Annotated in this window: 110 protein-coding genes, 4 tRNA genes, 1 rRNA gene and 1 other RNA gene (1 of these 116 running past the window's edge); 43 read left to right on the top strand and 73 right to left on the bottom strand. The window is 38.8% G+C overall.

The window, feature by feature from the left end; all coding sequences use genetic code 11:
* From G592_RS0107135 to G592_RS0107020, 24 genes are all read right to left on the bottom strand, one after another.
* A protein-coding gene (locus G592_RS0107135; protein WP_028247219.1) for a galactokinase crosses the window boundary here: on the bottom strand, positions 1–745 show its 5' portion. 425 nt of this gene lie to the left of the window's left edge; 745 of the gene's 1,170 nt are visible here — the first part of the coding sequence; it begins with the start codon at positions 743–745; the stop codon falls past the left edge of the window.
* A 2-nt stretch (positions 746–747) separates the two neighbouring features.
* Positions 748–1,278, bottom strand: coding sequence for a DUF6106 family protein (locus tag G592_RS16985; protein WP_051194804.1), 531 nt, complete (start codon positions 1,276–1,278; stop codon positions 748–750).
* 57 nt (positions 1,279–1,335) lie between these two features.
* Positions 1,336–4,353, bottom strand: coding sequence for a glycoside hydrolase family 2 TIM barrel-domain containing protein (locus tag G592_RS0107125; protein ID WP_028247218.1), 3,018 nt, complete (start codon positions 4,351–4,353; stop codon positions 1,336–1,338).
* 11 nt (positions 4,354–4,364) lie between these two features.
* Positions 4,365–5,177: a carbohydrate ABC transporter permease gene (locus tag G592_RS0107120; RefSeq protein WP_028247217.1), complete on the bottom strand. Its 813-nt coding sequence runs from the start codon at positions 5,175–5,177 to the stop codon at positions 4,365–4,367.
* 13 nt (positions 5,178–5,190) lie between these two features.
* Positions 5,191–6,072: a carbohydrate ABC transporter permease gene (locus G592_RS0107115; protein WP_036952297.1), complete on the bottom strand. Its 882-nt coding sequence runs from the start codon at positions 6,070–6,072 to the stop codon at positions 5,191–5,193.
* A gap of 93 nt (positions 6,073–6,165) precedes the next feature.
* The gene (locus G592_RS0107110; protein WP_028247215.1) at positions 6,166–7,524 is read right to left on the bottom strand and encodes an ABC transporter substrate-binding protein; all 1,359 of its coding nucleotides are present in this window, start codon (positions 7,522–7,524) and stop codon (positions 6,166–6,168) included.
* A 225-nt stretch (positions 7,525–7,749) separates the two neighbouring features.
* The gene (locus G592_RS0107105; protein WP_028247214.1) at positions 7,750–8,685 is read right to left on the bottom strand and encodes an AraC family transcriptional regulator; all 936 of its coding nucleotides are present in this window, start codon (positions 8,683–8,685) and stop codon (positions 7,750–7,752) included.
* A gap of 28 nt (positions 8,686–8,713) precedes the next feature.
* Positions 8,714–9,904, bottom strand: a complete 1,191-nt coding sequence (locus G592_RS0107100) for a pyridoxal phosphate-dependent aminotransferase (protein WP_028247213.1) — start codon at positions 9,902–9,904, stop codon at positions 8,714–8,716.
* A 98-nt stretch (positions 9,905–10,002) separates the two neighbouring features.
* Positions 10,003–11,388, bottom strand: coding sequence for a sensor domain-containing diguanylate cyclase (locus tag G592_RS0107095; protein ID WP_028247212.1), 1,386 nt, complete (start codon positions 11,386–11,388; stop codon positions 10,003–10,005).
* 21 nt (positions 11,389–11,409) lie between these two features.
* The gene (locus G592_RS0107090; RefSeq protein ID WP_028247211.1) at positions 11,410–12,246 is read right to left on the bottom strand and encodes a LarC family nickel insertion protein; all 837 of its coding nucleotides are present in this window, start codon (positions 12,244–12,246) and stop codon (positions 11,410–11,412) included.
* A gap of 8 nt (positions 12,247–12,254) precedes the next feature.
* The gene (locus G592_RS16980; RefSeq protein ID WP_051194803.1) at positions 12,255–13,955 is read right to left on the bottom strand and encodes a methyl-accepting chemotaxis protein; all 1,701 of its coding nucleotides are present in this window, start codon (positions 13,953–13,955) and stop codon (positions 12,255–12,257) included.
* Between the two features lie 155 nt (positions 13,956–14,110).
* Positions 14,111–14,293 (bottom strand): hypothetical protein, encoded by a 183-nt coding sequence (locus G592_RS0107080; protein WP_028247210.1) that lies wholly within the window; start codon positions 14,291–14,293, stop codon positions 14,111–14,113.
* A gap of 80 nt (positions 14,294–14,373) precedes the next feature.
* The gene (locus tag G592_RS0107075; protein WP_028247209.1) at positions 14,374–15,507 is read right to left on the bottom strand and encodes an aldo/keto reductase; all 1,134 of its coding nucleotides are present in this window, start codon (positions 15,505–15,507) and stop codon (positions 14,374–14,376) included.
* 38 nt (positions 15,508–15,545) lie between these two features.
* Complete coding sequence (locus G592_RS0107070) at positions 15,546–16,478, bottom strand: D-2-hydroxyacid dehydrogenase (RefSeq protein ID WP_028247208.1); 933 nt, start codon at positions 16,476–16,478, stop codon at positions 15,546–15,548.
* Positions 16,479–16,489: 11 nt separating this feature from the next.
* Positions 16,490–17,365, bottom strand: a complete 876-nt coding sequence (gene aguB, locus G592_RS0107065) for an N-carbamoylputrescine amidase (RefSeq protein ID WP_028247207.1) — start codon at positions 17,363–17,365, stop codon at positions 16,490–16,492.
* A gap of 2 nt (positions 17,366–17,367) precedes the next feature.
* A complete protein-coding gene (aguA, locus tag G592_RS0107060; protein ID WP_028247206.1) occupies positions 17,368–18,462 on the bottom strand; it encodes an agmatine deiminase in 1,095 nt (364 codons plus the stop codon).
* Positions 18,463–18,471: 9 nt separating this feature from the next.
* Positions 18,472–19,617 (bottom strand): carboxynorspermidine decarboxylase, encoded by a 1,146-nt coding sequence (nspC, locus tag G592_RS0107055; RefSeq protein WP_028247205.1) that lies wholly within the window; start codon positions 19,615–19,617, stop codon positions 18,472–18,474.
* 17 nt (positions 19,618–19,634) lie between these two features.
* A complete protein-coding gene (locus G592_RS0107050; protein ID WP_028247204.1) occupies positions 19,635–20,894 on the bottom strand; it encodes a saccharopine dehydrogenase family protein in 1,260 nt (419 codons plus the stop codon).
* Between the two features lie 16 nt (positions 20,895–20,910).
* Positions 20,911–21,798: a polyamine aminopropyltransferase gene (speE, locus tag G592_RS0107045; RefSeq protein ID WP_028247203.1), complete on the bottom strand. Its 888-nt coding sequence runs from the start codon at positions 21,796–21,798 to the stop codon at positions 20,911–20,913.
* Complete coding sequence (locus G592_RS0107040) at positions 21,798–23,252, bottom strand: aminotransferase class I/II-fold pyridoxal phosphate-dependent enzyme (protein WP_028247202.1); 1,455 nt, start codon at positions 23,250–23,252, stop codon at positions 21,798–21,800. The genes speE and G592_RS0107040 overlap by 1 nt, the downstream gene beginning before the upstream one ends.
* A 171-nt stretch (positions 23,253–23,423) precedes the next feature.
* Entirely contained in the window at positions 23,424–23,966 is a 543-nt protein-coding gene (gene rbr, locus G592_RS0107035) for a rubrerythrin (protein ID WP_028247201.1), read from the bottom strand.
* 84 nt (positions 23,967–24,050) lie between these two features.
* Positions 24,051–24,554, bottom strand: a complete 504-nt coding sequence (locus tag G592_RS0107030) for a 5' nucleotidase, NT5C type (protein WP_028247200.1) — start codon at positions 24,552–24,554, stop codon at positions 24,051–24,053.
* A gap of 96 nt (positions 24,555–24,650) precedes the next feature.
* Entirely contained in the window at positions 24,651–26,030 is a 1,380-nt protein-coding gene (locus tag G592_RS0107025; RefSeq protein WP_028247199.1) for an aldehyde dehydrogenase, read from the bottom strand.
* Positions 26,031–26,053: 23 nt separating this feature from the next.
* Positions 26,054–26,266, bottom strand: a complete 213-nt coding sequence (locus G592_RS0107020) for a hypothetical protein (RefSeq protein WP_028247198.1) — start codon at positions 26,264–26,266, stop codon at positions 26,054–26,056.
* Positions 26,267–26,453: 187 nt separating this feature from the next.
* Between G592_RS0107020 and G592_RS0107015 the strand changes: the two genes are divergently transcribed.
* Entirely contained in the window at positions 26,454–26,963 is a 510-nt protein-coding gene (locus G592_RS0107015) for a helix-turn-helix domain-containing protein (RefSeq protein ID WP_028247197.1), read from the top strand.
* Positions 26,964–26,998: 35 nt separating this feature from the next.
* Here the strand turns inward: G592_RS0107015 and G592_RS0107010 are convergent, their stop codons facing one another.
* The 10 genes from G592_RS0107010 to G592_RS0106965 form a co-directional block, all read right to left on the bottom strand.
* Positions 26,999–27,301 (bottom strand): Dabb family protein, encoded by a 303-nt coding sequence (locus tag G592_RS0107010; RefSeq protein ID WP_028247196.1) that lies wholly within the window; start codon positions 27,299–27,301, stop codon positions 26,999–27,001.
* Positions 27,302–27,352: 51 nt separating this feature from the next.
* A complete protein-coding gene (locus G592_RS17695) occupies positions 27,353–28,459 on the bottom strand; it encodes a flavodoxin family protein (protein WP_051194802.1) in 1,107 nt (368 codons plus the stop codon).
* 109 nt (positions 28,460–28,568) lie between these two features.
* Positions 28,569–28,973: a (deoxy)nucleoside triphosphate pyrophosphohydrolase gene (locus G592_RS0107000; protein ID WP_028247195.1), complete on the bottom strand. Its 405-nt coding sequence runs from the start codon at positions 28,971–28,973 to the stop codon at positions 28,569–28,571.
* Positions 28,974–28,985: 12 nt separating this feature from the next.
* Positions 28,986–31,760 (bottom strand): DUF3427 domain-containing protein, encoded by a 2,775-nt coding sequence (locus G592_RS0106995; RefSeq protein WP_028247194.1) that lies wholly within the window; start codon positions 31,758–31,760, stop codon positions 28,986–28,988.
* 88 nt (positions 31,761–31,848) lie between these two features.
* Positions 31,849–32,370, bottom strand: a complete 522-nt coding sequence (locus tag G592_RS0106990; RefSeq protein WP_028247193.1) for a cysteine hydrolase family protein — start codon at positions 32,368–32,370, stop codon at positions 31,849–31,851.
* Positions 32,371–32,457: 87 nt separating this feature from the next.
* Positions 32,458–33,564 carry a CapA family protein gene (locus G592_RS15870; protein ID WP_051194801.1) on the bottom strand — a complete coding sequence of 369 codons (1,107 nt, stop codon included), beginning with the start codon at positions 33,562–33,564 and terminating at the stop codon, positions 32,458–32,460.
* Positions 33,561–34,208 (bottom strand): DNA/RNA nuclease SfsA, encoded by a 648-nt coding sequence (gene sfsA, locus G592_RS0106980; protein WP_028247192.1) that lies wholly within the window; start codon positions 34,206–34,208, stop codon positions 33,561–33,563. Before sfsA ends, G592_RS15870 begins: the two co-directional genes overlap by 4 nt.
* Before the next feature lie 4 nt (positions 34,209–34,212).
* Positions 34,213–34,710, bottom strand: coding sequence for a hypothetical protein (locus G592_RS0106975; RefSeq protein ID WP_028247191.1), 498 nt, complete (start codon positions 34,708–34,710; stop codon positions 34,213–34,215).
* 75 nt (positions 34,711–34,785) lie between these two features.
* On the bottom strand, positions 34,786–35,022 hold the full coding sequence (locus tag G592_RS0106970; RefSeq protein WP_028247190.1) for a GlsB/YeaQ/YmgE family stress response membrane protein: 237 nt from the start codon (positions 35,020–35,022) through the stop codon (positions 34,786–34,788).
* Between the two features lie 15 nt (positions 35,023–35,037).
* Complete coding sequence (locus tag G592_RS0106965) at positions 35,038–35,307, bottom strand: DUF1294 domain-containing protein (RefSeq protein WP_330365409.1); 270 nt, start codon at positions 35,305–35,307, stop codon at positions 35,038–35,040.
* Between the two features lie 233 nt (positions 35,308–35,540).
* Here G592_RS0106965 and G592_RS0106960 point away from each other — a divergent pair, with 233 nt between their 5' ends.
* Positions 35,541–36,014 carry a hypothetical protein gene (locus G592_RS0106960; RefSeq protein ID WP_028247188.1) on the top strand — a complete coding sequence of 158 codons (474 nt, stop codon included), beginning with the start codon at positions 35,541–35,543 and terminating at the stop codon, positions 36,012–36,014.
* A gap of 79 nt (positions 36,015–36,093) precedes the next feature.
* On the opposite strand, the gene G592_RS0106955 is transcribed toward G592_RS0106960, so the two are convergent.
* The 15 genes from G592_RS0106955 to G592_RS15865 form a co-directional block, all read right to left on the bottom strand.
* Entirely contained in the window at positions 36,094–36,747 is a 654-nt protein-coding gene (locus G592_RS0106955; protein WP_028247187.1) for a hypothetical protein, read from the bottom strand.
* Between the two features lie 25 nt (positions 36,748–36,772).
* On the bottom strand, positions 36,773–37,453 hold the full coding sequence (locus G592_RS0106950) for a hypothetical protein (RefSeq protein WP_028247186.1): 681 nt from the start codon (positions 37,451–37,453) through the stop codon (positions 36,773–36,775).
* A gap of 24 nt (positions 37,454–37,477) precedes the next feature.
* Entirely contained in the window at positions 37,478–38,764 is a 1,287-nt protein-coding gene (locus G592_RS0106945; RefSeq protein WP_028247185.1) for an SPFH domain-containing protein, read from the bottom strand.
* A 127-nt stretch (positions 38,765–38,891) separates the two neighbouring features.
* The gene (gene rpsR, locus G592_RS0106940) at positions 38,892–39,146 is read right to left on the bottom strand and encodes a 30S ribosomal protein S18 (protein ID WP_015550621.1); all 255 of its coding nucleotides are present in this window, start codon (positions 39,144–39,146) and stop codon (positions 38,892–38,894) included.
* A 45-nt stretch (positions 39,147–39,191) separates the two neighbouring features.
* Positions 39,192–39,629 (bottom strand): single-stranded DNA-binding protein, encoded by a 438-nt coding sequence (locus G592_RS0106935; RefSeq protein WP_028247184.1) that lies wholly within the window; start codon positions 39,627–39,629, stop codon positions 39,192–39,194.
* A 24-nt stretch (positions 39,630–39,653) separates the two neighbouring features.
* The gene (gene rpsF, locus G592_RS0106930; RefSeq protein ID WP_028247183.1) at positions 39,654–39,944 is read right to left on the bottom strand and encodes a 30S ribosomal protein S6; all 291 of its coding nucleotides are present in this window, start codon (positions 39,942–39,944) and stop codon (positions 39,654–39,656) included.
* A gap of 147 nt (positions 39,945–40,091) precedes the next feature.
* Positions 40,092–40,850 (bottom strand): NAD-dependent protein deacylase, encoded by a 759-nt coding sequence (locus G592_RS0106925; RefSeq protein WP_036952286.1) that lies wholly within the window; start codon positions 40,848–40,850, stop codon positions 40,092–40,094.
* Positions 40,851–40,896: 46 nt separating this feature from the next.
* Complete coding sequence (locus G592_RS0106920) at positions 40,897–41,355, bottom strand: divergent PAP2 family protein (protein ID WP_028247181.1); 459 nt, start codon at positions 41,353–41,355, stop codon at positions 40,897–40,899.
* A 14-nt stretch (positions 41,356–41,369) separates the two neighbouring features.
* Positions 41,370–42,212 carry a 16S rRNA (cytidine(1402)-2'-O)-methyltransferase gene (gene rsmI, locus G592_RS0106915; protein ID WP_028247180.1) on the bottom strand — a complete coding sequence of 281 codons (843 nt, stop codon included), beginning with the start codon at positions 42,210–42,212 and terminating at the stop codon, positions 41,370–41,372.
* A 10-nt stretch (positions 42,213–42,222) separates the two neighbouring features.
* A complete protein-coding gene (locus tag G592_RS0106910) occupies positions 42,223–42,969 on the bottom strand; it encodes a tRNA1(Val) (adenine(37)-N6)-methyltransferase (RefSeq protein ID WP_028247179.1) in 747 nt (248 codons plus the stop codon).
* Positions 42,969–43,847: a PSP1 domain-containing protein gene (locus G592_RS0106905; protein WP_028247178.1), complete on the bottom strand. Its 879-nt coding sequence runs from the start codon at positions 43,845–43,847 to the stop codon at positions 42,969–42,971. Before G592_RS0106905 ends, G592_RS0106910 begins: the two co-directional genes overlap by 1 nt.
* Positions 43,844–44,881, bottom strand: a complete 1,038-nt coding sequence (gene holB, locus G592_RS0106900) for a DNA polymerase III subunit delta' (RefSeq protein WP_036952157.1) — start codon at positions 44,879–44,881, stop codon at positions 43,844–43,846. The genes G592_RS0106905 and holB overlap by 4 nt, the downstream gene beginning before the upstream one ends.
* 32 nt (positions 44,882–44,913) lie before the next feature.
* Complete coding sequence (locus tag G592_RS0106895) at positions 44,914–45,354, bottom strand: YaaR family protein (RefSeq protein WP_028247176.1); 441 nt, start codon at positions 45,352–45,354, stop codon at positions 44,914–44,916.
* An 8-nt stretch (positions 45,355–45,362) separates the two neighbouring features.
* The gene (locus G592_RS0106890; RefSeq protein ID WP_028247175.1) at positions 45,363–45,947 is read right to left on the bottom strand and encodes a guanylate kinase; all 585 of its coding nucleotides are present in this window, start codon (positions 45,945–45,947) and stop codon (positions 45,363–45,365) included.
* Between the two features lie 45 nt (positions 45,948–45,992).
* Complete coding sequence (locus G592_RS15865; RefSeq protein WP_036952153.1) at positions 45,993–47,360, bottom strand: aminotransferase class I/II-fold pyridoxal phosphate-dependent enzyme; 1,368 nt, start codon at positions 47,358–47,360, stop codon at positions 45,993–45,995.
* A gap of 98 nt (positions 47,361–47,458) precedes the next feature.
* On the opposite strand from G592_RS15865, the gene mobA reads away from it, so the two are divergent.
* The gene (gene mobA / locus G592_RS0106880; RefSeq protein ID WP_028247174.1) at positions 47,459–48,076 is read left to right on the top strand and encodes a molybdenum cofactor guanylyltransferase; all 618 of its coding nucleotides are present in this window, start codon (positions 47,459–47,461) and stop codon (positions 48,074–48,076) included.
* A gap of 15 nt (positions 48,077–48,091) precedes the next feature.
* Here mobA and G592_RS0106875 read toward each other — a convergent pair whose 3' ends face one another.
* Both G592_RS0106875 and G592_RS0106870 read right to left on the bottom strand, forming a co-directional pair.
* Positions 48,092–48,946, bottom strand: a complete 855-nt coding sequence (locus tag G592_RS0106875; protein WP_028247173.1) for a hypothetical protein — start codon at positions 48,944–48,946, stop codon at positions 48,092–48,094.
* Positions 48,946–49,578, bottom strand: coding sequence for a type IV toxin-antitoxin system AbiEi family antitoxin domain-containing protein (locus G592_RS0106870; protein WP_028247172.1), 633 nt, complete (start codon positions 49,576–49,578; stop codon positions 48,946–48,948). The genes G592_RS0106875 and G592_RS0106870 overlap by 1 nt, the downstream gene beginning before the upstream one ends.
* A gap of 194 nt (positions 49,579–49,772) precedes the next feature.
* On the opposite strand from G592_RS0106870, the gene G592_RS0106865 reads away from it, so the two are divergent.
* A complete protein-coding gene (locus G592_RS0106865; protein WP_028247171.1) occupies positions 49,773–50,285 on the top strand; it encodes a hypothetical protein in 513 nt (170 codons plus the stop codon).
* 130 nt (positions 50,286–50,415) lie between these two features.
* Here G592_RS0106865 and G592_RS15860 read toward each other — a convergent pair whose 3' ends face one another.
* The 3 genes from G592_RS15860 to G592_RS0106850 are packed head-to-tail and all read right to left on the bottom strand — an operon-like array spanning position 50,416 to position 54,122.
* Entirely contained in the window at positions 50,416–51,807 is a 1,392-nt protein-coding gene (locus G592_RS15860; RefSeq protein WP_051194800.1) for a D-alanyl-D-alanine carboxypeptidase family protein, read from the bottom strand.
* A gap of 3 nt (positions 51,808–51,810) precedes the next feature.
* Entirely contained in the window at positions 51,811–52,932 is a 1,122-nt protein-coding gene (locus G592_RS0106855; RefSeq protein ID WP_028247170.1) for a toxic anion resistance protein, read from the bottom strand.
* A 20-nt stretch (positions 52,933–52,952) separates the two neighbouring features.
* Positions 52,953–54,122 carry a winged helix-turn-helix transcriptional regulator gene (locus G592_RS0106850; RefSeq protein WP_028247169.1) on the bottom strand — a complete coding sequence of 390 codons (1,170 nt, stop codon included), beginning with the start codon at positions 54,120–54,122 and terminating at the stop codon, positions 52,953–52,955.
* Between the two features lie 117 nt (positions 54,123–54,239).
* Between G592_RS0106850 and trmB the strand changes: the two genes are divergently transcribed.
* Positions 54,240–54,884, top strand: coding sequence for a tRNA (guanosine(46)-N7)-methyltransferase TrmB (gene trmB / locus G592_RS0106845; protein WP_028247168.1), 645 nt, complete (start codon positions 54,240–54,242; stop codon positions 54,882–54,884).
* Positions 54,885–55,086: 202 nt separating this feature from the next.
* Here trmB and G592_RS0106840 read toward each other — a convergent pair.
* The 17 genes from G592_RS0106840 to rpmH form a co-directional block, all read right to left on the bottom strand.
* A tRNA-Lys gene (locus tag G592_RS0106840) sits at positions 55,087–55,159 on the bottom strand.
* Between the two features lie 217 nt (positions 55,160–55,376).
* A complete protein-coding gene (locus tag G592_RS0106835; RefSeq protein WP_028247167.1) occupies positions 55,377–57,053 on the bottom strand; it encodes a hypothetical protein in 1,677 nt (558 codons plus the stop codon).
* Positions 57,054–57,064: 11 nt separating this feature from the next.
* Entirely contained in the window at positions 57,065–57,673 is a 609-nt protein-coding gene (gene fliY / locus G592_RS0106830) for a flagellar motor switch phosphatase FliY (RefSeq protein ID WP_028247166.1), read from the bottom strand.
* Between the two features lie 245 nt (positions 57,674–57,918).
* A tRNA-Arg gene (locus tag G592_RS0106825) sits at positions 57,919–57,992 on the bottom strand.
* 56 nt (positions 57,993–58,048) lie between these two features.
* Positions 58,049–58,921 carry a DUF3881 family protein gene (locus G592_RS0106820; protein WP_028247165.1) on the bottom strand — a complete coding sequence of 291 codons (873 nt, stop codon included), beginning with the start codon at positions 58,919–58,921 and terminating at the stop codon, positions 58,049–58,051.
* Positions 58,921–59,415 (bottom strand): DUF4446 family protein, encoded by a 495-nt coding sequence (locus tag G592_RS0106815; RefSeq protein WP_028247164.1) that lies wholly within the window; start codon positions 59,413–59,415, stop codon positions 58,921–58,923. The genes G592_RS0106820 and G592_RS0106815 overlap by 1 nt, the downstream gene beginning before the upstream one ends.
* A gap of 36 nt (positions 59,416–59,451) precedes the next feature.
* Entirely contained in the window at positions 59,452–60,345 is an 894-nt protein-coding gene (locus G592_RS0106810) for a ParB/RepB/Spo0J family partition protein (RefSeq protein ID WP_028247163.1), read from the bottom strand.
* A gap of 2 nt (positions 60,346–60,347) precedes the next feature.
* Complete coding sequence (locus G592_RS0106805; protein WP_028247162.1) at positions 60,348–61,118, bottom strand: ParA family protein; 771 nt, start codon at positions 61,116–61,118, stop codon at positions 60,348–60,350.
* 301 nt (positions 61,119–61,419) lie between these two features.
* Positions 61,420–61,932 carry a hypothetical protein gene (locus tag G592_RS0106800; protein ID WP_028247161.1) on the bottom strand — a complete coding sequence of 171 codons (513 nt, stop codon included), beginning with the start codon at positions 61,930–61,932 and terminating at the stop codon, positions 61,420–61,422.
* A 70-nt stretch (positions 61,933–62,002) separates the two neighbouring features.
* Positions 62,003–62,722 (bottom strand): 16S rRNA (guanine(527)-N(7))-methyltransferase RsmG, encoded by a 720-nt coding sequence (gene rsmG / locus G592_RS0106795; protein ID WP_028247160.1) that lies wholly within the window; start codon positions 62,720–62,722, stop codon positions 62,003–62,005.
* A 206-nt stretch (positions 62,723–62,928) separates the two neighbouring features.
* Positions 62,929–64,809: a tRNA uridine-5-carboxymethylaminomethyl(34) synthesis enzyme MnmG gene (gene mnmG / locus G592_RS0106790; protein ID WP_028247159.1), complete on the bottom strand. Its 1,881-nt coding sequence runs from the start codon at positions 64,807–64,809 to the stop codon at positions 62,929–62,931.
* Positions 64,810–64,828: 19 nt separating this feature from the next.
* Entirely contained in the window at positions 64,829–66,199 is a 1,371-nt protein-coding gene (mnmE, locus tag G592_RS0106785; RefSeq protein ID WP_028247158.1) for a tRNA uridine-5-carboxymethylaminomethyl(34) synthesis GTPase MnmE, read from the bottom strand.
* A 111-nt stretch (positions 66,200–66,310) separates the two neighbouring features.
* Positions 66,311–66,940 carry an RNA-binding cell elongation regulator Jag/EloR gene (gene jag / locus G592_RS0106780; RefSeq protein ID WP_028247157.1) on the bottom strand — a complete coding sequence of 210 codons (630 nt, stop codon included), beginning with the start codon at positions 66,938–66,940 and terminating at the stop codon, positions 66,311–66,313.
* Positions 66,941–66,954: 14 nt separating this feature from the next.
* On the bottom strand, positions 66,955–68,229 hold the full coding sequence (locus G592_RS0106775; RefSeq protein ID WP_028247156.1) for a YidC/Oxa1 family membrane protein insertase: 1,275 nt from the start codon (positions 68,227–68,229) through the stop codon (positions 66,955–66,957).
* Positions 68,230–68,246: 17 nt separating this feature from the next.
* The gene (gene yidD, locus G592_RS18070; RefSeq protein WP_081660335.1) at positions 68,247–68,459 is read right to left on the bottom strand and encodes a membrane protein insertion efficiency factor YidD; all 213 of its coding nucleotides are present in this window, start codon (positions 68,457–68,459) and stop codon (positions 68,247–68,249) included.
* 33 nt (positions 68,460–68,492) lie between these two features.
* Complete coding sequence (gene rnpA / locus G592_RS0106770; protein WP_028247155.1) at positions 68,493–68,831, bottom strand: ribonuclease P protein component; 339 nt, start codon at positions 68,829–68,831, stop codon at positions 68,493–68,495.
* Between the two features lie 48 nt (positions 68,832–68,879).
* Positions 68,880–69,014: a 50S ribosomal protein L34 gene (gene rpmH, locus G592_RS0106765; RefSeq protein ID WP_015550658.1), complete on the bottom strand. Its 135-nt coding sequence runs from the start codon at positions 69,012–69,014 to the stop codon at positions 68,880–68,882.
* A 475-nt stretch (positions 69,015–69,489) separates the two neighbouring features.
* Here rpmH and dnaA point away from each other — a divergent pair, with 475 nt between their 5' ends.
* The 28 genes from dnaA to G592_RS15845 all read left to right on the top strand — a co-directional run bounded on the left by dnaA (position 69,490) and on the right by G592_RS15845 (position 101,416).
* Positions 69,490–70,872, top strand: coding sequence for a chromosomal replication initiator protein DnaA (gene dnaA, locus G592_RS0106760; RefSeq protein ID WP_028247154.1), 1,383 nt, complete (start codon positions 69,490–69,492; stop codon positions 70,870–70,872).
* A 269-nt stretch (positions 70,873–71,141) separates the two neighbouring features.
* The gene (dnaN, locus tag G592_RS0106755; RefSeq protein ID WP_028247153.1) at positions 71,142–72,257 is read left to right on the top strand and encodes a DNA polymerase III subunit beta; all 1,116 of its coding nucleotides are present in this window, start codon (positions 71,142–71,144) and stop codon (positions 72,255–72,257) included.
* Entirely contained in the window at positions 72,257–72,472 is a 216-nt protein-coding gene (yaaA, locus tag G592_RS0106750; protein WP_028234157.1) for a S4 domain-containing protein YaaA, read from the top strand. Before dnaN ends, yaaA begins: the two co-directional genes overlap by 1 nt.
* The gene (gene recF / locus G592_RS0106745; protein WP_028247152.1) at positions 72,462–73,556 is read left to right on the top strand and encodes a DNA replication/repair protein RecF; all 1,095 of its coding nucleotides are present in this window, start codon (positions 72,462–72,464) and stop codon (positions 73,554–73,556) included. The genes yaaA and recF overlap by 11 nt, the downstream gene beginning before the upstream one ends.
* Positions 73,556–75,484 carry a DNA topoisomerase (ATP-hydrolyzing) subunit B gene (gene gyrB, locus G592_RS0106740; RefSeq protein ID WP_330365407.1) on the top strand — a complete coding sequence of 643 codons (1,929 nt, stop codon included), beginning with the start codon at positions 73,556–73,558 and terminating at the stop codon, positions 75,482–75,484. The genes recF and gyrB overlap by 1 nt, the downstream gene beginning before the upstream one ends.
* Positions 75,485–75,539: 55 nt before the next feature.
* A complete protein-coding gene (gyrA, locus tag G592_RS0106735; protein WP_028247150.1) occupies positions 75,540–78,074 on the top strand; it encodes a DNA gyrase subunit A in 2,535 nt (844 codons plus the stop codon).
* Positions 78,075–78,190: 116 nt separating this feature from the next.
* On the top strand, positions 78,191–79,033 hold the full coding sequence (locus tag G592_RS0106730) for a fumarate hydratase (RefSeq protein WP_036952148.1): 843 nt from the start codon (positions 78,191–78,193) through the stop codon (positions 79,031–79,033).
* Positions 79,033–79,584 carry a Fe-S-containing hydro-lyase gene (locus tag G592_RS0106725; RefSeq protein WP_028247148.1) on the top strand — a complete coding sequence of 184 codons (552 nt, stop codon included), beginning with the start codon at positions 79,033–79,035 and terminating at the stop codon, positions 79,582–79,584. The genes G592_RS0106730 and G592_RS0106725 overlap by 1 nt, the downstream gene beginning before the upstream one ends.
* 33 nt (positions 79,585–79,617) lie before the next feature.
* Positions 79,618–80,532, top strand: coding sequence for an ABC transporter permease (locus G592_RS0106720; protein WP_028247147.1), 915 nt, complete (start codon positions 79,618–79,620; stop codon positions 80,530–80,532).
* Positions 80,533–80,546: 14 nt separating this feature from the next.
* Positions 80,547–81,629, top strand: a complete 1,083-nt coding sequence (locus G592_RS0106715) for an ABC transporter permease (RefSeq protein WP_242830151.1) — start codon at positions 80,547–80,549, stop codon at positions 81,627–81,629.
* A gap of 14 nt (positions 81,630–81,643) precedes the next feature.
* Complete coding sequence (locus G592_RS0106710) at positions 81,644–82,642, top strand: ABC transporter ATP-binding protein (protein ID WP_028247145.1); 999 nt, start codon at positions 81,644–81,646, stop codon at positions 82,640–82,642.
* A 2-nt stretch (positions 82,643–82,644) separates the two neighbouring features.
* Positions 82,645–83,625, top strand: coding sequence for an ABC transporter ATP-binding protein (locus tag G592_RS0106705; protein WP_028247144.1), 981 nt, complete (start codon positions 82,645–82,647; stop codon positions 83,623–83,625).
* 81 nt (positions 83,626–83,706) lie between these two features.
* Positions 83,707–85,440: a peptide ABC transporter substrate-binding protein gene (locus G592_RS0106700; RefSeq protein ID WP_028247143.1), complete on the top strand. Its 1,734-nt coding sequence runs from the start codon at positions 83,707–83,709 to the stop codon at positions 85,438–85,440.
* A 152-nt stretch (positions 85,441–85,592) separates the two neighbouring features.
* Positions 85,593–85,680: transfer RNA gene (locus tag G592_RS0106695), tRNA-Ser, on the top strand.
* A gap of 22 nt (positions 85,681–85,702) precedes the next feature.
* Positions 85,703–85,773 (top strand) — tRNA-Cys (locus tag G592_RS0106690).
* A gap of 100 nt (positions 85,774–85,873) precedes the next feature.
* Positions 85,874–87,094 carry a tyrosine--tRNA ligase gene (gene tyrS / locus G592_RS0106685; protein WP_028247142.1) on the top strand — a complete coding sequence of 407 codons (1,221 nt, stop codon included), beginning with the start codon at positions 85,874–85,876 and terminating at the stop codon, positions 87,092–87,094.
* 52 nt (positions 87,095–87,146) lie between these two features.
* Complete coding sequence (locus G592_RS0106680; protein ID WP_051194799.1) at positions 87,147–87,716, top strand: phosphatase PAP2 family protein; 570 nt, start codon at positions 87,147–87,149, stop codon at positions 87,714–87,716.
* A gap of 26 nt (positions 87,717–87,742) precedes the next feature.
* Entirely contained in the window at positions 87,743–88,333 is a 591-nt protein-coding gene (locus tag G592_RS0106675; RefSeq protein WP_028247140.1) for a manganese efflux pump MntP family protein, read from the top strand.
* A gap of 9 nt (positions 88,334–88,342) precedes the next feature.
* Positions 88,343–89,332 (top strand): calcium/sodium antiporter, encoded by a 990-nt coding sequence (locus G592_RS0106670; RefSeq protein ID WP_028247139.1) that lies wholly within the window; start codon positions 88,343–88,345, stop codon positions 89,330–89,332.
* A gap of 87 nt (positions 89,333–89,419) precedes the next feature.
* A complete protein-coding gene (locus G592_RS0106665) occupies positions 89,420–89,776 on the top strand; it encodes a zinc ribbon domain-containing protein (protein WP_028247138.1) in 357 nt (118 codons plus the stop codon).
* A gap of 12 nt (positions 89,777–89,788) precedes the next feature.
* The gene (gene metG / locus G592_RS0106660) at positions 89,789–91,759 is read left to right on the top strand and encodes a methionine--tRNA ligase (RefSeq protein WP_028247137.1); all 1,971 of its coding nucleotides are present in this window, start codon (positions 89,789–89,791) and stop codon (positions 91,757–91,759) included.
* Between the two features lie 110 nt (positions 91,760–91,869).
* The gene (locus G592_RS0106655) at positions 91,870–92,655 is read left to right on the top strand and encodes a TatD family hydrolase (protein WP_028247136.1); all 786 of its coding nucleotides are present in this window, start codon (positions 91,870–91,872) and stop codon (positions 92,653–92,655) included.
* Between the two features lie 2 nt (positions 92,656–92,657).
* Positions 92,658–93,512 (top strand): 16S rRNA (adenine(1518)-N(6)/adenine(1519)-N(6))-dimethyltransferase RsmA, encoded by an 855-nt coding sequence (rsmA, locus tag G592_RS0106650; protein ID WP_028247135.1) that lies wholly within the window; start codon positions 92,658–92,660, stop codon positions 93,510–93,512.
* 28 nt (positions 93,513–93,540) lie between these two features.
* The gene (locus tag G592_RS16970) at positions 93,541–95,151 is read left to right on the top strand and encodes a tetratricopeptide repeat-containing diguanylate cyclase (protein WP_028247134.1); all 1,611 of its coding nucleotides are present in this window, start codon (positions 93,541–93,543) and stop codon (positions 95,149–95,151) included.
* Between the two features lie 11 nt (positions 95,152–95,162).
* Positions 95,163–97,379, top strand: coding sequence for a YhgE/Pip domain-containing protein (locus tag G592_RS0106640; RefSeq protein ID WP_028247133.1), 2,217 nt, complete (start codon positions 95,163–95,165; stop codon positions 97,377–97,379).
* A gap of 17 nt (positions 97,380–97,396) precedes the next feature.
* On the top strand, positions 97,397–97,885 hold the full coding sequence (locus G592_RS16965) for a hypothetical protein (RefSeq protein ID WP_051194798.1): 489 nt from the start codon (positions 97,397–97,399) through the stop codon (positions 97,883–97,885).
* Positions 97,882–100,053 carry a YhgE/Pip domain-containing protein gene (locus tag G592_RS0106630; protein WP_028247132.1) on the top strand — a complete coding sequence of 724 codons (2,172 nt, stop codon included), beginning with the start codon at positions 97,882–97,884 and terminating at the stop codon, positions 100,051–100,053. The genes G592_RS16965 and G592_RS0106630 overlap by 4 nt, the downstream gene beginning before the upstream one ends.
* A 73-nt stretch (positions 100,054–100,126) precedes the next feature.
* Positions 100,127–101,416: an alpha-amylase family glycosyl hydrolase gene (locus tag G592_RS15845; protein WP_051194797.1), complete on the top strand. Its 1,290-nt coding sequence runs from the start codon at positions 100,127–100,129 to the stop codon at positions 101,414–101,416.
* On the opposite strand, the gene G592_RS0106620 is transcribed toward G592_RS15845, so the two are convergent.
* Positions 101,417–101,965, bottom strand: coding sequence for a GNAT family N-acetyltransferase (locus G592_RS0106620; protein WP_028247131.1), 549 nt, complete (start codon positions 101,963–101,965; stop codon positions 101,417–101,419).
* 23 nt (positions 101,966–101,988) lie between these two features.
* Positions 101,989–102,684 (bottom strand): anaerobic ribonucleoside-triphosphate reductase activating protein, encoded by a 696-nt coding sequence (locus G592_RS0106615; RefSeq protein ID WP_028247130.1) that lies wholly within the window; start codon positions 102,682–102,684, stop codon positions 101,989–101,991.
* A gap of 97 nt (positions 102,685–102,781) precedes the next feature.
* Between G592_RS0106615 and tadA the strand changes: the two genes are divergently transcribed.
* From tadA to G592_RS0106570, 10 genes are all read left to right on the top strand, one after another.
* Complete coding sequence (tadA, locus tag G592_RS0106610) at positions 102,782–103,321, top strand: tRNA adenosine(34) deaminase TadA (protein ID WP_081660334.1); 540 nt, start codon at positions 102,782–102,784, stop codon at positions 103,319–103,321.
* 49 nt (positions 103,322–103,370) lie between these two features.
* Positions 103,371–103,571, top strand: an RNA gene (ffs, locus tag G592_RS17335) — signal recognition particle sRNA large type.
* Positions 103,572–103,611: 40 nt separating this feature from the next.
* A complete protein-coding gene (locus tag G592_RS0106605; protein WP_028247128.1) occupies positions 103,612–104,376 on the top strand; it encodes a hypothetical protein in 765 nt (254 codons plus the stop codon).
* A 21-nt stretch (positions 104,377–104,397) separates the two neighbouring features.
* Positions 104,398–106,683, top strand: coding sequence for a hydratase (locus G592_RS0106600; protein WP_028247127.1), 2,286 nt, complete (start codon positions 104,398–104,400; stop codon positions 106,681–106,683).
* An 18-nt stretch (positions 106,684–106,701) separates the two neighbouring features.
* A complete protein-coding gene (locus tag G592_RS15840) occupies positions 106,702–108,024 on the top strand; it encodes an AI-2E family transporter (protein WP_051194796.1) in 1,323 nt (440 codons plus the stop codon).
* A 102-nt stretch (positions 108,025–108,126) separates the two neighbouring features.
* A complete protein-coding gene (locus G592_RS0106590) occupies positions 108,127–110,835 on the top strand; it encodes a hypothetical protein (protein WP_028247126.1) in 2,709 nt (902 codons plus the stop codon).
* A 26-nt stretch (positions 110,836–110,861) separates the two neighbouring features.
* Entirely contained in the window at positions 110,862–112,757 is a 1,896-nt protein-coding gene (gene glgB, locus G592_RS0106585) for a 1,4-alpha-glucan branching protein GlgB (RefSeq protein ID WP_028247125.1), read from the top strand.
* A 69-nt stretch (positions 112,758–112,826) separates the two neighbouring features.
* Positions 112,827–114,044 (top strand): DUF5711 family protein, encoded by a 1,218-nt coding sequence (locus G592_RS0106580; RefSeq protein ID WP_028247124.1) that lies wholly within the window; start codon positions 112,827–112,829, stop codon positions 114,042–114,044.
* Position 114,045: 1 nt separating this feature from the next.
* The gene (locus G592_RS0106575; protein ID WP_028247123.1) at positions 114,046–114,735 is read left to right on the top strand and encodes a CvpA family protein; all 690 of its coding nucleotides are present in this window, start codon (positions 114,046–114,048) and stop codon (positions 114,733–114,735) included.
* Between the two features lie 351 nt (positions 114,736–115,086).
* Positions 115,087–115,343, top strand: a 16S ribosomal RNA gene (locus G592_RS0106570); the annotation flags it as partial.

Raw genomic sequence — 115,343 nt, 5'->3', positions numbered from 1 at the left:
CAAGCTCATTGATACCGCATACTGTCTGAAGGTCCTTAAGAGCCTGTGAGCACTCATTTCTTCTATCATTGTATGCACTGTCTACAAGTGAGTGCTTAACCTTTGAATTTGTGATAACAATCTTAGCATTTGGAAGCTTAACTGATGCATATTTATAGGATAAATCTGCACAGTCAAGGAAAATGGCGTGGTCTTTTTGTCCCATTGCAACCGCAAACTGGTCCATTATACCGCAATTACATCCATTAAAGTTGTTCTCAGAGTACTGTCCGATAAGGGCAAGCTCTGTCATAGTCTTATCTAAACCAAAGATATCTGTAAGCGCTGTGCCTGTAAGCACCTCAAGAGAAGCTGATGATGAAAGGCCTGAACCGTTAGGAATGTTGCCCCAAACGCACATCTCAAATCCTGATTTAATTTCAGAGCCCTTCTCTTTAAGAGCCCAAACAACACCAAGTGGATAGTTTGCCCAGTGGTATTCATCCTTATTAGTAAGATCATCAAGGCTGCTCTCGATAACTCCAACGTGCTCGATATTTGCAGAGTAAAGCTTAATTACTCTGTCCTCACGCTTTCTAACTACAGCGTAAGTACCGATTGTAAGAGCGCATGGAAATACGTGTCCGCCATTGTAATCAGTGTGTTCTCCGATAAGGTTAACACGGCCTGGTGCAAAGTATGTGCGGATGTCGCCGCCCTCTCCGAACTTCTCTTCAAAGATAACTTTTAATTCTTTCTCGTTCATAATTATCCCCTATAAATATCTCTCTTGTTATATTTCTCCATTGCTGTAAGCAACTTATCAGAAGGTGTGAATAATACTTTGAAATCGTTGCCTTTTGCCTCGCTATGAGCCACTAAGATGTAATCTTTTTGCTCCTCATCATGAGCTGAGCAGTCATAAGTCTTAAGATTTACATGGTCAAACTTAAGTGATTCGTTGGTTCCAATTGCTGCAACCATCTTCACTTCTGATGGCTCTATTGTTACTACCTTTTTTCTCTTTGAGTTATCTATAATCTTTGCGATTTCAAGGCTGCCATTTGTATAGTCGTACTCATACTCAATGTTCTTATTCATGAATAAGATTATCGTAAGAATAGCCAGTACAATGAGCGAAATCGCCATAATAACTGTTAAAAACCCTCTTGAAAAGCTAACAGTAGCAAATAAAAGCATCATAGTAGCTATTAATGCTCCTGTTTTCTTTGCTCTGTCCTGTGGTGATTCAATAACCTTTACCGCTTCTTCTACAAAAGTATCGTTAGATTCAAACATAATTCTACCCTCCATAAAATAATTGCCGACTGTAAATCAGTCGACAATTATTATAGCCTAAATTCCCCTAAAACTAAAGGAAATTTGCATCTCTTTACTGTTATCCAGCATGAATTCCGGGTGGGTTTTTGCACCCCATGTGTCATCGCCGGCAACACCCATCTGAGTACCTACTCTTACATGTGTGAAATGTGGGTTTGGAAGCTCTGTTGGATGCATTGCCTCGTCAATTTCATGAACAGTATATGGGAGTACTGATAATCCAAGATTTTCTGGGAGGAACAAGATTCCATCTCCCTTATCATCAGTGATTCTTCCGTAGCGTACCTCCTGATGATTACCGCATTCCTGAGGAACAAGGTACTTTGCCATATTATCCTCAACCTTATTTGCAAACACGCCTATTTTTGCGTGATCACGGTCAATATATGTCTCCTGAGGTCCCTTTCCATACCATTCAAGGTTAGAAAGTTCTCTATCCAAAGCAAATACCATTGAAAGCTCTGGAAGCTCACCAATTTCAGCTGACTCTGGAAGTCTAAGGGCACAGTCAATCATGCCGTCTCCATTAACGGTGTATTCAACTTTGCATGTGCCTGCTGGCTTTGTAGGAAGATGATATGTATATGTCACCTTTACCTTATCCTCTGAAGCCTCTACAACTGGCGCCTCATTCACCTTTTCATCCATGATGTTGGTAGCAAGGTACTTGCTTGCAAGCTTCCACTGACCTGCTCTGAATGGCAGCTGGTTAGCTAAATCATTCTCTGTCATAGGTCTCCAAAAGTTTGGAAGAACAAATCTCTTAAGCAGCTCCCTACCATGGTATTTATATGAGCTAAGACCTCTTTGTCCTACGAATAATACCTCGAAATCCTCGCCCTTAACGCCAAGATTATGGAAGCCCTGTGTCACTTTAAGAGCCTTCTTTTCGCCTCTCTCATAGATGAATCTGCCTATTGTAGCCTGTCCATATGCCACCTCATGGCCCTTATGAGCCCAGAGAGTATCCTCTGAAAGAACAAATGAAAGTGTTACCACATACTCATTATCCTTTGGTAAATCCAGCTCTAAGCTGTAATCGATGCTCTCAAGTGGTGGGCAGTCGATTGTAAGCTCCTCTTCTGCGATAAGCTCGCCAATCTTCTCTACAGTAAGGATGGCTGTGTACTCATTTGTATTTGTAAACAGGTTTCTGTTCTCAATATGAGCCTTGCCATCTGTAATAGTAATCTTGATATTCTGATAATCGTACTTAACTTCCTGCATCTTAGGGCTAGGCAATCTGCCTTTACTGTAGCAAATACCGTCGCCTGAGAAGCTGCCATCGTTAGGTCTGTCGTCGAAATCTCCGCCGTAGCCCTCAAATTCTGCGCCGTAGCAGTCCTTTTTAGTGATAGCCTGATCAATATAATCCCAAATGAATCCACCCTGGAATCTTGGCTCCTCATATGCAAGCTCTGTGTATTTTGACATTGCACCGCATGAATTTCCCATGGCATGCATGTACTCACAATTGATATATGGCTTATCTTTGTGATTATTAAGCCATGTTTTAATATCTTTAACATAAACATACATTGTAGATTCCATATCGGATAAATCTACACGCCTGTCATTAAATACACCCTCATAATGGACAAGACGACCGCTATCAAGGCTATGCAGCATATCCTGCATCCTGCGGAGGTTTTTGCCGCCATATGATTCATTTCCTAAAGACCAAATTAAGATACTTGGATGGTTCTTATCTCGCTGGAACATGTTGTTAGCTCTGTCGAGAACATTGTCGGTAAATTCTGGTCTGTCACCAGGTACAGCATAGCTGTCATCTCTTACCTTAAGAATCTGGATTGGTGTCTGCCATGTTCCATGTGTCTCAAGATTTGTCTCGTCTATTACGTACAATCCAAAGATATCGCACAATCTGTAAAAGATTGTCTGATTTGGATAATGACTTGTACGAATAGCATTTATATTATTCTTCTTGATTGTAATAATATCCTGAAGAATTTCTCCCTCTGAAAGGACACGTCCTGTTGATGAAGAAAATTCGTGACGATTGACGCCCTTAAACACGATGCGTTTTCCGTTTATGTGCATCATGCCATCTTTCATCTCGAATCTTCTAAAACCTACCTTCTCTTTCACAACTTCTGTGAGACGGCCTGTCTCACCAAATACGTTGAGCTGTAAGTCGAAAAGAAATGGATGCTCAGCGCTCCAAAGCTTTGGCTCTCTAACGTGAAGTTCGAAATGGTTGCCACCTTCTGTGATATTAATCTTGTTTAATATTTCTACTTCGTCATCTGACAAAGTCATCTGGATAAGTCCATCGCCTGTTGATTCAATATCAAGCACAAGAGTAGCATCCTTGTAGTCATCATCAAGGAGTGTCTGGATTCTGATATCTCTGATGTGTGTTGCAGGAACAGTATATAAATATACCTCTCTAAAGATTCCTGAAAATCTAAAGAAATCCTGATCTTCACACCAGCTACCAGCTGTCCATTTGAATACCTGTACTGCCAGTTTGTTTTCGCCATCCTTAATGAATGGTGTCAAATCAAACTCAGATGGAGTGAAGGAATCCTCACTATAACCTACATATTTTCCGTTGAGCCAGAGAGCAAAACCGCTCTCCACGCCCTGGAATGATATATATACAGGCTGTCCCTTCATAAAATCTGGAACAGTAAAGTATTTAACGTAATTTCCTACTGGATTTTCCTCTGTAGGAATCTCCCCCGGAACTAGAGCCTCGTGTCCATCCCATGGATACTGGGTGTTGACATACATAATCTTGTCATACCCTTCCATCTGGATGTGTGCTGGAACTTTTATATCGTCCCAACTTCTACAGTCTCTATTCTCTTCATAAAAAGTCTTGTCGCAGCACTCGTAGTTTTTTGCATATTCAAACTTCCACATTCCATTCAGAGAATGCTTAAAGTTGGATTTTTCCCCATAAGCAAAATTCTCATTGTCGTAATACTCGTGGTCTGAGTGTGGAGCCAAACGATTTTCTTGAAAAATTCTAGGGTCTTTAACAATTGAATAATTGAATTCAGCCATAGTTTTTCCCCTTATTTAACACTACCTGTGATACCTTCTGCAAACTGCTTCTGGAGTACGAAGAATACTACCATTGTTGGAACTGAGCAGAATAATACTCCAAGCATTGTCATACCATAATCTACTGTGTAACCGCTTGAGATATTTGCGATGAACATTGGCATTGTCTGCGCTCTGTTGTCGCTCATAACTACCTTTGGCCACATATATGCATTCCATGCATTCATGAATGTGATAACTGCTGCTGCAGCGTAGATTGACTTCTGAACTGGAACATACATCTTGAAGAAAATCTTCCATTCTGAAAGTCCATCGATTCTTGCTGCCTCCATGATGTCAGGTGGGAAATTTCTAGAATTCTGTCTGAACATCATAATCATGAATGGTGTTGAAATACCAGGTAAAATGAAAGCCCATACTGAGTTAAGAAGCTTTGCCTTTGAAACAAGTCCATATAAAGGAACCATTGTTGCTACTGCTGGAACCATCATCGCAAGAAGAAGTACTCCGAAAAGCTTATCCTTGCCCTTGTCGTGATAAAGCTCAAAACCATAACCAGCGATTGAACAAACAAAAAGTGTAAATACTGTCTGTACGATTGAGTAAAGGAATGAATTTCCCATACTGCTCCAGAGTGTGCCCTGAACAGCCTTTAAAAGGTGGTCATAATTCACTGCAAGCTGATTTCCAAATACGATTGAACCTCTTGCTACGTTTAATGATGTCTGTGTTGCTGCTGCAATCATCCAGTAAAGTGGAAATACTGAGATAAATGAGCAGATAATTAAAAATATGTATGTAGGAATAAGCCTACGCTGTATCATTGATCTATTTTTCTTAGTCACGTGTATCACCTACTTTCAAATTGATGAATGCAAGTATAGCAACCAAAATGAATACTACGAATGACATTGCAGATGTGTAACCGAAGTTACCAACACCCTGTCCAAATGCCTGATTGTAAATGTAGTGTGACATTGTGATTGTCTGGTTTGCAGGACCACCACTAGTTAAGTTCATTGACTCGTCAAAGAGCTGTAATGTACCGTTGATTGACATGATTGCTGTCATAACGATTGTTGGCTTAAGAAGAGGAACTGTGATATTCCAGAATGTCTTCCATCCGTTAGCACCGTCAATCTTTGCTGCCTCATATACTGAGTACTCAATGTTTTGAAGACCAGCAAGATAGAATACCATGTTGTAACCTGTCCATCTCCAAATAAGGGCGATGATAATTACGAATCTTGCAGTTGAAGCTGTTCCAAGGAAATTGATATTCTCTGAAATAAATCCAAGCTTCATAAGGATGGAATTGATAAGTCCCTGTGTTGCAAACATTGACTTAAAAATCAATGAGTATGATACAAGAGATGTAGCACATGGCAAAAAGATACATGTTCTAAATAATCCCTTGAACTTGAGGTCCTTGTTGTTAAGTAACTGCGCTAAAAGAATAGCGAATATTAACATGATAGGTACCTCTACTATTAAATAAAGGAATGTATTTTTCATTGATGTTTTGAAAATTACATCCTGTAGCATTCGAGAGTAATTGTATGTAAGTGGGTCAGCAAACTTGATGTTTACGCCCTTTCCAGTTTTTAATGATGTAATAAAAGCCATTACGATTGGATAAAAGCTCATTATAAAAATGAGAATTGTTGCTGGTGTAAGAAATAACCAGCCGGCTGCCAATTGCTTATTAGCAAGTGTCATTCCACGTCTTTTCTTCTCCACTTTGGCATCCCCTTTCTTTAAAAAAGGGAAGTGGGTTTCCCACTTCCCCAAAATCAAATCAATACATTAAAATTAAAGTCCCATTTCGAACTTGAGGTTTGACTCAGCTTCCTCAAGAGCCTGCTTTGAATCATAACCGTTCTGAAGAACATTCTGAAGAGCTGTTGCAAGCTGTGTACGGCATGCATAGTGATAATCTGACTGCTCTACTGTAGGAACGTTCTGTGTGTAATCTACGATGTCAGCGTAAATTGCCTGGCCGTTGAAGAAATCAACACCCTGCTGGTAAACATCTGACTCTGCAGCTGCTGCACATGTTCCGATAACACCACCGTTAAGAAGTGCCTCATCATATGTGATTGACTGTCCGTCTTCAGCTGAACGTCCACCAAATGTGTAAGCTAAGAAATCCTTAGCAAGGTCTGTCTTTGTGCAGTTACCTGTGATGTAAAGTGAAGAACCACCGTTTGAAGCGTAACCTGGCTTACCTGTAAGTGTTGGAGCTGGAACGATTTCCCACTTACCAGAGTTGTCAGCAACCTGCTTCATTGTTGGGATGATCCAGTTACCATTGAATACACCTGCTACCATGTCGCCCTGGATAGCCTGATCTGTGTAGTCAGACCAGTCATTTGCAAGGTAAAGTACGTTGTCCTGAGCAAGCTTTACAAGTACGTCGAATACCTTAACAAGTGTTTCGTTCTCTGTGATGTATGGCTTTCCATCCTTGAACTGTGAAACGCCTTCTTCCTGAAGCATCATGTAGAATAAATCGTTTCCATCGCCATCCATGCAAAGGAGATACTTGCCTGTAGCATCGTATACCTTCTTACCGATCTCATCGAACTGATCCCATGTGATGCCCTTTACGTCATCAATTGTGTAACCAGCCTGCTCAAGGAGGTCTGTTCTATATGCGAAGATTGCTGTTCCTGCATCTACAGGGAAACCATAGTGTTTTCCGTCGATTGTAGAGTATGAAAGCTTCTCTGCTCCAAGTCCTGCCCAATCGCAATCAGCATCGTCTGCATCCTGCCAAGCATCTGGATAGTTTGTAACGTACTGCTGGATGTAATGATCCTGGAAAAGTACTATATCTGGTAATGTGCTGTAGTCGCCAGCTTCTGCTGCAAGTGTGATAGCCTGCTCAACATCTGATGACTGTGACTGTGTAATTACTTCGAGCTTGAAATCTGGATTAACTTCCTGATAATCCTTCTCAGCTGCCTTAAGTGCTGGGATGTTGAAGTTCTCGTCCCAAGCGTAAACTGTTAATGTGTTCTCATCTGCTGACTGAACGTCTGCTGCTGCAGCACCATCTTCTGTAGTTGCATCTGATGATGTGTCTGCTGCTGTGTCAGAACCACCGCAAGCTACCATAGAAGCTGCCATAGCACCAACAAGCATGAGTGAAAGTAATTTCTTCTTCATTCTTTCCATTCTCCTTATTGTTTAAAAATTCGAGGGGCTATTTGTGCACTATGCACAAATTCTTTCCCAATACCCGCTCCTCATATGGTCATAATACTAGTCTAACTCCTTTTTGTGACTTATATAATTGCTCTAAAAAATTGCAAATCCGACTATTTGCCCACCTGTGTATGAGTGTTTTTAGCTTAAATTATGGTTTAATTGTGTATTAAAAAAGGATGGCATCTACCATCCTTTTTTAGCACTAATTTTGTAATTTTTCTTTGTTAAGCCTAAATGATTCTCATCCTTCTTCCACTGATATGGTGTCTTTCCTGTAAGCTTTTTGAAATTGCGGTTAAATGTGGATGGAGTCTGATATCCTACTCTGAATCCCACTTCTTCCATGTCATAATCCTTATTCTGGATAATCTCGCAGGCCTTGTCGATTCTCACCATATTCAGATAATCAAGAGGCTTCATGCTCATGCTTTCCTCGAAGATTCTTCTGAAATGGCTTTCTGACAGCCCACATTCATGGGCCACATCGGACATTTTCAAATCCTCGGCGTAGTGCTCAGCAATATAGCTTACACTCTTTTCGATGTAGGAATTGAGCCTTTTTTCCTCCAGTGTAAGGCTGGAACTCATGTCCTCTTTGATACGAAGCAACTCTACTACAAAAGCTCTCAAATAGCCTTTTACAGCGTCCTTGTAGTAAGGCTTTTTCTCTCTGTATTCCTCAATAATATTTCTAACAATGTTTGTCAGGGCCTTATTCTGATTCCACTGAATAACATACCCCTGGTTATTAATGCGCTTAATAACTTCCTCTGGAAGCATGCGCTTGAACTGCATCTCATTTCTGATAAAGCTGTCCAAATCAATGTAGATGTATTCCCATTTACAGATACCCTCGTTGAAACTCTTTGTCTCATGTGGGATATTCTCAGGGATGATTGTAATAATACCGCCCTTGTAGGCTACATTGGATTCCTCAATGGTGAGCATTCCATTGCCCCAGTAGCAATAGCCAATTTCCATGTAATTATGGAAATGCAAAAGATTCACCTTCTCAGCACCATAACTTCGAACCCATGATTCGCCAAGCAAAGCCATTACGTAATGGCCGTCAGGAATCTCATAATATCTATATTCGATTTGTTTCTTCTGCTTTGCCATAAATCCTAAATCCTAACTAATATCTTAATTACTTGTGGTATTCCTCTGCCACAAATTTCTTAAATACTTCTATTGAGCGCTGCACCTTTTCTGTGTCGATGCAATATGCCATTCTAAAATATCCTGGGCAGCCAAAGTTGTCTGCTGGTACCAGAATCAAATCATATTTCTTTGCCTTCATACAGAATGCATTAGCATCCTCCTCCAGAGCCTTTGGGAAAATGTAGAATGTTCCGCCTGGGCGCACTACCTCAAAACCCATTTCAACCAATGCATCGTAAAGGATATTCATGTTTGTCTCGTAAACACTTAAATCGCTGGTCTCATTAAGAACCTGACTTACCGCAAGTTGTGATGTAGATGCTGGACAGTTGTGGCCTATTCCACGACTTATCTGACCCATTATTACAGCTAAAATATCAGCGTCTGTAGCCTTTGGATTGACTGCAACATAACCAATACGCTCTCCTGGAAGCGAAAGACTTTTTGAAAATGAGTAGCATGTCAAAGTATTATCATAGTATTTTGCTGGGTAAGGACACTCTTTTCCGTCAAAGACAATCTCTCTATATGGCTCGTCGCTGATAAGGAAAATGTCGTGACCATATTCCTCCTGCTTAGCATATAAAACGTCAGCAAGCTGCTTAATAGTCTCCTCGCTGTAAACAATACCTGATGGATTGTTTGGGGTATTGATAAGCACCGCCATTGTCTTCTCATTGATGATGTGCTGGAATTCCTCGAAATTTATCTGGAAATCCTCTGTTCTAGGTGGAACTACCTTCATGATGGCGCCGGTTCTACCTATGTATTCTGTATATTCTGGGAAAAATGGAGCAAACACGATGATTTCATCTCCTGGCTCCGTAACAAGACGGAATGCATGAGCCAAAGCTCCTGCTGCACCAATAGCCATAAAGATATGCTTAGACTCATAGTTAATGCCGAATCGCCTGCTGATAGACTCTGCAACAGCTTTTCTCACGTCCTCGATACCAAGGGATGGACTGTAGCCATGAACCGCCATAGGGTCCTTTGTCTTATACATGTTTACAACTGCATCAGTATAGCCTGCTGGACAAGGAACACTTGGGTTTCCAAGGCTGTAATCAAATACATTCTCGTATCCTATTTCCTTTCCTCTCGCTGTGGCATACTCGCTCAGCTCCCTGATAATAGATTTTCCTTCTAGCATTTTCTTGTAAGACTTGTTAATCATCACATTTCTCCCGTTTCACTAAGCTGGTTTACAAGTTATTAGTCTAAATTTTACCACAAAAAAGCTGTTGTACAATACGCACAACAGCCTTTTTAGCATTATATTTTATGTCTTCTCTCATGCTCACCGAAATAAGCTTCTTTGTCAACGTACATCAGCTTATCTGCCTGATTAACGAGATTTTCCATTCCCTTTGCGTTATCACTCCAAATTGCACCTGCTGCAATTGAAATAGTTTTTGCTTTCTTTCTAAACTTCTCAACCACTTCTTCAAAATGGTCTTTTGTTATTTGTGGAATGATGACAATAAATTCATCTCCTCCCACTCGGTAACAATATTTTTTCTTAAATGCACTGGCTATTACATCTGCAGTCTCTTTAATATAGGCATCTCCTTCATCATGGCCCTGATTATCATTAATATTTTTCAATCCATTAATGTCAATGAAGCATACACCTACCGATACATCCATGCCTTCAAGCATGTTCATGGTTTCGTTGTAAGACCTGCGATTACCTAAATCTGTAAGCTCGTCATGTGTGTTTCTGTACATTAACTCGTTTGTAATAACGTAATTTCGAAGCTCTTCAGAAATGAATATACTTATTGATTCTACTACCTCTTTGACATCGATATCCAAATCCAATGAATAATTGTCTATCAGCAGATATCCTATGATATTTCCCTTATCCTTTAAGGCTGCAACAATATATCTTGATATTGTTCCATGCAAAACAGCCTTATATACCTCGCTATTTTGTGCATTTACAGTGTCAATATTGTCGCAAATGTAAACATTATCTTCACCCATCTGTTTCTGCCATAGGGTGTAAAAATCATATTGTTCAAGGATTTCCTTGCCTGGAAGACCGGTGCCCCCGATTTTATCTAACCAGGCTAATACTTCACCACATTCACCCTGTGACGTCTCTAGTATAGCCGCTCTATCAGCTTTTAATATCTTTCCCAACTCTTTCAGCGTATACTTTATACCCTTTTTGAAATCATTGGCCGAAAGATATTTAGCACAATCCAAAATAAAGTTGTTGGATTTTGTGGTGATAACTCGATTTACTTCCTTTCGTTTCTGCGCAGTTACATCGTGAATAATAAAAGCACAGAATCCCTTTTTATAAACTGGAACAGCCCAAAATTCGAACCACTTTCCAAAGGTTGTGTTGTAGGTGCTGTTGATTACTGACTGACGCATAAAGGCTGCCTGATAGCTAAGTCTAATCCAATCTTCGTCTCTGTTATTGACCGAGGTAAAATATGTAGTCCCAATCAATTCACTGGTAGATTTTCCAACAAGCTTTGCGTATTTTTCATTTACAAACAGGAACAGCATATCCTTTACTGTTCCAAATGGATCCGTTATGACCTGAAAAATACAGCACGCATCCGGCAGGTCTCTTAACATGTAAAGAATATCCTGCGCTGAGTAATCAATATTAGATACAAAATCTCCTTCGTTGTTTCCCATGGTAAAACCCCCGCATATAAACTAACGAATTATAGCTGCCTTCAACACTCCATCTAAACCGTAATCTCTTTTTCCATTTCCATAGCCTGTTTGTATAGTCTCGTACTTTTCTGGAAGAACTGTTTTTGTTCTGATTGCTGCCACAGTTGCAGCTCCTGTCGGTGTTACCAGCTCTCCCTGCACATCAATTATTTCAAGGTCAATATTGCTATCACTGACAATATTTTTTACTGCCGGTACAGGCACTGGAAGGATTCCATGCTGGCATCTGACAGTTCCTTTTCCATCGTAAAGCTTTGGTACTATCACCTCGGTAACATCCAGATTATCAAGACATACCGCTATTGAAATAATATCCACAATAGAATCTATTGCTCCCACCTCATGAAAATGCACCTCTTCCACCGGCACTTCATGGGCCTTTGATTCCGCCTTTGCAAGGACTTCAAAAATGTCCTTTGCTATCTTTCTAGCTCTGTCTGTCATTATCGTATTATCGATAATCTCATATATCTCTTTTATTCCACGGTGATAATGATGTGAGTGATGTTCATGCTCGTGGTGATGATGCTGGTGGTCATGTTCATGATCCTCATGTTCATGGTGATGAAGATGGCCATACAGATACTCCATGTCATGGTCATGACCATCGTGCTCTTTATCCAGCACGACATCAAAATCAGTGCAATCAATATCACCTTTCATTTTCTTCGTAATTACGATATCAAAACCATCTGCTTTGATACTCTTTAAAACATCTAAAAGGACATGGCTATCAGCGCCCATATCCAAAAGAGCGCCGACTGTCATGTCCCCACTTATTCCAGAATTACAATCCAAATATAATGTTCTGCCCATCAAATCCTCTAACGGAAGAAAGCCATTTCCTCATCAAGTACCTTGGCAATTTTGGTAAGACCATTTGCCTTTTCTGAAAGAATTTCCATTGTATCAGAAAGATCCTGCATAGAAGCTCTTGTTTCTTCTGAGCTAGCTGCGTTCTGTTGTGAAATGGCTGAAAGATTATTGATGGTCTCTGAAATAACTGTACTAGCCTTCTCTGATTTATCAACGTTTTCAACAATTTCTTTTGTAAGAGTAACAGACTTGTTGATATCCTCAATAAGGAGATCAACCTGCTCAATGGTTCTGTGGATAGTACTACGCTGCTTACTGATGGCTTCTTGCACGCTGCCGGCTTCTTCCATTGTCTTATTAGAATCAGCTGCAAGTCCCTTCATTGCTTCCTGTATATTCTGAGCAGCTGCTGCAGACTGGTCTGCCAACTGACGAATCTCATCAGCAACAACAGCAAATCCCTTACCTGCTTCACCTGCTCTAGCAGCTTCTATACTTGCATTTAATGATAACAGATTTGTCTGTGCAGCAATAGCATCAATTATCTGTACAGCCTCACTAATTGTTGTTACGGCTGTGTTTGTATTTCCAATAAGCTCTACGATTCCATCGATAGCGGAAATACTTTCTCTTGTAGACATTCTAAGCTCTGTCAGTTTATCCTGACTAGCCTTCGAATTATCCTGCATAAGATCTGCAATATTATGCATCTCATCTGTGTTTTCAATAATAAGAGAAATTGCTTCGTTAATATCATTTACACTTTCAACAGCTTCCTGTAATGATTCAGCCTGTGAGGATGCACCTGTTGCTACCTGAGAAACTGCTGTAGTTACATTATCTGCTGTTTCCGTAATTGTCTCTATTGTTTCATACAGATACGCCGCTGAATCATCCACTTCGTTAGACGAAACTCTGGCGTTACCAATAACATCCCTGATTTTCTCAGCCATGTCAAACAATGCATTTGACATTTCTCCGAGCTCATCTTTTCTATTTTTAACCTTGTCGCTAAGATGGATTTCCAAATCACCTGTTGCCATTTGGCGGACAGCTTTGACGTTTTCATCGATTGACTTTATAATCTGGACGATATAAAGAACTGCAATTACAGCGAAAATGATAATAATTGCGAATGAAAGAGTAACAGTCCAAGCTACCTTTTTACTTATGTACTCTGTTACTGCTATCTTTTCCAAACCAACAAATGCCATACCATAAATTGCACCAGTGTCATCCTTTAACGGGATATACGCAACGTAAAATGGCTGGCCATTAATCATTACGTTTTCGGCTGAATATCTGTTTCCTCCATTTAATACTTCCGCAATAACAGCATCTCCAGCTTTGGTTCCAACTGCCCCTTCAATACTTGAACGCTCACGAGTATCGCCTCTAAAGAAGGTATAGTCATAACCTGTTTCCTCATGCATTTCCTGCTCCAGTGTAACATTTGCAATTTCTTCCGCACTCATACTTTTCTCGATATAATCCAAAACCTGAGCATATGATGCACATGTTGCCATTACACCGGTTTCAACCTCATATTCCATTCCTCGGCGCATATTTGTGGTTCCTACAATTGTTGCAGCCACACCTACACACACCAGTGAAATAATTAGCAATCCCAAAATAGCTGTTCTCAGTGAAGAAATCTTTACCATTCTGGCTAGCTTATCCATTGTGCCAACATTTTCCTTGTTCTCCATATTCGACCTCCGTTTATTATCTCCCTGGCCGATTGAACAGTATTACTCCACAAAGTTAGAAAACCGACTATTTGGATTATAGCCTATAATTAAGTACAGACTGTGAAAAAAGTGTAAAAAAAGGCAACTGTTGTAACATTGTGAACAGTTGCCTTTTAGGTATCGTTATTCTCTTTTTCGACTTCTATATTTACACTAAAGTCGATGCCACTATCTTCTAATTTATTGCGGGTAATCTTGCGCTGTGCTTCTCTAAGCATTTCCTTAACCGCTTCTAAATCATCATAAGCATCATCAGAGCTATATGGTTTGTTTTCATCTTCAAACTTCCAATTCATATTTTGAATCCTTATAAGCTCTCCCTAGTGAACTAGTCTAACAAATTAGTTTGAAGAAATGATGAAGCAGTTATGACTTTTTACTCGAACTGTTTTGCTACTGCTTCCAAATGCTCTCTGATTGGAAGATGCTGAGGGCAAATCTTCTCGCACTTTCCGCACTTGATACAGTCGCTTGCCTTACCGTGAGTCTGTGCAAGACGATGATAATAACCACCCTGTGGTGTAAATCCTTTGCCTGCGTACTCCTGCTTTTCTGCATTATAAAGTGAGAAGTACTTAGGGATAGGAATGTTCTTTGGACAGCCATCCACGCAGTACGCACATGCAGTACATGGGATGGCGATGCTCTCGTTAATAATATTAACAGCCTTCTTTACAAGAGAAAGTTCTTCATCTGAAAGAGGCTTAAAGTCCTTCATGTAAGATGTGTTATCCTTCATCATGTCCATGTTACCCATGCCTGAAAGAACCATCTTTACGTTAGGCTGTGTAGCTGCAAAACGGATAGCCCATGAAGGTATAGATGCCTCACTGTTGTAATCCTTGAAAAGCTTTTCCACTGCTGGTGGAACGTTTGCAAGGGTACCACCCTTTACAGGCTCCATAACAATAACCGGTTTGCCATGCTTCACGCACACTTCGTAGCACTTACGTGACTGAATAGCCTCGCTATCCCAATCAAGATAATTAAGCTGAAGCTGAACAAACTCCACCTCAGGATGCTCAGTAAGAATTCTGTCTAAAAGATCTGCTCCGTCGTGATAAGAAAAGCCCATGTGCTTTACAAGGCCTGCTTCTTTCTTCTTTGCAAGCCATTCGAAAGAACCCATCTTGGTGTATTTCTTGTAGTGATCCTCTCCTACATCGTGGATGAGATAATAATCAAAATATCCTGCGCCAGTCTTCTTAAGCTGCGTATTGAAGATTTCATCCATCTCCTCAGGCTTATTGAAGAAACCTCCGTGAAGCTTTGTAGCAAGGGTAAAGCTCTCACGTGGATGTCTGTCCACAAGAGCTACCTTTATAGCATCCTCACTCTTGAAACCGCAGTACATCCATGCCGTATCAAAATAAGTGAAGCCCTGCTCCATGAAATAATCTACCATCTGCTTCATTGTCTCGATGTCGATTTCATCCTTGCCCTCTATCATAGGCAGACGCATCAAACCAAAACCGAGTTTCTTAGTTTCGTCTCTAAAAACATTTCCCATAGTGCCAGTCTCCTTTTTAGTGCTAAACAATAGACTCCTTATTTAAGGAACTCTTCTACCTGTCCCTCAATAATCTTCATAAGACGCTGTCTTGCTTCTACTGCTGCCCATGCGATATGTGGTGTGATAAGAAGCTTTGTGCTGTCCTTAATTCTAACAAGTGGATTCTCTGGTGACATTGGCTCCACATCAAGAACGTCCAATCCAGCTGCTGCAATTTGTCCACATTCAAGCGCTTCTGCAAGATCTTTTTCCACAATGATTGGACCTCTTCCCACATTGATGAGGATAGCATTCTTCTTCATCTTTGAAAGAGCTACCTTGTCGATGATATGCATTGTGTTTTCATCAAGTGGAGCGTGGATAGATACCACATCAGATGTGGATAACAATGTGTCAAAATCCACCTCTTTGTAGATATCTGAATGATTGCGTCCGCTTGTTGAATAGTAAATTACATTTGCTCCAAAAAGCTTTGCTATCTCTGCGACACGGCTTCCAATTGCACCAAGTCCGATGATACCCCAGGTCTTTCCTGAGATCTCATGGAAATGCTTTTCAAAGTGGGTAAACATTCTGTCGTTAACATACTTCTCGCTCTTAACGTACTCATCATAGTAGCTAAGATGCTCAAGAAGATAAAATGCAAGTGAAAATGTATGCTGAGCAACTGCCTCTGTAGAATAGCCTGCTACATTTCTCCACTCAATTCCTCTGCTTGCAAGGTAATCCTTATCAAGGTTGTTTGTTCCTGTAGCTGTAACACAAACAAGCTTAAGCTGCTTTGCTGTGCCGATTGTAGCCTCGTTTATAAGTACTTTGTTAAGGATGATTACATCTGCATCCTCTACTCTTGCAGGCACCTCTTCTGGAGCTGAATAATCGTAGATTACTACCTCTCCAAAGCGTTCAAATCCTGATAAATCTATATCTTCACCAATTGTCTTTCTGTCCAAAAATACAATCTTCATGGTATGCCTCCTTATTTACAAATATCTCCGTAGCAGTCTGGTCTTCTGTCTCTGAAAATACCCCAGCTCAGACGGTTTACCGCTATTTCATCTAAATCATAGGTGTGAACAAGCACCTGCTCTTTATCTCTGGAAGCATCCTCGAGGATTGCTCCTGTCTCGTCTGTCATAAATGAGCTGCCGTAGAAATTCAGGCTGGACTCCTGTCCACCGTTTTCCTTGCTAGGCTTTACCTCCTCAAGGCCGATTCTGTTTGCAGCTATTACTGGCATGAGATTGCTTCCTGCATGTCCCTGCATACAGCGTCTCCAATGCGGCATGCTGTCACTTTCAAGAATAGGCTCACTGCCGATGGCTGTTGGATAGAATAAAAGCTCTGCGCCCTGTACAGCCATAGCTCTTGCTGTCTCTGGGAACCACTGATCCCAACAGATTCCCACACCAATCTTTGCATATTTTGTATCCCAAACTTTGAAGCCTGTGTTACCAGGTGTGAAGTAAAATTTCTCCTGATAGAAATGGTCGTCTGGGATGTGATTCTTTCTATATACTCCAAGCACTTCTCCGTCTGCATCAATAATAGCTACAGAGTTATAAAGCACATTTCCATCCTTCTCATAAAAGCTTACAGGAATAACTACTGAAAGCTCTTTTGCTACTTTTTTGAAGTGGTTTACTGCGTCGTTTTCTTCTACTGATTTTGCAAAAGCATAGTATTCGTACTGACGCTCCTGACAGAAATACTGGCGCTCGAAAAGCTCTGGAATCAGGATAATCTGTGCCCCTGAAGCTGCTGCTTCACGTACCATTTTATCTGCCTTTGCTAAATTTTCTGAAACAACGGTTGTGCAGCGCATTTGGATAGCTGCTACTGTAACTTTTCTCATAGTTATTCTCCTGCTGGAATTTGCTGAGTTATGCAGTGAATGTTTCCACCGCCTACTATTATGGCTCTGGCATACACTGGGTAAATCTTTCTCTCTGGAAAAAGCTTTCCAAGAATTTCCACCGCCACCTTATCATTTTCATCGTTAAACTGAGGCAGGATAATTCCCCCGTTTGATATGTAAAAATTCACATAGCTGGCTGCTAATCTTTCGCCGGCTTCGCGAACATCTTCCCCTTCTTCGAATTCGTATCCCTGAAGCTCCTCCTCAGTGATACAAACAGGATTTTTAGGAATAGGAAGCTTGTGAACAGTGAAATTTCTTCCCTTGGCATCTGTTTCTTTTTCAAGCACTTCAATGCACGCTTTGCTCATCTCATACTGAGGATCACTTTCATCATCCGTCCATGCCAGTACTACTGTAGCTGGCCCTGTAAATGCGCACACATTGTCCACGTGCTCGTTGGTCTCGTCATTGTAGATGCCTGATGGAAGCCATATTACTTTTTCAGCTCCAAGATATTCCTTCAGCTGATTTTCAATCTGCTCCTTTGACATCTGTGGGTTGCGCCCTTTGCTTAAAAGACAAGCTTCTGTGACAATCACTGTGCCCTCTCCATCGGCATGGATGCTGCCTCCCTCTAATACGAATGGATGAGCATTATAGCACTCCATTCCTAGGGCTTCACATATCTGAGCTGCTGCTGCATCATCCTTTTCCCAATGAGCATACAGACCATCGAATTCTCCGCCCCATGCATTGAACTCCCAGTCTATTCCTCTGACCTCACTGCCATTTACCACGCATGTTGGCCCTACATCTCTAGCCCACGCATCGTTTGTCTCTATCTGGAGAGGGTGGATATTAGGCCATTTTTCAAAGGTCTCCTCCACTTCGTGAATGTGAGCCTCATCAGCCAGCATCCATACTTCTTCGCTCTCAGCGATAGCTATTGCTATCTGAGAAAATACTGCCTTCGCCTGCAAACCGCCATATGGCCACGAACCTGGCCTTACCGGCCAAATCATCACGCATCCACGGTGCTTTGCATACTCAGCAGGCATATAAAATTTATCTGCTTTTGGTGTACTAATCATAAGCCCCCACTAGGACAGACGATTCTTGAAATCCTCATATCCAAATTTCTTTATTAACTGGCAGTCTCCGTCCTGTTTCTGCAAATAGATGCTAGGAAGAGGAATGCCATTAAAGGTATTATTCTTAACCATTGAATATATAGCCATATCTTCAAATACAAGTCGGTCTCCTACCTTAATCTCCCGATTAAACGAATAGTCGCCGATGATATCTCCTGCCAGACAGGTATAAGAACTAAGCCTGTATTTATAAGGCTTTTTGTCCCACTCATATGAATTCATAAGAGGTGGGCGATATGGCATTTCCAAAACATCTGGCATATGACAAGCTGCAGATGTATCTAAAATCAATGTCTTTATTTCATTGTCAACGATATCCAAAACCTCCGTCATCAAATAACCTGCATTCAAGGCAATAGCCTCTCCCGGCTCCAGATATACATCAACATCATAGGTCTCTTTTACGTCTTTTATGATGCGAATCAGGCGATTTACATCATAATCTTCGCGACTAATATGATGTCCTCCACCCATATTAATCCAGCTCATTTTGTTCAGATACTGTCCGAACTTCTCTTTTACGACCTCAATCGTGGTCTCTAAATCATCGCTGTTCTGCTCGCAGAGAGTATGGAAATGAAGACCATCTACTCCCTTCAAAACATCAGGATTATTTTCGATAGCCTGCTGCAAATTTGAAAGAGTAACACCAAGTCTTGACCCCTTTGAGCAAGGGTCATAAATGGCATGGTCACCCTGAGTAGAGCACTCAGGATTAACTCTTAGTCCGATAGAAACACCTGCTTTAAGACATTTATCCTTGTACTTCATCAGCTGTGCCACTGAATTGAAAATAATATGGTCGCAAAGCTTTACCAGCTCATCCATATCAGCTTCCTTGTATGCTGGGGCAAAAACGTGATTCTCCTTGCCCATCTCCTCCTTACCAAGGCGAGCTTCATATAGGCCACTGGCTGTAGTTCCAGCAAGATACTGGCCTATCAAAGGATAAACGCAGAAGTTGGAAAAGGCCTTCTGGGCCAGCAGAATTTTGCAACCTGCCTCCTGCTGCACCCTTTCTAAAACCTTTAGATTCTTTATTAACTTTCCCTCATCGATGATGTATGAGGGTGTTTCCACCTGAGATAATAACATCTATTTCCTCGCTTTAATTAATCTACAAGAACTGGGTTCTCTACTACCTTCCATGGTAAGCCCCACTTGTTAAGTGCTTCCATGTATGGATCTGGATCGAACTCATCAGTTGTGAATACACCTGGGTTCTTCCACTGACCTGTTACTACCATCATAGCACCAATCATTGCTGGTACACCAGTTGTGTATGAGATAGCCTGTGAACCAACCTCCTTGTAGCACTCCTGATGATCACATACATTATAAATATAGATAGAACGCTCTTTACCATCCTTGATACCTGTAAAGATACATCCAATGTTTGTCTTACCAACTGTTCTTGGACCAAGTGATGCTGGGTCTGGAAGAAGAGCCTTAAGGAACTGGATAGGCACGATTTCCTGACCGTTGAAGTTAATAGGTGTAGTGCTAAGCATTCCTACATTCTCAAGGCAGTTCATGTGTGTAAGGTAGCTCTGACCAAATGTCATAAAGAAACGAATTCTCTTAACTTCTGGCATGTTGCGGCCAAGTGCCTCAATCTCCTCGTGGTGAAGAAGGTACATATCCTTCATTCCAACACCGTCAAAATCATACTCTCTCTTGATGCTCATTGCTGGAATCTCAATCCATTTACCATTTTCCATGTATGAACCAGGAGCAGAAACCTCACGAAGGTTAATCTCTGGGTTGAAGTTTGTGGCAAATGGATATCCGTGGTCACCGCCGTTGCAGTCAAGGATATCGATTGTATGAATCTCATCGAAATAGTGCTTCTTAGCATATGCTGCAAATACTGATGTTACACCTGGGTCGAAGCCTGTTCCAAGAAGGGCTGTAAGGCCTGCATCCTTGAACTTATCCTCGTATGCCCACTGCCAGCTGTAATCGAAGTATGCTGAGAAACCGAGGTCCTTGCATCTCTTCTCATAGATTGCTCTCCATTCTGGATCATCTGTATCCTCAGGCTCGTAGTTTGCTGTATCGATATAATCAACACCTGCTGCAAGACAAGCATCCATGATTGTAAGATCCTGATATGGAAGTGCTACGTTAAGAACTGCATCTGGAGCATAATCCTTAATAAGCTTTGTAAGTGCCTCTACATCATCAGCGTCAATCTGAGCTGTCTTGATAACTGTCTTAGTCTTGTCCTGGAGCTTTTCCTTCATTGCCTCGCACTTAGAAACTGTGCGGCTCGCAATCATAATCTCCTCAAAAACATCGCTGTTCTGGCAGCACTTTGAAATTGCAACCTGTGCTACTCCGCCACAACCAATAATTAATAATCTTGCCATTTTAATACTCTCCTAATTATTCAATATTTTCCTTTGATTCTTTTTTTGCTGCTTTCTCTTCTTCTACCAATAAGTCTTCCACGTATCTAGGAAGCATGAAGGCTCCCTTGTGAAGATTTGTTGTGTAATACCAGGTCTGTAAATCTCTGGCCTTCCAACGCTTTGTATCCAAATCCTTTAGCGGATGATACTTCTTTGAAGCGAATCCAAACATCCAGTAACCTGATGGGCAGGTAGGAATGTTGGCCTGGTAAACCCTGTTAATAGGGAAGCTCTTGTAAGCCTTGCGATGCATAGCTCTGAATGCTTCCTCGTCCTCATCATAGAAAGGACTTCCGTGCTGATATACCATGATACCGTCTTCCTTGAGGGCTCTGAAGCAGCTTCCGTAGAACTCTCTTGTGAAAAGACCTTCTGCATATCCGAATGGGTCTGTTGTATCGTTGATAATCAAATCGTATTTATCTCTGCATCGGCGAAGGAATCTGAGACCGTCCATGTTTGTGACTGTAACTCGCTCATCATCAAATCCCTTTGCTGTCTCAGGGAAAAACTCCTTGCTGATTTCAACGAACTTCTCATCCTGCTCAACCACATCAATGTGCTCGATTTCAGGATACTGTGTGAGTACGCGGGCAACACCGCCATCACCTCCACCAATGATAAGTACCTGCTTTACGCAAGGATGCACTGCCATTGGCACGTGAACTACCATCTCGTTGTAGATGAACTCATCTGCCTCTGAGAAGATAATCTCACCATCCAGCACAATCATCTTTCCCAGCTCCTGTGTCTCGAAAACATCGATGCGCTGGTACTCGCTCTGACCGCTGTACAACTGTTTATTTACACGGATGCTCGTCTTAACGTGCTCCGTTTCCATCTGTGAAAACCAAAAATCCATCACTTCTCCTTAATTACGCTAATCAGCTCAACATCTGGGTCCTTAGTACCCTGAAGGCTACAACCCTTTTCCTTGGCGAAATCAATATACTCGATGATTTCCTTCGTAATCCTCTCGCCAGGTGTCAAAATAGGGATACCTGGTGGATAGCACATTACAAGCTCGGCGCAGATTTTACCGTCTGTCTCGTGAAGAGGTAGCTGCACCTTATCAGCGTAAAAGGCTTGCTGTGGAGTCATGACATTCTCCGGCTGGATAAACTCACCGCAGTACAAATCGCTTGAATCCTTTTCATAAAGACGCTTAATGTCCTCCAGGGCTCCAACAAGTCGCTCGATATCCTGGATTCTGTCTCCAATAGAAATGTAAGCTAAGATATTTCCGATATCTCCAAACTCTATCTGAATGTCATACTCGTCTCTTAGAAGGTCATAAACTTCGATTCCTGTAAGACCAATTCCCTGAGTATAAATAGAAAGCTTGGTAACATCGAAATCGTAAACACTGTCGCCATCTATAAGCTCTTTGCCGTAAGCATAGAAGCCACCGATTTCATTAATCTCGCTACGGGCATACTCGGCCATGCGAGCAACCTTCTCAAAGGACTCCTCACCTCTGAGAGCCAGATTTCTTCGCGACAAATCAAGACTAGACAGCAACAGATAAGAAGCGCTGGTAGTCTGAGTAAGATTTATAATCTGACGAACGTATTCCGCATCCATATTTTCTCCGCAAAGAAGGATGGAACTCTGAGTAAGACTTCCGCCAGATTTATGCATGGAAACAGCTGCCATATCCGCTCCCGCAGCCATTCCCGATATTGGTAAATTATCATTAAAATAAAGATGTGTTCCGTGAGCCTCATCAGCAAGAACTTTCATCCCGTGCTCATGGGCAATCTTTACTATTTCTTTCAAATTTGAACAAATGCCATAGTAGGTAGGGTTATTGATAAGGATGGCCTTTGCATCTGGATTTGCATCCATGGCCTTTCGCACCTCTTCTACCTCAACACCGAGGGCGATTCCAATCTCTGGATTAACCTTTACCTCTACATATACCGGCACAGCGCCACAAAGCACCATGGCATTGATTACACTCTTATGGACGTTTCTCGGAATGAGAATTTTATCTCCAGCTTTGCAAACTGACAAAATCATAGTCTGCACTGAACTGGTGGTACCATTGACCATAAGAAAGGCATGAGCCGCCCCAAACGCATCAGCAGTAAGCTCCTCTGCCTCTTTAATAACAGAAACGGGATGTCCCAAATTATCCAGTGGCTTCATAGAGTTTACATCCAATCCAACACACTGTTTTCCCAGCAAATCTACAAGCTCAGGGTTACCTCTTCCACGCTTGTGGCCAGGAACATCGAAGGGTACTACTCTCCTTCGTCTGAATCGCTCCAACGCTTCGCAAATAGGAGCGGATTTCTGTTCGTATTTTTTCATTTATATTACCTTTTCCCTTTTACTAATGAGCCCTGTTTTCACCTGCCTCATTAATAAAAAATAAGGCGAGCGACAGTAAAACCCATCACTCGCCCATTATATATTACTTTGCCTCTAAGTGTTACTGTTTTCGACAGTTTTTTAAAGCAATTTTGACTTTAAAAATCTATCTTAATAATTCTGCTCTCTTACCTCGAAGTAAGCCTGTGGATGCTTACATACTGGACATACCTGTGGAGCCTCTGTTCCAACTACGATGTGACCACAGTTGCGGCACTCCCACATTGTAACACCGCTCTTCTTGAATACTTCCATAGCCTCTACATTGTGAAGAAGCTTACGATATCTCTCCTCATGCTCCTTCTCGATAGCTGCAACACCTCTGAACTGAGCTGCAAGCTCTGGGAAGCCTTCTTCCTCTGCTTCCTTAGCCATTCTGTCATACATATCTGTCCACTCAGCGTTCTCGCCCTCTGCTGCATGAAGAAGGTTCTCCTCTGTAGTACCAACCTCACCAAGGGCCTTGAACCAAAGCTTAGCATGCTCCTTCTCATTGTCAGCTGTCTTTAAGAATAAAGCTGCAATCTGCTCATAGCCTGCCTTCTTAGCTACTGAAGCGAAGTATGTATACTTATTTCTAGCCATTGACTCTCCAGCAAAAGCCTCCCAAAGATTCTTTTCTGTTTTTGTGCCTGCGTACTTATTTACTGCCATTTTAAAATCCTCCTTTTACTGTCAAAATAATATGACTTCCTATGTTTTATTTTACTTAATTTAATTGCGTAATGTCAATGAATATTATGCTGCTGCAATCTCCTTAACAATTCCATTTATCGTCGTAAATAACGCCTGTGAATTCATCTTTCCCGATACCATAAAGCCTGTCCACTGGCCCTTTGTAGCATTTATTCCATTAAGAAATTTTATGCCAAAGCAGTTTTTAGACATAACCCACTCCTCCAGATTTTTCGAGTAGTCATCTATAAGGATGGATGTGTATTCATGATCTATATACTTCTGCTTAGACTCACCGTAAGGCACAAAGATAATTTCTAAATATCCCAGGCCATTGTTCTTTAGCCATGCCAGCTTATCACCAATAGAATGATTATCCTGATAAACTGCAGAAAGGATAGAAACATCATACTCCTCAGAAAGGAGCTTCACCGCTGTAATCAAATTCTCCTCAGGCTCAAGCCCTGCAAAATATCCCGGCTCAAAAGTCTCCTCGATAGACGCCTCTGAATTCCACTTGGCAATACACCCATCCATATCTATATAAAGCTTAATGTTTTTATCCATAAAAGCCTCCTTTCAATTCCTCTGTTTTCTATGCTTAGAATTCTAAATCAAAAGGGTGCCCATAAAAATGGACACCCTCTCTGGCCGGATCTGAAACTATATGAACTTCTTCAAAAACTGCCATTTTTTATCATCTAATGGACCATATCGGATAGGTACATCGATTTTGGTTGAACCCCAGAAAACGCTCTTTTCATGAGTAAATGTTCTGAAGCTATAATACCCATGATAATTGCCCATTCCACTATTTCCCACTCCTCCAAATGGCATATGGTGATTTGCAATATGTAGAATAGTATCGTTTACGCATCCTCCTCCAAATGGAAGTCTCTTAATTAAACTTTTTGCTAGGCTTGCATCCTCGGTAAATATATATGTAGCAAGAGGATGTGGTCTGTCATTTACCTCTTCCACAGCCTCATCCAGATTATCGTAGGCTATCACAGGTAAAATAGGTCCAAAGATTTCCTCTTCCATAGATGGATGTGTGAAATCAGCCTCTGTGACAATGGCCGGCTCTATCTTTCGTTTGCTTGCCAGGCCATCGCCTCCTATTACCTTACCAAGCTTTCGCTCTTCCTCAATAAGGTTCATCAGCCTGTTGAAATGATGGTCTGAAACAATCTTCGGATAATCATTATTCATCAGAGGAGCTCCGTAGGTTCTGTCAATTTCAGCTTTAAGCTCCAATACTAATGTATCTTTCACCTTTCTATCTACCAAAATATAGTCAATAGAAATGCAGGTCTGTCCAGCGTTCAACAGCTTGCCCCAAATAATTCGTTTAGCTGCAAGTTTTATATTGGCCGAGTCCGTCACTATACATGGACTCTTTCCGCCAAGCTCCAGGGACACAGGAATCAGCCTCTTGGAAGCTGTTTCCATAATCTGCTTTCCTACCCTTGGACTTCCTGTGAAGAAGATGTACTGGTAATCCTGATCCAATACCTCGTCATAACCGATTTCCGCCTCAGTTGGGTAGCAAAGTTCTGTTGGAAGTGACTCACTAATTATCTGTCGGATTACCCTGGCGCAGTTAGGGCTGCTCTTGGAACATTTCAAAACTACAGTATTGCCTGCTGCAATCGCTCCGATAACTGGAGAAAACGCAAGAAAGACAGGATAATTCCAAGGCGCCAATACAAGAACTACTCCGTATGGCTCCATGTATATCCTGCTCTTTCCTGGAAATGTACCAGATGTTGCCGGTGCTTTCTTTGGCTTCGCCCATTTCCTCAAATGCTTTCTTATGTATCCAAGCTCACCTAAAACCTGGGCAATCTCTGCCATATAGCTTTCAGCCTTCGACTTCCCCAAGTCTTCCTGAAATGCTTCGTACAAATCATTCTCATGAGCACGAATACCTTCTTCCAGCTTGGTCAGCATCTGCTTTCGGTATTCAATGTCTCTGGTGCTGCCGCTTCTAAAGAACTTAGTCTGTAACTGGACTATTTCTTTTATGCTTCGCTCCTTCATCCGTTCAAACCCCTCTGTTTAATTTATGCGTTTGCGATTAAACTTACTAGTCCTACTACAAGTAATACCGGAAATGCGATGTAAAGTAAACCACCAAATACTAAACCGATTAAAATAAGTGGAAGAAATACTACTGAAAATAAGATTTTTGTAAGTCCCCATGTAGCTCTAAAAGCGAATCCAATCATCTTTCCAAAAACCATAAAGAATAATACAAAAAATAATAATGTAAACATAACTTTCACTCCTTATTTGAAAAACCGTTAATAGTTTCGACCTGTTCAGGTTTGTTTTATTGATTACATTCTATCTTCCTTTTATAAAATAATATATCTTTATTATAGTAAATACACATAATCTATTTCGCTGAATAGAAAAAATAGATATAATATACCTAAATTTTTTGTAATAACGGAGGTTTACATGGGCAGAAAGTCAATTAAGGACGACAAGAATATCTTTTTTGAAAGTAGAGAGGCTGCTGGCCTTACACGTGCACAGGCTAGTGAACTCATTGGCACAATCAGCGAAAGCCGCCTCGAGAAACTTGAGACAGGTAAAGCTTCTATATATCCAGAGGATGTTGTAGATATGGCTGCTGCATATAAGAAACCAGAGCTTTGCAACTACTACTGCACACACGAGTGTCGCATTGGTAAGGAGTCCGTTCCTGAAGTAAAAGTTTCTTCTCTTTCAGAAATCGTACTTGGTATGCTTTCAGCTTTAAACTCTTTAGATAAACAAAAGGATCGTCTCATTGAAATTACAGCCGACGGCATTGTTTCAGATGACGAGATTCCTGATTTCGTACATATACAAAAACAGCTCGACCAGATTGACCATACAGTCGAAGCGCTCAAGCTGTGGGTTGCAAATACTATTAATTCCGGAAACATCAATGCAGACAAACTCAAAGAATATTCCGATAAGTAAAATTTTAGGGAGCCGGTTGGCTCCCTTTTTAATCCTTACACTTCATAATCCAAGCATACTCTTGATGCTGTAAATGGACGAACCTTTCCGTCAGCTACTGCTACATGAGCTGGATGTGTAGCATATACTTTAAGAGCTGCCTCATCCTCAAAAGTTGAATCCAACATAAGGTCTGCATTTGAGCTTGCAAGTCCTTCTGTGTTAACTTTAATTTCAATAAGACCTGGAATCTGGCCCTTAAGTCCTTCAAGCCCTGCCTTGATTTCAGCTTTAATCTTAGCCTTCTCTTCAGCAGAATACTCTTCCTTCAATACCCATAGAATTACATGTTTAACCATAACATCCTCCTTATATATTGCTTGTTATTGCATCGTTTTATAATTCAACTCCTATATGGCTTTCTTCATTCCCTTCCTCATTCTGGAATTACATTCAAGAAAATAGAGGAAACGTGGGAATTTATTAGCATTGGTATAAACATCTGATATAGGTTCAGATTTAGAAATCTTCTCGCTAAGTGTTACAAGGCTTTCATACACATTTTTGCCTGGGCCATTACTTCCATACTTTATTACTGCGCCCATCATTCCGCCGGCACCGACGGCAGTACCACCACAATAATCTATACCGCACACATCGCACCAATCTCTAACCATACTCATAAGATTCTCAAGCTGTTTACTCTCATAGAATCCCATATTAGCCACAACATAAACTTTTTTATTGGAAATACCTTGTTTTTCCAAATGTTCCATCATTCTTACTACCAAAGATGGAATACCATCTACATACAAAGGCATGCCGAGAACTAACTTTTCTGCAGACATTACAGTATCCGCAAGCTCATCTAACTTATTCACATAAGACGATAAGTTAATGTTTGTCACATCGCCTTCCAACTCTCCTGCGATTACATCCAGAAACTTCTTAGAATTGGCATTTTCTCCGTGCGGACTACAGTTGAGTAGAATCGTTTTTCCCACAGTCACTATCTTTTTTGTTTGCTCTGCCACGACATCTATCTGACATTCCTCAAATCTGACATCTATAATCTTTGCATGTAGATTTGTAGCCACAGCCTTTACGTATTTCCTTGCTTTAATCTTATCATCCTCAGTAAGTCCAACTCCTCTGAAAACGAAGGTCATCTTCTTATGCTCTCTGTATCTTGGTTTGTGATGCATTTCCCCTTTGTAGAAACGGAAAAAAGGTAACAAATATCCGATACTTCTATCGAACACATTCTTTACAAAACCACTGAAGCCTCCGTAGGTGTACTTGCTGATAACAAGAATTTCCTCTGCCTCATGGATAAGCTTCCCCATCTGATCATAGCCATCTTTTATGACGCACTGACCTGGAGTTTTGAGCCAACATCCAAAGCAACCAGTGCATGGTTTTATGCTACCATCATCTGCAATAACCTTCCAGCCTTCGTAATCCGAGGCAACTTTCTCCCATTCATCCCTACTGTAGTCATGAATTAATAGTTTCATTATTCTTCCCCCTGCTTTATTATGTCTCTTTACTTAATTTCCGCCTTTTGTAAATGACGTTCTATACTTACATCACTCATGGCGACAGTGTTGCACAACAGTTATACATTTATTCTATTGCTTCTTTAACCTTCTCTATAAGTGTGATATCCGCTGGTAACCAATCCACTTCATCAATGGTTTCCTTAGTGAGCCATCTTGCTGCTTCATGCTCCTTAAGAACCAAATCACCTTCCACAATCTGACTCCAGAAACAATCCATAGAAAGATGGAATGTAGGATAATCATACTCGATGGTATCAATTAAATCGCCTACCTGGATTATTGTATCAAGCTCTTCCTGAATTTCTCTAACAAGAGCCTGCTGAGGTGTCTCCCCCTCTTCAATCTTTCCACCTGGAAATTCCCAGCCATCCTTATAATCTCCGTAACCTCTCTGGGTAGCAAAAATCATAGGCTGACCTTCATTGTTCTCTGCTTTAATTACTGCTGCAACTACGCGGATTGTTTTCATAAATTTTTCTTTCTATTTTGCTATTCCAAAATCATACTGTAGGTAATCTGGTAATGAGTCTTTCATTGGTATGTCATATAAATATGTTATATTAATTTTACCATCATTATCTATATTTTCTTGTCGTCTTTCGTTAGAAAAACTACCTTCTCCTACATAAGTAAAAGGTAATGTCAAACCATGTTCTGATGAAACTTTTCTTACGAAAATGTGGACATATTTACACAACCTCAATGCCTTTAATTCATTTGCACTAATATTATTCTCACATTCCCACTGAAATAAATTACTATCTATAAATTTATCTTTATAATTTAGACGTTCTTCAACAGTTGCATCTTTCTTAAGTGAGGCAAATAAAATTGCTTCATCACCATAAAAGTATGTACCTTTTTGTGTATGTCCTGGATCCTTTAAACATTTTAATTGGACTTGATCCATTCTGTAATTATGCCACAACAAGAATTTTTCATTATTTTTATAATCTGTTTCATACTGATTTAGACCATATTCAAGAAGATCTTTTAAATGCTTTTTAAATTCGTCATCCATTTTTACTGAAATAGAATAAATACTATTTGCTTCATAAATTGCTTTTCTATTCTTCATAAACTTTATAGCATGTTCTATTTCTTCAACTCTACAGGATTCTTCAATTAATACTTTTTGTATCTCTTCCTTATTACACTCTTTTTCTATTAGCTCCTTTAAAATCAAAAATTCACATTTTCTTACAAGCGGCAAAAGGTTTGATACATATTTTAACAATTCAATCTGTTCTTCAGTGAAGTATGGTAACCCATCTTCTATCTCTTTTAAGAAATTATAATAACACCCTACTACTTTTCCTTCTTTTTTTGTCTTAATAAATCTTAGTATATTCGGAGCACAATCATTGTATAAATAATCTGTATGTTTTGGAGGGTATTCACTGTTAATATATTTTTTGAAATTCTTATAATCTTGCTCTAAATATGACCATCTATTGAAATTTTCTTGATCAATATATTCGATTATTTCTTTTTGGCTCTCTTTATCAATATTAATCTGTACACCATATTTTTCTAACCCTAAAGCTGCAAAATTATCCTCCACAAGTTTGTGCATTAACCTTTTTTCTAAAACAAATGTCTCTCCTATACTTCCCAAGGCAAAAGCTATTTGTACACTTCTTTTATAACTATTACCTATGAAATCTAAAACAGTAACATATTCTTTATTTTCATATTTTCTTAGACCACGTCCCAGTTGTTGAATAAAAACAGTAGAACTTTCTGTTGGGCGTAAAAATAAAACCATATTACAACCTGGTATATCTACACCTTCATTTAGAATATCTACTGTACAAAGCACCTCTAGTTCTTTACTGTCATCTTGTAAATCATTAAAAGCTCGTATTCTTTCTCCTACTTTATTTCTTCCAGTTAAATAGGCTGTATGATAGTATTCTTCTAATTCTTCGCCTATCATACGTGCATGATTAATATCTTTACAAAAAACTAAAGCCTTTAATTTTCCGTTTGGTCTATGTTCCTCTATTTTTTCATGTATAAATGCACAATGCTCAACTGAAGAAAGTTGTGCTATCAGCTTTCTTTCCTTAGCTTTTGGCAACCCGTAATCTATCAATTTGTCTCTTATTCCATAGTAATGAAATGGAACAACTAATTCGTTAATTATGGCATCTTTAAGTCTTAACTCAAAAGGTACATTTGCATCAAACAGATCAAAAACATCTTCGTTGTCCATTCTTTCTGGTGTTGCTGTAAGACCTAATAGAAATTCTGGTTCAAAATATTCTATTATTTTTCTATAAGTTGGAGCTGTTGCTCTGTGACACTCGTCTAAAATGATATAGTCAAACTCATTTCGCGAAAACAGATTAAGATTTTTGCTCATGATTTGATTTCCTGTAAACAAAAAATCAGCATTCAGCTCCTTATTATCTGCATTATAGATACCATAAGATACACTATTTCCAAATACCATTTGAAATGTTTCGAGAGCTTTTTCCATGATAGAACCCTCGTGAACGATATATAGCATCTTTTTAGGTTGAAAATTTCTTACATCAAACGCTGCTAAAAATGTTTTTCCACTACCAGCAGCAGCTATTATAAGTGCTTTATGTAGCCCCATCACTCTGTATCTATTTAATTCTTTTAAGGCATTTCTTTGCATATAATTTGGATTAACTTTCGATTCCTCCAAATCATAATCCATATCCCATCTTTCAATGGCATAGTTTATTTTTGTTAAATACTTTTTTACAAGCTCGTTATCTAATTTATATGTTCCGTTCCATTTATCCTCATACTCATACAACATCTCCTTAAATACAGAGTTGCTTTTTTCATCTTTAACAATTAAATCCCATTCAATATTCTTTAGCAAAGCATATCTTGTAATATTTGAACTTCCAACAATTAATTCTGCTTTATCATCAAATTCAAAATAATACCCTTTTGTATGATATCCAATAGTTGTATAAGAATTGTCATAGAAACTTTCAAAATCTAAGTGACATTCAAAGGAAGGATATTTTTCCATATAAAGTAAGAAACTTTTAAGTGACTCTATGTCAGTAAAATTTTGATAAGTAGATGTTATTATTTTACCCTCAACACCTCTTTGTAAGGCTAGTTCTATATCTTTTGAAAGTAATGCTAAACCCGCTTTTTTTATAAAACTAACAGAAAAACAAAATTTACTACATTTTCTTAAGTTATCTCGAACTCTATCTAAAAAAGTTTCTTCTGTATAATTGGTAATAAATTTATTATCCAACTTTGCAATCCCCCACTGTTTGTAACTCTCGTTCTACACTTCCCCCGCACCTAATCTAACTGTTGTACTACACTTAGCATTCTTGTACTTATCTCACGTCTATCTGGCAAGATCTCATGGTTTCAAGGGCTGCTTCGTGCTTCTCTGGTGTTACTCCTGCGCAGCATTTTGAATCCACGCTGATGTGTACCTCTGGCATGTGTGCTTTCAACATAAGTGCGTTTGATACAACACAGATATCTGTGCAAAGACCTATGAGCTCAATCTCGATATCTTCTTTGCTTGCGATGTCACTAATCATCTCTGCCAGTTTCACAGATCCAAATGTTGGCTTGTTAACAAATGTAGCTCCATCTACAACTGCTGCAACCTCTTTATCAAGTTCCCAGCCTGCTGTTCCCTCCACGCAATGTTCCACCGGAAGGTTGTGGCCCTCCTGTGTCTCCATGTAGTCTGGCTGGTGTGTATCCCTTGTCACAAAGATATCCTTCTTATCGTAGGACTTTATCTTTTCGATTACTGCAGGTACTATAGCTACTGCTTCCTTAGTACCGAGTGCTCCATCTACGAAATCCTTTTGCATATCTACAACTACAAGTAATTTTCTCATTACATCTTCTCCTAAATCCTTTATTTTCAAGCTTTGTAAATATCGTTCTACACTTTTTATCCCTGTAATTATACTGTTGTACTACAGTTACTTCTGAATCACCTTTCCATCATCATTAATCTCTACTCCAAAGGAAATATCCTCTAATCGCTCATATAATTTCCTCTGGTCTTCTGGATTGCTGACGTATGTAGTCTTAAGGTTAGACTGTAATCCTGGAGTGATAATCACTTCCATGTGGTCCTCTTCATCGTTTCCAAAACAATGGATGTTTACCAACATGGTATCTAAGGTCTTCTCGTTGAACCAATAATTTCCCAAACTGTATACAATCGGTACATCTTTATAAAACTCAAATCCCTGCAGGCAATGTGTATGTGCTCCGATGACAACATCTGCTCCAGCATCTATGTATTCTCTTGCTGTCTCTGACTGAACAGGTTCAAGCTCAGTGGAATATTCTGTGCCCCAGTGTGGTAATGCTACCACTATATCCGCATTGGCATCTGCCTCTGCTATCTCCTGATCAAAAATCTCTGTATCGTAGCAACGTAATATTCCAGGCTCTTCTTCGGTGGCCTGTGGTGTCATCTTATATTTCTCGGCTCTGCTTGCTGCTACAAATGCTACCGTCTTTCCATCTACTTCCATGTAGACTGGAGCGCTGGCTTCCGCCAAATCACGGCCTGCTCCCACGTATGGGATATTTGCCTGCTGCAATGTATCAAAGGTATCCAGCAACGCATCTTTTCCGTAATCATAAACGTGATTATTTGCCAGACCTACAATATCCACACCTAACAATTCCAGGTTCTCTACCCTCTCAGGATTAGCTCTGAAAGTATAAGCTTTTCCGTCTAAAGGTTGTCCACCATTGCTATATGTGAACTCGTTATTTATCCACATTATGTCCGCCTGTTGCATGGTTTCTACCATCTTTGAATCGATGCAATCATAGATTCCATTTTCACAGGTATTCAAAAACTGGGTTGTCACCCAGTTTTCATCAAAGTTTATATCTCCGGCAAAACAAAGAGTGAAATCATATTCTCCAGTAACCTCTTCGACAGGCCCCGCCGCAGTCTCGATTACTTCTTCATACACCTCTTTATTTTCTGCCGGTTCATTTTGCACGCCACATCCTGCTGCAATAATACTTATGCATGCGGCAATCAAAACCATTCTTTTTTTCAAATTATCTCCAATCCATCTTCCCAAACATTGCAAGCCAGGCACAATACTTCTACGCCTGCATCCTTTGCTCCCTGCAAAGCCATTCCAAATTCCGGATGGGTCTCCACGTTAGGTCGCACTTCTGTCACTCCCTCTACCTGGATTACAAAAGCTACCATGGTTTTAAAACCCTTATCTACCGCTTTGGCCAGCTCTCTAAGGTGCTTCACTCCTCTTTCTGTAGGAGCGTCTGGGAAATAGCCTATCCCGTCTTTTATGAGAGTACATCCCTTTACTTCTAAAAGGTATTTATCCTCTCCTTTTTCCATGTAGAAATCTATTCTGGAATCACCGTACTTATACTCCGGCTGTACCACCGTATAATCCTGTTTTAAGAGCCATTCCTTCACTACTGCATTTGGTGCCTGGGAATCGATATTAATTATCCCTATTGGCGTATCTACAGCCACCAAATCATACGGTGTCTTGCGTTCTGGATTACTAGCCTTTTCCAGATACACAGTTCGCCCTGGAAGCAACAGCTCCTTGCATCGACCTGTGTTCTTAACATGTACAGTAACGTCTTTTCCATCCAGTTCTACATGTGCTATGAACCTGTTTGGACGGGATATAAATTTTGCATTTACTATATTTGAATACTTCATCAGTTTATTGATTTATAGCCTCTTGTAAGTGTTGTTCAACAATATTAAATATGTCATCCGGAGTGTTGTACAACAGTTTCCTCTGCTCACTCTTTTTAGCGTAAATCACAGCCCTTCCTGGTCTTTTAGACTTGTGCTGAGGCACCTCAATCTTTCCAGTATGAATCATTACGTCCCATACCTGACCATTCTTCACTGAGTCATGGAACATTTTGCCCAGGCGGGCTCTTATCTGCTCAGGAGATTCCTTCTTCCCCTGTTCTGAATCAATATTGCTAATCTCTTTAAATGTTGGAAGCTCCCATAAACTAAAATAACCACTCTTCTCTGAAGCCTCCTGCTTTAAACAATCAAGTGCAACAATATAATCAAACTCGTCATCCCCATACTGCTTCTGCAGCTGACTGTAGATCATGTTGTTGACTGAAATCCCCTGAATCTCTGCCTGATGTTTGATCTTGTCATACATCTCCTGATTAATAGATAGATTAACTCTTGGCATTGTAAACTCCCCCTTTTGTAAGTATTGTTCGACAGTATTTCCGCCTTATATTCTAATGTTGTACAACACTTGTCTTTAGAACAATTTTCTTCCTACCCAAATACAAATGCAAGCGCCAGCAACGGATGTTATAAGGCTTCCAAACTGTCCGTTTGCTGAAATTCCAATCAATTTAAAAGCGTATCCGCCAACAAATCCGCCGGCTACACCTAAAACAATATTCTTTATCCATCCTGACTTCTCGTTCATAAGAGTTGTGGCAATGAATCCTGCCAGTGCTCCGAATAATAATCCTGTAATTGTTGTCATCATAACTATGTATTCTCCTTATCCAATATACATCCTGCTATATAAAAAAAATCCAATCACCACATGTGCCACCAATATGGCTGGCATTCCAACTACAAAATACCAATGCTTTGTCTTGTGGCGAAATAGATACATCCCTACGAATGTTCCAATGCTTCCTCCAATGGCACTTATTAGGAAAAGTGTTTTCTCTGGAATTCTCCACTGATTTCTAATGGCCTTCTGTTTATCAAGCCCCATTGCTGCCAGGCCAAGGGCATTCACAATCACTAGATAATTTATAATCATATACCGCATTCTCCCGTAAATATATTGCTATATTTAATATACCATTTCTCACTTATATTTCATACCTTCTCAATTACTCTTGCACTATACTTATCTATAGCTATTAATAAGTTTTGCACACCACTTACCAACCACAGTAAAATCTAAAATAATCTAAAGCCATTTTGACAATAAAATAGTAAATATGCTATAACTGTATCACATCATGTATTACAGTTAGGAGGAATAATTACATGAAAAAAAGAATAATGATATTTATGCTGACATTGGCTATCGGTGCTTCAATTATAGGATGTGGAGCAAGCTCGGATAATACTGCTTCGGAAACAGCTATTTCTTCAACACAGGAACCTTCTACTGAACCTACTTCTGAACCTTCTTCCATTGAAGGAATTTGGGGTTCAAATTCTATTTCAGGAGAAAATGATAACTTCCCTGCTACATACTATGTACAGTTCACTGATTCAACAATTGACTATGGTCATATGACAAATAGTGGCAAGTTTGAGGTTGATTTTTCTAATAAAATTTCTGCAATTATAGAAGTTTCTCCTGGTGTATTCTGTGTCCAGGCAAAGACTGATGACGGCCGCCCTTACACATACCAGACTAATGAAGATGACCATTCAATTATGGATTACTACTCAACATGGGATAAAAACGAATACGATTCTAACTATAGCGCAAGCGATTCTATAAGCAAATAAAAAAAGGCCCTTTCTAAGATCATTCCTTAGAAAGGGTTTTTTATTGCATTAATTTGTTTATGTGTTTATAAAATTGATTTTAGCTTGCTGACATAGGTGTGTCGCAGTACTCACAACATGTTGAAGTTCCCTTAATTACAAGCTTTGTAGCACCACATCCTGGGCATGTGCAAGTTACTTCCTCAGCCTGTACTAAAGAACCTAAAAGACCGCCGCTTCTATCTGCAACCTGCTGTGCCTCGATAAGAGTAACAACACGATTTGCTTCATCGATAGAGATATTATTTAAAACACCAACTGTCTGAAGATACTTAAGCTCTTTAATAGCCTTGTCATAAGGGATGCTGCAAACACCTGCGATGTTATCAATGCTTCCCTCACGCTGGTTTACAATAAGGTCGATATACTTCTTATTTCTCTCAGCCTTGTCTACAAGTGTCTTTGAGTAATAGAGAAGTGCTCCACCACCCGCGATCATTAAAAGGCCCCATACTGTAGAGCTCTTAATCTGTGAAATACCAAGAATAATAAGAGCTGCACCTGCAAGGATATACTTTCTCTTGTCAGTAGTTCCGATGAACATTGATTTCTTGTTACCTGAGTTACGTAAAATCAAAAGTGCGATTCCTGCTGGACAGAAAACGAAAAACATTATTACGATAAACCAAATTGATAAATACCATTTATTTTTATCAGCACCGTATTTTTCAATTACATTCATTACTTCATCCATAACTTTATCCTCTTTTCATATAACTTTAGAAAGGTCTTCTTGCTGTTAACTTGCTCTTTCTTTCATCAGAAAGCTCTTCTATTCTCTTGCAAAGCTTTTCTACCTTTTCATCATCCTTGCCTGTGATGGCTGCCTTTAATTCTTCAACTGCTTCAGTGATGCTGTTTTCAATATCAAATACCTGCTCACTGCTTGCCACCTGTCCGCTTGCAAGTGAATCATAGGCATGCATTACCATCTTTCTCTGTGGATGTGAATACTCCATCTTTGAAGCTGCACTCTTCATGTTATCAAGAATGTACTTGAAGTTCATAAGGTCTGTTGTTCTTGTAGCCTGCTGCTCATTTACATGAGATTCGTGCATAGATAAAACTAAATATGCCACTAAGTACAATGCAAAGATAACAAACTGAAGGAAAAATGCTCTTGCAGGAATTAACCATAAAACTTTGATTGAAATTAATCCTGCAATAAATGCTACTACAAAATAAAAACCTGTTACTGCAGAAATTTCATATGCATGAAGAATCTGTTTTTTATTAACGTGAATGACCTCAACATAAGCTGTGATAAGAGCTGCCATCATCATAAATGTATAGCTAATCCAGAATGTGTGTGTGAAGGTGTTGTTAAATAAGAACAGACCTACATTAGCCACTACAATGATTATTGCCGCTACAATACCCTTCATAAAGGTTCTACTCATAACTAATTCTCCTTATTCCCAATACTAGTCGTTTTTAGTTCCGCACTCGCCGCAGAATACCTGACCTGCTGCAAGCTCAGCACCGCAAGACTTACATGTCTTTATTTCTGAAACTGGTGTACCGCACTGACCGCAGAACTTCATTCCTGGAGCAAGTTCAGCGCCACAGTTCTTGCAAACTTTCTTCTTTGGCTCCATTGGATTTCCGCAGTTAATGCAGAATTTGCTTCCAGCTGGTACTGCAGAATTACAATTTGGGCAGATTAACTTTGAAGTTCCAGTAGCTGCTCCACCATTAAGTGGACCTGCACCTTCACCACCGTTCATCAATGCTCCAACCATTGTTCCCATGGCATTTCCCATTGCAAGACCCATACCTGCGCCAACAAATGCTCCGCCTGTGCCGTTGTTGTTAGCTGCAGCTTTGATTGCATCAGCATACTCCTGTCTTGCCCATCCATTGTTACCATCCTGGTCACGGATAGTCATACGCTCATAATCAGCCTGTGCCATCTGTCCTGAAACATAACGGTCAGCTTCTGATGATTCACGTCTAAGGTTGAAGTTAAGTCTCTCATCAGCTGCAAGCTGTTCACGATCAAACATTTTCTCCTGACGCTTAATTCTAAGCTCTCTGATTCTTGCCATACATGGATCATTCTCAGGAACCTCGATGCTCTCGATGTAGAAGTTCTCAAGCTCCATGCCGTACTCATCAAGAATATCATTGAGTACTGGAAGCATGTCATCAGCTAATGCTTTCTTCTTATTGCATGTAACAAGAACTTCATCTTCCTTTGAAACTAAGTAATCTGCAAGACCATCTGTGATGTGCTGAATGAAAGCAGTCTTGAAATTCTTGATGATATCCTGCTCTACGGCACTTGCACTTGCTCCAACAAACTTAAGGAAAAACTTCTTAGAATCTTTTACAACAACAGAATATGAACCACGTGCCTGAACATGAACTTCAATTCCCCATACTGGATCAATAACTCTGATTGGAGTACCTGTACCCCACTTGAGCTCAAGATGATGTGCTTTGTTGATGTAATAGACTTTACAGTTGTAGGCACTAACGCCTCCAGAAACCAGTTTTGAAACAAACTTGGTTAAGAATGGATAGTTCTCAGTTGTAAGTGTGTACTTACCTGGTCCGAAAACCTCCTCGATGACGCCGTCTTTCATAAACAGCGCTTCTTCATACTCCGCTACAATCAGCTGTGATCCTATATTAAAATCCTCATAGGATACTTTTGAGCACAGCGAGTTGCCTATCGAAGTATTTTTAATTACTGACATTATTGGCATAACAAAATCCTCCCGAAATCAACTTTGTTTATTATACAATAACGGAAGTTTTTTGACTACTTTATTTTTTCTAACAAAAAAGAGCCAGGCTCTTTCGAACCTGACTCTGTAAAGTCATATCTACTGATTACTCAGCTACGTATGGCATAAGTGCAACGTGACGAGCACGCTTGATAGCTACTGTAAGAGCTCTCTGGTGCTTAGCACATGTGCCTGTGATACGACGTGGAAGAATCTTTCCACGCTCAGAAATATACTTCTTAAGCTTTGCTGTATCCTTGTAGTCGATAACGTTATCCTTACCACAGAAAACACAGACTTTCTTTCTTCTATGCATTGGTCTTCTTCTCTGCTGACCATCGCCTGTCTTATTAAAAGCCATGATTTAACCTCCTATTGATGTTAGCCAAGGCTTTCGTACCTTGACTTAGTTGAACGGTAATTCCTCGTCAATTCCATCAGGGATATTCATGAAGCCGTCGCCTGCGTCTGAGCTTGGTGCGAAATTGCTGCCACCGTCGAAGCTGCTTCCGCCGCCCTGAGAGTTTTTGCTCTCTGCGAACTCAACATTCTCGCAAACTACATCGGTAGTGTAAACTTTCTGTCCGTCCTTGTTTGTGTAAGAGCCAGTCTGAATACGACCCTCTACAACGAACTTTGTGCCCTTACGAGCATACTTCTCAAGGAACTCTGCTGTCTTTCCGAAAGCAACGCAGTTAATAAAATCTGCTGTCTGCTCATCACCGTCTCTCTTAAATCTACGATCAACTGCAAGAGAGAATCTTGCAACAGCGCTGTTGTTTGCTCCACCGTAACGAACTTCTGGGTCTCTTGTGAGACGTCCCATAAGAATAACTTTATTCATAATTAATCTCCTTGTCTTATACTATTAAGCCTCGTCAGCTCTAACGCATAAGAATCGAAGTACGTTGTCCATGATGCGAATATTCTCTTCGATCTGTGCAGGTACGCCTGCCTCAGCATCGAAGTGGATGAAGTAATAGTAACCTTCATTCATCTTCTGAATTTCGTAAGCAAGTCTCTTCTTGCCCCAATCATCGACGTCTGAGATCTGTCCACCAAAGCGAGTGATGTACTCCTTTGCCTTTTCAACTGTGGCAGTTCTTGCATCGTCTTCGATCTTCGCATTAACAACGAGTGCTAATTCATACTTGTTCATGCTTTTCTACCTCCTTTTGGTCTATTGGCCAAGCTACGATATATAGCCTAGCAAGGATATAAATGTTTTATACCACGAATTAAGATATTATCATGTAAGAAGGTATTTTTCAAGGCTTTTCACATTTTCTTTTGTATTTTTGCGTATTTATAGGCTAATGCCTTGTAACTTGGCGAGTTCTGTAAACACCTCGCCAATTCTGTCCTTTATTATCAGGGTGTTTTCTGACTCTCTGAAGGCCAGCTCGCTTTGATTAATAATGACAATGTACTTTCCATTGAAATAGTTTACAAAGGAAGCTGCCGGATAAACAGTCAATGATGTTCCGCCGATTATCATCATATCTGCTGAACCGATGGCTCTAATAGCGCCACTTACCTGATCTTCTGGAAGACCCTCTTCATATAATGTAATATCAGCTCGAACTACACCGCCGCAGTAATCACATGTTGGTATTGGTTCATCAGAATCAAAAATGTAATCTACCGGATATGTAGTTCCGCATTTCATGCAGTAATTTCTCAATACACTGCCGTGAATCTCATACACAGCTTTACTTCCAGCCTTTTGATGAAGACCATCGATATTCTGAGTAACTATTCCGTTGAGCTTACCCATCTGCTCCAGCTTGGCCAGATATTTATGAGCATTGTTAGGCTCGATATTTCTAGTATCCATCTTCTGACGATGGAACTCAAAATACACCTTTGGCTCATGAATAAGGCAACTGTGACTCAGAAGATATTCTGGCTGATATTTATCAAATCTTACATCGTGCTGATTGTAAAGACCATCCTTGCTACGGAAATCTGGAATTCCGCTTTCCGTGCTGACTCCTGCCCCACCGAAGAAAACGATTCTTGAGCTTTCATCAATCATTTCCTTGAGTCTTTGGATATTATCCATGTTTACCAATACAAGTCCCCCTCTCCATATTATTATTCCACTGCCGTTAGATTGGCAGATAATATACAACTGCTGCACAGATTATGCCGACAACCCCACCAGCTATCAGCTCCGGCATTGTATGACCCATTTTTTCTTTAAAACGTTTTATATCAAGTGGCTGCTTGCCCTCTTCCTCTCGCTCTTCATTGAGATTGTTTAAGGCTCTTCCATGTCTCTGAGCCTCAAAGCGTACCCTTCTGGCATCATATAATGTAATAAATCCAAAGAAGAAAGCTAAAGCAAACTCAAATGAGCCTGTACCAAGGTTTGCACCTGTGATTGCAATCAATGCGACTACTGTTGCTGCATGTGAGCTTGGCATTCCGCCACTCTCCCCAAGCTTTTCTTTATTAAAGCCACATCTTTTACTATCAATAATATTCTTAATCACCTGTGCTACAATCCAAGCTATTGCAGGTGCCATAAAATATTCGTTAAAAAGTAAATCATACAAAATATACATTTTAAACTCCCTCGCTAATCTAGCAAAGCATTGTAAATGTCTCGTTTACTAACTCCTCTGTCTTTGGCAACCGCCTTCATGGCTTCCTTTTTATCCATGCCCTGAGCAAGATACATATCCATATGCTCCTGAATAGTCATCTCCTCGAAGGCTGCTCTGGCCTCCTCGATAACCTCGGCCTTGGATTTTCCAGCAAGTACTAATACGTACTCACCTCTTGGGTCCTTAGTCTCGTATGATTTAAGGGCTCCGCCAAGAGTGGTCTTCTCCTTTTCCTCGTGCTTTTTAGTAAGCTCGCGGCAAAGGGTGATGCCCCTGTCCTCACCAAGTGTCTCTGTCAGCTCCTTCAAAGTAGCTATAAGATGATGAGGTGCTTCATATATAATGATAGTTCTTGTTTCGTTTTTTAATTCTTCTAATATTCTACGGCGTTCCTTCTTATCTTTAGGAAGGAATGCTTCGAATGCAAAACGTCTGCAGGCCTGGCCTGACATTGTCACCGCTGTGATACATGCTGCAGGTCCTGGCACTGAAGTAACCTCGATGCCTTCTTCGTAGCACATTGCTACAAGCTCTTCTCCTGGGTCTGAGATTCCCGGTGTTCCCGCATCTGTCACCACTGCAATGTTCTGACCCTCCTTCAGCTTTGATATCAAAGTGTGGGCTTTCTCCACCTTGTTAAATTCATGATAGCTGGTCATAGGAGTATCTATCTCAAAATGGTTTAATAACTTTATTGAGTTTCTGGTATCCTCTGCTGCAATTAAATCCGTTTCCTTGAGAATTCGCACTGCGCGAAAAGTCATATCCTCAAGATTACCTATTGGAGTTGCAACAAGGTAAAGGGTTCCTGACATATATTTTCCTCTAATTCATTATCATTCCGTAGATTTCATAAATCTCATCCGTGTACTGACCTGGCGCGTCGTACACAATAAGTGGAGACTCCACTGTAAGCTGTGGGCCGCCTCCCTTGACGCCTTCGATGAGAACCATGTTTGGATCTTTGTCCACAAATGGGTAAACAAGCCTCATTCTCTTTGGCTCCAGCTTGTACTGGCGCATCAATGTGATGATTTCCACCAGTCTGAATGGGCGATGTACGAAATAGCATCTTCCCATTGGCTTAAGCACTGCCGCTGTCTGACTAATAACATTCTCCAGCGAGCAAAGCAACTCATGTCTGGCAATAGCCTTAGCGTCATTTGGATTTTTCAATCCGTGGTGATTTGTCATGTAAGGAGGATTGCTGGTGACAACATTCATGGTGCCCTTTCCAAAAATCTGTGCTGCCTCCTTAATATCACCTTCAATTATATCTATTTTATCACTTAATCCGTTCAATAAAACGGAACGATTAGCCATTTCAGCACTTTCCGGCTGGATTTCCAGACCAGTGAAATGCTCACCATCAGTCTTGGCCTCTAATAATATAGGAAGAATTCCGGTGCCTGTACCTAAGTCCAGGGCCTTCTCACCTTCCTTAACTTTAGCAAATGATGATAGCAAGACAGCATCCATGCCAAAACAGAATTTGTCAGGATGCTGAATGATTTTATATCCGTTTATTTGAAGATCATCTACTCGCTCATCGTCGCGAACAAGATTTTCCATTAATTCTTATCCTCCAAGTCGGCAAGCTCCTTAGCCTCTTCCTTAGATACCTGTACCTTGCGCTTTCTAGGCTTGAACTTAAGCTGGTCTGTAGGGTAATCCTTTACCTCCTTAAGATCTCCATCCTCGAAAAGTACACGTACTGTCTGGCGAAGAACGTTTACTGACTGAACTGTACCCTTGAATCCATCAGGTGTAGTAACTGTATCGTTGATACCTGGAAGACGACTGTTAAGGTACTCGTAAGTCTCCTGCTCATTCTTGAGGCAGCACATAAGTCTTCCGCAAAGTCCTGAAATTTTTGTAGGGTTAAGTGAAAGGTTCTGCTCCTTAGCCATCTTGATGGATACTGGAACGAAATCAGCAAGATAGCTCTTGCAGCAAAGCTCTCTTCCGCAGATACCAATTCCACCCATAAGCTTTGTCTCGTCTCTAACACCAATCTGTCTAAGCTCGATACGTGTGTGGAATACTGCAGCAAGATCCTTTACAAGCTCACGGAAATCAATACGTCCGTCAGCTGTGAAATAGAAAATTAACTTGTTATTATCGAAGGTATACTCAGCACCAACAAGCTTCATCTCAAGCTCGCGCTTTGCAATCTTCTCTTCGCAAATCTTAAGGGCTTCCTTTTCCTTCTCGATATTCTTAACTGCTTTTTTCTTATCTTCCTCTGTGGCCTTTCTCATGATTTTCTTGATTGGGCCTGGAACTTCGTCGTCTGAAATCTCCTTGTCTACTAAAAGAACTGTTCCGATTTCAACACCACGAACTGTTTCTACAATAACCTGATCCTCTCTCTTGAGCTCTACTCCGTCTGGATCAAAGTAATATACTTTTCCGCCGCCTCTAAAGCGTACGCCGATAACCTTTATCATTTACTGTTCTCCTTGATTGATTCTATAAGAAGCGTAATGGTCAATTCGAAATTGACATTAGCATTTAGTCTGGCTCTTGCTTCTGCTATCGCATCAACAATATTGTTTAAGCCATAGTATGAGCAGCGCTGTGCCTGCTCCTGTATATCATATGAATTCTCCTTAAATAAAAGAAGATTATCATTCAATGTCGCTTTATATAATAGCACATCTCTATACCAAAGGGTGATTAAATCTAGCATTTGTTCTACAAAGCCCTGAAATTTTTTCTCATCATCACTGGCTTTTTTATCGCTGTCGTTGGCCTCTTTGATGGATTTTACCTCATCTGCTATCTGGTTTTCTTCCATTCTGGCAGCTCTCTTACAGAGGGAAATCACCTGATCTTTCACCTCGTTAAAGCTTGAATCAGTAGCCAAAGCTATGGCTTTTCCCACATTTCCCTGGGCAAAGGTTGCCACCATCTCAGACTGGTAATCTACAATCTCGTATTTTGACTGTAGTATCCTTTTTATACTTTCTGTATCAATGGATTTCATCTGAATCAGAACACATCTGGACAGAATTGTCTGAAGGAATGCGTTGTGATTTGCTGTCAGCAGGATGATGATTGCGTACTCAGGTGGCTCCTCGATTGTTTTAAGAATCGCATTCTGGGCCTGAGGGTTCATCCTCTCTGCCTCTTCAACAATATAGATTTTATATTTATTACTGTAAGGCTTGATATCTACGTCGTTTACAATCTGCTCTCTTACAGTATCGACGCTGATATTAGCTTTGCCCTCTTCTCTGTGAACATAGATAATATCGGGATTGTTATGACTGATTGCCTGCTTGCAGGAATGACACTCTCCGCAGGCATCATCCCCAGGGTTCTCGCACTGAAGCATTGCGGCGAAAGCTTCCGCCAACATCATTTTGCCTGAGCCCTTCTCTCCACTGAAAATATAGGCGTGGCTATGATTTCCTGTTTTAACTGCATTTTTAAGGAGGCTTTTGGCATCCTCCTGACCTATAATTTCACTGAAGCTCATTAAAAGTTATTCTCCCAATTTATTGCTAGTTTCTAGGTGATGATATCTAAAAGCAATCCTCTGATTTCATCAACTCTGTTTAAAATATCCAGGTGGTCTCTTTCATCCTGGACAAGGGCTGTTGCCAGCTCATCCATTTTTTCATCCACCAGTTTAATCATTCCGTAAACTCTGTGGCGGCCGCGGCGATCAAGGAAGTTTTCTCTGGAAAATTTATGAGAGCGATTTACAACCTCGTTAAGAAAGTCCTTTACCAGACCCCTGTAACGCTTCATATCCCTGATATCCATGTGCTCAGACAAAAGCTTTCCCTGAGTGGCAATATCATTCATGAGATTAGTGAGCTTCTCCTGAAGCTCCGCATCATCCACTGCTGCAGCCAGTGTGAATTTGAAACTGTCATCCACTGGGGCTGTAGACTTGGCTGATTCTGTTTGTTGTACCTGACTTACATCGCTTACTCTAATATCCATAAAAACACCTACCTGTTTATGAATGCTGCTATGTTATCGCTAGTAATTGCGCTGTCCTCGTTGTTGTTAAATCTGTTTGTGATTCCGGCTTTCTCAAGATTTTCCTCTGAAAAATCCTGCTGATCCGCCAGATAACGGCGGCACATCTCTTCGTACTTTGGATGCTCCTGACTGCGCTCGCGCTCAAGGGCACGGCTGAGTCTCACGCCATCATCTACCTCTATATATATCGGCAAAACCTTGTCTTCTCCGTAGTAATCACGGATCTTAACAAAGCTTTCTACTGTTCCAATCATAAGATAATCTTCGTTATCCAAATCCACATTTCCATCATCTACAGTAAAGTAGAACCATGGTCCATGAACAGTATCGTATTTTCGAATCTCTATGACCTTTCCCTCTGCCACCAATCTGTCCTTTTCTTCGATAGATACGAAGTTGTACTCCTCGCCTGGTTTTTCATGGCTTCGCTGTGGTCTCGTTGTGTACGAAACGATTCGATTTACATTAATATCTTTTCTTTGGAGCAAAATTTTAAATATTGTGTCTTTTCCTGTTGAGCTCTTGCCCATTATGCAAAATATCTTACCCATACTGTCCTCTTAATGTTTTATATATAAAGTATAGTTTAACCTTGTCTAATTGACAACGGAGATGGATTCTCTTTCCACGTCCATGCCTGTTACATGAAGACCTTTGGCCTTTGCTTCATGGATTACTTTGATTGCCTCTTTGCTGATTTCCTCACCCGGCACGATAAGTGGTGCTCCTGGCGGATAAAGGCAAACCATTGCCGCCGATACTTTTCCCTCAGCGTGAGCCAGCGGTACCTCTTTTTCTCCTCCAGCCTTTGCCTGGAAAGTCTCCATGACTTTTTTATAATTTAGCTTTAGGTTAGTAACATCAATGTGTCCCGCTGTTAACGCGTCGTCGATTTCTTTTAAAGCTGTTTTTAATCTGTCAAAGCCTTCCTTTGTATCCATTATGCTTGTCATTGCAAGCACATATGCAAAGCTTGAAAGCTCTGTCTCAAGCTCATACTTTTCTCTGAGAATCTTAGCCAGCTCCACGCCTGTGATATTTGTATTTTTCGTTGAAATAATAAGCTTTCCTGGATCTTTCTTATCTGTCTCATCAGTTATCAGCTGAAGATTTTTTAGTTCTCCACTAATGCTGTAAAAATCCTGAAGGTTATCCACATATTCACTGAATAATTCACCGCAGTTTTCCAGGATATCAAGGCAGTTACTTATGGAATTCATCAACACATAAGATGGTGAACTGGTCTCGAAAATATCGAGGGCTTCAGCCACTCTGTTAAGGTCAACTCTGTCACCAGAAATATGCATAGCTGCTGTCTGTGTGAGAGATGGTAATGTCTTATGGAGACTTTGAATTGTAATATCAGCAAGTCCCACAGCTGAACCTTTAAACTCCTGGTTGAATCCCAGATGAGCTCCATGTGCCTGGTCCACAATAAGGATGATTCCCTTATCATGGCAATATTCAGCGATTTCTTTTACTGGAGCATGAAAGCCTTCATATGTCGGGCTTGTGATAATTACTGCTTTAGGTACTGCCTGTCCTTTTTCTACAGCGCTTTTTACCTGCTCCAAAGTTACCGCTTTGAAAATCCCATTATAAGAAACATCTGGTTCAATGTAATCGCATTTTAAATGTCTCAACATCACAGCGTTGTAAACACTCTTGTGGGAATTTCTCTGGATTATTACTGAATCCCCTTCATTACAGCTGGCGTACACACTAGCCAGATTTCCCACAGTGGAACCGCCTACCAAAATACGACTTTCATCTGCTCCAAAGAGCTTTGCCATTCGTTTTTGATCTTCTGCTATTACACCACTTGCATCATGCAAATCATCAACACCCTCTACCTCTGTCATGTCTATTTTGCTGACACCATCCAGCTGGCGCTTGTGCCCTGGCATATGAAACGGGTACATATTTGATTTTGAATATTTTTCTAAAGTCTTTTTTAAACTCATATTTAGCTGTTAACTTTTATTTTCCTTTGAAAATAGATATTATATATATTAAAGTTATATCCTACATTTACTGAAATTAATGACATCTGGAGGAAAACATGAATAGAACTTTGGTTATTCTTTGTGGAGGCGACAGCTCCCGCATGGGTACAAAAAAAGCTCTTTTACCATTCGAGGATAAGACTATGGTTGAATATATCTACGATAAATTCAGCCCTTTTTTTGATAAGGTTTATCTTTCTGTAAATGAAAGAGGTGACCTATCTCATCTCGGTCTTAATGCCCAGGAGATTCCTGACATTTCACGAAATGCCGGACCTTACGGTGCTATCCTTTCATGCCTTACCATGCTTTCTGGAGACAGAGCATTTTTCATGTCTGTTGATACCCCTTTTATGGATCCACGTGTGGCAGTTTACCTCTATGACCAATCTTACAATTACGATATAACCACATTTAAATTTTCAGATGATAATCTTGATACCATCTGTGGTGTGTTTAACAAACGCTGCATTGGTACTCTTTTCAAAAGCTTTTATTTTCAAAAGGCTACAATGAGCTATATCCAGGATCGTTGCTATACTAATCTTATTGACCTTGAAGAGATTAAAAATCTCTCATCTGTTTCTACTGAGCAGCAATTTTACAAGGTTAATGACCGACAGTCATATTACTACGCTGTCTTTTCCATCCTGAAGCATAATTTCGTTTGCTAAGTTCTAAAACCTGGCCTAATCAAGGAAACGTTTTAGCTGTGGCATCCAATCTCCAAGGAATACAAGGTTGGCTTCCATAGCTTCCCATATAGGTCCTAAAAAGTTAATAAGACAATTGTGTACGTCCGACCACTGTGGGTCGGACTTCTTTTTTTGTCGTAATTCAACTTTCCACTTCTTTTTCATGTATGTGTAATCGCCATAACTTTTAAGCATATCTATCCTGCTATGGTCGATTGTTATCTTCTTTTCCTCTAAAAGCTTCACCAGACTGTCCTTCACCTTACGTCCGTTTACAGGATATGTAGTGAGTATCTCATAAGCGAGATAATACTGGTCCATGTCGTTAATCAGCTCCAGCTTTTCTATAATCTCAGCCAGATGTTTGACCAGCTCTTCCTCCTTTGGATTGGTAAGGACATCTACCACTCTGTTTTCGTATGCTGTCAGTTTTAACTGCAGCTTTTCAGGTTCGTGGGCAGCTCGATGCTTTCTGAAGTAAATATTCAATGGAATGTACATGTCATCCACCGTTATCTTCAGCTTTATTCCGGTCTCGTCTACTGTGCCATTTACTACAAAAGCCTCAAGAGCAGCTTTGGCCATAATCTCCTTTAAAATATCTCGCATGTATAGGACAGCCATTTTTTCATCCAGCTCTTTTACATACTCATAGTAAATGTTGGAAATGCATAAGTCCTTATAAACTTCGGGATTAAACTCATTTCCATTGCAAAGATAAAGCTCATTACAATACTGACCCTCAGCCAACAATTCAATGATTATCTCTGCTACGGCTGCACTTAAAAGATTTTTAAAAGGAATATTAAGTTGTTCTGATTTTTCCTTTATCTGTAATCGATTAATCATTAAAGCCACACACCTATCATGGACTGCACTTTCTTTAACACTTTACGTTCCTTTGCGTATTCCATAAGCTTGGCCACATCTTTGTCTTCATCCATAATGTAAGCCCACACGCCTTTTTTGAAATCTTCCCTGTCTACCTTTTCCTGGTATTTTAAAACATCACAAATTAGACGTTCCTTGGTGTAGATTTTCATTTTCGCCCCGGCAAAATCTGCTTCAGTAACACCTAGCTCCATAACCTCTGGCTCTGTGTAATATGGCTCCACTATTGGATAATCAATATTGAAGCGGGATTTGCTGGTATTTTTATTTATGGCAATGCTCCACTTATATGGTCTGTCCTTCAGATAACCATATACATAAAGGGCCGACTCCATTGTAAGTATTCCATCCTCGCCGAAGAGCTTGTAAATCCACTGATCTTCAGTGCATTCAAAATACTTGGTAGTGTAGTATCCACTTTTTACTCTAATGAGATATCCTTCTTCCACGAAAGCAAGGACTCTGCGGTAATCCACCCCAAGTGCTTCTATCTCGCTTGTTTTAACAAGGCCACCGTTTTCTTCTACCAAATCATTGATCTGCTCAAGCTGGTATTGTCTTTTTTCATCACGTGATAATAGCATTTCCATTTTCTCCACTCCTCTCTCCTTAGCGAGGTAATTATTTTTAATTATCCCATTCTTGAAAATCCCTGTCAAATCCCTTGTTTTCAAGGTTTTCAGCGTATTCAACAATTACATAGGTCAATTATTGTCGTTTATTTCATTCTTTCTAGTCGTATAATAGCATTAGTACTAATAATTATGTCTTTTAGGGGGTTTTTATGTCTGAGGAAACTATTACTTTAAGGAAAAACCCTTCCCGCAAAGAGTGTGAGAAGGTAATAAAAAAGATTCTTATGACCGAGGTTTTAGAGCGTGGTACCAACGAACACTTTAAAACTGCTGCCGACTTTATGAGCTACTTCCAGTCACTCTATCCTGCCAGTGACAGTCTTACCAAGCAGGTTCAGCGTGCTGTAAAAGCTCTTGGCATGCCAAAGGATGAACGTGGATATTTCATTATCAATAAAACTGAAGATCAGCTTAATCAGGACAAAGAAATAGCATTTCTTTTAAAGAAGACCCGTGCTGAGCTTGTTCCTCTTCCAGAATATGAAACTTTATTCCTTAAAGCAGACGGCCAGTATAAGGATTATCTCTATCAATTGCTTTCTGAGTCCGCTACTTTTGAAGATAAAGTAATAACTATGATTAATTCTTCCAACGGCATATTATTGTATACTACCAACGCACATCAGCTGGAAATTCTAGTAAATAGTCTGATAAATAGATAATATGTTTCTTTAAATGAATAAATTTATTTCAAGTCTATAAAAAAGCAAAACGACAGTCATTGGAAATTTTGACTGTCGTTTATTATTTAAATCTGTCGTATTTTATTCTATTCAAGACAAACCATGTCTTTTATCTTCTTTTTCTTCTCTTTTTGCCGTTATCCCTTATTATTGTCATATTAGACTTCTTTGTTCTTGAGTGTCTGCTTTTATATCTGTGTCTGAACAATAATATCTCGCTGGATCTGCTTCTAATGAAGAGAATCAAAGCTATGATAGCTATGATAGCCAGTACAATTAATCCAATCTTTGGATAATCTACCTGAATATATTCCTTTCCGCTTCCTCCCTGCTCTACAGGGATGTTATCAAATGGATAACTTTCTACTTCTGCATTGGTAAATACCAGATTAGCCTGTCCTACCTTTCTTCCAGCATATGAATACTGAAGCTGGCCAACTACTGACTTATTCTCACTGTCACTGTAAGGTATAACCTCTGAAGTAACATCTAAAACACTGGCTGTCTTAGGAATAACTACGAGTCCCTTTTTATCAATCTTAATCAACTCGCTGTTCTCGCTAAGAACACCTGTTATGTTTACATTATCCTCTGATATTGATGCAAAATCAGCCACATTGTAGGTGCTGAAATTATCGAAACAGTATTCAAAAAGACTTGTTGAATCAGTGTATTCGTCTGCGGTAGTGTCCTTCATTACAACGCAAATCAATGTCATTCCGTCTTTCTTTGCGTAAGTAACAAGCGTAGCTCCTGCAACTGCTGTATATCCAGTCTTTCCACCAAGACAATACTCGTAAATGTACTTGTTTGACTTGTAGTAGTGAAGCATCTGATGATGGTTATTAAGTGGTGTTGGATCTGGATGCTTATTTGTTGGTGGAATAGTGTAATTCTTTGTTCCTACAATCTCTGCAAACTTTGGAATAGCATATGCAGCCCTGGCAATCAGCGCCATATCATGTGCTGTTGTGTAGTGCTCATCATCTGGAAGACCGTTTGTGTTATTGAAGTGGGTGTTGGTACATCCCAGTTCCTTGGCCTTTTCATTCATCATCTTTACAAATGATGGAACGTCTCCTGCCACATGCTCGCCTAAAGCATATGCACATTCATTTGCAGACTCAAGCATCATTCCATACAGGGTCTGCTCTACGGTCATTTCCTCATTTACATCTCTTGCGATACTTGAAGAACCAAGCTCTGTTCCATATACTGCTTCAGCTGAAAACTTAACTGTCTCATCCAGCTCACAATTTTCAAGGACAATCAATGCTGTCATGATTTTTGTGATACTGGCTGGGAAATGAACCTCATCGATATTCTTGGAATAAAGGATGGTTCCCGTTTCCTGCTCCATTATTATGGCCGATTCAGCCACAACATCTACACTGGTAGGCCAGTAATCTTCGGCCTTTACTGTTTGATAATTGCATATTACTAATGCGTTAACTAAAAATATAAATGCTAGAAATTTACTTAATACTCTTTTACAACTCATAACTTATGATTTCGATGCCTCTAATAATTTTGTCTTTAATTCCTGCTCAATCTGGAATAATTCCTGCTCGGCATTTCGACGTCTTTCCTTGCCCTCAGCCTGAATCTTTAAGACTTCGTCCATTGTGCTGATAAGCTGCTCGTTTGTGTGCTTGATTGTCTCCATATCAACAATACCACGCTCAGATTCTTTGACTGTCTCGATTGTTGCAGTTTTAAGGGCGTCTGCATTTTTCTTGAGAAGTTCATTTGTCATATCAGATACTTCTCTCTGGGCTTTTGCTGCCTGATTAGAATGCTCAACACCGATAGCAATAACCATCTGATTCTTCCAAAGAGGAATTGTATTTACGATGGTAGACTGAATCTTTTCTGCCATCATTGTATCAGAACTCTGTACCATTCTGATTTGTGGGCCACTCTGAAGAGCGATTGTTCTTGTAAGCTGTAAATCGTGGATTTTCTTTTCAAATCTGTCGCATTTAGCAGCTAAATCCTTGGCAGCCTGAACATCCTCAGCAAGGCCTGTTTCCTGTGCCTTTCTCTGAAGCTCTACAAGTTCACCGTTTCTAGTCTCTTCAAGCTTCTTCTTTCCAGCTGCGATGTACATAGAAAGCTCTCTAAAATATGCTAAGTTCGCATCGTACATCTGATCAAGCATAGCCACATCCTTTAACAGGGTTGTCTCATGCTTTTCAAGCTCAGTGGTAATAACATTTACGTTAGTCTCCACCTTGGCGTACTTAGATTTCATTGCTGTAATTTTGTTTGAGCTTTTCTTGAAAAGAGCTCTAAGTCCCTTCTCCTCTTCAGCTGCATCAAAGTTCTTAAGCTCACCAATAAGCTTAGTAATCATATCGCCTACTTCGCCCATATCTTTGGTACGTAAGCTATCTAAAGCCTTTTCCGAAAAATCGGAAAGCTTCTTCTGTGTGCCTGCACCATAGTTAAGTATAGCGGTTGAATTTGATAAATCAATCTGTTTTGCAAAAGCTTCTACCTGAGCTTTTTCTTCTTCTGAAAGGATGATTTCTTCCTTCATCTCATTATCAGCATTTGCTGGTAATTCCTGTGTCTCTGCTACTCCATCAAATACCAATGTCGGTGTCTCTGTTTTAAACTCCATCTTTTCTCCCTGCTCTTTCTTTATAGTAATGAATCCTGTTTCATCATTGTCTTCATAACTGAAATATCTGATGAGATATCCCATGCTGAGTTTTCAAAAAGCTGATTTAAAAGCTTTACAAATGCGTCATTTATCACATCTGTAGCTTCTTCTATCTCTCGCTGAGAATTCTTAATATTCTCTACATCGAGGTTTTCATTTCTAAGATCCACATAACTCTGCAAAAGCTTTTCTGTGGTAGGAAGATAATATGACATGAACTTGCGCAAATCCCCTGCAACTTTCGGCTCTTCCTTAAGCTTTTTAAATATTGAAAGTACTGTTGCTTCTAATGTATAGAGCTTATCAGACATTTCTTCTGTATCAGGTATAAGGTCATTGTAATAATGAATCTTATTGAGATAATCATTACCTTCCTTCAGAATGTCCTTAACATCTTTTGGTAAATCCTCATCAATAGTATAATAATCGACTTTATTGGCTTCCTTAGCCTTCAAAATCTCTTTAGCTACTGACTGTTCCTCCTTCTTTTTCTGCTCATTATACTCAATACTTCTGGTGTACTGATTATAAACCTCGTCTGTAAGCATCAAGGTAGTCTCAGCATTATCAATAGCTGCATTTGGCAAAAATCCACGCTTTTTCATCTGCTTAATCTGACGAAGAACATCATTTGCAGGTATTCCTGTCTTGTCAGCTAGCTCTCTAAATGTAATGTATGGTCTTTTACCTATTATATTTCCAAAATTAAAATAGTTCTTAATCAGTTTTCTATTATTGATTCCTGCACCCAGGAGGCCAATTCCTACTGATAAGACTACGGCATCAACTAGCGCAAGTGTAATAAACAAAGGTAAGCTAGAAACACCCACTGCCATAACAATAAGATTTGCCAGAAATCCTAATGTTCCATAGCCTGTAATGATACCACCAGCGACAATCTTGCCTACCCCCATTTTCTTATCTACTCTGGTAGAAAAGAACGGTGTTCTATTATCACGTCTGCCAGAAAATACGCTTCTTACTCCATTTTCAATGGCATCTCGTATCTCTGAACCAATATCATAAGTCGCATTTGAAACAGTAGTTTTTATATCCCTGCTAAGATGAGAAAAATCTCCCGATTCTGATGCTCTGTTTATTCTATTTAGTATCTCTTCTCCATATTTAAAGATATCTTTGTTATTCATAACTTAGATTATAATTAAATTACCTTGCTTTAGCTACTTTTTTATCTTTTTCTTGTAGCATTTATCTAGCATTTTTGTGATATAATCTTTAGGATTTTTATTAATGCGGAGGTAAATATGAGATTAAGAAATATTCCAGGTGCAGACGAGGTTGTTTCAAACAGCAGCTACTGCATTAACAATCCTGCTCAGTATAAAGGTTTATATAAATCAGTAATTTTCCAGAATGACAATCCAATTCATATCGAGATTGGTATGGGTAAGGGACAGTTTATCACTACTCTTGCAAAGCAGAATCCTGATATTAACTACATCGGTATTGAGCGCTATACCAGTGTTCTTCTTAGAGCTATTCAAAAGGTTGAGGAGGAAGAGATTCCTAATCTTCGCTTCATCTGTTTTGATGCTGCAGAGATTCTTGATATTTTTAGCTGCGGTGAAGTAGATAGAATTTACTTAAACTTCAGTGATCCATGGCCAAAGGATAGACACAGTAAGCGTCGTCTCACATCCTCTAATTTCTTAAATAGATATAATTCTATTCTTGCTAAGGATGGACGTATTGAGTTTAAGACTGATAACAGGGGATTGTTTGATTTTTCTGTAGATGAGATTGATAATCATCCTCTTTGGAAGTTGGCTGAGATTACTTATGATTTGCATAATGATGAGACTATGAATCAGGGCAATGTGATGACAGAATATGAAGAAAAGTTTTCTAGTCAGGGTAATCCAATCTTTAAATTAATTGCTAATAGATAAATAATGATGCGGTAATATATTTTTACATGCTCCCGCAGGGCACCTTCCATACTTTCGGATGGGAACCCTCCCGCCGGTGTAGGTCCTTCCCATCCTCGGTATGGTGCCTCCCTGCTCGCGCTTGCCAAGATTAACTACCGCATCTTTTTTCATACTCAAACGAAAAAAAATAAGACGCTGAATTTCTTCAACGTCTTTTTCGTGCGCGACCAGGGGTTCGAACCCTGGACACCCTGATTAAGAGTCAGGTGCTCTGCCAGCTGAGCTAGTCGCGCATATTCAATTCATTGCCTCAGCAACGAAGATAAGTATATAGCCTTTTCCTGTTTTTTGCAAGTCCTTTTTTTAATTTTTTTCTAAATTTTCTTATTTTCTGTTTCGACTATTTTTTAATGTTTCTGAATTGAATACCATTTTACTATTATGCTTTACTATTTCTTGGAAATAATAAAAATACCTGCCTCATTATGAGACAGGTATTAGACTTTAATTTTAGATATTTGCAAAGAGTTTTTCTATCTCTTCAGCACTCATAACTCTGTTTGGATCTGTTAAATCTACTCCTACATCAGGAATTACTATCTCATCTGCCTTTTCCTCTGCTGGAGGTTCTGGCTCAGGTTCTGGTGCTGGCTCTTCTTCGACAGCTCCACCTACCTCTTCTAGAAGTGCATCCAAATCTACATCTGCTGCTGGTTCCTCAGTAAGTATTATTTCTTCTGCTGGTGCAGCCTCTAAGATTACCTCCTCTGCAGGTGCCTCCTCAGCCACTGGCTCGTCTACAGGGATTTCCTCAGCTGGAGCTTCTTCTGGAGGAGCCTCTTCTACAGGTACTTCCTCTAAGACTATCTCTTCTGGAGGAGCCTCCTCAGCTACTGCCTCTTCTAAAACTATTTCTTCTGCCGGTGCTTCTTCAGCTACTGGCTCTTCCAAAACTATTTCTTCCGACGGTGCTTCTTCAGCTACTGGTTCTTCCAAACTAATTTCTTCTGCTGGAGGTTCTAAAGAAATCTCATCATCTACAGCTACCTCTTCTGCAGGCATATCAAGATCAATTCCTAAGTCCTCTACCGGTTCTTCTGCTACTGCTTCCTCTGAAAGTGGCTCTTCCTCAACCGGCATATCCAAATCAATTCCTAAATCTTCTACCGGCTCCTCTGCTACTGCTTCTTCTGGAAGTGGTTCTTCCTCAACCGGCATGTCTAAATCAATTCCTTTATCTTCTACCGGTTCTTCTGCTACTGCTTCCTCTGGAAGTGGCTCTTCCTCAACCGGCATATCTAAATCGATTCCTAAATCTTCTACTGGCTCTTCTAAACTTATCTCCTCTGAAGGAGCCTCTTCTGGTAATGGTTCTTCAGGTAATACCTCGTCCATTACAGGCATTTCTTCCATCACAGGTTCTTCTAATACAGGCTCTGGCTCAGCCGCTGGAATCTCCATTTCAGGAATATCCATTGTAGGAGTTTCCATTACTGGTGTCTCCATAACTGGAGTTTCCATAGCCGGCATTGTTGGCATTACTGGGGCTGCCATCTGAACTGGCTGTGCCATCACTGGAATACCGTTTTGGATTTTCCCCTCTATATTTGCAATCTTAGAATTTAATTCTGTAATCTTCTGTTGAATATCAAAATTTGTTTCCTTCAACAGAGCTTGCTGCTTTTCAAGAATCTGACTGTTATTTGCTTCAATCTTTTCTTTAATTGAGAAAAGTTGATTTATAAGCTCATCATTTGAGTTCATCAGTGCATCGGTATTTTCTTTGTTTCTTGAAATTGTAACCTTTGCAACTGCCTTTTGCGCATTAATAATATCTTCTGCTGGTAAGGAACTACTTTCTTCGATATTTCTGAGACGCTGTTCCATCTCGTCGAAGCTTTTCTTTATTACGAGATACGAAGCTTTCTGTGCACTATAGATTTCATCATACTTCTGATTTTCAATGTCTTTTGACTTAATAGACATATCCAGTATTGCACTTATCAGGAAAAAAAGCGCAACAATCATCAGTAGTACACCCACCGCCATGAACATAAAGTTGCTGGCAAAATTTATCATGATGTACAACTCCATGACAATAAGCACTGCAACCGCGATGCCGGAAAGAATAACCTGAATTTTGTCCTTAGCTATTTCTCTCTGTAATTTCTTTGTATTCTCGTCCATTGTGCCCCCTGTTATGCATCCTTTTTATCAAATAGATGTACCATGTCCAATGCAAAAGAAATAGGATACAGCTGTACCATAACTGAATCTATTATTGTCCCAATTTTTAAATTAAATGTTATCTTTACAAAATCTATTTCTGGTGACTCGAATAACCTCTCAAAAATCTTAACACTTTCTACATCAATGTTATCTGTCTTTGGTGGAGAAATATCTACTACTCTATTCAAAAGCTGTGACATAGAAGAAGCCGCACTACCCATCATCTGGTTCATAGCTTCTGATACTGCAGATAACTGAATTTCTCCAATATCATCTGGTCCTGCTACTCCTGGACCACCCATCATTAAATCAGCAATTATCTTTACATCGTTTTCCTTAAGAATTAAAACGTTACTTCCAGATAATCCCTTAACATAATTTATATGAACTAATACACACACATTGTGATAATCATCAAGTGATTCACTTTTTCTTATCAATTCAATCTTAGGTGTAGTTATATCTACCTTTAGATTATTTAGTAATGCACTAAGAGACGTTGCAGAAGATCCCATACTAATATTCGCAATTTCACCCAGTGTATCTTGTTGCTCTTTTGTTAAAGTAACATCAGCCATAGACAACCGTCCTCCTAAATAATTATTTTCCCCCTTTGTATGAAATCATAGTTCAATATTCTACTTTTGATTATACAATATTTGTAATTATTAGACTACTTATCATTCCTAACTATTTTATGACAATATTGCGAAATTATTGTGGCTAAACAGTGTTAATTACAGCATAAAAATACAACCTGGCACTAACCAGATTGTAAAATAAAAAATGGAGCCCTAAGGCTCCAAAATAATTAAAGTATTAATGTTCGAGATGGGATTCGAACCCACGACCTTCCGCTTAGGAGGCGGACGCTCTATCCAGCTGAGCTACTCAAACAGAAGCGATTTTTCACAACTATTAGATTTTAATCTACTGGTTATGAAAAATCAAGATTAGGAAAACGCCACTGTTCCCTGTAGCCAGATTATACCTTTAAAACGTCTGCCAACTAATGGCTCACCAAATAAATCATTTTTATTAATGCAGACTTCAAGCACTACATCGTTACTTTCGATAATCATAATGCAAAGTTCTTCCATGGTAAGATGATTTACCACATACTTTACATCTAAGATATCTCCCAGAATCTCATACTTATCATTCTCTATTCCATATGGCATAAAGAAAGATGTTACGACACTAAAAATGTCTTCTCTTGTCACTCTTCTGGAAATCTTCTGATAGAGATCTATCTCGTCCATAGTAAGACTTTCAAGGGCTTCTTCGTTTCCATCCCTTGCCTGTTCAACAAGATTTATTCTCTTCTGATTATTCATTTTTTCCTTAATACGACTTTTTTCATTGTCGTATACAGGTAAAAGAATTTTTCCCTCAGTAGAAAGAGCTGATAATCTGATATCTCTATTTTCTACTTTGTTAGTACTTCCACATCTTCTAAGATATTCGCCCATGTTCTGAAGCTGAAAAATAAGATTAACGCCTAATCTAATCTCGTCGCACATTACATAGTAGTTATCTTTATCAGTCTGCTTAATTACTTCTACATCATTATTGATAGAAAGAGACCCACCAAAATAAGTAGGATAGTAATAATCTAAAATAAACTCATCATTTTCATTGTAGATTCCTCTAAGTACTAATCCCACATTATCCGCCACCATATATCGAAGTTCTACAAACTGATTCCCTTCGAAATCAATTGCAGACTCCTGATAATCTGGTCTAAGAGTAATTTCTTTTATTAACTCTTCAAGGGCCGCTTTATTTAATTTGCTAAAACCAACTGCTGGCATGTATTTATGCATTAATTGTCACCTAAAGCCTGTTGTAATGCCTTCTCTTCTTCCTCTGCAAGTTGGATTATAGAATTTCCATCTATAATCTCCTTAACATAAGTATAACATCCTTCACGAGAATGCATAGCATTAATTATGAATCCTGAATTTAACTCGTTTAATAAGCAAAGTGAAAAGCTGAGCTTTCCTCCCATTTCATTGAAGGCGTCATACTTTACAAGTCCAATCTTCTGGAAGCAAGGCTGCATGTTCTTAAAGATTGTATCGATATTTCTCTCATTGCTTGCGTTAGCTTCGATGAGTTCATCTACCTGCTCTAATCTGTAAATAAGTGTATCTTCTAATGATCTTGCTGTGCTACCTTCCATGAAGATTTTGTATCTCTTCTTAAGCTTTGACATCTGTACGATGAAAACTATTAAAAGAATAATCAAAATCAGGACTAATGCTGCAAGTCCTAATAAAATGTAATCTGAACTAAAACCTAAATACTGCTCTATCATTTCTACTCCTATAAATGCTCGTAGCGAACATATGTTTTATTTTATACTTTCAAGTAAATCTACTATTCTGTTTAACTCATCCTGAGAATAGTATTCAATCTCAAGTCTTCCTGATTTGTTATCCTTGGCATTAATAAATACCTTTGTACCAAGTACACCCTTAAGCTTTTCCTGAGTCTGCTCATAAACTGCAACAAGCTGTGGATCAAGCTCTGCTGCTTTTGACTTCTTATCAGATTTCTTATCATTGATGAGCTTCTTTACCTCACGCTCAACATCACGAACAGACATCTTCTCATCGAATGCTCTTTCAGCAAACTCATACTGCTTGTCTGGATCAGTAATTGCAAGCATAGCTCTAGCATGACCAGTTGTAAGTTTGTCATCAACAATCATATCCTGGACACGCTTATCAAGCTTAAGTAATCTAAGAGCATTAGTGATAGTTGTTCTGCTCTTTGATACTCTCTCTGCTACCTCATCCTGCTTGAGTTTAAACTCATCAATAAGTCTAGCAAATGCCATAGCTTCTTCGATTGGGTTTAACTGCTCACGCTGGATATTATCAATAAGAGAAATCTCAACGAACTCCTGCTCGCTAAGATTCATAATGATAACTGGAACTTTCTTAAAACCTGCTAATCTAGCAGCTCTCCATCTACGCTCACCACCGATGATTTCATAATACTTTCCTCGGTCCTGAACAATAAGTGGATTGATAATTCCATGTATCTTAATATTCTCTGCTAAATCCTGAAGTTTATCTTCATCAAAATTCTTTCTAGGCTGAAGCTTATTAGGTTCAACCTTATTGATATCAACCTCTACTGGTGCTCCATGCTGTTCTGGATTAACAGCTACTACACCCTCATTCTTATTTACAATAAGAGAATCTAATCCCTTACCGAGACCTCCCTTTTTAACAGCCATTTTTAAATATCCTTTCTCCCGATAATTTCTTTTGCAAGATTACGATAGCTCTCTGCTCCTGTAGACTTTGGATCATAAAGATTGATAGGAAGTCCGTGTGAAGGAGCCTCTGCAAGTCTAACATTTCTAGGAATAATAGTCTGATATACTGTAGCATTAAGATTATTTTTTACAGTATCAACTACATCTGAAGAAAGATTTGTTCTGGCATCATACATAGTAAATACAACACCATCAATTTGAAGCTTTGAGTTAAGTCTTTCCTGAACAAGGTCAATTGTATGAATCAACTGGCTAATTCCTTCCAACGCATAGTACTCACACTGGATAGGTACAAGCACAGAATCAGCTGTTGTCATAGCATTGATTGTAAGCATATTAAGTGAAGGAGGACAATCAATGATTACATAATCGAAATCATCCTTAACATAATCTACTGCATTTCTAAGGATATATTCCTTTTCATTGATTCCAAGAAGTTCAATTTCTGCACCAGCTAAATCAACATTTGATGGAATGATTGTAAGGTTAGGAATATTCTCCACCTTATACATACACTCCTTAATGCTGCACTGATCTAAAACTAAATCATAAACAGTATTCTCACATTCATCCTTATCTAAACCGAGACCACTTGTAGCATTTCCCTGTGGATCAGTATCGATAACAAGGACTTTCTTTCCTGCTTCAGCCAAGCAAGCTGAAAGGTTAATACTAGTAGTAGTTTTACCAACGCCACCCTTCTGGTTGGCAATTGCAATCACTCTCTTCATTTGTTGTCTCCCTCTTTTCTTTTTCTAGTTTCTTTATGATCTTAACTCTTAGAATTATATCATTACCTATAATTCAATTCTACCAAGAAAATCTGTGCGATTATATATATATATTGATTTAATTAACTATATATAGGTGTTCTATTAATAAAAAGATAATGTTTCACGTGAAACATTATCATTTAAAACTGCAATATATAGGAGTTGATTCAAAAATCCAAGTACTATATTTTGTGTTTAGAACCTAATATATACATAAAATGTTTCACGTGAAACATATCTATATTTAGGTTGTTAAAGATTATATAGTAGAAATTATTTTTTCTAATTCAATCTGAGCTCTGTATGGATCTAATAAAATCAAATCTTTTATATTAGAAAGTTGTCCAATCAAGTCTGAATTTGATATTCCAAATGGATTAGTTCCGACTTCATCTTCACTTTCAACTATCTCTTCTGATATTGGTTCTTCAACAGTTTCTACAACTGGCTGCTGATTGACAACAGTATTAGAAATTAAAGTACTTAGCTCTACTAATCTTCCATCATAGAATTTCATCTGAGTCTGCTTTTCATCTAGTTGACCATTTAATTCTACAAGATACTCACGTATTTCTTCTGCTTTTTTATTATTCTTTGCATTTAAATTCCTAGGAGTAAATTCTTTGAAATATGATTCATTGGACTCTTCTAAAAGATTAAGGAATTTATTTTCTTCCTTAATCTTTGTTTCAAGCAAGTCCATATCTTCTTTTAATTGAATTTTTTCAGAAATAAGTTCTTCCTGATATTTTTTAAGGAAGTCATTAATCATAGATATTCCCCCTACATGTTGTGTTGTAACAAATCACAATTACTATATATGTTCCACGTGAAACATGATATTACTTCAAAGGTTCCTTGCTTGGAGTTCCAGCTTTTCTAGGATATGCCTTTGGAGTATTCTTTTCTTTCTTTATTATCAAAAATGATCTGCTAATATCTGTATCTGGTAAAGAAAAGTATACTGGCTTAGTAAGATTTCCACCAAGCTTTTTAACTGCTGAACCTGATGTTTCAATCTCTTCTTTTACGTCACCAGACTTAAAGCTAATAAAGTATCCACCTACATTTACTAGTGGTAAACAATACTCTGATAAAGTAGCAATGTTTGCGACTGCACGTGATACTACTAAATCAAACTTTTCTCTATATAATTTATTACGTCCTGCTTCTTCTGCTCTTGCATGTACAAGGGTAACATTAGTAAGTCCTAATGCATCAACTACTTCCTGTAAAAACTTAATACGCTTATTCAAAGAATCGATAAGTGTAAACTGTAAATTAGGGTAAGCTATTGCCATAGGAATACCTGGAAAACCAGCGCCTGTTCCAAGGTCACAAACATTTTTAACTGAATCAGGTAATACTGTACATATAGATAAACTATCAGCAAAATGTTTTACAATAACTTCATCGAACTCAGTAATAGCAGTAAGATTCATTACCTTATTCTTCTCTACTAATAATTCATAAAATAAATCAAGCTGTTCTATCTGTCTGTCAGTTAATGTAAAATTCCAACCTGATAATGTATCAACTAAGTATGAATAATCTCTACTCATAAAGCTCCTTCAAAAAAATTTGATTGTTTTAAGGGTATATAGAAGTAAGTAATTAATAAGCATCAAGCTTATTAATTACTGTAATAGGATGCTTTCTTGAACTATGTTCAAGAAAGTAGTCTGGCATAAATGAAATGAATGCCAGATTTTATTGGTGCATTCATTAGCACCAATAAAACCACCCTTAAAAACATCGATTAAAAAAATTAATAACCCTTATATGTTTCCAGATAAACTAAAAGTACAGATATATCTGCTGGGCTAACTCCAGAAATTCTTGAAGCCTGTCCAATGTTAGCTGGACGTAATTTAGTAAGCTTTTGTCTTGCTTCTAAGCGTAAACTAGAAACATCCTCATAATCTATATTTTGTGGTATAACTTTAGATTCAAGTTTCTTGAACTGCTCTACCTGTTTTGCCTGTCTTGTAAGGTATCCTTCGTACTTAATATAGATATTTACCTCTTCTCGTACTTCATCAGAAAGTTCTGGTCTCTCTGGATCAATAGGAGCAAGCTTATCATAATCAAGCTCTGGTCTTCTAATTAAGTCTACTAACTTTATACCATTTGAAAGAGGAATACTTCCATAAGATTCAAGAAGTGCCTGTACTTCTTTTCTGGCACCAACATTAATCTCCTTTACTCTTGCTACCTCTTCTTCTATCTGTCTTTCCTTTTCAACTACATGGTCATAACGCTCTTTTGATAAAAGACCTACATGATATCCAATCTTTGAAAGTCTTAAATCTGCATTATCCTGTCTAAGTAAAAGTCTGTACTCTGCACGTGATGTCATCATACGATATGGCTCTTTTGTCTCCTTGGTAACAAGGTCATCAATAAGAACACCAATGTATGAATTACTTCTATCAAGAATCATTGGTTCTTTTTCAAGAAGTTTAAGTGCAGCATTAATTCCTGCAACTAATCCCTGAGCTGCAGCCTCTTCATATCCACTACTTCCATTAAACTGTCCTGCAGCAAAAAGACCATCAATATCTTTAAACTCTAAGCTGGCCTTAAGCTGAGTAGCATTAATACAATCGTATTCTATCGCATATGCGTTACGAACTATTTTACAATTTTCAAGTCCAGGTACTGTTCTGTACATTGCATACTGAACATCCTCTGGCATTGAAGAACTCATACCACCAATATACATTTCATTTGTGTTAAGTCCTTCTGGTTCAACGAAAAGTTGATGACGATTCTTATCTGCAAAACGAACAACCTTGTCTTCAATACTTGGACAGTACCTTGGACCAGTTCCTTCGATTACACCTGAATACATTGGTGAACGATCAAGGTTTGCTCTGATAATTTCATGAGTCTTTTCATTAGTATATGTAAGATAACAAGGAACCTGTTCAATCTGAACATCCTCTCTCTTTGTGCTAAATGAAAATGGCACTACTGGATTGTCTCCAAGCTGGATTTCCATCTTAGAATAGTCGATAGAATTACTATCAATTCTTGCCGGAGTACCAGTTTTAAAGCGGTTCATTTCTACATTATTAGCAAGTAATGAGTCAGTTAAGTGATTTGCAGCTTTTAATCCATTTGGACCATTGTGTTCAATAACATCACCGTATAAACATCTTGCTCTAAGATATGTTCCTGTACAAATAACAACTGCCTTACAATGATAAGTAGCCCCGGAAAGAGTCTTTACTCCTGCTACTTTTCTATCCTCAATAATTAATTCAGTAACTTCTGCCTGTCTTAATGTAAGATTTTCAGTATCCTGCATAGTCTTTCTCATTCTCTGAGAGTATGCAGCTTTATCAGCCTGTGCTCTAAGTGAATGTACTGCAGGTCCTTTAGAACTGTTAAGCATCTTAGACTGGATAAATGTGTGATCAATATTGATACCCATCTGACCACCAAGTGCATCAAGTTCTCTTACAAGATGTCCCTTTGAACTTCCACCAATGTTTGGATTACATGGCATCATTGCAACTGAATCCATGCTAACTGTAAAACAAATTGTATTTAATCCCATGCGGGCAGAAGCAAGTGCAGCTTCACAACCAGCATGACCAGCTCCTATAACAACTACATCATAGGATTCTTCAACATGACTCATTTATTACTCCTTACTACTTTTACTTTCCCATACAAAACTCTGAGAAAATTTTATTAGCTAAATCATCATCAATAGTTTCACCAGTGATTTCACCAAGGAAGTTATATGCATCCATTAAATCAATTGAAAAGAAATCTTCTGGCATCATATTATCAATACTATTTAAAACATTAGACAAACTATTCTTTGCATTAGTCAAACAACCAGCCTGTCTAGAGTTTGTAATGTACAAAGTATCATCAGATTTTACCTGACCACTAAAGAACATATCTGTTATTTTAGATTCTAATGTTTTAAGACCATCTAAGCTAACAGATGAGAAAGAAATAACAGGTTTATTGTACTTATTGCATATTTCTTCCTCGCTAATTTTCGTCTCGAGGTCAGATTTATTAAGTAAAATGATTACTTTTTTATCTATAATCTTATCAATAATGAACTCATCATTCTCATCTAATGGTCTTGATGAATCAATTACAAATAAAATCAAATCAGCATCATCAATAGAATCGAGAGCTTTATCTACACCAATCTTTTCTACTATATCATCAGTCTCTCTAATACCTGCTGTATCAATAATATTAAGAGAAACTCCATTAATTGTAATCTGCTCTTCCAAAGTATCTCTTGTAGTACCTGGAATATCAGTAACAATTGCTCTTTCTCTTCTACTTAATGTGTTTAATAAAGAAGACTTTCCAGCATTAGGTTTTCCTAAAATAAGAGTATTAATACCTTCTTTTAAAATATGACCAGAATTAAATGAATCAATCAAATCATCAACTCTTCCAATCATATCATTTACTTTATCTCTTAACTCTTCAGGATAATCAGTTAAATCATAATGTTCAGGATCATCTAAAGCTGATTCTATAAATGCTGTTTCATATAAAATCTTATCTCTTAAATCAACAATGATTTTATTTAATGAACCAGATAATTGTTTAATAGAATTCTTCATTGCCAATTCTGAATTTGAAGAAATCAAATCCATAACTGATTCTGCTTCTGATAAATCTATTCTTCCATTTAAGAATGCTCTTTTTGTAAATTCTCCTGGTTCAGCTATTCTTGCTCCAGCTTCTATTAAAAGAGAAAGTACTTTTTTAAGAATAAGAACACCACCATGACAATCAATCTCAATAGTATCCTCTGTAGTATAACTTCTTGGAGCCTTCATAAGCATTATGAGTACTTCATCTATCACTTCATCATTAGAAACAATATGTCCGTACTGAATAGTATGTGTATCACAATCAGCTAATTTATTTTTTCCACGAAAAATAGAATCAACTATAGAAATTGATTCTTCTCCACTGACACGAATTATTCCAATGCCAGAACTATTCATAGATGTAGCGATAGCGCAAATGGTATCAGAATGATACATATTAGCCTCCAAACTATTTATCTTATAGAGCTTATAAATAGATTATAAATTCTATAAAACAAACAACAAGGGTTAGCCTAATTATAAGACTAACCCTAAAAAATCAAAAGATTATTTCTTAAGTGTAATAACTACGTAGCGATATGGCTCCTCACCCTCTGAATGAGTTGTAACATTATTATCATTCTGAAGTGCTGAATGGATAATACGTCTCTCATAAGGATTCATAGCTTCAAGAGTAACAGCCTTCTTTGTTCTCTTAACCTTGCTAGCCATATTCTTTGCAAGATTTTCTAAAGTCTCTTTTCTACGACGTCTGTAATCTTCTGTATCAATCTTAACTCTTGTATATTTTTCAGAAGAACGATTAACAGCTAAGTTAGTAAGATACTGTAAAGAATCAAGTGTCTGACCACGCTTACCAATTAATACACCCATCTCTGGACCAGCAAGGTCGATAAGAAGTGTATCATCTTCTTCGCTGAACTCCATTGAAATATTAACTTCGAGCTGCATAGCTTCAAATACGCCATCAAGAAATTCCTTAGCAACCTGCTTTGGATCTTCCTCTGTAGAAATAACTACCTTAATGATAGCATCCTTTGAACCAATACCAAGGAAACCAGAGCTTCCTTCTTCTACTACTTCGTATTTAATCTCGCTAGAAGTCACACCTAATGAAACTGTTGCATTAGTAAGGGCATCATCAACAGTCTTACCAGTAAACTCTTTAAATTCCATTATTAAGTTCCCCCTTATTTATTATTCATTTCGTTAAATTCTTTAACAAGATTTGCCTTTGAAGCAAGTGAACCACTACTAGCCTTTGATCTAAACTCTTCAGCCTTTTTAAGAGTTTCAGAATCATTTGAAAGCATGTTAGCCTTCTCAGTCATAGTAGTAGCCTTTGTGCTCATACGAGCTGCCTCGTAAATCTGAGCCTGACGAATACCGCGCTTTTCAGCCTTAACAGCGGCTTTTTCTTTATTCTTCTCAATGATGCTTTCAAGATCAATCTTCTCGAAATGCTTATTTAAGAAGTACTGCTGAATGATACGTACAACAGCACCGGCAATCCAGTAAAGACCAAGACCTACAGGAACTGAGAAACAGATAAAGAGTGACATAAGTGGCATCATAAGATTCATAGTCTTCATCTGCTGAGCCATCTGCTCTGACTGTCCTTCAGTAGAAGTAGGTGTGAGCTTAATATTTAACATCTGTGTAAGATATGAGAATAAAGGAATAAGTAAAGCACAGATAATAAGCCCAAAATTCTTAGTATTTGCAGACCATCCATCCTTAATAAGGTTAAGTGGTGTATCTGAAATGTTAAGAATAAATAAGTAGTTAATCTTCTCAAGCTTAGCAACAACTGTATCAACAGAAGAAGCTAAATTAGGAAAATTAGAAGTAACAGCTTCCCAACCTGCTGTTGGAAGCTTATAAAGTACATCAATAATAGAATCAGAAACAACAGATGTATCTGCTGCAGTAAAATCAGGCTTAAGATTCTTAACACCTGACTCCTCATAAATAGTCTGCATAGTTGTAGCAAAACCATCTGTAGCCATAATGCCATTTACAAGCTCTGTAAATACATTCTTTACAGAAGAAATGTAGGCTGGAACATTATAGAAAACTCTATAAAGAGCGAAAAGAATAGGCATCTGAATTAACATGTAAACACAGCTACCTGTAGGTGAAATGCCGTATTTATCATAAAGAGCCTGAGTCTCACTCTGCTGTGCCTGCATAGAGGCCTGATCTTTCTTACCTTTATATTTATCCTGAATAGCCTTCATCTCTGGCTGCATCTTACGTGTAAGAACAGCAAACTTCTGCTGCTTATATGTAAGAGGAAACATACAAAGATAGATAAAGATTGTAAAAATAACAATTGTAAGAGCTATATTCTCAATACCAATAGATGCAAGAAGAATATAAATCTTGTCCATAAACCAACCAAGAACCTTCGCAATAGGTCCTAAGATTGAACCGTCATAAGCGGTTAATAAAAGCTCGCTCAATGTAAAACCTCCAGTTTTTATGGAACTGGATCATATCCACCATGAGAAAAAGGATTACAACGAATGATACGCCATAATGCTAAACTGCCACCCTTAATTGCTCCATATTTTTCAACGGCCTGAAGCCCATAATTAGAACAGCTGGGACAATAAGGACATTTAGTAGTTTTCATTGGAGATATATATTTTTGGTAGAACTTAATTAAAAATATAAAAAGTCTCTTTAACATACTTATTCAACACAATGGAAATGATAATTCCAATTATTTTCGAGTTACTTTGTGAAGATTTGCAAGATGAAGCAAAGATTTTTGTATCTCATCGAAATTAGCAGAAGCTGCGGCCTCTCTTACAACGACTACAATGTCCAAACCACTATTGAACATCTCTTCATTTAGTCTATAACTTTCTCTTATCAGTCTCGTCAAATGATGCCTAACTACCGAATTTCCAACCTTTTTACTAACAGAAATTCCAATGCGATTTCGATCCGTATTATTATGGTAGATATACATAACGAGCTGGCGATTAGCTTTGGACACACCTCTTCTGTATACCAGAGTGAAGTCTTTATTCTTTTTTAGCGATTCACTAAATTCCATAACAAAAATTTTCCTTTAAATAGAAAGAAAGACCACATGGTCTGTGGCCTAAGCTGATAACTTCTTTCTTCCTTTTGCACGTCTAGCAGCAAGTACCTTACGTCCGCCTGCTGTGCTCATTCTAGATCTAAATCCATGAACTTTGGATCTCTGTCTCTTTTTTGGTTGATATGTCATCTTCATAATATATCCACCTCCTCTTTATGAGAAAACATCAGTTGAAATTATAAAGGGAAAAGCCCATAAAGTCAATAAAAAAACGATTATTTAAATATAGAATTCATTGTGGATAACTAAAAAACACAATATCTTAATAAAACTATCAAAATGGAATACTAAATGTTGTGTTCAAACCCTCAAAAAAAATTAAATGTTATCTACAATGTGTGGAAAACTATGTGGATAAGACGTGATAAAAATTAATTTATCCACAATAAATATAACAATTATAGTAAAATAAAGGCTGTTTTTTGTGGATAACTGAAATTGACAGTTGTGGATAAAAATTAGCAGGCTAAATACAGGCTCAAATTTCAAAAATAAGGCTCTTTTTGCTTTAAACAATCCCCTACACCATTATAATAGTAATTATTGCTAAAATGCCTTATTTAGTTTAGAATAATAAATAGTTTAAAATTGTGGATAAAAGGGACTATATATGGAAGAAATTGTTAAGAAATGGGATGAGATACTTTCCTATTTAAAAAATGAATATGCAATCACAGATGTATCTTATGATTCTTGGATCAAACCTCTGGAATTATTTCAAATAGAAGATAACAAATTATATCTTACCTACAGTGGTGATCAAAATACAATGACACTTAGTTATGTAACAAGAAAATACGCTACACCACTTAAAGTAACAATCGCAGAAATCACAGGAATTCAATTCGATGAAATCTTAGTTATATCTCAGGATAATGCAAACCAAATCAAAAAAGAAAAAAATGTAAATATTAATATAGAAGAAGCTCCAACATATAATGAAAAGAAAATTGGCAATACTACTATAAATCCAAAATTTACTTTTGATAATTTTGTCGTTGGTAGAAATAACAGATTCGCTCAGACTGCAGCTCTTGCTGTTGCTGAATCACCTGGTGAATTTTACAATCCCCTCTATATATATGGAGGTCCTGGACTTGGTAAGACTCACTTAATGCAGGCTATTGGAAATTACATTGAAAATCAAAATCCAAATACTCATATTTTATATGTAACTTCAGAGGAATTTACAAATGAAGTTATCGAAAACATGAGAGCTAATTCTAATGCTACTGCTATGCAGCGTTTTAGAGATAAATATAGAACAGTTGATGTTTTAATGGTTGATGATATTCAGTTTATTATAGGAAAGGAAGCAACTCAGGAAGAGTTTTTCCATACCTTTAATGCTCTCCATGCAATGGGAAAGCAGATTGTTATTTCATCAGATAAGCCACCAAAGGATATGGAGACTTTGGATGATCGTTTCAAATCAAGATTCGATATGGGTCTTATGGCTGATATTGGATATCCAGATTATGAAACACGTATGGCTATTCTTAATAAGAAGGTTGAAGATAAAAACTTCAATCTTGATGAATCAATCAGAAAATATATTGCTGAAAATATTCAGTCAAACATTAGAGAAATCGAAGGTGCTTTAAATAAGCTTATTGCTTTCTCAAGACTTGAAAAGATAGATATCACAATGGAGATTGCTGAAAGAGAATTACAGAATTTCATATCTCCTAACATTTCAAGAGAAATTACACCACAGCTTATTATAGAAGTAGTTGCAGAACACTTTAATCTTACTGTTGATCAGATGGCATCTAAAAACAGATCAAATAATGTTGCCAGACCTAGACAGATTGCAATGTACTTATGTAATACAATGACAGACTCATCACTTCAGGCAATTGGTCTTCTTCTTGGAGGAAGAGATCATTCCACAATTATTCACGGAGCTAACAAAATCGGTGAAGAAATTGAAAAAGATGAAAACACAAAAAGTCTTGTAGAAACTATTAAGAAAAAGATTAATCCAAATTAATGTGGAAAACTTGTTAATAACATTATGGATAATCTGTGAACAATATGTTAATCATTTTCAAAAACGGTAGATATTTAAAAATTTAGACAATTTTTATTCACAATCTATCCATACATTATCAATAATTAATTCACAGATTTTTAAAAGTTATTAGACCATGTTTTACGTGTAGATACTGGGGTTTCACAGTTATATACAAATCCACAACCTATAATAAGAGTACTAAGAATATATTTTTTATTTATTTTTTTTTGAAAGGGAGAACACCAATGAAAATCACTTGTCAAAAATCCGACCTTGTTAAAGGTGTCAATATTGTTTCAAAAGCAGTTCCAGTTAGAACTACAATGGCAATACTTGAATGTATACTTATTGATGCATCAGCTGGAGAGATAAAACTTACAGCTAATGATATGGAAATCGGAATTGAAACTATTGTTAATGGTTCTATTTTAGAAAGAGGTATCATTGCTCTTGATGCAAAGAAGTTTTCTGAGATTGTTAGAAAGCTTCCTGATAATGAAGTTACTATTGAAACTGATTCAGCTTACAGAACATCTATCACATGTGAAAAAGCTAAGTTTGATATTATAGGAAAATCTGGAGAAGACTTCTCTTATCTTCCAAACATTCAAAGAAATCAGCCTATTGTTATTTCTCAGCTTACTCTTAGAGATATCATTAGACAGACTATCTTCTCAGTTGCTGATAATGAAAATAATAAGATGATGACAGGTGAGCTTATTGAAATTAAAGATAATAAGCTTAAGGTTGTTGCTCTTGATGGACACAGAGTATCTATCAGAAATGTTGAACTTAAGAATCCAGCTGAGGATGTTAAGGTTGTTGTTCCAAAGAAGACACTTAATGAAATCATTAAGATTGTAGATGGTGGTATTGATGATGAAGTAAATATATTCGTTACTGATAATCACATCATTTTTGAATTTGATCAGACTACTGTTGTTTCAAGAATTATTGAAGGCGAATATTTCAAGATTGAGCAGATGCTTTCTGCTGATTATGAAACAAAGATTAAGATTAATAAAAGAGAATTCTTTGACTGTATCGACAGAGCTACAATCCTTGTTAATGAAGGAGATAAAAAGCCAATTATTGTTAATGCAGCTGGAAATACAATGTCACTTTCAATTTCATCATTCATTGGTTCTATGAATGAAGATATTGATATTGTTAAAGAGGGTAAGGACATCATGATTGGATTTAATCCAAAGTTTGTTATGGATGCACTCAAGGTTATCGATGATGAAGAAATCAATCTTTACATGCTTAATGCTAAGAGCCCATGCTTCATTAAGGATGATGAAGGTTCATTCATTTACATTGTTCTTCCTGTAAACTTTAATAATCCAGGAGCAAATTAATGGAAAAGATTCAAATTAGAGACGAATTTATTAAATTAGGTCAGCTTCTTAAGCTTGCTAATCTTGTTGAATCAGGTGCAATGGCTAAAGAAGTTATTGAAGATGGTTTAGTAAAATATAACGGCGAGGTTGAAACTCGCCGTGGCAAAAAGATTTACCCTGGTGATGTTGTTGAATTTAATGGAGAAAGCGTAACAGTTACTAATGATAATTAAATCCATTGAGCTAGAGAATTTTAGAAATTATGATTCGTTAAATATAAATTTTGATGAACATACTACTATTCTCTTTGGAGACAATGCCCAAGGTAAAACTAATATTTTAGAGGCTGCTTATTTATCAGGTACTACAAAATCTCATAAAGGCAGTCGTGATAAAGAAATTATCAAATTTGATAAAAATGAAAGTCATATTAAAACTGTGGTTTCTAAAAACGACAGGGATTATCAAATAGATATTCATTTGAAAAAAAATAAATCCAAAGGAATTGCTATTAATAGAGTTCCAATAAAAAAAGCTGCGGATTTATTTGGTCTTATAAATATAATTTTCTTTTCTCCAGAGGATTTAAACATCATCAAAAATGGTCCTGCTGAAAGAAGAAAATTTATGGATACAGAGCTTTGTCAGATTGATAAAATATATCTTTCTGATTTGACTAATTACAATAAAGCTCTTAATCAAAGAAATACCCTTTTAAAAGAAATTATATATAAGCCAGAATTAAAAGAAACTCTTCCAATTTGGGATGAGCAGTTGATTAATTATGGCAAAAAGATAATAACAAGACGTCAAAAATTTATTGATGATATCAACATCATTGTTAAAGATATTCACAGTAAAATTACTGGCGGTAAAGAAAATATAAATGTCAGCTACGAGCCTAATATCGAAGATATCTTTTTTCTTGATGAGTTAGTAAATAACAAAGAAAAGGATTTAAGATTTTGCCAAACAAGTGTAGGGCCTCACAGGGATGATATTAAAATCACTGTTGATGAAATTGATATTAGAAAATTTGGAAGTCAGGGACAGCAGCGTACTTGTGCTCTCTCACTTAAGCTTTCAGAAATAAAGCTTGTAGAAGATACAATAAATGATAAACCAATATTACTTTTAGATGATGTATTATCAGAGCTTGATAAAAATCGTCAAAGTTATTTATTAGATAATCTACTTGATACACAGACAATCATTACCTGTACTGGTCTTGATGAATTTGTAAAAAATAGATTTATGCTTAATACAGTTTATAAAGTAACAAATGGTTCTATAGATTTAATTACGGAGGAACGATAGTGAGTCAAGAAGTTAATCAGGAATATGGTGCAGATCAAATACAAATTTTAGAGGGACTTGAAGCTGTTAGAAAGCGCCCTGGTATGTATATTGGTTCTACATCTGAAAGAGGTCTTCATCACTTGGTATATGAGATAGTTGATAATGCCGTTGATGAGGCACTTGCAGGTTTTTGTACACATATCCAGGTAACAATTAATCCAGATAATTCAATTACTGTTGTTGATGATGGACGTGGTATTCCTACTGGTATCAACAGTAAAGCTGGTATTCCAGCGGTTGAGGTTGTATTTACGGTACTTCATGCCGGTGGAAAGTTCGGCGGTGGCGGATACAAGGTATCTGGTGGTCTTCACGGTGTTGGTGCTTCTGTTGTTAATGCCCTTTCAAACTGGGTTGAAGTAGAAATTAAGCGTGAAGGAAAGATTTTCAAGCAGCGTTATGAGCGTGGAAAGACTATGTATCCACTTAAGGAAATTGGTACCTGCCCAGCAGAAGAGACAGGAACTAAGGTCACTTTCCTTCCAGACGACACAATTTTTGAGACAACTGTCTTTGATTTCAAGACATTAAAAATCAGACTTCGTGAGACAGCATTCCTTACAAAGGGACTTAGAATCACTCTTAATGATACAAGAGGTGAAGAGCCTAGAGAGGAAAGCTTCCATTACGAAGGTGGAATCAAGGAATTTGTTCAGTATATTAACCGTGGTAACGAAGCTCTTTATGATGAGGTTATTTACTGTGAAGGTACAAGAGACAATATCTATGTTGAGGTTGCTATGCAGCACAACGATGGATTCCAGGATCAGGCCTACAGTTATGTAAATAACATCGTTACTCCAGAAGGTGGTACTCATCTTACTGGTTTCAGAGGAGCTCTTACAAAGGTATTTAATAAATACGCTAGAGACAACAAGATTTTAAAAGACAGTGATCCACAGCTTGATGGTGATGATATCCGTGAAGGTCTTACTGCTATCATCTCAATTAAGATTGAGGAGCCACAGTTTGAAGGACAGACAAAGCAGAAGCTTGGAAATTCTGAGGCAAGAGGTGCTGTTGATGCTATCGTTTCAGAGCAGCTTACATGGTTCCTTGAGCAGAATCCTACAATTGCTAAAAATATCTGCGAAAAATCGCTGCTTGCGCAGCGAGCAAGAGAAGCAGCTCGTAAAGCTCGTGATCTCACTCGTAGAAAAACAGCTCTTGAAGGAATGTCACTTCCAGGAAAGCTTGCAGACTGTTCAGATAAAGATCCTAAGAACTGCGAGATTTTCATCGTAGAGGGAGATTCGGCTGGTGGTTCAGCTAAGAAAGCAAGAAGCCGTGCAACTCAGGCTATTTTACCACTTCGTGGAAAGATTCTTAACGTAGAAAAGGCCCGCGAGGACAGAATCTACGGAAATGCTGAAATTAAGGCAATGATTACAGCTTTCGGTACAGGTATTCATGAGGACTTTGATATTTCAAAGCTCCGTTATCATAAGATTATTATCATGACTGATGCCGACGTTGACGGTGCTCACATCGCCACACTTATGCTTACATTCCTTTACAGATTCATGCCTGAGCTTATTAAGCAGGGTTATGTATATCTTGCTACTCCTCCACTTTACAAGTTGGAGAAGAATAAAAAAGTTTGGTATGCATATTCTGATGAAGAATTAAACAATATTCTTACTGAGGTTGGTCGTGATAACAATAACAAGATTCAGCGATACAAGGGACTTGGTGAGATGGATGCTGAGCAGCTTTGGGAGACAACAATGGATCCTGAAAAGAGAATTCTTAAGCGTGTAGTTATCGATGATGAAGATGCATCAGAAATCAACGTTACTTTCTCTACTCTTATGGGAGATAAAGTTGAGCCAAGACGTGAATTCATCGAGCAGAACGCTAAGTATGTTCAGAACTTGGATATCTAATTTTTATATAAAAAATCGGGGCTTCGCCCCAAAAAGCAAAAGATAAAGGAAAACTATGGACGACAAAATTTTTGATAACATTCATGATGTTGATCTAAAAGAAACAATGGAGACCAGCTACATCGATTATGCCATGAGCGTTATTGCCTCACGTGCACTTCCAGATGTAAGAGATGGTTTAAAACCAGTTCAGCGTAGAGTTCTCTTCTCTATGATTGAATTGAACAATGGTCCTGACAAGCCACACAGAAAATGTGCGCGTATTGTCGGTGATACAATGGGTAAATATCACCCTCATGGTGATAGTTCTATTTACGGAGCTCTTGTTAATATGGCTCAGGAGTGGAACACTCGTTACCCACTTGTAGATGGCCACGGAAACTTTGGTTCTGAGGACGGTGATGGTGCCGCTGCCATGCGATACACTGAGGCTCGTCTTTCAAAGATTTCCATGACAATGTTCGGTATCAATTACAAGGACGAGAAGTTCACTACTGGTAAGGATATCGATATGGATGGCGTAGACTTTATGCCAAACTTCGATGAGACTGAGAAAGAGCCTACTGTTCTTCCAGCCCGCTACCCTAACCTTCTTGTTAATGGTACTACTGGTATCGCCGTTGGTATGGCTACCAATATTCCACCTCACAACCTTCGTGAGATTATTGGTGCTGTTAATAAAATCATTGATAATCAGGTTGAAGAAGACAGAGAGACAGAAATCGATGAGCTTCTTGATATCGTAAAGGGTCCTGACTTCCCAACAGGTGGTGTAATCCTTGGAAAGACAGGTATTGAAGAGGCTTACAGAACTGGCCGTGCAAAGATTAGAGTTCGTGCCGTTTCAGAAATCGAGCCTATGGAAAATGGTAAGAACAGAATCGTTGTTACTGAGCTTCCATACATGGTAAATAAAGCAAGACTTATCGAGAATATCGCTAAGCTTGTTAAGGATAAAAAGATTGACGGAATCACAGATCTTCGTGATGAGTCATCTCGTGAAGGTATCCGTGTTTGTATCGAGCTTCGCCGTGATGTAAATCCTAACATCATTTTAAATCAGCTTTACAAGCATACTCAGCTTCAGGATACATTTGGTGTAATTATGCTTGCACTTGTAAATAATCAGCCTAAGATTCTTAATCTTAAGCAGATGCTTGTGCACTATCTTAATCACCAGAAAGATGTTGTTACTCGTCGTACAAAGTACGAGTTAAACAAGGCTGAAGAGCGTGCTCACATCTTAGAGGGCTTGCTCATTGCACTTGATAACATTGATGAAGTAATTCAGATTATCAGAAGTTCCGCTGATGTAAATTCAGCAAAGGCCACATTGATGGAGCGTTTTGGTCTTTCAGATGCTCAGGCTCAGGCCATTGTTGATATGCGTCTCCGTGCTCTCACAGGTTTGGAGCGTGACAAGATTCAGAAGGAATATGATGATTTACAGATTTTAATTGGAAAATTGAAGGCTATTCTTGGTGATGAGAAGATTCTTCTCGGAGTAATCAAAACTGAAATCACAGAAATCGCTGATAAGTATGGTGATGACAGACGTACATCAATCGGATTCGACGAATTCGATATCAGCATGGAGGATATGATTCCTGTAACAAATACAGTTGTTACATTCACAAAGCTTGGTTACATCAAGCGTATGAACGAGGACAACTTCAAGGCTCAGCACAGAGGTGGTAAGGGAATCAAAGGTATGGAGACCATCGATGAGGATTACGTTACTGAAATGCTCATGATGTCATCTCACGATTATCTCCTATTCTTCACTAATAAGGGTCGGGTATATCGTATCAAGGCATACGAGATTCCGGAGTCTAGCCGCACAAGCCGAGGAATTGCCATCGTAAATATTCTTCAGCTTCAGCCAGATGAAAAGATTACAGCTATGATTCCTATCGAGGATTACCATGAGGATAAATACCTCTTCATGGCTACAGCTGATGGTTTTGTTAAGAAGACTAAGATTACTGAATATGACAACATCAGAAAGAACGGTCTTACAGCTATCACACTTCGTGATGATGATACTCTTATCGAGGTTAAGCTTACAGACGGTGATGAAGATGTAATCATGGTTACAAAGTATGGTCAGGCTATCCGCTTCAGCGAGACTGAGGTTCGTGCTACTGGTCGTGCGACAATGGGTGTTATCGGTATGAATCTTTCAGCTGATGACGTAATCATTGGAATGCAGCTTATTTCTCAGGGTGAAAGCCTTATGACTGTTTCAGAAAACGGTCTTGGTAAATGTACACTTATGACGGAGTTCAACACAATCCACCGTGGTGGTAAGGGTGTTAAGTGCTACAAGATTACAGAAAAGACTGGTAACCTTATCGGAGCAAAGGCTGTTGAAAAGGATGATGAGGTAATGCTCATCAATACTGCAGGTACTATCATTAGAATCGAAGTTGCAGGCACTACACTCCTTAGTAGAATTACATCAGGAGTTAAATTAATCGACTTAAAAGAAAATACTAAATTAATAAGCATTGCAAAAGTTAGAAAAAGTGATACAATACTTGCAGAAGAGGTTGAAGAATTAAATGAAGGTTCAACAACCGAAGTATAGTAATTAACGTAATAGCAATGGGGCTGTTATTTAATAGATAGCAGTCCCTTTTTTGTTAAACAAACGCTTTAATAGTTTAAAGTGAGAATAATGTAAAGTGGTATCGGGATATATTGATGAAGAATTTACAGACAGAAATTATACGAGACACCGTTAAGGAAATGTGTATACAGGCTAATCATTATCTCTCGGAAGATATGAATTTAGCACTTAAGAATGCAGTTAACACGGAAAAATCTGAGCTCGGTAAGAAAATTTTAACCCAACTTCAAGAAAATTTAACTATAGCAGATCAGGAACAGATTCCAATATGCCAGGACACTGGAATGGCAGTATTTTTCGTTGAGGTAGGTCAGGATCTTCACATTGAAGGAGGACTTTTAACTGACGCTATTAACGAGGGAGTCAGACTTGGATATACAGAAGGATACCTTAGAAAATCAGTCGTAGGTGATCCTATAGAGCGAGTCAATACTGGAGACAACACACCAGCAATCATACATTACGATTTAGTTGCTGGAGACGGACTAAAAATCACGCTGGCTCCAAAAGGTTTCGGCTCAGAAAACATGAGCCGTGTATTTATGTTAAAGCCTGCAGATGGAATTGAAGGAGTAAAGGAAGCTATCCTTACTGCAGTAAGAGATGCTGGACCAAATGCCTGCCCACCGATGGTTGTGGGAGTAGGAATTGGTGGTACCTTCGAAAAATCAGCACTTATGGCAAAGCAGGCACTTACAAGAGAATTTTCAGCACGTCCAGAAATTCCTTGGGTAAAGGATTTAGAGGATGAGATGCTTGAAAAGATAAATAAACTTGGCATAGGCCCAGGCGGACTTGGTGGAACTACTACTGCTCTAGCGGTAAATATTAATACTTATGCGACCCATATTGCAGGATTGCCAGTTGCAATTAATATTTGCTGTCACGTAAACAGACATATTACGAGGAAACTATAATGGAGCACAAGATAACAACACCAATCACATCTGAAGTAGCAAGTTCATTACATTCGGGAGATTACTGTTATATCTCAGGCGAGATTTATGTGGCTAGAGATGCAGCTCACGGCCGTATGAACGAAGCTCTTAACAAGGGAGAAGAACTTCCAATACCAATCGAAAATTGCACAATTTATTACATGGGTCCATCTCCTGCCAGACCAGGAAGACCTATAGGCTCTGCAGGTCCTACCACTGCCAGTCGTATGGATAAATACGCACCACGTCTTTTAGACCTTGGTATGAAGGCTATGATAGGAAAAGGCAAAAGAACACCAGAGGTAATCGATGCCATTGTTAGAAATAAGGGTGTTTATTTTGCAGCAGTAGGCGGAGCAGGTGCACTACTTTCAAAATGCATAAAAAATTCTGAGATAGTTTGCTATGACGACCTCGGAGCAGAGGCAATCAGAAAGCTATATGTAGAGGATTTTCCAGTGATAGTCGTAATCGACAGCGAAGGAAATAATCTTTATGAAACAGCTATCAAAGAATTTAGCCAAATATAAAAGAAAGAAATTTTAGAAAAGGAGTTAAATGTTTTGGTAAAGTACATTTCAAAACGAGTTTTACTGGCGATAGTGTCCATTTGGATAATTACAATGATAACTTTCTTTGCAATGAACGCTATTCCAGGCGGTCCTTTCAACAAAGAAAAGGCCACAGACCCAGCAGTAATCGCTACTCTGGAAGCCAGATATAATCTGGATAAACCTGTTGGAGAGCAGTATGTTCTCTACATGAAAAATCTTCTTCACGGAGATTGGGGAATTTCCCTTCACTCTGGTCGTCCTATCTGGGATGATATGATGAGTAAATTTTCAGTATCAGCAAAGCTCGGTGGACGAGCAGCTATCGTAGCAATCATTCTTGGAATTATCCTTGGTGCTACAGCAGCCTTAAATCGAAACAAATTACCAGACAGACTGATAATTTTCTTCACTACACTGGGAACAGCAATGCCATCTTTCGTTCTTGCTACTCTTCTTTTGCTTGTTTTCTGTGTAAGACTTGGCTGGTTCCCTGTAGTTTCATTAGGTTCTGATCCAAATTACACATTACCAGTAATTGCACTTGCAGTTTATCCTATGGCATACATCACACGTCTTACAAAGACAAGTATGCTTGATGCTCTTAATCAGGATTACGTTAGAACAGCTAGAGCAAAGGGTGTTTCAAAGCTTAAGGTTATTTTCCTTCATGCTCTTAGAAACGCGCTTATCCCAGTTATCACTTATGTAGGTCCAATGGTTGCTTACATCTTAACTGGATCAATGGTAGTAGAAAATATCTTCACTATCGGTGGACTTGGCTCTACATTCGTAACATCAATTACTAACAGAGATTACACAACTATCATGGCTGTAACAATTTTCCTTGCAATCCTCATGGTAATTGCAAACCTTATCACAGATATTGTTTACAAGATGGTTGACCCTAGAATTAAGCTTGATTAGGAGGAATTAAGAAATTGGATAATAAAGAAATAAAGAAAAACCTCCTGTCAGCTCAGGTAGATCTTTCAAAATTCAGTTCAGCTAATTTTGAGAAAGCGACAGATGAGGAAAAGCGTCAGCAGGACGTTATGGGTGAGTCTACTACATTCTTTAAGGATGGTATGAGAAGACTTCGCAAGAATCCTCTTGCTATGGGAAGTATCGTGGTTCTTGCACTTATTATTTTGATTATTTTAATCACACCACACTTCGTACCATACTCTTATGACCAGATTATTTCAGTTGGTGGCGTAAGAGATAAGGGAAGTGCAAACTTAGGATTTTTCGAATATTCACAGAAAGAATTACAGTATATGGAGCAGACAGGTGAGGATCTTTTCCCACACATCTTCGGTACTGATGGTCTTGGTAGAGATTACTTTATCCGTGTTATCTACGGTACAAGAGTATCTCTTGCAGTAGGTGTTGTAGCAGCAATCATGGTAGTAATCATCGGTATTATCTATGGTTCAGTTGCTGGTTACTTCGGCGGCAGAGTCGATCTTATCATGATGAGAATCGTTGATATCATTTACTCTCTTCCAGATATGCTTATCATCATCTTACTTTCAGTTGTCTTGAAGGAGAATTTATCGGGGAAGCTTACAGGAACAGTATTTTCAGCACTAGGTGCAAATATGATTTCCATGTTCATCGTATTTGGTTTGCTTTATTGGGTAAGTATGGCACGTCTTATCAGAGGTCAGATTCTTACAATTAAGAATAACGAATACGTACTTGCAGCAAGATGTATTGGTACTTCAAATGCAAAGATTTTGAAGAGACATATTTTACCTAACTGTTTATCAGTAATTATCATCACTACAGCTCTTCAGATTCCAAGTGCTATCTTCACAGAGAGCTACTTGTCATTCTTAGGACTTGGTGTATCAGTTCCACTTGCATCACTTGGTTCACTTGCCAATGATGCCAGATCAGGAATGCAGTCATATCCAGGAAGACTTGTTATTCCTGCAATTATTATTTGCTTAATCGTACTTGCACTCAACCTCTTAGGCGATGGTCTTAGAGATGCATTCGATACAAAGCTTGATTAATTTAGGAGGTAATTATGGCAGATTCAAAGTATGTACTTGAAGTAAAAGACCTCCATACAAGCTTTTTCACAGATGCAGGTGAGGTCAAAGCAGTTAACGGCGTAAGCTTTAACTTAGAGCCAGGTAAGACTCTTGGAATCGTTGGAGAGTCAGGTTCAGGTAAATCAGTTACAGCATATTCAATAATGCAAATTCTCGCTCAGACAGGACGTATCACAGGTGGTGAGGTTCTCTTTAAGGGCGAAGACATAACAAAGTATTCTGAAAGAGAGATGCAGAAGTTTAGAGGAAGTAAATGCTCTATCATCTTCCAGGATCCTATGACAAGCTTAAACCCAGTATTTACTGTAGGTTATCAGCTTGAGGAAGCTATTATGCTTCACACAAACAAAACACGTGCACAGGCTAAGGAAAGAGCAATCGAGCTCTTAAAGCTTGTAGGTGTTAATGATCCAGAAAAGCGTATTAAACAGTATCCACATGAGCATTCAGGTGGTATGAGACAGAGAGATATGATTGCTATGGCTCTTGCTTGTGAGCCAGACATTCTTATCGCTGATGAGCCTACAACAGCTCTTGACGTTACTATTCAGGCACAGATTCTTGAGCTTATGCAGGAACTTCAGAAGAAGCTTGGAATGGCAATCATCATGGTTACTCATGACCTTGGTGTTATCGCATCAATGTGCGATGAAATCCTTGTAATGTACGGTGGACGTGTATGTGAGCGAGGAACAGCTGATGATATTTTCTACAGCCCAGCTCACGAATATACAAAGGGACTTCTTCGTTCAATCCCTCGTACAGATAACATGAACGAAAAGCTTGTACCAATCGGTGGTACACCTATCAATCTTCTTAATATGCCTGAGGGCTGCGCATTCTGCCCTCGTTGTGATGAGGCAATGAAAATTTGTCTTAAGGAAGTACCAGATGAGCTTAGAATCAGTGATTCACACTTGGCTAGCTGCTGGATGAATGTAAAAGAATTATACGAAAGTAAGGAGGCATAGTAATGAGTGAAGAAAAATACCTCCTTGAGGTTGAACATTTAAAGCAGTACTTCCCAATTAAGGAAGGTTTTAGAACAGTACCCCTTAAGGCAGTTGATGATATTTCATTTGCTATTAAGCCAGGCGAGACACTTGGTCTTGTAGGTGAGTCAGGATGTGGTAAGACAACAGTTGGTCGTACTCTCCTTCGTCTCTACCAGCCTACAGCAGGTCGTATCGTATTTGATGGAAATGTTCTTTTTGATAGTGAGAAAAAGATTGATGTAAATATGCATCCATACCGTAAGCAGATGCAGATGGTATTCCAGGATCCATATTCATCACTTGATCCACGTATGACAGTTGAGGATATTATCGGTGAACCTCTTGATGTTCATAAGCTTTACTCTTCTAAGGGTGAACGCCGAGACAAAATCCTTTCATTAATGGAGACTGTAGGACTTAATGCGGAGCACGCAATGCGTTATGCTCACGAGTTCTCAGGCGGACAGCGTCAGAGAATCGGTATCGCAAGAGCCCTTGCTGTAAATCCTAAGTTCATCGTTTGTGATGAGCCAGTATCTGCCCTTGATGTTTCTATTCAGGCACAGGTTGTAAATATGTTTGAAGAGTTGCAGGAAAAGCTCGGAGTTGCTTACCTCTTCATCGCTCACGACCTTCTTGTAGTACATCATATTTCAGACAGAATTGCTGTTATGTACTTAGGACACATTATGGAAATTGCGGATGCTGATGATTTAAATAACAATCCAGTTCATCCATATACTCTTTCACTTCTTTCAGCTGTACCTATTCCAGATCCAGAGACAGCACGAAAGAGTCAGCGAATCATCCTTGAGGGCGATGTACCAAGTCCATTAAAGATGCCTAGCGGTTGTCCATTCAGAACAAGATGTAGATATGCTACAGAACAGTGTGCTAAGGAGATGCCACCTCTTACAGACAGAGGAGATCGTCACTTTGTTGCATGCTGGAACAAATAAAATACACATTTTTCTTATATTATGTATTTTAAGCTTTGGGGCTTGAGATAAAAATTATTTCAAAAAAGGAGAAAAGGAAGCATGAAAAAGAAACTTATCGCGGTTTTACTTGTTGCTTCAATGGCAGCAAGCCTTGTTGCTTGCGGAAATAAGAACGCAGGCACATCATCTACTGACACAGCTGACCAGGCACCAGCTGAGGCTACAGCAGTAGATACAGACACAACAACACTTAGACTTAATCTTGCATCAGAGCCAGATTATCTCGATCCAGCACTCAACTCATCAGTTGATGGTGCTTGTCTTGCAGTTAACTCATTCGTAGGTCTTTACACATACGATGAGAACAACAACCTTGTACCAGCTCTTGCTGATGGTGAGCCAGAGATGTCAGAGGATGGACTTACTTACACAATCAAGTTAATCGAGTCAAAGTGGTCTAACGGTGAAGCACTTACAGCTAATGATTTCGTATACAGCTGGAACCGTGCAGTAGCTGAGGAGACAGCAGCTGACTATGCTTACATGTTTGCTCCAATCGCAACTAACGCAGACGGCACACTTAAGGTTGAGGCAACAGATGATTACACACTTAAGGTTGAGCTTAATGCACCATGTGCATATTTCTTCGACCTTCTTGCATTCCCAACATTCATGCCAGTATACCAGGCAGATGTTGAGGCTGCTAACCCAGATGGAACACAGCCAGGTGCTTGGGCACAGGAGCCAGGTTTCGTATCAAACGGTGCATTCACACTTACAGCGTGGAAGCACAACGAGTCAATGGTATATGAGAAGAACCCTAACTTCTACAGAGCTGATGATGTTAAGCTTGAGAAGCTCCAGTTTATGCTTTCAGCAGATGATACAGCTATTTACGCTGCTTACAACTCAGGTGACATCGACTTCGCTGATACAGTACCAAACGATGAGATTCAGTCACTTCTCAACAGCCCAGAGTTCCACGTAATCGATACACTTGGAACATACTATGTTGGTTTCAATGTAAACTCTGATTTATTCAAGGGTCTTACACCTGAGCAGGCTTCTAAGATGAGAAAGGCTCTTTCACTTCTTATCGACAGACAGTACATCGTAGATACAGTAGGTCAGACAGGTCAGGTACCAGCTGATACATTCATTCCTGATGGAATGGCTGATGGTAACGGCGGTGTATTCGAGGCTTCTGATTTTGGTTACTATGATGCAACAACTACAGGTGCAGGTAACGTAGAAGAGGCTAAGAGCCTTCTTGAGGAGTGTGGTTACTCATTCGAGTCTGATGGCAATGGCGGATACAAGATCAGCCCAGCTCTTGAGGTTACATACATGACAAACTCAGGTACAGGTCACGAAGCTATCGCAGCATGCATCCAGCAGGATTGGGGCCTTGTAGGTATCGATGTTAAGATCGAGACAGAGGACTGGAACGTATTCCTTGAGGATAGAAAAGCTGGTAAGTTTGATATCGCTCGTGAGGGATGGATTGCAGACTTCAACGATCCTATCAACATGCTTGAGATGTGGTTATCAACTGGTGGTAACAACGACATGCAGCTTGGTAAGGGATCTAGCAGTGCAGCTCCAGACTGGAAGGCATATGACGAGAAAATCAACGAAATCTACAAGACAACAGACTTTGCAGCTCGTGTAGACCTTATGCGTGAGGCAGAGGATATGCTTATGGAGACAAATGCTGTAGTACCTATCTACTTCTACAATGATATCTATCTCCAGAAGACAAATGTAACTGGAATTTATACTTCTCTTAATCAGAATAAGTACTTCATGTACGCAGAGAAGTCAGCTAATTAATGCGGATTTCGCTAGTTTTAAAACTACTTAAAGGTTGAGAAAAAAAACTTGGGGAAATCGTTAAGATTTCCCCATTTTTTTGTTGACATTAGTGTATTACTCTAGTAGAATAACACTTGCGTCGAAACAAAATAAGTAATTACCTACAACTTGGAGAAGTACTCAAGAGGCCGAAGAGGCGCCCCTGCTAAGGGTGTAGGTCGGGCAACCGGCGCGAGGGTTCAAATCCCTCCTTCTCCGTTTTACTTGTTATATATGATATGGTGCCATAGCCAAGTGGTAAGGCAAAGGTCTGCAACACCTCTATCACCAGTTCAAATCTGGTTGGCACCTCTTTCAAATCCCTCGACCCTAGTAATGGGGGCGAGGGATTTTTGTTTATAATTAAGTATCAAATATACTAACTATTGAAATAAAGTAAGGAGGAAATGCAATGACAATTTATGACGAGTTAGTAGCTCGTGGCCTGATTGCCCAGGTAACGAACGAAGAAGAAATTAAAAAATTAATTAACGAGGGCAAGGCAACTTTTTATATAGGCTTTGATTGTACTGCAGACAGCCTTACAGCCGGTCACTTTATGGCTCTCACACTTATGAAGAGACTTCAGATGGCTGGTAACAAGCCAATCGCTCTTATCGGCGGTGGTACTACTATGATTGGTGATCCATCTGGTCGTACTGATATGAGACAGATGCTCACTCGTGAAGATATCGATCACAACGCTGAGTGCTTCAAGAAGCAGATGGAGCGTTTCATTGATTTCTCTGATGATAAGGCTCTTATGGTTAACAATGCTGACTGGCTTCTTAACCTTAACTATGTAGAGCTTCTTAGAGAAGTAGGTGCTTGCTTCTCAGTTAACAACATGCTTCGTGCAGAGTGCTACAAGCAGCGTATGGAAAAGGGACTTTCATTCCTTGAATTCAACTACATGATTATGCAGTCTTATGACTTCTATTACATGTTCCAGAAATACAACTGTAACCTTGAGTTCGGTGGTGATGACCAGTGGTCTAACATGCTTGGTGGTACAGAGCTTATCAGACGTAAGCTTGGTAAGGACGCTCACGCTATGACTATTACTCTTCTTACAGATTCACAGGGTAAGAAAATGGGTAAGACAGCAGGTAACGCTGTATGGCTTGATCCTAACAAGACTTCACCATTCGAGTTCTATCAGTACTGGAGAAATGTTGGTGATGCAGATGTTCTTAAGTGCATCCGTATGCTTACATTCCTCCCAATCGAGGAAATCCAGAAGATGGACAGCTGGGAAGGTGCACAGCTCAATGAAGCAAAGGATATCTTAGCTTATGAGCTTACTCAGATGGTTCACGGTACAGAGGAGGCTGACAAAGCACGTGAGGCTTCAAAGGCACTCTTTGCAGGTGGAGCTAATTCAGAGAATGTACCAACTCACACTCTTGCAGAAGAGGATTTCAGAGATGGTAAGGTAGACATCCTTCAGATTCTTGTTTCAGCAGGACTTACAGCTAGCCGTGCAGAGGCAAGACGTGCTGTAACACAGGGTGGTGTTTCTGTAAACGGAGAAAAGGTTGCAGATCCATTCGCAGCTTACGAAAAAGACGCATTCGCAGAAGAATTCATGCTTAAGAAGGGCAAGAAATCATTCTGTAAGATTACAGTATAAAGTTTCGTGCCAAGGCTTTGCTTTGGCACTTTTTTGCTAGAAAGGATTTTTAATGGAGAGTATAAGTAATATTGGTAATATCTTTTATTTTGACTGGGAGCTTGATTTGCTTCACTGGTTTCAGAGTATTCATAACTCTGTATTAGATTTTCTTGTTCCAAAGATTACATTTTTGGGAAATGCAGGATGGTTTTGGATTGTAATTATCCTCCTTCTGCTAATTTTGCCTTATAACAGGAAAATGGGTGTACAGGGGTTAATTGCACTTATAATGACATTTATTTTATGTAACCTTGTTTTAAAACCAGGATTAATGAGATGCAGACCATGCTGGTTGGAGACTGATGTTAATATGCTTGTGAATATTCCTCATGATTTTTCATTTCCATCAGGCCATTCAAACGCCAGTTTTACAGTTGCTACTGCTATCTTTACCCGCAATAAAAAGTTAGGTATTCCAGCTATTATTCTTGCAGCAGCTATAGCCCTTAGCCGACTTTATTTATTTGTTCACTGGCCTACCGATGTATTAGCTGGCACTATTATCGGTATATGTGGTGGTATCATTAGCTATTTTATTGTTAACTTGCTTTATAAAAAATTCGACAAGAAGATGGCATAATATAATGCAATAAAAGGAGTTTATTAATGAGTTTATTGGACATATTACTCTTAGGAGTAGGTCTTTCGATGGATGCTTTTGCAGTAGCTATTTGCAAAGGTCTTGCTATGAGAAAGGTAAACAAAAGACAGATGTTTGTAATTGCGCTGTTTTTTGGAGGATTTCAGGCATTAATGCCTTTAATTGGATGGGCGCTTGGCACTACTTTTGCAAAGAAGATAGTTGCATATGATCATTGGATTGCCTTCATTTTGCTTCTATATGTTGGTGGAAAAATGGTTGTAGATGCTATCAAAGAGTGGAAAGATAAAGATTGTGTAGAGGAGATGGATCCACCTCTTGATTTTAAGGAACTTACTCTTCTCGCTATCGCAACAAGTATCGATGCACTTGCCTGTGGAGTGACCTTTTCTTTTGAAGAGAATTTCAATATACTTAGAGCTATAGCAATCATAGGTGTAACAACATTTGTTATATCTTCAGGCGGTGTTTATGTTGGAAATATATTTGGAGACAGATATAAGGCAAAAGCGCAGCTTTTAGGTGGTATTATTTTAATATTCCTGGGTGTAAAGATTCTTCTTGAGCATACAATGGGAATCACACTTGGATTTTAGGAGGCCAAAATGACAGCATTTTTTCAGACCATACCAGGAGCTTTAATCCTCTTGGTTGTAGGATTTGTATTTTTGATTAAGGGAGCAGATTTCTTTGTTGAAGGAGCTTCTGCTGTAGCAAACAAGCTTCACGTTCCTCCCCTTATTATTGGTATGACAATAGTTGCAATGGGTACTTCTCTTCCAGAGCTTTCAGTATCTGTTACAGCTTCTCTTGCAGGAAGCAATCAGCTTGCCATCGGAAATGTTGTAGGTTCCAACATTTTCAATCTATTGGTTGTATTAGGTAGCTGTGCACTGTTCTCTGTGCTAGATGTTAGTGAAGATACAATCAAAAAAGATTTTCCATTTTCTGTAGGCTGTGCTTTAGCACTTATGGTAATGGGTCTTATTGGAAACGAGGTTGGACATGTAGATGGTCTTATTCTCCTTGTAGCATTTATCATCTTCCTTCTTTCAATGCTTTGTTCAGCAAAGAAGTCTCGTAAAGAAGCAGCTCTTGAGGCAGAGATTGATGTAGAAAATGAAATCGAAGATCTCCCAGTATGGAGATGTATTGTTTATATTATCGGTGGTGCTGTTGCTATCAAGTTTGGTGGTGACTGGGTTGTAGATTCATGTACTACTCTCGCACTTAAATTTGGCATGTCAGAGACACTTGTAGGTCTTACAATTGTGGCACTTGGAACATCTCTTCCAGAGCTTGTTACATCAATTGTTGCAGCCAGAAAGAATGCTCTTGATATGGCTATCGGAAATGTAGTTGGTTCTAATATCTTTAATATTTTATTGATTTTAGGTACAGCTGCTGCTATCTCACCACTTGATTATCTTACTGTAAATGCTATTGATGCCGTTCTCCTTGTTGTATTTTCAGCAATTGTATGGCTCATGTGCGTTGTGAAAAAGAATTTATCAAGATTCCAGGGTGTGATTATGCTTGCACTTTATTTTGGATATTTAGCTTATATTATCATTCGTGATGGCGGTGTTATGTAGAGCCCGCTAATGGTGGTAAAAAGTCAGTTGTTATGTTAAAATCAAAAGGTTTAAAGGGGTTGTAACGTTTTGAGAAGGAGGTCACCTATGGGATTTTTTGATGAATTATCAGATAACATTGTTAACACCACTAAAGACCTTGGAAAAATGGCTCAGAATGCAGGAGACATGACCAAGCTCCAGTACGACAAAAAGCTAAAAGAAGCAGAATTAATCAAGCTTTATGAAAAGCTTGGTAAGAAATATTATGAAGCACATAAGGACGAGGATGATGAGGACATCAAAGAAATCACAGCCGTAGTCCTTAGAATAAAAGAAATCTCTGAAGAAATTATGCAGAAAAAGGGCGGAATGGCCTGCCCTAAATGCGGAGCCATGGTTAAAGAGGGTTCCAGATTCTGTAGTGCTTGCGGAGAGAAAATAGATGATATATTTGAAGAGTAGGAGTTATTAGAAATGGGCAACAAAGGGAATTATTACATTACAACAGCCATTGCTTACACATCAGGTAAGCCACATATTGGAAACACATACGAAATTGTCCTTGCAGATAGTATCGCACGCTTCCGTCGACAGGAAGGGTATGACGTTTTCTTCCAGACTGGTACAGATGAGCACGGTCAGAAAATCGAGCTTAAGGCTGCAGAAGCAGGCGTTACACCAAAGGAATTTGTAGATAACATTTCTGGCCAGGTTAGAAATATCTGGGATTTAATGAACACATCTTATGACAAGTTCATCCGTACAACAGATGAGGATCATGAGAAGCAGGTTAAGAAGATTTTCAAAAAGCTCTATGATAAGGGCGATATCTATAAGTCTTCTTACGAAGGACTTTACTGTACACCATGTGAGTCTTTCTGGACTGAGTCACAGCTTGTAGATGGCAAGTGCCCAGACTGCGGTCGTGAGGTTCAGCCAGCTAAGGAAGAAGCTTACTTCTTCAAGATGAGCAAATATGCAGATAAGCTTATTGAATACATCAACACACATCCTGAGTTCATTCAGCCTGTATCACGTAAGAACGAGATGATGAACAACTTCTTACTTCCAGGTCTTCAGGATCTTTGTGTTAGCCGTACATCATTTACATGGGGTATCCCAGTAGATTTCGATCCAAAGCACGTTGTATATGTATGGCTTGATGCCCTTACAAACTATATCACTGGTATTGGATATGAGTGTGACGGTGAGTCTACAGACCAGTTCAAGGCACTTTGGCCAGCAGACCTTCACCTTATCGGAAAGGATATTATCCGCTTCCATACAATTTACTGGCCTATTTTCCTTATGGCTCTTGATCTTCCACTTCCAAAGCAGGTATTTGGTCATCCATGGCTTCTTACTAAGGCTGCTGATGGTGGAGATGACAAGATGTCTAAGTCTAAAGGAAATGTTATCTACGCAGATGAGCTCGTTGATTTCTTCGGTGTAGATGCTGTTAGATACTTCGTTCTTCACGAGATGCCATTCGAAAACGATGGTGCTATCTCATGGCCACTTATGGTTGAGCGTGTTAACTCAGACCTTGCAAACACACTTGGTAACCTTGTAAACCGTACAATCTCTATGAGCAACAAGTACTTCGGTGGCGTTGTAGAGGATAAGGGTGTAGCTGAGGACGTAGATGCAGATCTTAAGGCTGTAGTTACAGGTACAGTTTCAGCAGTTGAAAAGAAGATGGCAGATCTTCGTGTTGCTGACGCTATCACAGAAATCTTCAATCTCTTCAAGAGATGTAATAAATATATCGATGAGACAATGCCATGGGCACTTGCAAAGGACGAGGCAAAGCAGGACAGACTTGCTACTGTTCTTTATAACCTTGTAGAGGGTATTTCAATTGGTGCTACTCTCCTCAAGGCATTTATGCCTGAGACATCTGAGAAGATTCTTGCTCAGATTGGAACAAAGGAGATTCCTTACGATGAGCTTTCTACATTTGGTCACTATCCAAATGGTGGAAAGGTTACAGAGACACCTGAGATTCTCTTCGCTCGTCTTGACCTTGATGAGGTAATGGCAAAGGTTGCTGAGCTTCATCCAGCACAGCCAGAGGAGGCTGATGATGAGGAGGAAGGCATCGATATCGAGGCTAAGCCAGAGATAACTTTCGATGATTTCATGAAGATGCAGTTCCAGGTAGGAAAGATTGTTGCATGCGAGGCTGTTAAGGGTTCTAAGAAGCTTCTTTGCTCACAGGTAAAGATTGGTTCTCAGACAAAGCAGATTGTTTCAGGAATTAGAAAGCAGTACACACCAGAAGAGATGGTTGGAAAGAAGGTTATGGTTCTTGTAAACCTTAAGCCAGCTAAGCTTGCAGGTGTATTATCAGAGGGTATGCTTCTTTGTGCAGAGGATGCTGAGGGTAATCTCTCACTCATGACACCAGAGAATGCGATGCCAGCAGGTGCCGAAATCTGTTAGTAAATTTTAAATAGCCTGTAGCAGACAATCTCTAAATGTTGCTGAAAGGAACATCTAGTGACTGAAAGCAATATTTAGGATTGTATGTGTAACAGGCGGGAGATAGTCATATGATTTTTGAGACACATGCTCATTATGATGATGAGAAGTTCGACCAGGATAGAGTCGAACTTCTTTCTCATTTATTGAGAGAAAATAATATTGGAAATATTGTAAACATAGGCGCAAGCTTCAGAGGTTGTAAAGACAGTCTTAAGCTTGCTGAAGAATACGATAATGTCTATGCAGCACTTGGCATTCATCCAGAAGAAATGGATGATATGACACAGGAAAATTTAGACTGGATTAAAGCCAATGCATCTAATCCAAAAGTTGTGGCTATTGGTGAAATAGGTCTCGATTACTACTGGGTAAAGGATGAGGAAGGCAGAGCCAAGCAAAGAGAATGGTTCGATCGACAGCTGGAAATAGCAAAAGAGGTTAATCTTCCAGTAGTTATCCATTCAAGAGACGCCGCAGAAGACACTTTAAACACAATTATGAGGTATAATACCCAGGAAAATAAAGGTATTGTACACTGCTACTCCTATTCTAAAGAAATCGCCCTAGAATATGTAAAAATGGGGTGGTATATTGGAGTTGGAGGTGTTATTACCTTCAAAAATGGCAAGAAGATTGTAGAGACAGTGAAAGCTATTCCACTTGAAAGCATTGTACTTGAAACAGACTGTCCATACATGGCACCGGAACCACACAGAGGAAGTCGCAATTCCTCTATTTATTTGAGCTATGTGGCCGAAAAAATCGCGGAATTAAAGGGTGTTACAGTTGAAGAGGTAGAACGTATTACCTATGAGAACGCTCTTAGAATATATTCAAAAGCAAAAAGGAATTAATAATGGCATATTTAAGTAATCCAACTTATACAAAGGCTGTTTTGGAAGCTCATGGCTTTTCTTTCCAGAAGAAATACGGCCAGAACTTCTTAATAGATGGCAATATTCTTGATAATATCATTGAAGCAGCAGGTATCACAAAGGATGATTTCGTCCTTGAGATTGGTCCTGGTATCGGCACAATGACCCAGCGCCTTTGCGAGGAGGCCAGAGAGGTTGTTGCAGTAGAGATTGATAAAACTCTTATTCCAATCCTTGATGATACTCTCTCAACTTATAAAAATTGGTCTGTAATCAATCAGGATATTTTAAAAGTAGATATTAAGGCACTGGCTGAAGAAAAGAATGGAGGAAAGCCTATTAAGGTAGTAGCCAATCTTCCATACTACATCACCACACCTATTATCATGGGATTATTTGAAAGCCATGTTCCTCTGGAATCAATAACAATCATGATTCAAAAGGAAGTAGCTGACAGAATGCAGGAAGGCCCTGGTTCAAAGGAATACGGTGCCCTCTCTCTCGCTGTTCAGTACTACTCTAATCCACAAATAGTATGTGATGCACCACCAAGCTGCTTCATGCCACAGCCAAAGGTTACAAGCACAGTCATCACACTTAAGTGTCACAACAATCCACCAGTGGAATGTGATGAAAAGCTTTTGTTCCAGATTATTAGAGCTTCTTTCAATCAGAGAAGAAAGACTCTTCAAAATGGATTAAGCAATGGTCTTCACTATTCAAAGGAACAGATTGCAGAGGCTATTGCAAAGGCAGGTTTTATTCCAACAGTCAGAGGAGAAAGTTTATCTTTAGAGGATTTTGCTAGGCTTACTAACATCTTGAAAGAGATGTAACAATACACAACAGGGGGGTTGGGTATTTATGGATGTCCTGACCTACAACAGAGAAGTCCAGCTTCTCATAGGGGAGATTCAAAAAAATAGGGGAAAAGACTCATCGGCATTGATTTCAGCTTGTGATCGTCTGTTGTCTTACGGAAATAGCATGAAAGACGATGCCTTGGTGGGTTATGCTTATTTTTCAAAAGGCGAAACATATTATCTTCTTAACGACGCATCTAATTTTTATTCCCAAATGAGCGCATCTATAGCTCCATTGGAAAACGCAAAAGAATGGAGCTATGTTGCTATGGCCAATAATATGCTGGGTATCGTATCTCTTAACCGAGGTAATGCCCCATTTGCCCTTGATTATTTCATCAAGGCTATTAGCATATGCCAGGATTATACACTTCCGGATATTGAATGGATAATCCATCTTAATCTGGGTTCACTTTATCTCAACATTGAAGAATTTAATAAAGCTATATCCCATATTGAAATAGCTTATGCATATATTAATGAGCACAGGAATATGGAAGGATTTTTAGAGAATCTTACTGCTGTTCTCTTAGGCCTTGGAAGGGCTTATCTTAAGCTGGATTCTAGAGTAAATTATCTTGAAATCGAGAAGAAATTAAAAACAGAATGTATCCCATATCTTCAGGATATGGATAAGATTGTAATCTACTGCTTTTTTGCCCGGGTTCATAATGCCATCGGTGAAGAAGAAACAAGAGATTACTGGGTTGACATGGTAAATATTCATACCAGTGGAAATATGCCTATTATGGACGTATTCGATGATTTTTACGATTATCTCGATATGCTTCTTTCTACTGGAAAATACGATGATTTCTTTAAGGCATATATGGTTCTTGATGATTTGACCAAGTATACCTTGATTAAAAATCTTGAACGTAAGCTTTTGACCCTGAAAATCAGATACTATCGTCGAGTTGGACAGATAGAGGAATACAAAATCGCCTCTGTTTTATTTTTCGAGCTCTCAGAATTTATGGAGAGAGAAAACAGATTGATGGTAAGCGACATGATTGTTATGCGTAATTCGTATATCGAGCTTACACAAATCAATAAAAAAGTAGAGGAAGAGAATACATTTTTGCAAAAACGTTCAGAGACAGACCCATTAACAGGGATGTATAATAGATTAAAGTTAAATGAGTATAGTGACGAATCTTTTGAACGTGCAAAAAAGAATAATACAAGCATAGCTGTTGAAATATTGGATATAGATTTCTTTAAACAGTTTAATGATAACTACGGACATCAGGCAGGCGATGATTGTATTAGATTTATAGCAAATACTCTAATTAGTATGGCTGCCGAGGAGAATCTCTTTGTTTCAAGGTACGGTGGAGATGAGTTCGTAATCATCTATGAGGGTTTGACATCAAGAGAATCAATGGAAAAAGCCAGTGAATTGCGTCGCCGCATTTATAATGCCAACGTAGAACACAAATTTTCCCTTACAGACAATCGAGTAACGATTTCTCAGGGAATTTGCTGGGGCATTCCAAATAGCAGTGACAGCTTTTTTGCGTATCTGCAGGGTGCAGATAAAATGCTATATGAAGTAAAGCAGCAGAGCAGAAATAATATAAAAATATGCAATGCTGAAGAATTAAATTAAAGGGAATAGGTATGAAAAACATAAGAAAAATATTTTTTGATGACATAATCAGTCTGTGTAAAAATTTCTTTGCACTGGTAATAGTAATTGGAATATGTTTTCTTCCAGCATTGTATGCCTGGTTTAATATATATTCTAACTGGGATCCTTATGGTAATACAGGTGCATTAAAGCTTGCAGCAGTATCCTTGGACAAGGGGTATACAGACGACGAGGGTAAATATCATAATCAAGGAGATACTATTATAGATAATCTTCATGAAAACACCGCGGTTAATTGGCAGTTTGTAGATTCTTCAGACGAAGCTATAGAAGGTGTAAATAGTGGAGAGTATTATGCTGCAGTTGTTATTGATGAAGATTTTTCCTATAACATGTACAATGTTCTGACTGAAGATGTAGAACGTCCGACTCTTCATTTCTATGAAAATCAAAAGAAAAATCCAGTAGCAACAAAGATATCAGATACAGTAGTTCAATCACTGCAGAATAATATCAACGTAGCTTTTACAGAAGTGGTTGTAAGTGAAGTTGTTTCAGGTGCAGGAAAGGTTTCGAAAGAAATCAAGGAAGATAACGATATCAACATAGCTGTAGATAGCCTTAGAGAATTAAGTGCAGATCTTACTGAACAGCAAATTACAATAAAGAAAATCATAGAAAACGATGCAAAGCTACAAGAATCTCTTAAGGTGGCAAAGGCTGATGCAAATAATTTAAAAAACCAGGCTAGAAAAAGTGCTGATGCTGTAAAGAATTCAGCAAAAACAGCTAGCAATGCAGAGGTTACTCTTAATAGTTATTCTAATGATGTGAACGACATGCTTAAAGTGATGAACAGCACTTTGGCAGATATGGAAAATAAACTAAAAGCAGCAGAGGCTACTAATAATGTTGAAGAATTAACAACTAATCTTGCTGATATAGCAAAGGATGTTGGACAGTTAAAGGCTACATTAGATCAAATTAATCCAGAGACTATAGCTAAGAATGAGGCAAAGCAAGCTTACAATGACTATAGTGAGGAAATAAATGCACTAGAGAATATACTAAGAGCAAAAGGCTATGGCGATTATATTGATGCTGGTAAAAAAGCCTATGAAATCAAGAACGCCACAGATGAGTTAATTCAGTGGGGCAAGGAAGAAATCATAAATAAAGGACCAGTCATTGCTACAGACTTAGCAAAGAATAAGGAAGAAGACTTAAAGGCACAAGTATCTGAAATAAAAAAACACACAGATAGCTTACAGTCAAAATACAATAATGAGCTGGTTCCAAAGATTAATAAGAATCTTGATAATCTCACAAATGATTTAAATAGCACAAACAGTATGCTTAATTCGGTTGGAGACACATTCGGTAATCTAATGATTATGTTTACAGCTATTGATAATACTGTAGATGCTGCAAATACAAGTCTTAACAAAACAAATGAGGCTATTGCATATATAAACGGACGAATTCTTGAAGTTATAGATCAGGTAGATAAAGTTGGTGATGGAGATAAAATTCAGGCGATAGTTAATGCATTATCAGGTGATCCGGATGCATATGGCAAATTCTTCTCTACACCAGTTAATGTTGTAACAGAGGCTGTTTACCCTATTGAAAATTATGGCTCCGCTGTTGCGCCATTCTATTCAACATTAGCATTTTGGGTTGGAGCATTAATACTTACAGCTATCATCAAGGTAAAACCAGATAAGAGTAAATATCCAGATGCGTCCGTAGGACAATTATTCTTCGGAAGATATGTCCTTTATTGGATATTAGGACAATTGCAGGCAGTGATTATTGTGGTAGGAGACTTATTCCTGTTGCATATTCAGTGTGTACATCCTTGGTATTTCATGCTTGCAGGCTCAGTTATCGCAACTACATTTACACTATTTATCTATTCACTGGTTGTCACTTGGGGAGATGTAGGAAAAGCTTTATCTGTTGTAATCGTAGTTATACAAATAGCAGGAAGTTCTGGAACTTATCCGATTGAGTTGTTACCAGATTTCTTTAAAAAGGTATACATATTCTTCCCATTCCCTTATGCAATCAACGCGATTAGAGAATGTTTATGTGGAATGTATGAATATGATTATTTGAAAAACTTCATCTGTCTTGGAATGTTTATGATTGTGGCTTTAATAATTGGATTACTTATTCAGATTCCATTTGAAGACATCAATCACTATATGGAAGAAAGAATGGAAGACACAGAGATGATGTAAAATCCTTAGGAGGGAGTATGAATCAAAAAGAAGAAATGTACGATAAATTTTTTGATATTCAAGAAAAAGTACATTTAGAAAATCAGAAAAAAATACGAGTAGGCCTGAAGGTTAACATTTTTTTACCTCTTGTGTTCTTGTTAATCAGTTTTATAAGTAATCGTTCAAAGTTAGTATTTTTATTGTTATGGATAATCTCGTTATTTGGGATTTCCTTTTACCTTTTATATATTGAATATATGGATTTCAAACTGCAAGCCAGATTAAAGGAGTTTGGAATTATCGATGAGGACGAAAATAAAGCATTAATAGGACACGAGGTTGTTCAGGGCCTTGATGATATCAATGCAGTCAGAAAAGAAGTTGTTCAAGATATCAAAGATAAGAAGAAAGAAATTAAAAATGAGATAAGAAAAGAGAAGGAAGAGATACGAAAGGAAAAGAAGGAATTACAGGAAGGGATAAAAAAAGATATTCAAACCGTGGGAGATAAACTTAAAAAATGAAGAATATATTAAAGATAATTGAATCAGACATAAAAAGATTATCTACTAATGTAGTAGCTATGGTAGTCATAATTGGTTTGACTGTAATCCCTTGTTTGTATGCGTGGTTCAATATTCTATCTAATTGGGATCCATATGGTCCAGATGCTACAAAGAATCTTCAGGTAGCTGTAGTATCTTCAGACCAGGGAATTCTAATTGGTAGTGCAGAGATTAATGTAGGAAATATTATAATCAGTCGATTACAGGCAAACGATACAATTGGATGGGTATTTACGGATAATGCCGAGGAAGCGGTAGCAGGAGTTTATTCTGGTGATTATTATGCCGCTCTTGTTATTGATGAGCAATTTAGCGCAGATATGATAAGCTTTCTAGGTGGAGATATCGAAAATCCAAAGATAACCTACTACGAAAATGAAAAGAAGAATGCCATTGCCCCAAAGATTACTGGTAAGGTAAAGACCACTATTGAAAGAGAAGTAGATCACGCATTTGTAGGAACTGTAGCTGAGGTATTATTAAAGGCTGGAGAATATTTCTCTACGCTTGATGAACAGGGTAATATCACAGGTAAGGGAATCGCTAAGCTAGAAAGACTTGATTCGGATTTAAATGGAATAATAGTAATATTGGATTCATATATTGCTCTTGTTGATTCCACAAAAGAAGTTACTGATGCAGGAAAATCAGCTGTTGATGCAGCAAAATCAATTACAAAAACTGCGGAGGCAATGGTTCAATCTGCAGAGAATGAGAATCCATCAGTGAAGCAAAAAGTACAAAATGCAAAGAATAAAACCGATGAAGCAGTAAATGCTATTAATAAGGATTTGGCAGGCTTTGATTCAAATCTAAGTGCTATTAATAAAGCTCTTTCAGACTATAAAATAGGTGGACCAGCAGTTGGACCAACAGTTCTAAATATATATAACGCTGCAAATACAGTTTGGAGTGGTACGGATGGTAACAATGGACTATATGCAATGATAATAAAGTATAGTCAGTTTGTTCCAGAAAAGTATGTTACACTTGCAAATTCAGTTAACGAGAGCTTTGTGAATCTTGGAAAAGACTTACAGGAATTTGTAGAAGCTGAAAAAAATAGTGCCGCAAATTTAGAGGATATCAGACAAAGAACTGTCAAGGATGCTGGAAGTATTTTAGGTCAAACAGCAGAGCTAAGAAATGATTATGGTTCGTTGATATCTCCATTAGCCCAGCAGTCAATTGATTCTGCATCTTCATCTATTGCAGAGGTTAAGAAGCTTTTGAAATATAATACCCGTAGCATTGATTTAGTAGTTGCTAATCTGAAGGATTATGATGCTATATTGTCTCAATCTAGCAGTGGATTAGAAAAAGCTAGAGATGAAGCTGTGATAATGGAAAAGAAGCTTTCTAAGTTAATTGATGAAATCAAGGGCCTTAGCAATAGTGATGCTTATACAAGAATAATGGAGCTTCTTCGTTCAGATCCTGACCTGCTTTCAGACTTCATAAGTAGTCCGGTAGAAGTAGATAATGAATATATCTACCCTGTAGAAAATAATGGTTCCATGACTGCCCCATTTTATATTGTCCTTTCAATATGGGTTGGAGCGTTGATTATGTCAACCATTTTAAAAACTGCAATCAAGGATACTTCGAATTATAGAAATCTAAAGAATTGGGAATGCTTCTTTGGCCGATTCTTTACCACTTGTGTAATAGGCCAGATTCAGACACTTATCACAGTGCTTGGCGCATTCCTTTTTGTGGGAATCCAGTGTGAAGACAGATTTTTATTCTGGGCTGCCTGTGCCTGGACATCATTTGTTTACTCTTTGCTGTTATACTCATTTACATACTCCTTTGGAAATATAGGAGAAGCGCTTTCTGTTATCCTGATGGTTGTCCAGGTAGCAGGTGCGGGAGGAACATTCCCAATAGAAGTTCTTCCAGATGTATTCCAGCAGTTATACAGATTTATGCCATTTAATTATTCAATGAATGCTGTTAGAGAGTGCATTGGAGGCTTCTACAATGACACATATAAACAGTGTATGCTGACGCTACTGATTTACGTTGGAGTAGCTGTATTCATCGGATTGGTACTATACCATCCATTCAAATTGTTAAATGAGAAAATCGAAATTAGTAAGGAAAAATCAGGAATATTGTTGTAACAAAAAGGCGAGACAGGTTAGTCTCGCCTTTTTAAATAATTGACACATGAGTATTAAAATTAAGGAGGGCACCATGAGAGACATTAGTTGGGTTAAAAACAGTATCTTTTATCATATTTATCCAATAGGAGCATTTGATTGCCCTAGGGAAAATAAAGGTGAAGAGACTGCTGGAAATAGGATTTTACAGCTTATCGACTGGATTCCACATTTAACGAATCTGGGAATTAATGCTATCTACCTGGGCCCAATCTGGGAATCAGGCACTCATGGGTATGATACCAACGATTACTATAAGCTGGACTCTAGACTTGGAACCAACGATGATTTTAAAAAGGTCGTTGAAGCTTGTCATAAAGCGGATATAAAGGTAGTTTTAGACGGAGTTTTCAACCACGTAGGCAGAGGTCATAAAGCTTTTTTAGATGTTAAAGAAAAGAGGGAGGCTTCCGAGTACAAAGAGTGGATATCTGGCTTAAACTTTGGTGGAAATAACTGGTATAACGATGGTTTTTCTTATGACTGCTGGGCAGGTGCTCAGGAGTTGGTAAAGTTGAATTATTGGTGTGAAGCTGTGAATAACCATGTGTTAAATGCAGTGGCAATGTGGATAGATGAATTTGACATAGACGGTTTGCGCCTGGATGCAGCAGATTGTATTCAAAGAGACTTTTTCAAGAGATTAAAGAATTTTACAGAGGAGAAAAAGCCTACCTTCTGGCTTATGGGCGAGATTATCCATGGCGATTATAACATTTATGTAAACGATGAAATGCTGGATGCTGTAACAAACTACGAATGCTGGAAAGGCATCTACTCTTCTCACAACGACCATAATTACTTCGAAATCAATTACGCCATGAAGCGTCAATGGGGGCAGGGAGGACTTTATCAGGGAAAATACCTGTATAACTTTATCGATAATCATGATGTAAACAGAATTTACACCCTCCTGAATGAGAAGGATAATATCTTCCCTGTATACACTCTTCTCTTCACTATGCCAGGTCTTCCATCAATTTATTATGGCAGTGAGTTTGGCATTGAGGGAGATAAAAATGCCGGCCAGGGAGATTATGCCTTAAGACCTGCAATTGATATCAAAAAGATGAGTAACCCTGATTTAGTGGAACATATTAAGACTCTGGCTGAGATGAGAAAGAGTTCGGAAGCCCTTAAAACAGGCCTATACGAAGAGGTTCAGGTAAAAAATGAAACTCTGGTATTTGCCAGAGTTTTAGGTGATGAATATGTAATTGTAGCTTTGAATAGTACTGGAAATCAGCAGAATTTAAGCTTCGATTATAGAGGTGAACACCATGATGTGGTGCTCCCACCTCATGGTAGTAAAATTCTTAAATAGTTAATTGTCTGCCAGATAGGCATACATACAGTGATCAAGGCGTTCTCCGCCGATAATTATCTTATCCCGGAGGATGCCTTCATATTTGAAGCCAAGTTTTTCAATCATATGGATGGAAGGATCATTGTCTGGCAAAATCAAAGCTTCAAATCGATGAATGCCCAGCTCGTGTGCCAACACAGGGATTGTTGCATTTAAAGCCTCAGTACAATATCCCTTATTTATATGCTCTCTGTCCATCTTATAGCCAACAGTGCAGCTTTCGTAGATTGGTTTTACAATATTTCTAAAACTGACAGTTCCTATTATCTGATTTGGGTTGTTCTTCTCAAAAATCCAATAGCGAAGCATAGATAGCTTCATGATATTCTGATATTCAAAGTCTAATATTTTTCTTTGATGAGCAACGGTATAGAAATCATTACCCATAACAGGCTCGTATTTCTCGAAAATATCACGGTTTCTGCAGTAAAACTCCAGCACTTTTTCCGCTTGTTGCTTAGTCAGTACCCTTAATAACAGTCGTTCAGTCTCAATTTCAAATTTCATACTACCCTCCGGTTTAAAGAAATTTAATCGATTCCTCTAAGATGTGTATTAGGTATATATGGTTTAAGTAATTCTACAAAACTCTCAAGAGTTTCTGCTGAGTGAGGTGTGAATATAGGATTAATAACCTGCTCAGACTCTTTGTAGCTCTGGAGAAAATATGCCTTTGCACCCTGGAGCCATTTGCCGATAGCGTCCATATCCTCAGAATTATGACATTCCTTCATGATAGTGGTTCTGAATTCGTAGTCGATATGTCCTTCTTTCAGGAAATCTACAGATTCTTCTATAGCCGCCAAATCAAAACTTTTCATGGATGCAATGGTATTATATTTTTCTTTGGAGTGCTTTATGTCCATGGCCACATAATCAATAAGGCCATTATTTACAAGACTTTTTATCATTTCAGGGTTAGTACCGTTGGAGTCAAGCTTTACCAGAAGACCCATCTCCTTGATTCTTGCGATAAAGTCAGGTAAATCCTTGTGTAGAGTAGGCTCTCCTCCTGTAATACATACTCCGTCCAGAACTTTTTTCTTTTGGATTAAATGGGTGAAAATCTCTTCCTCAGAATATGCCATGACATCAGAAGGTGGAATCACCAAGTCTCTGTTATGACAATAAGGACATCTGAAGTTACATCCGCCGGTGAAAATAGTGCTGGCAACTTTGCCAGGATAATCTAAAAGAGTAGTTTTCTGTAGGCCTAGTATAAGCATAAATCATTCCCTTTTATTGATAAAAGTGTTAACATAAAATAGCTTTTATAATTACTATTTCATAGTAAAAGTATAGCAAAACGGAAGGGGAAAATCCATGTTGTCAAAAGAAGAACGTCAGGAGAGAAGAATACAAAAACAGGCTGAAAAGCTTGAGAAGAAAAATCTCAAGACATATGAGAAATACATGGAGCAGGCCCTTAAAGAGGCAAAAAAGGCCTACAATATCAACGAAGTTCCAATTGGTTGCGTAATTGTCAGGGATGACAAGATTATAGCAAGAGGATACAACCGCAGAAATACCGATAAGAGCGTGCTTGCCCATGCGGAGATAGCAGCTATCTCAGAAGCATGCAAGAAGACTGGTGACTGGAGATTAGAGGACTGTACATTGTATGTCACACTTGAGCCATGTCAGATGTGTGCAGGTGCTATAGTTCAGGCGAGAATTCCGAGAGTCGTGGTTGGTGCCATGAATCCAAAAGCGGGATGCGCTGGCTCAGTTTTAAACATTCTTCAGATGCATCAGTTCAATCATGTATGTGATTTGGAGACTAATGTATTGGGCGATGAATGCAAGGAAATGATGACCAGATTCTTTGAAGAACTTAGAGAACAGAAAAATCAATTAATGTAATAAAGGTATTTTATTGACAAAAGCGCCTTTATTTCATAGAATAAAGGCTCCGAGCATAGCAAAATATAGATATCATTTGGCGGCTACCTTGGTGGTATGCTGATCTTTGGGTCCTGCGTAATGGGCACCTATGAATCGTGTCAGGGCAGGAATGCAGCAGCACTAAGTAGGCCCGCTCATCTGACGCGGGGGCACCTGGAGGGAGTGCCATCAGGGTGGCTACCAATTGATATCTTAAGTAGCGGCTCGGTATTTTTATATACTTTTATAAATAATTAAGAGGGACAAATATGGGAGCTCAGGACAGAACCGAAAAAGTGTTAAGAGATATGCACGTGCTGTTTTCAAAGGCACAGCCATTCGAAGGAAGCACAAAAAATGTCATCGTGGACAAAAATGCCATGATGGATTTATTAAAGGAATTAAACAGCTGCATGTACGATATGATGGAGGAACACGAGCTTACAGTTAAGAGTCGTGACAAAGCCAACCGTGAAATGCAGAAGCAAGGCGATGATATTGTATTCGAGGCCACCAGAAAGGCTGAGGATATCTATGCTGCTTCCATCATGTACACAGACAAGGCACTTGATAACTTGCAGGAGGCTTTAAAAGAGTCTCAGGATGCTGTTTCAAAGATATATGATGAGGCAATAAAGAAAATCAAAGAGGAGACAAGAGCTGTTAAGACTAACCAGATTGAGCTCAAGAGTCATCTCAATGATTTGATTGATACACAGAAATACCTACGTCTTATTGATGAAGAAAATATGAGATTACTCAGGGAAAAAGCAGAGGGCTCAGAGGAGGATTTCGATGCGCCAAAGTATTCTGCACCTGAGATTCGTATTAACAAAGATTACTTTGCACAGGCAGGTCTTGCAATAGACGATGACCAAGACCTTAGTGCTGGTGATATATCCGGGGAGGAGAATGGAATATCCTCAGAAGACTTGGACGCTGAGTACTTTAAGTGGCAGGAGGAAGAGTCTATAACCGAGGAGAAGAAACCTGGGAAAAAAGGCCTTGGTGGTCTTTTTGGAAAAAAGCACTAGAAACAAAAGGAGAATTAAGGAATGAAGCTTTACAACAACGGAGTTTACCTAGTTAATGGCACACAGATCGTAGAAGACGGTCACGAGGCAGCTGCCGCTATTAAAGCAGCTACAGGCCTCGATGTTACTAAAGACCAAGCACATCAGGCTACTATGGCATATGGAATCTTAGCTGATCATAATACCTCTGGTAATATGGATAATCTTCAGATTAAATTCGATAAGCTTATAAGCCATGATATCACCTACGTAGGAATTATTCAGACAGCGAGAGCTTCAGGCCTTGAGAAATTTCCTATCCCATACTGTCTTACAAACTGTCACAATTCACTTTGCGCAGTAGGCGGTACTATAAACGAGGATGACCACATGTTTGGTCTCACATGCGCTAAGAAGTATGGCGGAATCTACGTTCCACCTCATCAGGCAGTTATCCACCAGTTTGCTCGTGAAATGATGGCCGGCGGCGGAAAGATGCTTCTTGGTTCAGATTCACACACAAGATACGGAGCCCTTGGAACAATGGCTATGGGCGAAGGTGGTCCAGAGCTTGTAAAGCAGCTTCTTAATCAGACATATGACATCTCTATGCCAGGTGTTATCGCTGTTTATATGACAGGTACACCAAGAAAGGGTGTTGGTCCTCAGGACGTTGCTCTTGCAATTATCGGCGAGGTATTTGATAAGGGCTACGTTAAGAACAAGGTTATGGAGTTCGTTGGTCCTGGTGTTGCAAACCTTTCTATGGACTTCAGAATTGGCGTAGATGTTATGACTACTGAGACAACATGTCTCAGCTCTATCTGGACAACAGATAAAAAGACTGAGGAGTTCTACGAGATTCACGGTCGTAAGGAAGAATACAAGGAGCTTAATCCAGGACAGGTTGCTTACTATGACGGCATGATCGAGATTAATCTCGATGAGATTAAGCCTATGATTGCTATGCCATTCCACCCAAGCAACACATACACAATCGAAGAATTAAACGCCAACCTTATGGATATTCTTGATGACTGTGAGAAGAGAGCAAAGGTTTCTCTTGATGGTCAGGTAGAATTCTCTCTTAAGGATAAAGTTCGAAACGGAAAATTATATGTAGATCAGGGTATCATCGCTGGTTGTGCCGGTGGTGGATTCGAAAACATCTGTGATGCGGCAGATATCCTTCGTGGAACAAGCATCGGACCTGATGAGTTCACTCTTTCTGTATATCCTGCTTCTACTCCAATTTATATGGAGCTTGTTAAGAATGGTGCAGTTGCAGACCTTATGAGCACAGGTGCTATTGTTAAGACAGCATTCTGCGGTCCTTGCTTCGGTGCAGGTGATACTCCATCTAACAACGGCTTCTCAATCCGCCACTCTACTAGAAACTTCCCTAACCGCGAAGGTTCTAAGCTTCAGAATGGTCAGATTGCATCAGTTGCTCTTATGGATGCACGTTCAATTGCAGCTACAGCAGCTAATAAGGGTTACCTTACAGCAGCTACAGATATCGATGTTGATTTCAGCAAGCCAAAATATCACTTTGACGGAAGAATTTATGCTAACCGTGTATTTGATTCTCATGGTGTTGCTGAGCCTGAGACAGAGATTCACTTCGGTCCAAACATTAAAGATTGGCCAAAGATGAGTGCTCTTCCAGAGAATTTATTCCTTCAGGTTGTATCAGAAATCCACGACCCAGTTACAACTACTGATGAGCTTATTCCTTCAGGAGAGACATCTTCTTACCGCTCTAATCCTCTTGGATTGGCAGAATTTACATTGTCAAGAAAGGACCCAGAGTACGTAGGAAGAGCTAAAAATATCCAGAAGGCACAGAAGGCTTTAGAGGCTGGTGAGTGTGCTGGAGATGCAGTTCCAGAATTAAAGAAAATTGTTCACAAGGTAAAAGAGACTTATCCAGATGTTAACCATGACAACTTCGGTGTAGGTTCTACTATCTTTGCTGTAAAGCCAGGTGATGGTTCAGCAAGAGAGCAGGCAGCATCATGTCAGAAGGTACTTGGTGGATGGGCTAACATTGCCAACGAATACGCTACAAAGAGATATCGTTCAAACCTTATTAACTGGGGTATGCTTCCATTCGTTATTCCAGAGGGAGAGCTTCCATTCAAGAATCTTGATTTCCTCTTCATTCCTGGAATTAAGGATGCTGTTGTTAACAAGGCAGAGACAATAAAGGCTTATGTTGTTAAAGAAGACGGTCTTAAGGAATTCGAAATGACATTAGGCCAGCTTACAGATGACGAAAGAGAAATCATCCTTAAGGGATGCTTAATTAACTACAACCGACAGTAGTTATTTAGGGAGGGTAATATGCCAGAGGATCGCTATGAATTAGAGGAAAAACTTAGAAGAAAGAAGATCAGAGGCTACATTTATGCGGCATTCATTATCATTATCTTCTATTTCCTTCTTAAGAATAATCGAAGTGTATCCCTGGCTATTGACCACCTTTTAACCGTAGTTCAGCCGATTTTTATGGGATTTGCCATGGCCTTTCTCATGAATCCGCTGATGGTCTTTTTAGAGAAACGTTTAGACAAACCTTTCAAATTTATTTGTAAGAACCCACAGACAGCAGAAAGAGTCAACAGGGTGGTTTCATCAATTATCTCCCTTGTAGTTCTTGGTGGAGTGGTTATATACATAATTGCTACCGTGCTGCCAAATCTTATAAATACAATAGTCTACCTGGCCAATCATATCGATAACCAGGCTGCAGCAGTACTGGATTACTGTAATTATGTAACCAAGGGCAAATATGAAGAAGCCCTCATGCAGGCAAAGGAATATAAAATTGGTGACCTCATGGAGGAAGGACTGGATTTTCTTGAGCAGTACATTGATTATGATCAGTCTAAAATGATGACCACCATCACATCAAGTGTGCTCTCTATCGGAAAGATATTTATTAACCTGATAATTGGCGCATTTGTATCCATTTACGTTCTTCTTTCAAAGGAGATGTTTAAGGGTCAGGCCAAAAAGCTTATTTGCGGACTTTTCAAGCCTGATTATGCCAATATCATTTTAGAGATTAGCAGAAAATCAGGAGATATCTTTTATGGCTTTATCATTGGAAAAATCATTGATTCCATAATAATTGGTATCATTTGCTATATCAGCTGCCTGATTATGAAGATGCCTTATCCAATACTGGTATCAGCAATAATTGGTGTTACAAATATCGTTCCTGTTTTTGGTCCATATATTGGTGCCGTTCCTACGGTATTGATTATTTTCCTGACAGAGCCTAAGAAGGGAATATATTTCCTGATATTTATACTTATTTTGCAGCAGATAGATGGAAATCTTATAGGTCCAAAGATTCTTGGGGATTCCACAGGTATATCATCTTTCTGGGTAGTATTTGCCGTTGTTTTAGGTGGAGGATACTTCGGATTCTGGGGAATGCTCATTGCCGTTCCTATTGTTGCCATTATCTACTACATAGCAGGCAAGCTTGCCAGATATATGGTTAAGCGCCGCGGTTTCCCAGAGGAGACATCTGAATATATTTCTCTTGATCATATAGACATTGAGAACAATAGTCTGGTGCCTTATTCACCATTCCATGATGAAGAGAAAAAGGCTCGAAGACGAGGCATTAAACATAAAAAATCTAATACAAAATAATAATCTAAAAACTGGGATTTTCATCCCGGTTTTTTTGATTTTAGATTTAACGTATGATAAAATTCTTATAACTATAAGTATGTAGTTTTGGAGAATAAAGTAGTGGAAAAAATGGAATACAGAAATCGAATTGAAGAGATGAAATCTCTCGTCTCAAATAATAAATTTGCTGATGCAATGGCAATTGCCGATACCATAAATTGGCGAAAAGTCCACAACATCAATGACCTTATCGCAGGAAGTGAATCTTATGAAGCTGCAGGGAAAATTGATGAGGCAAGGGACTTGCTTTTGCTTGCCCATGAGCGTTCTCCTATCGGAAGAATGATTCTGTACAAGCTTTGTATGATTTCCATCAAATTAAAGGAATTAGACGAAGCTCAGGAGTACTACAACGAATTTGTACAGATAGCTCCTCACGATAGTCTCAAATATATCCTGAAATATAATATTAATACAGCTAAAGGTGCAGACTCAGCCACTCTTATCACTATCCTTGAGCAGCTCAAGGAAAATGATTTTATCGAGGAGTGGGCTTATGAGCTTGCTTATTTATATCACAAGACAAACCAGGCAGATAAATGTATCAGCCTTTGCGATGAAATCATTCTTTGGTTTGGCGATGGCCCGGTTGTAGAACGAGCACTTGAGCTTAAGATGCTTTACCAGCCACTTGATAAGGTTCAGGAGGATAAATACCGTAGCCTCCAGCAGAAGAAAGACGGAATTGTAGAAATCACACCTAAGCCAGTGGCAGAATCCAGTGAGATCCTCCCTGCTATTGCAAATATAAAGCTTCCAGAAGGTCCAGAGCGTTTCGACACTATTAACCTTCAGGCAGAAATTAAAAAGAGTATCGATGAAATCATGAAGGCCACAGACACAGGAGAGGTTAGTGAAAATGTAGAAGCTATTAAGACTCTCGTGGAAGAAATCCCATATCTTCAGGTAACTGAAGAGGAGGCTCCTGTAGCTGAGGAAACAGACAAATTCTCTGTAAACGACACTTTCCAGCAGTATCTTGAGGAAGGCTATGACGGTCAGATTAGCCTTATCCTTGACGATGAAAGCACTGAGACAGAGGAACAAATCGAAGGTCAGATGACAATCGAAGATGTCCTTGCAGAGTGGGAAAAGACAAAAAGAGCTGCAGAAGCAGCTATGGAAGATGCAAAGGAAAAAGAGCTTGAAAGCGCAAGAGCAAAGGCTCTTAGAGAAGCAAATAATGTCCTTAATCGTCTCGAGGGAGCTATGTCAAAGCTTAACGCAGGTATGACTTCCTCAGACTTACTTAAAGAGGAATACCTTTCAAATACAGATTTTGTAGCCACAGCAGCTCCTGTTGAAGAGGTAGCCCCACAGATAGAGATTCCAGAAGAAGTGACAGCTTCAGAGGAAGAGGAGCCTGTTGAGGAAGAAAAAGAAGCAGGATTTTCAATTCCAAAGCTTGGCGTTGACGGCTTAGAGCTTGGCTCTATTGATATTCCAATTGTAAAGGCTGAGGATGGAGCAGCAGTTTTTGGTGCTGCAGCAGCCGGCGGAATTGTACAGGCAGCGGGAGAGGTTCTTAATGATACAACAAATTGGGAGCCACCTATATTAGACGAGGGAGAAGAGGACGAAGTGGATTTAAAAGAAGCATCAGAACTGATTGCTGATGTAAATAAAATGTTGCAGCAGGAAATCGATAGATTAACTATCGGTGAGGAAGATAAGATTCAGGAGGAAATACAGCAGGAAATTCCAGAAGAGCCAGTTGTTGATACTACTGATATTCAGGAAGCAGAGATTAACATCGATGACATAGAACTTCCAATTATCGAGATACCAGAGGATTTGTTAGCCGAGCTTCCAGAGGCTTCTGAAAGCTATTCAGAAAGCGCAGTTGAGGTTTATCCAGAATCTGAAGCTATGATTGAAAATGAACCTGAGATTGCAGCAGAGCTGGAAGAAGTGATTCAGGAAGAGCTTCCAATCATTTCAGAGAACGTGCTCGAGCCTCAGGAAATAGCAGAGCTTGTTGATGAAAGCGTCCTTTCAAACGCTATAAAGGAAGAAATTCCAGATTACAATCTTGATGCTGAAGATTTAGAGACCTTCTCATATTTCCTTCCAATCAGCGGAATGAAAGAAAGTATTGTGCAGGTTCTTACAGGTGCTGTAGAGAGAATCAAGCAGCCTGAGTTAAAGGGTGGAAATATTGTTATTGTTGGCGAGCCAGGTTCAGGAAAGACACAGATGGCTACCAGCATCATAAAGGTACTTGAAAAGAAAACAGGATATCCAAAGGGTGGAATCGGAAAGATTTCCGGCGAAAAGCTTAATGAGAAGGACATCCAGAAGCTTTATTCAAAGATTCAGGGTGGATGTCTTATCATCGAAACAGCAGGCGAGATTTCAAAGGAAACAGCTGTTACACTTTCACTCCTTATGGAGCAGGATAACACAGGCACTATTCTTATCATTGAGGATAACAAAAGAGGTGTTGAAAAGGCACTTTCAAAGGATAGTTCTTTTGCAAAGCGTTTCACAGAAAAAATTGTTATTCCAGCCTTTACTATTGATGAGTTAGTTTCCTTCGCCAGAACTTATGCATATGAAGCAGGATGCACCATCGATGATATGGGTGTTTTGGCATTATACAACCGAATCAATCTTATTGGTCGATACAATCATGCTACTACTATCAAGGAAGTCGCAGAGATTATGGATGGAGCTATTGAAAAGTCCACAAGAGGTGGATTCTTCAACAAGCCAAAATATGACAGAGATGGCAATATCATCTTGAAAGAGAAGGATTTTGACAAATAATAAATAATTAGGGGAGAGCACAAGGCATGAGTAATTTTACAGACTTAGACGGTTATTTATTTGGACAGGGGACTCATTACGACATCTATAAAAAGCTCGGAGCCCACAAGGGTAAGAAGGGCAAAGATAACGGCTTTTATTTTGATGTATGGGCACCTCATGCCAGCAGAGTTGCAGTTATTGGAGAGTTTAACAACTGGGATGAAACCAGAAATTTCATGCAGAGAGTAGAACCTGAAAGTCAGGGTGTATTCGAAACATTTATACCAGAAGCAAAGGAAGGTCAGCTGTATAAATATCTCATCTACACAGAGGATGGGGAAAAATTATACAAGGCGGATCCTTATGCTACATACGCTGAGCTTCGCCCAGGCACAGCGTCTATTATCTATGACAATACAAAGTTTAAATGGACAGACTCATCTTGGATGAAGCAGCGTAAAAGTGGAAATTTCTGGGAAAAGCCACTTTCTATTTACGAAGTTCATCCAGGTTCTTGGAAGAGACATCCAAGAGAGGAAAATGACGGCTTCTATAGCTACAAAGAGTTTGCTCACAGTCTCACAGAATATGTTTTAGACATGGGTTATACTCATGTTGAGCTGATGGGTATTTCTGAATATCCATTTGATGGTTCATGGGGATATCAGGTTACAGGCTATTACGCACCAACTTCACGTTACGGCACTCCTGACGACTTTATGTACCTTATAAATTACCTTCACAAAAATGGCATCGGTGTAATTCTTGACTGGGTTCCAGCTCATTTCCCTAAAGATGCTCACGGACTTGCTGATTTTGATGGAAGACCATTATATGAATACCCAGATCCTAAAAAGGGTGAGCACCCTGACTGGGGTACAAAGATTTTCAACTACGGCAAATCAGAGGTTAAGAATTTCCTTATTGGTAGTGCTTTACAGTGGGTTGAGCATTATCATATCGACGGCCTCAGAGTAGATGCTGTTGCATCTATGCTTTACTTAGACTACGGCAAGAAGCCAGGTCAGTGGATTCCAAACGAGCATGGCGGCAATGAAAATCTCGAAGCTATCGAGTTCTTTAAACATATTAATACACTTATCAGAGGACGAAATCCAGGTGTGGTTATGATTGCCGAAGAGTCTACAGCATGGCCTAAGATCACAGGTGATGTTGAAGATGGAGGATTAAACTTCTCATATAAATGGAACATGGGATGGATGCATGACTTCATCGATTACATGAAGTTGGATCCATATTTCAGAAAAGATAATCATAATAAAATGACCTTTGCCATGAGTTATAATGAGGCAGAGAGATATATTCTTGTGCTGAGCCACGATGAAGTAGTTCATTTGAAAGGCTCAATGCTTGCGAAGATGCCAGGTCTTGAGGTAGATAAATACAAAAACCTTATGGCAGGTTATGCATTTATGATGGGCCATCCTGGAAAGAAGCTTCTTTTCATGGGTCAGGATTTTGCCCAGGGTACTGAATGGAGCGAAGCAAGAGAGCTTGACTGGTACGTGTTGGACAATCCAAATCATAGACATGTATCCAGAATGTTTAAAAAGCTTCTTCATATCTACAAAGAGTATCCAGCGATGTATGAGCAGGATGTATCATGGGCCGGTTTTGAATGGATCAATGCCAATGATGGTTATCGAAGCATTTTTAGTTTCGTTCGTAAGTCAAAAAATGGAAAGAACGACTTGTTATTTGTAATTAACATGACACCAATGAATTACGAGGATTATCGCGTTGGTGTTCCTACAAATAGAAAAATGAAGCTCATTTTAGACAGTGAGGATAAAGAATACGGTGGAAATGGAGGAAAAATCCCAGAGGTTATTCTTCCAAGAAAAGAGGAATGTGACGGAAGAGAGTATTCGGCAGCATTCCCACTTGCACCATATCAGGTAGCGATATTTACATATTAATTGAGAAATATGGGCTGTGATCTGCAGCCCATTTCTTTAGTTTTAGGGAATTGAGATAAGAGAGAAATAATGGAAGATTTTAAAATAATCAAAATACCAGAACAAACTGAAGAAGATGAACAGCAGGAAGAACCGATTTTAAAGAGAAAGGAACCGGAGGATGACTACACTCCACCTAAGAAAAGATATATCTTTTTAATCATTCTTTTGATTCTAAGCATCGTAGCTGTAATCGTAATAAAGATTATCAGCACCTATGATGATTATGAAGAAATCAAGACATGGGAAAGAGTAGATACAGGCGAAAGTACTTATAGCAGTTTCCAGGGTAACATTCTTAAATATAGTGGAGACGGCATATTTTATACATCTTATGACGGCTCGCTGATTTGGAATTATACTTATGATATGACTAATCCTGCTATCGATACATGCGAAAATTACATTATTGCCTACGATAAAAAGGGTAGTGAGGTAGATATTTTTTCTAACAAGGGTTTTGTAAACCAAATTTCCACAAATATACCTGTTATCGATGCCAGAGTTGCTGGTCAGGGTACAGTAGCCCTTCTGCTTCAGGAGAATAACACCAGCTATATCCAAATGTACGATAAAACAGGAACATTGCTTGTATCAGGTGAAATCCACCCAGAGAACAGAGGATTCCCTGTTTCTATGGCCCTTTCTTCTGATGCAACCAAATTACTTCTTTCAATTATTAATGTTAATGGTGGCGATATCACTTCTGAGCTTGTTTTCTATGACTTTACAGATAAGGGAAAAGAAGAGGTAGATAATATAGTTGCTACTTATACCTATATTGGCACCCTTATTCCAAAAGTGGAATTTGTTAATAAAGATAAAGCATTAGCATTTGCAGATAAAAAGATCATTGTCTTTAACAACAACCTCAGGGCAACAGTAGCCAAGGAAATAAATGTCTCAGAGGAAATGAAGAGCATCTTCTATAATAATACCCATTTTGGATATGTTTGCGAGGAAGCATTAGAAGATGGAACGGTTGTAAACCAGCTTAATGTTTACAACTTATATGGTCTTAAAACTACCACTAAGGAAATTACAGAGAGTTTCACTGATATTTCCTTGATGGAAAATAATGAGGTCCTTTTAAGCGACGGAAATAATATATCTATTTATAATCTTCAGGGATTTGAGAAATTCAAATATACATTTGATGAGAAGGTATACAGTGTTATACCTGGAGCCACATCCAGAAGGTACTATTTAATAGAAGAAAGCAGAACAGAAGAGATAGGATTGAAATAATATGGAATATGTTGAGCGTTTGGTTAGCAACCCTGTATTAATAGTCTTCATAGTATTAATGCTCTTTTGCATTATAAGAGGGGCAAAAAGAGGTATGTTAAGGATAATCTATGGTCTTGTATCATGGATATTCCTTATATGTTTTGTAAATTTTGCCTGCGGGGTTGTTTCTGACTATCTTAATGTTAATACACCAATACCTACCATGGTTCAGGAAAGTATAGTCATACATCTAAAAGATAAATACGAATCATCTGAGCAGGAAGAAGAGGGGACAGGTACAGATGCTGTTATGAAGCTGGTTCCCCCATCTGTTAAGGAAAAGCTGGATGAGACTATCGAGACTTCTATAGATACAACTATACAGCTTATCTCCCATGAGTTAAGCGAGACAGCGATACATGGTATTTCTATAGTTATAAGTGTAATAGCAGGTACCCTTGCACTATATTTACTTAGTAAAGTAATAGCCCTCCTTGGCCTGGTACCAGGAATACGAGGAGTAAATAAAACTCTTGGTATAATAGCAGGCTTTGGCGAAGGCATCTTGATCACCTGGGTCTGCATGTATTTAGCAGACTGTTTTCCAGCTTCAGAACTGGGCAGTCTTATAATAGAAAAAACTCAGGTAGAGCCCATACTAACATTGGTATATGAAACCAACATAATTGAGCGAATTATCGGAATATAAAGACAATAATTTTTTTCGAAAAAAGTGTTGACGAAAAGGTTTGCTGATGATATTATACTATTCGTTCCGCAAAAAGCGGTAACGACTTAGAAAACACTGAGTTTTCTAAAAAAGATTTTGAAAAATAAATCAAAATAGTTGTTGACAAACAGCCGACATCGTGATACTATAAACGAGTTGCTGCTAAGAGCAACAACAAAGCGAAGATTGATAACTGAACAGTGAAACAAACCTTGAATTAATACAAGTTTTTAAAACATGTATCCTTGAAATTCATTTAGTTTCTAAGACGAAACAAAAACCTTTATTAGTAAACAAGTCAGTTTTATACTGATTCGGAATTAAACTTTTTAACATGAGAGTTTGATCCTGGCTCAGGATGAACGCTGGCGGCGTGCTTAACACATGCAAGTCGAACGAAGCAATTTCTTACGATCCCTTCGGGGTGACGAGATATTGACTGAGTGGCGGACGGGTGAGTAACGCGTGGGTAACCTGCCTTGTACAGGGGGACAACAGTTGGAAACGACTGCTAATACCGCATAAGCGCACAGCATCGCATGATGCAGTGTGAAAAGTTTTTTCGGTACAAGATGGACCCGCGTCTG

It is taken from the genome of Pseudobutyrivibrio ruminis CF1b, from assembly GCF_000424005.1.
GTDB lineage: Bacteria > Bacillota > Clostridia > Lachnospirales > Lachnospiraceae > Pseudobutyrivibrio > Pseudobutyrivibrio ruminis_C.
Note: the sequence above shows the minus strand (reverse complement) of the source record. Positions and strands in the feature narration are given on the sequence as shown.

Excerpts from the sequence above, each read along its gene's own strand:
- G592_RS0106705 (WP_028247144.1), top strand. The coding sequence starts at position 82,645 with ATGAGTGAAGAAAAATACCTCCTTGAGGTTGAACATTTAAAGCAGTAC.
- sfsA (WP_028247192.1), bottom strand. The coding sequence starts at position 34,208 with ATGAAGTATTCAAATATAGTAAATGCAAAATTTATATCCCGTCCAAAC.
- rpmH (WP_015550658.1), bottom strand. The coding sequence starts at position 69,014 with ATGAAGATGACATATCAACCAAAAAAGAGACAGAGATCCAAAGTTCAT.
- tadA (WP_081660334.1), top strand. The coding sequence starts at position 102,782 with ATGTTGTCAAAAGAAGAACGTCAGGAGAGAAGAATACAAAAACAGGCT.
- G592_RS0106810 (WP_028247163.1), bottom strand. The coding sequence starts at position 60,345 with ATGGCTGTTAAAAAGGGAGGTCTCGGTAAGGGATTAGATTCTCTTATT.
- G592_RS0106910 (WP_028247179.1), bottom strand. The coding sequence starts at position 42,969 with ATGGAAAATCTTGTTCGCGACGATGAGCGAGTAGATGATCTTCAAATA.
- G592_RS0106975 (WP_028247191.1), bottom strand. The coding sequence starts at position 34,710 with ATGCCAAGAGTTAATCTATCTATTAATCAGGAGATGTATGACAAGATC.
- rsmA (WP_028247135.1), top strand. The coding sequence starts at position 92,658 with ATGGCATATTTAAGTAATCCAACTTATACAAAGGCTGTTTTGGAAGCT.
- mnmG (WP_028247159.1), bottom strand. The coding sequence starts at position 64,809 with ATGAGTCATGTTGAAGAATCCTATGATGTAGTTGTTATAGGAGCTGGT.
- G592_RS0107000 (WP_028247195.1), bottom strand. The coding sequence starts at position 28,973 with ATGAAAACAATCCGCGTAGTTGCAGCAGTAATTAAAGCAGAGAACAAT.
- G592_RS0106850 (WP_028247169.1), bottom strand. The coding sequence starts at position 54,122 with ATGAATAACAAAGATATCTTTAAATATGGAGAAGAGATACTAAATAGA.
- rpsF (WP_028247183.1), bottom strand. The coding sequence starts at position 39,944 with ATGAACAAGTATGAATTAGCACTCGTTGTTAATGCGAAGATCGAAGAC.
- G592_RS0106630 (WP_028247132.1), top strand. The coding sequence starts at position 97,882 with ATGAAGAATATATTAAAGATAATTGAATCAGACATAAAAAGATTATCT.
- trmB (WP_028247168.1), top strand. The coding sequence starts at position 54,240 with ATGAGATTAAGAAATATTCCAGGTGCAGACGAGGTTGTTTCAAACAGC.
- G592_RS0107015 (WP_028247197.1), top strand. The coding sequence starts at position 26,454 with ATGGGCAGAAAGTCAATTAAGGACGACAAGAATATCTTTTTTGAAAGT.
- G592_RS0107030 (WP_028247200.1), bottom strand. The coding sequence starts at position 24,554 with ATGGATAAAAACATTAAGCTTTATATAGATATGGATGGGTGTATTGCC.
- G592_RS17695 (WP_051194802.1), bottom strand. The coding sequence starts at position 28,459 with ATGAAACTATTAATTCATGACTACAGTAGGGATGAATGGGAGAAAGTT.
- G592_RS16985 (WP_051194804.1), bottom strand. The coding sequence starts at position 1,278 with ATGTTTGAATCTAACGATACTTTTGTAGAAGAAGCGGTAAAGGTTATT.
- G592_RS15860 (WP_051194800.1), bottom strand. The coding sequence starts at position 51,807 with ATGAGTTGTAAAAGAGTATTAAGTAAATTTCTAGCATTTATATTTTTA.
- fliY (WP_028247166.1), bottom strand. The coding sequence starts at position 57,673 with ATGGCTGATGTTACTTTAACAAAAGAGCAACAAGATACACTGGGTGAA.
- G592_RS0106920 (WP_028247181.1), bottom strand. The coding sequence starts at position 41,355 with ATGTATATTTTGTATGATTTACTTTTTAACGAATATTTTATGGCACCT.
- G592_RS15865 (WP_036952153.1), bottom strand. The coding sequence starts at position 47,360 with ATGAGTTTAAAAAAGACTTTAGAAAAATATTCAAAATCAAATATGTAC.
- G592_RS0107080 (WP_028247210.1), bottom strand. The coding sequence starts at position 14,293 with ATGAATTGGAAGTTTGAAGATGAAAACAAACCATATAGCTCTGATGAT.
- aguA (WP_028247206.1), bottom strand. The coding sequence starts at position 18,462 with ATGATTAGTACACCAAAAGCAGATAAATTTTATATGCCTGCTGAGTAT.
- yidD (WP_081660335.1), bottom strand. The coding sequence starts at position 68,459 with ATGTTAAAGAGACTTTTTATATTTTTAATTAAGTTCTACCAAAAATAT.
- G592_RS0106965 (WP_330365409.1), bottom strand. The coding sequence starts at position 35,307 with ATGATTATAAATTATCTAGTGATTGTGAATGCCCTTGGCCTGGCAGCA.
- G592_RS0106895 (WP_028247176.1), bottom strand. The coding sequence starts at position 45,354 with ATGGATATTAGAGTAAGCGATGTAAGTCAGGTACAACAAACAGAATCA.
- G592_RS0106580 (WP_028247124.1), top strand. The coding sequence starts at position 112,827 with ATGGAAGATTTTAAAATAATCAAAATACCAGAACAAACTGAAGAAGAT.
- speE (WP_028247203.1), bottom strand. The coding sequence starts at position 21,798 with ATGGATTTTTGGTTTTCACAGATGGAAACGGAGCACGTTAAGACGAGC.
- G592_RS0106700 (WP_028247143.1), top strand. The coding sequence starts at position 83,707 with ATGAAAAAGAAACTTATCGCGGTTTTACTTGTTGCTTCAATGGCAGCA.
- tyrS (WP_028247142.1), top strand. The coding sequence starts at position 85,874 with ATGACAATTTATGACGAGTTAGTAGCTCGTGGCCTGATTGCCCAGGTA.
- G592_RS0106935 (WP_028247184.1), bottom strand. The coding sequence starts at position 39,629 with ATGAATAAAGTTATTCTTATGGGACGTCTCACAAGAGACCCAGAAGTT.
- dnaN (WP_028247153.1), top strand. The coding sequence starts at position 71,142 with ATGAAAATCACTTGTCAAAAATCCGACCTTGTTAAAGGTGTCAATATT.
- G592_RS0106725 (WP_028247148.1), top strand. The coding sequence starts at position 79,033 with ATGGAGCACAAGATAACAACACCAATCACATCTGAAGTAGCAAGTTCA.
- G592_RS0107105 (WP_028247214.1), bottom strand. The coding sequence starts at position 8,685 with ATGGCAAAGCAGAAGAAACAAATCGAATATAGATATTATGAGATTCCT.
- G592_RS0106675 (WP_028247140.1), top strand. The coding sequence starts at position 87,743 with ATGAGTTTATTGGACATATTACTCTTAGGAGTAGGTCTTTCGATGGAT.
- G592_RS0106710 (WP_028247145.1), top strand. The coding sequence starts at position 81,644 with ATGGCAGATTCAAAGTATGTACTTGAAGTAAAAGACCTCCATACAAGC.
- holB (WP_036952157.1), bottom strand. The coding sequence starts at position 44,881 with ATGAGCTTCAGTGAAATTATAGGTCAGGAGGATGCCAAAAGCCTCCTT.
- G592_RS0106820 (WP_028247165.1), bottom strand. The coding sequence starts at position 58,921 with ATGCATAAATACATGCCAGCAGTTGGTTTTAGCAAATTAAATAAAGCG.
- G592_RS0106945 (WP_028247185.1), bottom strand. The coding sequence starts at position 38,764 with ATGCCAATAATGTCAGTAATTAAAAATACTTCGATAGGCAACTCGCTG.
- G592_RS0106605 (WP_028247128.1), top strand. The coding sequence starts at position 103,612 with ATGGGAGCTCAGGACAGAACCGAAAAAGTGTTAAGAGATATGCACGTG.
- gyrA (WP_028247150.1), top strand. The coding sequence starts at position 75,540 with ATGGACGACAAAATTTTTGATAACATTCATGATGTTGATCTAAAAGAA.
- G592_RS0106905 (WP_028247178.1), bottom strand. The coding sequence starts at position 43,847 with ATGATAAAGGTTATCGGCGTACGCTTTAGAGGCGGCGGAAAAGTATAT.
- rsmG (WP_028247160.1), bottom strand. The coding sequence starts at position 62,722 with ATGAGTAGAGATTATTCATACTTAGTTGATACATTATCAGGTTGGAAT.
- G592_RS0107110 (WP_028247215.1), bottom strand. The coding sequence starts at position 7,524 with ATGAAGAAGAAATTACTTTCACTCATGCTTGTTGGTGCTATGGCAGCT.
- mobA (WP_028247174.1), top strand. The coding sequence starts at position 47,459 with ATGAATAGAACTTTGGTTATTCTTTGTGGAGGCGACAGCTCCCGCATG.
- G592_RS0106640 (WP_028247133.1), top strand. The coding sequence starts at position 95,163 with ATGAAAAACATAAGAAAAATATTTTTTGATGACATAATCAGTCTGTGT.
- G592_RS0106575 (WP_028247123.1), top strand. The coding sequence starts at position 114,046 with ATGGAATATGTTGAGCGTTTGGTTAGCAACCCTGTATTAATAGTCTTC.
- G592_RS0107090 (WP_028247211.1), bottom strand. The coding sequence starts at position 12,246 with ATGGGCAGAACATTATATTTGGATTGTAATTCTGGAATAAGTGGGGAC.
- G592_RS0107115 (WP_036952297.1), bottom strand. The coding sequence starts at position 6,072 with ATGACACTTGCTAATAAGCAATTGGCAGCCGGCTGGTTATTTCTTACA.
- G592_RS0106680 (WP_051194799.1), top strand. The coding sequence starts at position 87,147 with ATGGAGAGTATAAGTAATATTGGTAATATCTTTTATTTTGACTGGGAG.
- aguB (WP_028247207.1), bottom strand. The coding sequence starts at position 17,365 with ATGAGAAAAGTTACAGTAGCAGCTATCCAAATGCGCTGCACAACCGTT.
- G592_RS0106805 (WP_028247162.1), bottom strand. The coding sequence starts at position 61,118 with ATGAAGAGAGTGATTGCAATTGCCAACCAGAAGGGTGGCGTTGGTAAA.
- G592_RS0106955 (WP_028247187.1), bottom strand. The coding sequence starts at position 36,747 with ATGGATGAAGTAATGAATGTAATTGAAAAATACGGTGCTGATAAAAAT.
- G592_RS0106600 (WP_028247127.1), top strand. The coding sequence starts at position 104,398 with ATGAAGCTTTACAACAACGGAGTTTACCTAGTTAATGGCACACAGATC.
- yaaA (WP_028234157.1), top strand. The coding sequence starts at position 72,257 with ATGGAAAAGATTCAAATTAGAGACGAATTTATTAAATTAGGTCAGCTT.
- G592_RS0106875 (WP_028247173.1), bottom strand. The coding sequence starts at position 48,946 with ATGATTAATCGATTACAGATAAAGGAAAAATCAGAACAACTTAATATT.
- G592_RS0106970 (WP_028247190.1), bottom strand. The coding sequence starts at position 35,022 with ATGATGACAACAATTACAGGATTATTATTCGGAGCACTGGCAGGATTC.
- G592_RS0106665 (WP_028247138.1), top strand. The coding sequence starts at position 89,420 with ATGGGATTTTTTGATGAATTATCAGATAACATTGTTAACACCACTAAA.
- G592_RS16965 (WP_051194798.1), top strand. The coding sequence starts at position 97,397 with ATGAATCAAAAAGAAGAAATGTACGATAAATTTTTTGATATTCAAGAA.
- G592_RS0106620 (WP_028247131.1), bottom strand. The coding sequence starts at position 101,965 with ATGAAATTTGAAATTGAGACTGAACGACTGTTATTAAGGGTACTGACT.
- G592_RS0106925 (WP_036952286.1), bottom strand. The coding sequence starts at position 40,850 with ATGGATAATATCCAAAGACTCAAGGAAATGATTGATGAAAGCTCAAGA.
- G592_RS0106835 (WP_028247167.1), bottom strand. The coding sequence starts at position 57,053 with ATGGACGAGAATACAAAGAAATTACAGAGAGAAATAGCTAAGGACAAA.
- G592_RS0106855 (WP_028247170.1), bottom strand. The coding sequence starts at position 52,932 with ATGGAGTTTAAAACAGAGACACCGACATTGGTATTTGATGGAGTAGCA.
- G592_RS0106815 (WP_028247164.1), bottom strand. The coding sequence starts at position 59,415 with ATGATAGAGCAGTATTTAGGTTTTAGTTCAGATTACATTTTATTAGGA.
- dnaA (WP_028247154.1), top strand. The coding sequence starts at position 69,490 with ATGGAAGAAATTGTTAAGAAATGGGATGAGATACTTTCCTATTTAAAA.
- G592_RS0106655 (WP_028247136.1), top strand. The coding sequence starts at position 91,870 with ATGATTTTTGAGACACATGCTCATTATGATGATGAGAAGTTCGACCAG.
- glgB (WP_028247125.1), top strand. The coding sequence starts at position 110,862 with ATGAGTAATTTTACAGACTTAGACGGTTATTTATTTGGACAGGGGACT.
- G592_RS0106960 (WP_028247188.1), top strand. The coding sequence starts at position 35,541 with ATGAAAAAAAGAATAATGATATTTATGCTGACATTGGCTATCGGTGCT.
- rsmI (WP_028247180.1), bottom strand. The coding sequence starts at position 42,212 with ATGTCAGGAACCCTTTACCTTGTTGCAACTCCAATAGGTAATCTTGAG.
- G592_RS0106670 (WP_028247139.1), top strand. The coding sequence starts at position 88,343 with ATGACAGCATTTTTTCAGACCATACCAGGAGCTTTAATCCTCTTGGTT.
- G592_RS0107050 (WP_028247204.1), bottom strand. The coding sequence starts at position 20,894 with ATGGCAAGATTATTAATTATTGGTTGTGGCGGAGTAGCACAGGTTGCA.
- G592_RS0106890 (WP_028247175.1), bottom strand. The coding sequence starts at position 45,947 with ATGGGTAAGATATTTTGCATAATGGGCAAGAGCTCAACAGGAAAAGAC.
- recF (WP_028247152.1), top strand. The coding sequence starts at position 72,462 with ATGATAATTAAATCCATTGAGCTAGAGAATTTTAGAAATTATGATTCG.
- G592_RS0107100 (WP_028247213.1), bottom strand. The coding sequence starts at position 9,904 with ATGATTAACAAGTCTTACAAGAAAATGCTAGAAGGAAAATCTATTATC.
- G592_RS0107125 (WP_028247218.1), bottom strand. The coding sequence starts at position 4,353 with ATGGCTGAATTCAATTATTCAATTGTTAAAGACCCTAGAATTTTTCAA.
- nspC (WP_028247205.1), bottom strand. The coding sequence starts at position 19,617 with ATGTTATTATCTCAGGTGGAAACACCCTCATACATCATCGATGAGGGA.
- G592_RS0106990 (WP_028247193.1), bottom strand. The coding sequence starts at position 32,370 with ATGAGAAAATTACTTGTAGTTGTAGATATGCAAAAGGATTTCGTAGAT.
- G592_RS0106615 (WP_028247130.1), bottom strand. The coding sequence starts at position 102,684 with ATGCTTATACTAGGCCTACAGAAAACTACTCTTTTAGATTATCCTGGC.
- rpsR (WP_015550621.1), bottom strand. The coding sequence starts at position 39,146 with ATGGCTTTTAATAAGACAGGCGATGGTCAGCAGAGAAGAAGACCAATG.
- jag (WP_028247157.1), bottom strand. The coding sequence starts at position 66,940 with ATGGAATTTAAAGAGTTTACTGGTAAGACTGTTGATGATGCCCTTACT.
- G592_RS15845 (WP_051194797.1), top strand. The coding sequence starts at position 100,127 with ATGAGAGACATTAGTTGGGTTAAAAACAGTATCTTTTATCATATTTAT.
- G592_RS0106865 (WP_028247171.1), top strand. The coding sequence starts at position 49,773 with ATGTCTGAGGAAACTATTACTTTAAGGAAAAACCCTTCCCGCAAAGAG.
- G592_RS0107075 (WP_028247209.1), bottom strand. The coding sequence starts at position 15,507 with ATGGGAAATGTTTTTAGAGACGAAACTAAGAAACTCGGTTTTGGTTTG.
- G592_RS0107010 (WP_028247196.1), bottom strand. The coding sequence starts at position 27,301 with ATGGTTAAACATGTAATTCTATGGGTATTGAAGGAAGAGTATTCTGCT.
- G592_RS0107070 (WP_028247208.1), bottom strand. The coding sequence starts at position 16,478 with ATGAAGATTGTATTTTTGGACAGAAAGACAATTGGTGAAGATATAGAT.
- G592_RS0107025 (WP_028247199.1), bottom strand. The coding sequence starts at position 26,030 with ATGAAGGAGCGAAGCATAAAAGAAATAGTCCAGTTACAGACTAAGTTC.
- G592_RS0107095 (WP_028247212.1), bottom strand. The coding sequence starts at position 11,388 with ATGGGAAACAACGAAGGAGATTTTGTATCTAATATTGATTACTCAGCG.
- G592_RS0106800 (WP_028247161.1), bottom strand. The coding sequence starts at position 61,932 with ATGATTAATGACTTCCTTAAAAAATATCAGGAAGAACTTATTTCTGAA.
- G592_RS0106730 (WP_036952148.1), top strand. The coding sequence starts at position 78,191 with ATGAAGAATTTACAGACAGAAATTATACGAGACACCGTTAAGGAAATG.
- rbr (WP_028247201.1), bottom strand. The coding sequence starts at position 23,966 with ATGGCAGTAAATAAGTACGCAGGCACAAAAACAGAAAAGAATCTTTGG.
- mnmE (WP_028247158.1), bottom strand. The coding sequence starts at position 66,199 with ATGTATCATTCTGATACCATTTGCGCTATCGCTACATCTATGAATAGT.
- metG (WP_028247137.1), top strand. The coding sequence starts at position 89,789 with ATGGGCAACAAAGGGAATTATTACATTACAACAGCCATTGCTTACACA.
- G592_RS0107020 (WP_028247198.1), bottom strand. The coding sequence starts at position 26,266 with ATGTTTACATTATTATTTTTTGTATTATTCTTTATGGTTTTTGGAAAG.
- rnpA (WP_028247155.1), bottom strand. The coding sequence starts at position 68,831 with ATGGAATTTAGTGAATCGCTAAAAAAGAATAAAGACTTCACTCTGGTA.
- G592_RS0106870 (WP_028247172.1), bottom strand. The coding sequence starts at position 49,578 with ATGGAAATGCTATTATCACGTGATGAAAAAAGACAATACCAGCTTGAG.
- G592_RS0107040 (WP_028247202.1), bottom strand. The coding sequence starts at position 23,252 with ATGAAAAAATACGAACAGAAATCCGCTCCTATTTGCGAAGCGTTGGAG.
- G592_RS16970 (WP_028247134.1), top strand. The coding sequence starts at position 93,541 with ATGGATGTCCTGACCTACAACAGAGAAGTCCAGCTTCTCATAGGGGAG.
- G592_RS16980 (WP_051194803.1), bottom strand. The coding sequence starts at position 13,955 with ATGGAGAACAAGGAAAATGTTGGCACAATGGATAAGCTAGCCAGAATG.
- G592_RS15840 (WP_051194796.1), top strand. The coding sequence starts at position 106,702 with ATGCCAGAGGATCGCTATGAATTAGAGGAAAAACTTAGAAGAAAGAAG.
- G592_RS0107120 (WP_028247217.1), bottom strand. The coding sequence starts at position 5,177 with ATGATACAGCGTAGGCTTATTCCTACATACATATTTTTAATTATCTGC.
- G592_RS0106950 (WP_028247186.1), bottom strand. The coding sequence starts at position 37,453 with ATGAGTAGAACCTTTATGAAGGGTATTGTAGCGGCAATAATCATTGTA.